General features: G+C 53.2%; 104 protein-coding genes, 1 tRNA gene and 3 pseudogenes (1 of these 108 running past the window's edge). 63 read left to right on the plus strand and 45 right to left on the minus strand.

What is annotated here, in order from left to right; genetic code table 11:
• The first annotated feature begins 596 nt into the window (after positions 1 to 596).
• The 18 genes from nac to WFL93_RS18055 all read left to right on the plus strand — a co-directional run bounded on the left by nac (position 597) and on the right by WFL93_RS18055 (position 23,432).
• The gene (gene nac / locus WFL93_RS17970) at positions 597 to 1,514 is read left to right on the plus strand and encodes a nitrogen assimilation transcriptional regulator NAC (RefSeq protein ID WP_007890984.1); all 918 of its coding nucleotides are present in this window, start codon (positions 597 to 599) and stop codon (positions 1,512 to 1,514) included.
• Between the two features lie 340 nt (positions 1,515 to 1,854).
• Entirely contained in the window at positions 1,855 to 2,814 is a 960-nt protein-coding gene (gene cbl / locus WFL93_RS17975) for an HTH-type transcriptional regulator Cbl (protein ID WP_008109354.1), read from the plus strand.
• A gap of 157 nt (positions 2,815 to 2,971) precedes the next feature.
• Positions 2,972 to 4,429, plus strand: coding sequence for an NAD-dependent succinate-semialdehyde dehydrogenase (locus WFL93_RS17980; RefSeq protein ID WP_336778701.1), 1,458 nt, complete (start codon positions 2,972 to 2,974; stop codon positions 4,427 to 4,429).
• Between the two features lie 418 nt (positions 4,430 to 4,847).
• The gene (locus WFL93_RS17985) at positions 4,848 to 6,317 is read left to right on the plus strand and encodes an aldehyde dehydrogenase family protein (protein ID WP_336778702.1); all 1,470 of its coding nucleotides are present in this window, start codon (positions 4,848 to 4,850) and stop codon (positions 6,315 to 6,317) included.
• A gap of 28 nt (positions 6,318 to 6,345) precedes the next feature.
• Positions 6,346 to 7,014, plus strand: a complete 669-nt coding sequence (locus WFL93_RS17990) for a haloacid dehalogenase type II (RefSeq protein WP_049852521.1) — start codon at positions 6,346 to 6,348, stop codon at positions 7,012 to 7,014.
• Positions 7,015 to 7,028: 14 nt separating this feature from the next.
• Entirely contained in the window at positions 7,029 to 8,306 is a 1,278-nt protein-coding gene (locus tag WFL93_RS17995) for an NAD(P)/FAD-dependent oxidoreductase (RefSeq protein ID WP_336778703.1), read from the plus strand.
• 139 nt (positions 8,307 to 8,445) lie between these two features.
• Positions 8,446 to 10,050 carry an ABC transporter substrate-binding protein gene (locus WFL93_RS18000; RefSeq protein WP_336778704.1) on the plus strand — a complete coding sequence of 535 codons (1,605 nt, stop codon included), beginning with the start codon at positions 8,446 to 8,448 and terminating at the stop codon, positions 10,048 to 10,050.
• 216 nt (positions 10,051 to 10,266) lie between these two features.
• Positions 10,267 to 11,220 (plus strand): ABC transporter permease, encoded by a 954-nt coding sequence (locus WFL93_RS18005; RefSeq protein ID WP_007890973.1) that lies wholly within the window; start codon positions 10,267 to 10,269, stop codon positions 11,218 to 11,220.
• On the plus strand, positions 11,220 to 12,071 hold the full coding sequence (locus tag WFL93_RS18010) for an ABC transporter permease (protein ID WP_049852524.1): 852 nt from the start codon (positions 11,220 to 11,222) through the stop codon (positions 12,069 to 12,071). The genes WFL93_RS18005 and WFL93_RS18010 overlap by 1 nt, the downstream gene beginning before the upstream one ends.
• Entirely contained in the window at positions 12,068 to 13,732 is a 1,665-nt protein-coding gene (locus tag WFL93_RS18015; protein WP_049852525.1) for an ABC transporter ATP-binding protein, read from the plus strand. Before WFL93_RS18010 ends, WFL93_RS18015 begins: the two co-directional genes overlap by 4 nt.
• A 153-nt stretch (positions 13,733 to 13,885) precedes the next feature.
• Positions 13,886 to 14,731: a GNAT family N-acetyltransferase gene (locus WFL93_RS18020; RefSeq protein WP_336778705.1), complete on the plus strand. Its 846-nt coding sequence runs from the start codon at positions 13,886 to 13,888 to the stop codon at positions 14,729 to 14,731.
• Entirely contained in the window at positions 14,731 to 15,657 is a 927-nt protein-coding gene (locus WFL93_RS18025; RefSeq protein WP_336778780.1) for a 2-hydroxyacid dehydrogenase, read from the plus strand. The genes WFL93_RS18020 and WFL93_RS18025 overlap by 1 nt, the downstream gene beginning before the upstream one ends.
• Positions 15,658 to 15,797: 140 nt before the next feature.
• Entirely contained in the window at positions 15,798 to 17,114 is a 1,317-nt protein-coding gene (gene gabT, locus WFL93_RS18030; protein WP_336778706.1) for a 4-aminobutyrate--2-oxoglutarate transaminase, read from the plus strand.
• A gap of 139 nt (positions 17,115 to 17,253) precedes the next feature.
• On the plus strand, positions 17,254 to 17,766 hold the full coding sequence (locus WFL93_RS18035) for an Lrp/AsnC family transcriptional regulator (protein WP_007890964.1): 513 nt from the start codon (positions 17,254 to 17,256) through the stop codon (positions 17,764 to 17,766).
• 216 nt (positions 17,767 to 17,982) lie between these two features.
• The gene (locus WFL93_RS18040; protein ID WP_049852528.1) at positions 17,983 to 18,429 is read left to right on the plus strand and encodes a GNAT family N-acetyltransferase; all 447 of its coding nucleotides are present in this window, start codon (positions 17,983 to 17,985) and stop codon (positions 18,427 to 18,429) included.
• Positions 18,430 to 18,444: 15 nt separating this feature from the next.
• Positions 18,445 to 20,493, plus strand: coding sequence for a hydantoinase/oxoprolinase family protein (locus WFL93_RS18045; RefSeq protein WP_336778707.1), 2,049 nt, complete (start codon positions 18,445 to 18,447; stop codon positions 20,491 to 20,493).
• A 1-nt stretch (position 20,494) separates the two neighbouring features.
• Entirely contained in the window at positions 20,495 to 22,489 is a 1,995-nt protein-coding gene (locus WFL93_RS18050) for a hydantoinase B/oxoprolinase family protein (RefSeq protein WP_336778708.1), read from the plus strand.
• A 100-nt stretch (positions 22,490 to 22,589) separates the two neighbouring features.
• Positions 22,590 to 23,432, plus strand: a complete 843-nt coding sequence (locus tag WFL93_RS18055; RefSeq protein ID WP_336778709.1) for an oxidoreductase — start codon at positions 22,590 to 22,592, stop codon at positions 23,430 to 23,432.
• Positions 23,433 to 23,534: 102 nt separating this feature from the next.
• On the opposite strand, the gene WFL93_RS18060 is transcribed toward WFL93_RS18055, so the two are convergent.
• Positions 23,535 to 25,700, minus strand: coding sequence for a putative bifunctional diguanylate cyclase/phosphodiesterase (locus WFL93_RS18060; protein WP_336778710.1), 2,166 nt, complete (start codon positions 25,698 to 25,700; stop codon positions 23,535 to 23,537).
• A gap of 305 nt (positions 25,701 to 26,005) precedes the next feature.
• On the opposite strand from WFL93_RS18060, the gene phnF reads away from it, so the two are divergent.
• The 13 genes from phnF to phnE (WFL93_RS18125) all read left to right on the plus strand — a co-directional run bounded on the left by phnF (position 26,006) and on the right by phnE (WFL93_RS18125) (position 36,881).
• Positions 26,006 to 26,722, plus strand: a complete 717-nt coding sequence (gene phnF, locus WFL93_RS18065) for a phosphonate metabolism transcriptional regulator PhnF (RefSeq protein WP_007891780.1) — start codon at positions 26,006 to 26,008, stop codon at positions 26,720 to 26,722.
• Positions 26,719 to 27,165, plus strand: a complete 447-nt coding sequence (gene phnG / locus WFL93_RS18070; RefSeq protein ID WP_336778711.1) for a phosphonate C-P lyase system protein PhnG — start codon at positions 26,719 to 26,721, stop codon at positions 27,163 to 27,165. Before phnF ends, phnG begins: the two co-directional genes overlap by 4 nt.
• Positions 27,165 to 27,740 carry a phosphonate C-P lyase system protein PhnH gene (gene phnH, locus WFL93_RS18075; protein ID WP_007891775.1) on the plus strand — a complete coding sequence of 192 codons (576 nt, stop codon included), beginning with the start codon at positions 27,165 to 27,167 and terminating at the stop codon, positions 27,738 to 27,740. The genes phnG and phnH overlap by 1 nt, the downstream gene beginning before the upstream one ends.
• Positions 27,740 to 28,816, plus strand: a complete 1,077-nt coding sequence (locus tag WFL93_RS18080) for a carbon-phosphorus lyase complex subunit PhnI (RefSeq protein ID WP_336778712.1) — start codon at positions 27,740 to 27,742, stop codon at positions 28,814 to 28,816. Before phnH ends, WFL93_RS18080 begins: the two co-directional genes overlap by 1 nt.
• Positions 28,809 to 29,657: an alpha-D-ribose 1-methylphosphonate 5-phosphate C-P-lyase PhnJ gene (locus tag WFL93_RS18085; protein ID WP_049852535.1), complete on the plus strand. Its 849-nt coding sequence runs from the start codon at positions 28,809 to 28,811 to the stop codon at positions 29,655 to 29,657. The genes WFL93_RS18080 and WFL93_RS18085 overlap by 8 nt, the downstream gene beginning before the upstream one ends.
• The gene (gene phnK, locus WFL93_RS18090) at positions 29,647 to 30,408 is read left to right on the plus strand and encodes a phosphonate C-P lyase system protein PhnK (RefSeq protein ID WP_007891770.1); all 762 of its coding nucleotides are present in this window, start codon (positions 29,647 to 29,649) and stop codon (positions 30,406 to 30,408) included. The genes WFL93_RS18085 and phnK overlap by 11 nt, the downstream gene beginning before the upstream one ends.
• 137 nt (positions 30,409 to 30,545) lie before the next feature.
• Positions 30,546 to 31,250, plus strand: coding sequence for a phosphonate C-P lyase system protein PhnL (phnL, locus tag WFL93_RS18095; RefSeq protein ID WP_336778713.1), 705 nt, complete (start codon positions 30,546 to 30,548; stop codon positions 31,248 to 31,250).
• Positions 31,247 to 32,383: an alpha-D-ribose 1-methylphosphonate 5-triphosphate diphosphatase gene (phnM, locus tag WFL93_RS18100; protein WP_336778714.1), complete on the plus strand. Its 1,137-nt coding sequence runs from the start codon at positions 31,247 to 31,249 to the stop codon at positions 32,381 to 32,383. The genes phnL and phnM overlap by 4 nt, the downstream gene beginning before the upstream one ends.
• Entirely contained in the window at positions 32,383 to 32,916 is a 534-nt protein-coding gene (gene phnN, locus WFL93_RS18105) for a ribose 1,5-bisphosphokinase (protein WP_007891766.1), read from the plus strand. The genes phnM and phnN overlap by 1 nt, the downstream gene beginning before the upstream one ends.
• Before the next feature lie 226 nt (positions 32,917 to 33,142).
• On the plus strand, positions 33,143 to 33,973 hold the full coding sequence (gene phnC / locus WFL93_RS18110) for a phosphonate ABC transporter ATP-binding protein (protein WP_336778715.1): 831 nt from the start codon (positions 33,143 to 33,145) through the stop codon (positions 33,971 to 33,973).
• Positions 33,974 to 33,999: 26 nt separating this feature from the next.
• Complete coding sequence (gene phnD / locus WFL93_RS18115; RefSeq protein WP_007891764.1) at positions 34,000 to 34,926, plus strand: phosphonate ABC transporter substrate-binding protein; 927 nt, start codon at positions 34,000 to 34,002, stop codon at positions 34,924 to 34,926.
• A gap of 210 nt (positions 34,927 to 35,136) precedes the next feature.
• Entirely contained in the window at positions 35,137 to 36,000 is an 864-nt protein-coding gene (gene phnE, locus WFL93_RS18120; protein ID WP_007891763.1) for a phosphonate ABC transporter, permease protein PhnE, read from the plus strand.
• Entirely contained in the window at positions 35,997 to 36,881 is an 885-nt protein-coding gene (gene phnE, locus WFL93_RS18125; protein ID WP_007891762.1) for a phosphonate ABC transporter, permease protein PhnE, read from the plus strand. The genes phnE (WFL93_RS18120) and phnE (WFL93_RS18125) overlap by 4 nt, the downstream gene beginning before the upstream one ends.
• Here phnE (WFL93_RS18125) and WFL93_RS18130 read toward each other — a convergent pair.
• Positions 36,835 to 39,423, minus strand: a complete 2,589-nt coding sequence (locus WFL93_RS18130) for an ATP-binding protein (protein WP_336778716.1) — start codon at positions 39,421 to 39,423, stop codon at positions 36,835 to 36,837. The genes phnE (WFL93_RS18125) and WFL93_RS18130 overlap by 47 nt on opposite strands.
• Positions 39,424 to 39,567: 144 nt before the next feature.
• Here WFL93_RS18130 and WFL93_RS18135 point away from each other — a divergent pair, with 144 nt between their 5' ends.
• From WFL93_RS18135 to WFL93_RS18160, 6 genes are all read left to right on the plus strand, one after another.
• Positions 39,568 to 41,073, plus strand: a complete 1,506-nt coding sequence (locus WFL93_RS18135; RefSeq protein ID WP_007891760.1) for a sugar ABC transporter ATP-binding protein — start codon at positions 39,568 to 39,570, stop codon at positions 41,071 to 41,073.
• A gap of 10 nt (positions 41,074 to 41,083) precedes the next feature.
• Positions 41,084 to 42,067: an ABC transporter permease subunit gene (locus WFL93_RS18140; protein WP_049852541.1), complete on the plus strand. Its 984-nt coding sequence runs from the start codon at positions 41,084 to 41,086 to the stop codon at positions 42,065 to 42,067.
• A gap of 185 nt (positions 42,068 to 42,252) precedes the next feature.
• Positions 42,253 to 43,191: an ABC transporter substrate-binding protein gene (locus WFL93_RS18145; RefSeq protein WP_007891611.1), complete on the plus strand. Its 939-nt coding sequence runs from the start codon at positions 42,253 to 42,255 to the stop codon at positions 43,189 to 43,191.
• A 162-nt stretch (positions 43,192 to 43,353) separates the two neighbouring features.
• Positions 43,354 to 44,037 (plus strand): D-lyxose/D-mannose isomerase, encoded by a 684-nt coding sequence (locus WFL93_RS18150; protein ID WP_049852542.1) that lies wholly within the window; start codon positions 43,354 to 43,356, stop codon positions 44,035 to 44,037.
• A gap of 11 nt (positions 44,038 to 44,048) precedes the next feature.
• Positions 44,049 to 44,909: a ketose 1,6-bisphosphate aldolase gene (locus WFL93_RS18155; protein WP_049852543.1), complete on the plus strand. Its 861-nt coding sequence runs from the start codon at positions 44,049 to 44,051 to the stop codon at positions 44,907 to 44,909.
• Position 44,910: 1 nt separating this feature from the next.
• Positions 44,911 to 45,963, plus strand: a complete 1,053-nt coding sequence (locus WFL93_RS18160; RefSeq protein ID WP_336778717.1) for a carbohydrate kinase family protein — start codon at positions 44,911 to 44,913, stop codon at positions 45,961 to 45,963.
• Here the strand turns inward: WFL93_RS18160 and WFL93_RS18165 are convergent.
• Entirely contained in the window at positions 45,900 to 46,646 is a 747-nt protein-coding gene (locus tag WFL93_RS18165) for a response regulator (protein WP_049852545.1), read from the minus strand. The genes WFL93_RS18160 and WFL93_RS18165 overlap by 64 nt on opposite strands.
• A 411-nt stretch (positions 46,647 to 47,057) precedes the next feature.
• Between WFL93_RS18165 and WFL93_RS18170 the strand changes: the two genes are divergently transcribed.
• Both WFL93_RS18170 and WFL93_RS18175 read left to right on the plus strand, forming a co-directional pair.
• Positions 47,058 to 48,356 carry an NCS2 family permease gene (locus WFL93_RS18170; RefSeq protein ID WP_336778718.1) on the plus strand — a complete coding sequence of 433 codons (1,299 nt, stop codon included), beginning with the start codon at positions 47,058 to 47,060 and terminating at the stop codon, positions 48,354 to 48,356.
• Between the two features lie 262 nt (positions 48,357 to 48,618).
• Entirely contained in the window at positions 48,619 to 49,092 is a 474-nt protein-coding gene (locus WFL93_RS18175; protein WP_049852546.1) for a hypothetical protein, read from the plus strand.
• A gap of 50 nt (positions 49,093 to 49,142) precedes the next feature.
• Here WFL93_RS18175 and WFL93_RS18180 read toward each other — a convergent pair whose 3' ends face one another.
• Positions 49,143 to 50,591, minus strand: coding sequence for an AMP nucleosidase (locus WFL93_RS18180; protein ID WP_336778719.1), 1,449 nt, complete (start codon positions 50,589 to 50,591; stop codon positions 49,143 to 49,145).
• Between the two features lie 429 nt (positions 50,592 to 51,020).
• On the opposite strand from WFL93_RS18180, the gene WFL93_RS18185 reads away from it, so the two are divergent.
• The 7 genes from WFL93_RS18185 (at position 51,021) to WFL93_RS18215 (ending at position 57,908) form a co-directional block, all read left to right on the plus strand.
• The gene (locus WFL93_RS18185; RefSeq protein WP_049852548.1) at positions 51,021 to 52,136 is read left to right on the plus strand and encodes a branched-chain amino acid ABC transporter substrate-binding protein; all 1,116 of its coding nucleotides are present in this window, start codon (positions 51,021 to 51,023) and stop codon (positions 52,134 to 52,136) included.
• Positions 52,137 to 52,218: 82 nt separating this feature from the next.
• Positions 52,219 to 53,133: an ABC transporter permease subunit gene (locus tag WFL93_RS18190; RefSeq protein ID WP_336778720.1), complete on the plus strand. Its 915-nt coding sequence runs from the start codon at positions 52,219 to 52,221 to the stop codon at positions 53,131 to 53,133.
• A gap of 10 nt (positions 53,134 to 53,143) precedes the next feature.
• Positions 53,144 to 54,424 (plus strand): high-affinity branched-chain amino acid ABC transporter permease LivM, encoded by a 1,281-nt coding sequence (gene livM / locus WFL93_RS18195; RefSeq protein ID WP_180822060.1) that lies wholly within the window; start codon positions 53,144 to 53,146, stop codon positions 54,422 to 54,424.
• Entirely contained in the window at positions 54,417 to 55,292 is an 876-nt protein-coding gene (locus WFL93_RS18200) for an ABC transporter ATP-binding protein (protein ID WP_007891630.1), read from the plus strand. Before livM ends, WFL93_RS18200 begins: the two co-directional genes overlap by 8 nt.
• Entirely contained in the window at positions 55,285 to 56,034 is a 750-nt protein-coding gene (locus tag WFL93_RS18205) for an ABC transporter ATP-binding protein (RefSeq protein ID WP_336778721.1), read from the plus strand. The genes WFL93_RS18200 and WFL93_RS18205 overlap by 8 nt, the downstream gene beginning before the upstream one ends.
• Before the next feature lie 120 nt (positions 56,035 to 56,154).
• Entirely contained in the window at positions 56,155 to 57,567 is a 1,413-nt protein-coding gene (locus tag WFL93_RS18210; RefSeq protein ID WP_049852551.1) for an EmmdR/YeeO family multidrug/toxin efflux MATE transporter, read from the plus strand.
• A gap of 173 nt (positions 57,568 to 57,740) precedes the next feature.
• The gene (locus tag WFL93_RS18215) at positions 57,741 to 57,908 is read left to right on the plus strand and encodes a hypothetical protein (protein WP_007891491.1); all 168 of its coding nucleotides are present in this window, start codon (positions 57,741 to 57,743) and stop codon (positions 57,906 to 57,908) included.
• A gap of 99 nt (positions 57,909 to 58,007) precedes the next feature.
• Here WFL93_RS18215 and WFL93_RS18220 read toward each other — a convergent pair whose 3' ends face one another.
• The 3 genes from WFL93_RS18220 to WFL93_RS18230 all read right to left on the minus strand — a co-directional run bounded on the left by WFL93_RS18220 (position 58,008) and on the right by WFL93_RS18230 (position 61,712).
• Positions 58,008 to 58,508: a TIR domain-containing protein gene (locus WFL93_RS18220; protein ID WP_336778722.1), complete on the minus strand. Its 501-nt coding sequence runs from the start codon at positions 58,506 to 58,508 to the stop codon at positions 58,008 to 58,010.
• A 147-nt stretch (positions 58,509 to 58,655) separates the two neighbouring features.
• The gene (locus WFL93_RS18225) at positions 58,656 to 59,492 is read right to left on the minus strand and encodes a macro domain-containing protein (protein WP_336778723.1); all 837 of its coding nucleotides are present in this window, start codon (positions 59,490 to 59,492) and stop codon (positions 58,656 to 58,658) included.
• Positions 59,493 to 60,356: 864 nt separating this feature from the next.
• Positions 60,357 to 61,712, minus strand: coding sequence for an RES family NAD+ phosphorylase (locus WFL93_RS18230; protein ID WP_336778724.1), 1,356 nt, complete (start codon positions 61,710 to 61,712; stop codon positions 60,357 to 60,359).
• 604 nt (positions 61,713 to 62,316) lie between these two features.
• Between WFL93_RS18230 and WFL93_RS18235 the strand changes: the two genes are divergently transcribed.
• Genes WFL93_RS18235 through WFL93_RS18245 form a run of 3 tightly spaced genes read left to right on the plus strand, consistent with a single transcriptional unit; the run spans position 62,317 to position 67,057 of the window.
• The gene (locus WFL93_RS18235) at positions 62,317 to 63,447 is read left to right on the plus strand and encodes an MBL fold metallo-hydrolase (RefSeq protein WP_336778725.1); all 1,131 of its coding nucleotides are present in this window, start codon (positions 62,317 to 62,319) and stop codon (positions 63,445 to 63,447) included.
• Complete coding sequence (locus tag WFL93_RS18240) at positions 63,444 to 64,883, plus strand: Hachiman antiphage defense system protein HamA (protein ID WP_336778726.1); 1,440 nt, start codon at positions 63,444 to 63,446, stop codon at positions 64,881 to 64,883. The genes WFL93_RS18235 and WFL93_RS18240 overlap by 4 nt, the downstream gene beginning before the upstream one ends.
• Positions 64,880 to 67,057: a DEAD/DEAH box helicase gene (locus WFL93_RS18245; protein WP_336778727.1), complete on the plus strand. Its 2,178-nt coding sequence runs from the start codon at positions 64,880 to 64,882 to the stop codon at positions 67,055 to 67,057. Before WFL93_RS18240 ends, WFL93_RS18245 begins: the two co-directional genes overlap by 4 nt.
• Positions 67,058 to 67,496: 439 nt before the next feature.
• On the opposite strand, the pseudogene WFL93_RS18250 reads toward WFL93_RS18245, so the two are convergent.
• Positions 67,497 to 67,759 (minus strand): annotated as a pseudogene (locus WFL93_RS18250) (transposase); the annotation flags it as partial.
• A gap of 386 nt (positions 67,760 to 68,145) precedes the next feature.
• On the opposite strand from WFL93_RS18250, the pseudogene WFL93_RS24320 reads away from it, so the two are divergent.
• From WFL93_RS24320 to WFL93_RS18260, 3 genes and pseudogenes are all read left to right on the plus strand, one after another.
• Positions 68,146 to 68,499, plus strand: a pseudogene (locus WFL93_RS24320) (type I restriction endonuclease); the annotation flags it as partial.
• A gap of 90 nt (positions 68,500 to 68,589) precedes the next feature.
• Positions 68,590 to 70,695 carry a DEAD/DEAH box helicase family protein gene (locus tag WFL93_RS18255; RefSeq protein ID WP_442955895.1) on the plus strand — a complete coding sequence of 702 codons (2,106 nt, stop codon included), beginning with the start codon at positions 68,590 to 68,592 and terminating at the stop codon, positions 70,693 to 70,695.
• 41 nt (positions 70,696 to 70,736) lie between these two features.
• Positions 70,737 to 72,770, plus strand: a complete 2,034-nt coding sequence (locus WFL93_RS18260; protein WP_336778729.1) for an N-6 DNA methylase — start codon at positions 70,737 to 70,739, stop codon at positions 72,768 to 72,770.
• A gap of 323 nt (positions 72,771 to 73,093) precedes the next feature.
• Here the strand turns inward: WFL93_RS18260 and WFL93_RS18265 are convergent, their stop codons facing one another.
• The 26 genes and pseudogenes from WFL93_RS18265 to WFL93_RS18390 form a co-directional block, all read right to left on the minus strand.
• Positions 73,094 to 73,381, minus strand: a complete 288-nt coding sequence (locus WFL93_RS18265; RefSeq protein ID WP_336778730.1) for a hypothetical protein — start codon at positions 73,379 to 73,381, stop codon at positions 73,094 to 73,096.
• A 106-nt stretch (positions 73,382 to 73,487) separates the two neighbouring features.
• Positions 73,488 to 74,234 carry a MobC family replication-relaxation protein gene (gene mobC, locus WFL93_RS18270; protein WP_336778781.1) on the minus strand — a complete coding sequence of 249 codons (747 nt, stop codon included), beginning with the start codon at positions 74,232 to 74,234 and terminating at the stop codon, positions 73,488 to 73,490.
• Between the two features lie 11 nt (positions 74,235 to 74,245).
• Positions 74,246 to 76,120, minus strand: a complete 1,875-nt coding sequence (locus WFL93_RS18275; protein ID WP_336778731.1) for a type IV secretory system conjugative DNA transfer family protein — start codon at positions 76,118 to 76,120, stop codon at positions 74,246 to 74,248.
• A 748-nt stretch (positions 76,121 to 76,868) separates the two neighbouring features.
• Entirely contained in the window at positions 76,869 to 77,174 is a 306-nt protein-coding gene (locus WFL93_RS18280) for a hypothetical protein (RefSeq protein ID WP_044612897.1), read from the minus strand.
• 18 nt (positions 77,175 to 77,192) lie between these two features.
• Positions 77,193 to 77,495, minus strand: coding sequence for a TrbM/KikA/MpfK family conjugal transfer protein (locus WFL93_RS18285; protein ID WP_032699259.1), 303 nt, complete (start codon positions 77,493 to 77,495; stop codon positions 77,193 to 77,195).
• Positions 77,496 to 77,544: 49 nt separating this feature from the next.
• Positions 77,545 to 78,573, minus strand: coding sequence for a P-type DNA transfer ATPase VirB11 (gene virB11 / locus WFL93_RS18290; protein ID WP_149367485.1), 1,029 nt, complete (start codon positions 78,571 to 78,573; stop codon positions 77,545 to 77,547).
• Positions 78,563 to 79,867, minus strand: a complete 1,305-nt coding sequence (gene virB10 / locus WFL93_RS18295) for a VirB10/TraB/TrbI family type IV secretion system protein (RefSeq protein ID WP_336778732.1) — start codon at positions 79,865 to 79,867, stop codon at positions 78,563 to 78,565. Before virB10 ends, virB11 begins: the two co-directional genes overlap by 11 nt.
• Positions 79,864 to 80,751, minus strand: coding sequence for a P-type conjugative transfer protein VirB9 (virB9, locus tag WFL93_RS18300; protein WP_336778782.1), 888 nt, complete (start codon positions 80,749 to 80,751; stop codon positions 79,864 to 79,866). The genes virB10 and virB9 overlap by 4 nt, the downstream gene beginning before the upstream one ends.
• On the minus strand, positions 80,751 to 81,434 hold the full coding sequence (locus WFL93_RS18305) for a virB8 family protein (RefSeq protein ID WP_110219581.1): 684 nt from the start codon (positions 81,432 to 81,434) through the stop codon (positions 80,751 to 80,753). Before WFL93_RS18305 ends, virB9 begins: the two co-directional genes overlap by 1 nt.
• A gap of 222 nt (positions 81,435 to 81,656) precedes the next feature.
• Positions 81,657 to 82,688: a type IV secretion system protein gene (locus WFL93_RS18310; protein ID WP_336778733.1), complete on the minus strand. Its 1,032-nt coding sequence runs from the start codon at positions 82,686 to 82,688 to the stop codon at positions 81,657 to 81,659.
• Positions 82,689 to 82,761: 73 nt separating this feature from the next.
• Positions 82,762 to 83,037: pseudogene (locus WFL93_RS18315) on the minus strand (EexN family lipoprotein).
• 10 nt (positions 83,038 to 83,047) lie between these two features.
• Positions 83,048 to 83,767, minus strand: coding sequence for a type IV secretion system protein (locus tag WFL93_RS18320; RefSeq protein ID WP_123836800.1), 720 nt, complete (start codon positions 83,765 to 83,767; stop codon positions 83,048 to 83,050).
• A 23-nt stretch (positions 83,768 to 83,790) separates the two neighbouring features.
• Positions 83,791 to 86,538: a VirB3 family type IV secretion system protein gene (locus WFL93_RS18325; protein WP_336778734.1), complete on the minus strand. Its 2,748-nt coding sequence runs from the start codon at positions 86,536 to 86,538 to the stop codon at positions 83,791 to 83,793.
• Between the two features lie 11 nt (positions 86,539 to 86,549).
• The gene (locus WFL93_RS18330; protein WP_032699349.1) at positions 86,550 to 86,828 is read right to left on the minus strand and encodes a TrbC/VirB2 family protein; all 279 of its coding nucleotides are present in this window, start codon (positions 86,826 to 86,828) and stop codon (positions 86,550 to 86,552) included.
• The gene (locus WFL93_RS18335) at positions 86,809 to 87,474 is read right to left on the minus strand and encodes a lytic transglycosylase domain-containing protein (protein ID WP_079451576.1); all 666 of its coding nucleotides are present in this window, start codon (positions 87,472 to 87,474) and stop codon (positions 86,809 to 86,811) included. The genes WFL93_RS18330 and WFL93_RS18335 overlap by 20 nt, the downstream gene beginning before the upstream one ends.
• Before the next feature lie 77 nt (positions 87,475 to 87,551).
• Positions 87,552 to 87,773: a hypothetical protein gene (locus tag WFL93_RS18340; RefSeq protein ID WP_044613675.1), complete on the minus strand. Its 222-nt coding sequence runs from the start codon at positions 87,771 to 87,773 to the stop codon at positions 87,552 to 87,554.
• Positions 87,774 to 88,165: 392 nt separating this feature from the next.
• The gene (locus tag WFL93_RS18345) at positions 88,166 to 88,375 is read right to left on the minus strand and encodes a TraR/DksA family transcriptional regulator (RefSeq protein ID WP_336778735.1); all 210 of its coding nucleotides are present in this window, start codon (positions 88,373 to 88,375) and stop codon (positions 88,166 to 88,168) included.
• Positions 88,365 to 88,952: a DUF2857 domain-containing protein gene (locus WFL93_RS18350; RefSeq protein ID WP_336778736.1), complete on the minus strand. Its 588-nt coding sequence runs from the start codon at positions 88,950 to 88,952 to the stop codon at positions 88,365 to 88,367. The genes WFL93_RS18345 and WFL93_RS18350 overlap by 11 nt, the downstream gene beginning before the upstream one ends.
• Positions 88,953 to 88,966: 14 nt before the next feature.
• On the minus strand, positions 88,967 to 89,161 hold the full coding sequence (locus WFL93_RS18355) for an AlpA family transcriptional regulator (RefSeq protein WP_009635172.1): 195 nt from the start codon (positions 89,159 to 89,161) through the stop codon (positions 88,967 to 88,969).
• A gap of 301 nt (positions 89,162 to 89,462) precedes the next feature.
• Positions 89,463 to 90,167 (minus strand): hypothetical protein, encoded by a 705-nt coding sequence (locus WFL93_RS18360; RefSeq protein ID WP_336778737.1) that lies wholly within the window; start codon positions 90,165 to 90,167, stop codon positions 89,463 to 89,465.
• A gap of 164 nt (positions 90,168 to 90,331) precedes the next feature.
• Positions 90,332 to 90,829 (minus strand): cupin domain-containing protein, encoded by a 498-nt coding sequence (locus WFL93_RS18365; protein ID WP_336778738.1) that lies wholly within the window; start codon positions 90,827 to 90,829, stop codon positions 90,332 to 90,334.
• Positions 90,830 to 90,853: 24 nt separating this feature from the next.
• Complete coding sequence (locus WFL93_RS18370) at positions 90,854 to 91,612, minus strand: SDR family NAD(P)-dependent oxidoreductase (protein ID WP_117039753.1); 759 nt, start codon at positions 91,610 to 91,612, stop codon at positions 90,854 to 90,856.
• A 12-nt stretch (positions 91,613 to 91,624) separates the two neighbouring features.
• Positions 91,625 to 92,797, minus strand: coding sequence for an acyl-CoA dehydrogenase family protein (locus WFL93_RS18375; RefSeq protein WP_336778739.1), 1,173 nt, complete (start codon positions 92,795 to 92,797; stop codon positions 91,625 to 91,627).
• 60 nt (positions 92,798 to 92,857) lie between these two features.
• Entirely contained in the window at positions 92,858 to 94,300 is a 1,443-nt protein-coding gene (locus tag WFL93_RS18380) for an FAD-binding oxidoreductase (protein ID WP_336778740.1), read from the minus strand.
• A 3-nt stretch (positions 94,301 to 94,303) separates the two neighbouring features.
• Positions 94,304 to 95,413: a GNAT family N-acetyltransferase gene (locus WFL93_RS18385; RefSeq protein ID WP_336778741.1), complete on the minus strand. Its 1,110-nt coding sequence runs from the start codon at positions 95,411 to 95,413 to the stop codon at positions 94,304 to 94,306.
• A gap of 21 nt (positions 95,414 to 95,434) precedes the next feature.
• A complete protein-coding gene (locus tag WFL93_RS18390) occupies positions 95,435 to 96,619 on the minus strand; it encodes an MFS transporter (RefSeq protein WP_336778742.1) in 1,185 nt (394 codons plus the stop codon).
• A 259-nt stretch (positions 96,620 to 96,878) separates the two neighbouring features.
• Between WFL93_RS18390 and WFL93_RS18395 the strand changes: the two genes are divergently transcribed.
• The gene (locus WFL93_RS18395) at positions 96,879 to 97,796 is read left to right on the plus strand and encodes a zinc-binding dehydrogenase (RefSeq protein ID WP_336778743.1); all 918 of its coding nucleotides are present in this window, start codon (positions 96,879 to 96,881) and stop codon (positions 97,794 to 97,796) included.
• A gap of 179 nt (positions 97,797 to 97,975) precedes the next feature.
• Entirely contained in the window at positions 97,976 to 98,857 is an 882-nt protein-coding gene (locus WFL93_RS18400) for a LysR family transcriptional regulator (RefSeq protein ID WP_336778744.1), read from the plus strand.
• A 191-nt stretch (positions 98,858 to 99,048) separates the two neighbouring features.
• Here the strand turns inward: WFL93_RS18400 and WFL93_RS18405 are convergent, their stop codons facing one another.
• From WFL93_RS18405 to WFL93_RS18420, 4 genes are all read right to left on the minus strand, one after another.
• Positions 99,049 to 100,311 (minus strand): tyrosine-type recombinase/integrase, encoded by a 1,263-nt coding sequence (locus WFL93_RS18405; protein ID WP_336778745.1) that lies wholly within the window; start codon positions 100,309 to 100,311, stop codon positions 99,049 to 99,051.
• A 161-nt stretch (positions 100,312 to 100,472) separates the two neighbouring features.
• A tRNA-Asn gene (locus tag WFL93_RS18410) sits at positions 100,473 to 100,548 on the minus strand.
• A gap of 103 nt (positions 100,549 to 100,651) precedes the next feature.
• Positions 100,652 to 101,428 (minus strand): DgsA anti-repressor MtfA, encoded by a 777-nt coding sequence (gene mtfA, locus WFL93_RS18415; RefSeq protein WP_180822054.1) that lies wholly within the window; start codon positions 101,426 to 101,428, stop codon positions 100,652 to 100,654.
• 203 nt (positions 101,429 to 101,631) lie between these two features.
• Positions 101,632 to 102,306, minus strand: coding sequence for a hypothetical protein (locus tag WFL93_RS18420; RefSeq protein ID WP_007891487.1), 675 nt, complete (start codon positions 102,304 to 102,306; stop codon positions 101,632 to 101,634).
• A 570-nt stretch (positions 102,307 to 102,876) separates the two neighbouring features.
• On the opposite strand from WFL93_RS18420, the gene WFL93_RS18425 reads away from it, so the two are divergent.
• Together WFL93_RS18425 and WFL93_RS18430 are read left to right on the plus strand one after the other, a co-directional pair.
• Positions 102,877 to 103,575: a phosphohydrolase gene (locus WFL93_RS18425; protein ID WP_007891486.1), complete on the plus strand. Its 699-nt coding sequence runs from the start codon at positions 102,877 to 102,879 to the stop codon at positions 103,573 to 103,575.
• Positions 103,576 to 103,651: 76 nt separating this feature from the next.
• Entirely contained in the window at positions 103,652 to 103,900 is a 249-nt protein-coding gene (locus tag WFL93_RS18430) for a hypothetical protein (RefSeq protein WP_007891485.1), read from the plus strand.
• Positions 103,901 to 103,941: 41 nt separating this feature from the next.
• On the opposite strand, the gene WFL93_RS18435 is transcribed toward WFL93_RS18430, so the two are convergent.
• The 3 genes from WFL93_RS18435 to WFL93_RS18445 form a co-directional block, all read right to left on the minus strand.
• Complete coding sequence (locus WFL93_RS18435) at positions 103,942 to 105,543, minus strand: methyl-accepting chemotaxis protein (protein WP_336778746.1); 1,602 nt, start codon at positions 105,541 to 105,543, stop codon at positions 103,942 to 103,944.
• Between the two features lie 124 nt (positions 105,544 to 105,667).
• Positions 105,668 to 107,068, minus strand: coding sequence for a DNA (cytosine-5-)-methyltransferase (dcm, locus tag WFL93_RS18440; RefSeq protein ID WP_336778747.1), 1,401 nt, complete (start codon positions 107,066 to 107,068; stop codon positions 105,668 to 105,670).
• 83 nt (positions 107,069 to 107,151) lie between these two features.
• Complete coding sequence (locus tag WFL93_RS18445; RefSeq protein ID WP_336778748.1) at positions 107,152 to 109,035, minus strand: hypothetical protein; 1,884 nt, start codon at positions 109,033 to 109,035, stop codon at positions 107,152 to 107,154.
• A 409-nt stretch (positions 109,036 to 109,444) separates the two neighbouring features.
• On the opposite strand from WFL93_RS18445, the gene WFL93_RS18450 reads away from it, so the two are divergent.
• The 5 genes from WFL93_RS18450 (at position 109,445) to WFL93_RS18470 (ending at position 111,721) form a co-directional block, all read left to right on the plus strand.
• Entirely contained in the window at positions 109,445 to 109,921 is a 477-nt protein-coding gene (locus WFL93_RS18450; RefSeq protein WP_336778749.1) for a very short patch repair endonuclease, read from the plus strand.
• Positions 109,922 to 109,991: 70 nt separating this feature from the next.
• Positions 109,992 to 110,264, plus strand: coding sequence for a hypothetical protein (locus tag WFL93_RS18455; protein ID WP_007891476.1), 273 nt, complete (start codon positions 109,992 to 109,994; stop codon positions 110,262 to 110,264).
• Positions 110,265 to 110,278: 14 nt separating this feature from the next.
• On the plus strand, positions 110,279 to 111,181 hold the full coding sequence (locus WFL93_RS18460; RefSeq protein ID WP_007891475.1) for a DUF808 domain-containing protein: 903 nt from the start codon (positions 110,279 to 110,281) through the stop codon (positions 111,179 to 111,181).
• A 44-nt stretch (positions 111,182 to 111,225) separates the two neighbouring features.
• Positions 111,226 to 111,360 carry a hypothetical protein gene (locus tag WFL93_RS18465; protein ID WP_255348773.1) on the plus strand — a complete coding sequence of 45 codons (135 nt, stop codon included), beginning with the start codon at positions 111,226 to 111,228 and terminating at the stop codon, positions 111,358 to 111,360.
• 181 nt (positions 111,361 to 111,541) lie between these two features.
• Positions 111,542 to 111,721 (plus strand): YodC family protein, encoded by a 180-nt coding sequence (locus tag WFL93_RS18470; protein WP_007891473.1) that lies wholly within the window; start codon positions 111,542 to 111,544, stop codon positions 111,719 to 111,721.
• A 46-nt stretch (positions 111,722 to 111,767) separates the two neighbouring features.
• Here the strand turns inward: WFL93_RS18470 and WFL93_RS18475 are convergent, their stop codons facing one another.
• From WFL93_RS18475 to WFL93_RS18485, 3 genes are all read right to left on the minus strand, one after another.
• A complete protein-coding gene (locus WFL93_RS18475; RefSeq protein WP_049852559.1) occupies positions 111,768 to 112,988 on the minus strand; it encodes a glycosyl transferase in 1,221 nt (406 codons plus the stop codon).
• A 26-nt stretch (positions 112,989 to 113,014) separates the two neighbouring features.
• Positions 113,015 to 113,812, minus strand: a complete 798-nt coding sequence (locus WFL93_RS18480; protein ID WP_336778783.1) for a mannosyl-3-phosphoglycerate phosphatase-related protein — start codon at positions 113,810 to 113,812, stop codon at positions 113,015 to 113,017.
• A gap of 359 nt (positions 113,813 to 114,171) precedes the next feature.
• A complete protein-coding gene (locus WFL93_RS18485; RefSeq protein WP_049852560.1) occupies positions 114,172 to 114,405 on the minus strand; it encodes a DUF2525 domain-containing protein in 234 nt (77 codons plus the stop codon).
• A gap of 313 nt (positions 114,406 to 114,718) precedes the next feature.
• On the opposite strand from WFL93_RS18485, the gene WFL93_RS18490 reads away from it, so the two are divergent.
• Positions 114,719 to 114,877, plus strand: a complete 159-nt coding sequence (locus tag WFL93_RS18490; RefSeq protein WP_007891469.1) for a YqaE/Pmp3 family membrane protein — start codon at positions 114,719 to 114,721, stop codon at positions 114,875 to 114,877.
• Between the two features lie 68 nt (positions 114,878 to 114,945).
• Positions 114,946 to 115,140 (plus strand): protein DsrB, encoded by a 195-nt coding sequence (dsrB, locus tag WFL93_RS18495; protein WP_007891465.1) that lies wholly within the window; start codon positions 114,946 to 114,948, stop codon positions 115,138 to 115,140.
• Positions 115,141 to 115,242: 102 nt separating this feature from the next.
• Here the strand turns inward: dsrB and WFL93_RS18500 are convergent, their stop codons facing one another.
• Positions 115,243 to 115,343: the 3' end of a methyl-accepting chemotaxis protein gene (locus WFL93_RS18500; RefSeq protein ID WP_007891463.1), read on the minus strand. Its footprint extends 1,603 nt past the window's final position; the window shows 101 of its 1,704 coding nt (coding positions 1,604-1,704); its start codon lies off the right edge, out of view; its stop codon occupies positions 115,243 to 115,245.

Below are 115,343 nucleotides of genomic sequence, written 5' to 3' on the forward strand. Positions count from 1 at the left end.
TATCTCTCGCATCCCAGGGCATAAGCGACTCCATAAACGGGTTCTTATGCCTTAGTTGTAAGTGTCTACCATGTCCCCGAACAAGTGTTCACGATCTCCCCGGACTGAACAGCGGGAGAGGGTTAGGGTGAGGGACAGCGCGCACATAACGCAATATTTCCGTTCGGTCGGTTCCCTCTCCCGCGTGCGGGAGAGGGTTAGGGTGAGGGAAAGCGCGCACCGCCCCACATAAGTTTTCCAGCTGGTTAATTACCTTCTTTCCTGCTCGATCTCTTTCGTTATCGCCATTTCTGCCCGTTTCCGGCTACTTCTGCACCACATCCTCTCATTGAGCCATCACTTTTTTGCACGCCTGCCTCGCATTTCCTGCCCCATCGCGGTGCAATGCGCTGGAATCCTAATCCGTTTGCGTCATCGCTCGCGCTTATTAACTCCTTCGAGGTAATCACAAATGCTTATTTTCCGTGCCTTTAGGAAAAATCCGCTAATACTTTTCTGCGTCCCTAACAAACCTGGCCTGCATATTGCAACTTCATGAACATAAGCCAGCAGGCTGAAACACCCAACCTGGGTATTCGGGGATTGACGGAGGCAACATGAATTTAAGACGACTCAAGTACTTTGTAAAAATCGTCGATATCGGCAGCCTGACTCAGGCAGCAGAAGTGCTGCACATCGCGCAGCCTGCGCTTAGCCAGCAGGTCGCTACGCTGGAAAATGAACTCGATCAGCAATTGCTGATCCGCACCAAGCGCGGCGTGACGCCAACCGAAGCCGGTAAAATTCTCTATGCCCACGCCCGCACTATTCTGCGTCAGTGTGAACAGGCGCAAACGGCGGTGATCAATGCCGGACAGGCGTTGAACGGTCAAGTGTCTATCGGCTTAGCGCCGGGCACCGCTGCATCCTCGCTCACTATGCCGCTGCTGCAAACGGTACGTGAACAGTTCCCGGATGTGCTGGTGTATCTACACGAAAACAGCGGCTCGTCGCTGAATGAAAAGGTGATGAACGGCCAGCTGGATATGGCAGTGCTATATGACCGTGCGCCAACCGCAGGCATCAACAGCATTCCATTAATGAAAGAAGAGCTGTATCTGGTGGGCGCAACGGCATGTCCAGGTGCCAGCGTTGATCTGGCTGAAGTGGCGCAGATGAGCCTGTTCCTGCCACGCGACTACAGCGCGGTGCGTAAACGCGTTGATGAAGCCTTCTCGCTGCGTCGCCTCAGTGCGCGCATCATCGGCGAAATTGAATCAATCTCCACCCTTACCGCTGCCGTAGCCAGCGGCATGGGCGTCACGGTGCTGCCAGAGTCTGCCGCACGTGCGTTAGTGAGTTCCACGCATGCGTGGATGGCGCGGATTAACAGCCCGTCGTTGAATCTGCCGCTGTCGTTGAATATTTCTGCCCGTTTGCCGCTGTCGCCATCGGCGCAGGCAGTGAAGAATATCCTGCTGTCGCTGTTGAATAAGCCGATGGTGGAAGATCGTGAATTGATGTTGGTGGGTTGAGTTAGTCGCACTTTTCCCCTCACCCTAACCCTCTCCCGCAGGCGGGAGAGGGAACCGATCCAGCCCTTCCACAGCAAAATTGGTCACCTCACTAACCCGTTTCCCATCTCGCAGATGGGAGAGGGAACCGATCCAGCCTTTTTAACTCGCATTAATCACCTTACCCATTAGCCGCACCGTCGGCTCCCTCGCCCGCTTGCGGGAGAGGGCTGGGGTGAGGGCGTCTCTCAAACCCTCCCTTATTACTATTCCGCATAACACACCGTTTTTTATTATTTGTTGCGATGACACCAACTTCATAACATGGATGAAACAGGGGCAGGAACCAGGAGAAAAGGGTGTGAATTTCCAGCAACTTAAAATTATACGTGAAGCGGCCCGTTGCGAGTTCAACCTGACCGAAGTGGCGAATACGCTGTTTACCTCCCAATCCGGGGTGAGCCGCCATATTCGCGATCTGGAAGATGAACTGGGCGTGGAAATTTTTATTCGTCGTGGCAAGCGGCTATTAGGAATGACGGAACCGGGCAAAGCACTGTTGACCATTGCTGAGCGCATCCTTGATGAAGCGGGTAAAGTTCGTCGCTTAGCGGATGTGTTTACCAATGAAACCAGCGGCGTACTGACCATCGCCACCACGCATACGCAGGCGCGTTACAGCCTGCCGCGGGTGATCAAAGCCTTCCGCCAGCTCTATCCCAACGTACGTCTTGAGCTGAATCAGGGATCGCCGCAGGAGATCGTGGCGATGCTGCTGGCCGGTGAAGCCGATATCGGTATCGCTTCCGAGCAGTTGGTGAATAACAGCAGTCTCGCAGCGTTTCCGTGGTTCAGCTGGCACCACTCGCTATTGGTGCCGCACGACCATGAGTTGCTGCAGCATCAGCCGGTGACGCTCGCCAGTCTGAGCCGCTATCCGCTGATCACCTATCGTCAGGGCATTACCGGCCGTTCGCGCGTCGATCGTGCTTTCCAGGCGGCAGGACTCAGACCGGATATCGTGCTCAGCGCCCAGGACTCTGACGTGGTGAAAACCTACGTTGAATTGGGTCTCGGCGTCGGTATCCTCGCCGATCAGGCGTGCGATATTTATGAAGGTGAAGACCTGGTGAAAATCGATACGCACCATCTGTTTGATGCCAACACCGTGTGGCTCGGCCTGAAGCGGGGTCAATTACAGCGCAACTATGTGTGGCAGTTCCTTGAGCTGTGTAACGCCAATCTGTCGCTGGAGGAGATCAAACGTCAGGCGCTCTCTTACGAAACCGAGAACGAACCGGCTATCGATTTCCAGATTTAAGCGGCTTTCCGGTCGCCACAAAGGCGACCGAATCCCACAGCATAAAATTTCTTTTCCCACCGCAAAACAGACGCCAATCAACATTCCCTCCAGCAGAAAAACATCCTGCGCTGTCGCGTCACGTTACAGTGAAATGACGAAGATACAGGGGATTGTCATGTCGCGAATTCAACTCAAAGATACGGAACTACTGCGCCAGCAGGCGCTGTTTGGCGGTCGCTGGCAGGATGCGCATCAGGGCGCAACGCTACCGGTGATCGATCCTGCCACTCAACAGCCGATAGCCACCATTCCCGCATTGGGTGCGGCGGAAACCGAGCAGGCGATAGATTATGCCGAATCGGTGCGGGTGAGCTGGGGTAAAACGCCCAACGCCACGCGCGCTGCGCTACTGGAGAAGTGGCATCAGCTGATTATTGCTAATGCCGATGACCTGGCGATCATCATGACCGCCGAGCAGGGTAAACCGCTGGCGGAAGCCAAAGGCGAAGTGCTGTACGGGGCCAGCTTCGTTAAGTGGTTCGCCGAAGAGGCGCGACGCATCTATGGCGACACCATTCCGGCACCGAGCGAAGATCGCCGCATTCTGGTGCTAAAGCAGCCGGTGGGGGTGGCCGCAGCCATCACGCCGTGGAACTTCCCGATAGCGATGATCACGCGCAAAGTAGCGCCCGCGCTGGCGGCCGGTTGCCCAATTATCGTTAAGCCCTCTGAACTCACGCCGCTGTCGGCGCTGGCGCTGGCGGTGTTAGCCGAACGCGCCGGATTCCCGAGCGGCGTGCTGCAGGTGCTCACCGGCCAGCCGACCGACATCGGCAGCACCCTCACCGGCAGCCGCACGGTGCGCAAAATATCCTTTACTGGTTCCACCCGCGTGGGGCAGCTGCTAATGCAGCAGAGTGCAGACAGCATTAAGCGTCTGAGCCTCGAGCTGGGCGGCAACGCGCCGCTGATTGTGTTCGATGATGCCGATCTCGATATCACCATTGCTGGCGTGATGGCGAGTAAATTCCGCAACGCTGGACAAACCTGCGTCTGCGCCAATCGCATTCTGGTGCAGCGCGGCATCTACCAGCGCTTCAGTGAACGCTTGTTACAGGCGGTGGCGGCGCTCAAAGTCGGCGACGGCTTTGCGCCCGACAGCACTATCGGGCCGCTGATCAACGATCGCGCAGTCGAGAAAGTTAACAGCCATATAGACGATGCGCTCAGCCAGGGCGCGACCTTGCTGCACGGCGGCATCAGCGCGCCGAACGGCACCTTTGTCGAGCCAACGGTGCTAGGCAATGTCACCAGCAGCATGCGGATTGCGCATGAAGAGACCTTTGGTCCGGTCGCGCCGCTGTTTATCTTTGATAGCGAAGAGGAAGCGATCCGTATGGCGAATGACACACCTTATGGACTTGGCGCCTATTTCTTCACCGAAAATATTCGCCGGGCATGGCGCGTGGCGGAATCACTGGAATTTGGCATGGTCGGCTTTAATACCGGTGCAATATCATTAGATGCCGCACCTTTTGGCGGAATTAAATTATCTGGATTAGGCCGTGAAGGATCGCGATACGGAATAGAAGAGTATCTGGAACAAAAAACCTTTCATATTGGCAGTCTTTAAAATCAACAACGCGCGATAAATCGCGCCGCTACAAATACCTGCACTTATCGTAGCGGCGCAATTTATTGCGCGATCCTATAAACATAAACAGCGCCGCAGCCTCAGGTTCGCGGCGCTGTTTATTTGTGCGCCGCGTCATACTTTCCCGCTTATCCCCGTTTTAGTGCAAGTTTCATGCGAGCTGCACCGCTGCGGCGCACGAAGTTTGTGAGGTAAATCATCTGTTTATTCCTTCGGCAATTCCGCAAAATTTCGCTCATCAATACGGCAGAAAATTTCTTAGCACCGTTTTTTACGCATTTTTATTTTTTAGCTGGCTGGCATACTTTCTGCATTAGCTTATTAGCGTGGCAGAAAAACGCAGTGCAAATCGTTAATTAGCGCGTCTGTGATGGGTGTAACAAATAAGGAATTTTCCATGTTAAGTTTCGACCCTGAAAAAGTTTTACTTCCTGCCGGTCATTATATTGGCGGGCAACATCTTAAGACGGCGGGCGCGCTGTTTGCGGTTAAGCGTCCGTCCGATGGCAAAGTCTATGCCGAACTGAGCGAAGCGCAGAGTGAGGATGTCGATCGTGCCGTCACCACCGCGCACCAGGCACTCAAAACCAGCGGCTGGAGCAGCTGTGCTCCTCGTGCCAGAGGTAAAATTCTGCGTCGCTGGGCCGATCTGATTGAAAACGACCCTTTACTCGCCCAGCTCGAATCGCTCGGTTCTACGCGCCCGATCAGCGATGTCATCCAACATGAAATTCCTTTCACCGCCGAAGCCATCCGTTTCTACGCCGAGTGCGCCGACAAATACAGCGGCGACCTGTTCCCGACTCAGGAGAGCAGCCTCGGCATGTTGATTGCTGAGCCCTATGGCGTGATCGGCGCCATTACGCCGTGGAATTTCCCGCTGTCGATGGCGTCATGGAAGTGCGGCCCGGCGCTGGCCGCAGGTAATGCCGTGGTGCTGAAACCTTCTGAGCTGACGCCATTCTCCACCGTGCGCATGGCCGAGCTGGCGGTGCAGGCCGGCTTACCGGCAGGCGTACTGAATATCGTGCAGGGCAGCGGGGCGGTAACCGGCAGCGCGCTGGTGACGCATCCGCTGGTGCGCAAAGTCTCCTTTACCGGCTCAACCGCGACCGGCGCACGCATCATGGGCGATGTGGCGCAGCACGGCATGAAACCGGTGACGCTGGAGCTGGGCGGCAAAAGTCCGCAGCTGGTGTTTGATGATGCTGGCGATATCGACGTACTGGCGCAGCGAATTCTGCGTGGCTTCACCGCCAACGGCGGCCAGGCGTGCGTCGCTGGCACCCGTCTGATTGTGCAACGCGGCATTGCGCAGCCGTTGCTGGATCGTCTGGTGGCGCTGTGTCAGCAGCCGCGCCCGGGCGTCACCTGGCAGGAGAACAGCCGCTATGCGCCGCTGATTGATGAGCGCCAGGGCAAAAAAGTGGCCTCGGTGATTGCCGATGCCAAAGCGCAGGGTGCCGAAGTGCTGGTGGGAGGCGAACGCTTCGCCGACACCGCAGAAGGCTGGTTCTGGCAGCCAACGCTGCTGTGCGCTGTCGCTAACGATAATCCGGCGGTGCAGCAGGAAATTTTTGGACCGGTGCTCACCGTGCAGCAGTTTGACGACGAAGAGGAGGGGCTGGCGTTGGCGGCGCACGAAACCTACGGCCTGTGCGCCGGCGTGCATACGCTGAGCCTGCCGCGCGCCCTGCGATCGGTGCGCGCGCTGGAATCCGGCACCGTGTGGGTCAATCGCTATGGCCGCTCCGGTGACTTTATTATCCCGACCGGCGGTTTTCTCGGCTCGGGCATTGGCAAGGATCTGGGACGTCAGGCATTCCAGGCCTGTCAGCGCCAGAAGAGTGTATTAATCGATTTCTAATTTATCTCCCTAACCGCGAGGTCGCTTCATGGCACTGTTTAAACCGAAATTCATCACCTTTGATTGTTACGGCACGCTGATCAACTTTGATATGGCGGGTGCAGCCGAACGCTGCTTTAAAGATCGCGTAGCGCCGCAGGAGATGCTGGCCTTCACCACCGATTTCGCCCGCTACCGTCGCGACGAAGTGCTCGGCGCGTGGAAGCCGTACTACGCGGTGGTCAGTGATGCGTTAGAGCGCACCTGTAAAAAATGGGGCGTGCAGTGGAGCAAAGCGGACAGCGATTTTATCTACACCGACTGCGCCACCTGGGGTCCACATCCTGACGTGCCCGCCGGCTTAGCCAAAGTGGCCAAAGAATTCCCGCTGGTGCTGCTCACCAACTCTATGAAAGACCTGATTCCCCACCACGTGCCACGTCTCGGCGCACCGATTCACATGACCATCACCGCCGAAGAAGTCGGCGCGTATAAGCCGCAGATGAAAGGCTTCGAGTACATGCTGGATAAGCTGAACTGCGGCCCCGAAGAGATTCTGCACGTCTCATCCAGCCTGCGTTACGACCTGATGACCTGTCACGACATGGGCATTAAAAACAAGGTGTGGGTCAATCGCGGTCACGATCCGGCCAATCCGGCGTATGAATATACCGAAATCAGCGATATCGGCGGGCTGCCCGCTGTGGTTGGACTGTAAACCTGGAGGCGGCGATGAAACTCGAATCATTCTGGCAAGCCACCGCGCCAATGTTTAGTGGCGCAGCGACCGGCCCGCTCCCGAGCGTAGCCGATGTGGTGGTGATTGGCGGGGGCTTTACCGGCGTCTCGACGGCGCTCAACCTGGCGCGCAGCGGCATCAATGTGGTGCTGCTGGAGAGCGGCGAGGTGATGAGCCAGGCGTCGGCACGCAATGGTGGGCACTGCAATACCGGCGTGGCGCAGAACTTTGCCTCACTGGTGCAGAGCCAGGGAATCGAGCAGGCCAGCCGCTTCTATCGTGCCTACGACGATGCGGTGAGCTATGTCGAACAGCTGGTGCACGACGAGCAGATTGATTGTGATTTCCGCCTGTGCGGCAAACTGAAATTGGCCAGTAAAGCCTCGCATTTTCCCGGTCTGCGCAGCGCGTGGCAGTTGATGCGCGACACCGTCGACCCGGAAATCGAACTGATTAGCAAAGATGAGATTCGCCGCGAAGTGGGCAGCGAGGCGTTTCACGGCGGCCTGCTGCAGAAGCGCGGCGGCCAGATGCACATGGGCAAGTTTGGTATTGGCCTGGCAGAAGCCGCCGCGCGCAGCGGGGCGAAGATCTTCCCGCATCACGCGGTCACCGGTTTAACCCGTCTTGACGGTTATCGCCACCGCGTCACCACCGCGCACGGCGAGATCGTTGCCGACAAAGTGATGATGGCTACCGGCGTCTCTAACGAAGGCCCGTTCCCGTGGTTCCAGCGCCGTATCGTGCCGGTTGGCAGCTTTATTGTGGTCACCGAACCGCTCGGCGATGCAGTGATCAATCAGGTGTTGCCACAGGATCGCACTTACGTGACCTCGCTGAATATCGGCAACTACTTCCGTACCACCGCCGATCGTCGGCTGGTGTTTGGCGGTCGCGCGCGTTTTGCCGTCAGCAATCCCACCTCTGATACGCGCAGTGGCGACGTGCTGCGGGCGGCGATGACCGCGCTCTTCCCACAGTTGGGCAAGTCACGCATCGATTACTGCTGGGGCGGCATGGTGGATATGACCGCCGACCGTTTGCCGCACGCCGGTGAACAAGACGGCGTGTTTTATTCGATGGGCTACAGCGGCCACGGTACGCAGATGTCGGTGTGGATGGGGCGCGTGATGGCCGATCTGCTGGCGGAAAAACGCAACGAAAATCCCTGGCAGCGCGATACCTGGCCTGCGCTGCCCGGTTACCACGGTAAGCCGTGGTTTTTGCCCCTGGCGGGCTTGTATTACAAAGCCAAGGACCGGCTGTCGTAAGAACCTGTGCGGCCATACAAACGGTCGCCATGAATGGCGACCCTACGGTGATGATGCGGGTTTTGTAGGGGCGCCATTTATGGCGACCGCGTAAAAGACGAAAACGAAATCAACAACCATTCATATTGAGGGTGTGCAGATGAGTAAATTCGATAAAGAGTCTGACGCTGTAAATCCGGCCCTGAACCGCATGCTGACCGAAGGGTCAATGTCGCGCCGTGGCCTGATGAAGTTGTTGTCTGCCGGTGCCGTGATGAGCAGCGGTTTGATCGCTTTCCCGCAGATGAGCTTTGCGGCCACCGCTCCAGTGAAAGGCGGCAAGCTGCGCGCCGCCATGTCCAACGCCTCAGCTACCGATACGCTCGATCCGGCCAAAGGCAACAACAGCGGCGATTACACCCGTCAATTCATGGTCTACAGCGGCCTGACCGAGCTGGATAAAAGCCTCGCGGTGCAGCCGGCGCTGGCGGAATCGCTCGATTCCAGTGACGGCATCACCTGGCAGATCAAACTGCGCAAAGGCGTGACCTTCCATGACGGCAAACCGCTGACCGCCAAAGACGTCATCTACTCGCTGAGCCGCCACAAAGACCCAGCGGTGGCCTCCAACGCCTTTAAGCTGGCCGATCAGTTCAAAACCTTCACTGCGGTAAACGATAACGAAATCACGCTGGAACTCAGCCAGGCCAACTTCGACGTGCCGTTTATGCTGGCCAGCGCGCCGTTCCTGATCGTGCAGGACGGTACCAAAGATTTCAGCAAGGGCATCGGCACCGGGCCATTCAGGCTGAAAGAGTTCACACCGGGCGTGCGGTCGGTCGGGGTGAAGAACCCTAATTACTACAAGCCAGGGCTGCCGCATCTCGATGAAGTGGAGCTGCTGGGCGTCACCGATCAAGCCGCGCGCGTCAACGCGCTAATGTCGGGCGATCTGCACATCGTCTCTACCCTGAGCGCCGCCGACTGCAACCGCATTAAAGCGACGGCCGATTACGGCGTGCTGGAGAGTAAATCCGGCATGTACACCAACCTGATTGTGCGCACTGACGTTAAGCCGGGCAGCAACGAAGACTTCGTGCTGGCGATGAAGTATCTGCAGCCGCGCGACATCCTGGTGAAAACCGTGCTGCAGGGTTATGGCGACGTCAGTAACGATACGCCGGTGCCGCCATGGCATCCGCTGTACAACGCCGATCTCAAACCGCGCCCGCTGGATGCCGAGAAAGCCAAATTCCACATCGAGAAAGCCGGGATGAAAGGCGCGACGGTGGAGATTATCACCACGCCAAACATTGAGGGGTCGGTGGAGGGCGGCCAGCTGATTCAGCAGGTGTCGCGCAGTACCGGCCTCAACATCAAAGTGCGTCGCGTGCCGTATGACGGTTACTGGTCCACGCACTGGACCAAAGATCCGGTCGGCTATGGCTCAATTAACCCGCGCCCGACGCTGGATATGCTGTTCTCGCAGTTCTATCTCTCATCGGCGGCGAATAACGAATCGGGCTGGAAGAACGCGCAATTTGACCAACTGGTGGTGGCGGCACGCGGCGAGCGTGAGCAGACCAAACGTAAGCAGATGTACGGTGACATGCAGAAGCTGATTTACGATCACTGCGGCACCATCATCCCAACCTTTATCAGCTCCACCGATGGCTACAGCAAGAAAGTCGGCGGCGTGGAAGCCTGGCCAAGCGGCATGATGATGGGCTATCGCTTCCATGAGTTCGCCTGGCTGAATGCCTGACCTAGGGTCGCCATTGATGGCGCAATGGTTGCCAGTTAAGAGATGAAAAACCCTAATTACCCAGCGCACACATTGTAGCGGCGCAATTCATTGCGCGATAAATCGCGCCGCTACGGAAAGTGCGGTGATCTGATACTGCGCTTAACTGATCGGCATTACGCCATTCATGGCGACCGATTACCCGGTGCCTGATGATTCTGTACGAGGAGATCGCCGATGAACCGATACATGTTGTTCCTGATTGCCCGGCGCGCAGGCGCGGGCATCCTGACCTTACTTATCGTCTCGGCGGTGGTGTTCTTTATTACCAGCCTGCTGCCCGGCGACGCTGCGCAGATGATTCTGGGGCAAAATGCCACGCCGGAGACGGTGGCGGCGTTACGCCAGCAGCTGGGACTCGATCAGCCGCTGCTGGTGCGCTACTTCACCTGGCTCACCGGCATGCTGCAAGGGGATTTTGGCACCTCGTTCGCCAGCCATCTGCCGGTGCTGCAGCTGGTGGAGCAGCGTATTCCCGCCACGCTGCAGTTGGCCGGCATCACCACGGTGATTTGTGTGCCGCTGGCGCTGCTGATTGGCATCATCGCGGCGATGAATCGCGGCTCTGCGCTGGATCGCTTCCTGGTGATCAGCACCATGGCCACCGTCGCCGTACCGGAGTTTCTGGTGGCGACCGTGGCGGTACTGATCTTCGCGGTGAAGCTGCATTGGGTGTCGGCAATGTCGTTTGGCAGCCCGAATATGGATGTTATTAGCTACCTCAAAGCCTATGCGCTGCCGGTGCTGACGCTGTGCTGCGTGCTGGTGGCACAGATGGCGCGCATGACACGCTCCGCCATCATCAACCAACTCGATAGCCCCTATCTGGAGATGGCGCTGCTGAAAGGCGTGTCGCCGCTGCGTGCAGTGCTGCGTCACGCGCTGCCGAATGCGGTCGGGCCGATTGCCAATGCCATCTCGCTTAGCCTGTCATATCTGTTCGGCGGGGTGATCATCATCGAATCGATCTTCAGCTATCCCGGCCTGGCGAGTGCGCTGGTCGATGCGGTGAGCAACCGCGATCTGCCGGTGGTGCAGCTGTGCGTGATGCTGTTCGCCGCCTGCTATCTGGTGCTGCTGCTGGCGGCCGATATCCTCACCATCGCCTTTAACCCGAAGTGGAGGAGCTGATGAATACATTGCTGCTGCCTGTACGTCTGTTTCAGTCGCTGTCGGTCTCTGGCCGCATCGGCCTGCTGATCTCCCTGTTTTGGCTCTGTATGGCGCTGTTCGGCACCCAGCTGGCCCCGCACAGCGTGGAAGATATCGGCGGCGGGCCGATGCTGGGCGGCATGACGTCTGCCAACTTGCTCGGCACTGATTATCTGGGCCGCGATATCCTCAGCCGCATTCTTTATGGCGCGAAATTCTCCATTGGCCTGGCGCTCACCGCTGCGCTCTGTGCCAGCATCATCGGTACTTTGCTGGCGCTGCTGGCGGCGGTCGCCGGGCGCTGGCTGGAAGAGGTGCTGGGGCGCGTGAACGATGCGCTGCTGGTGCTGCCGGGCAAAGTGCTGTCGCTGATGATTGTCGCGGTGTTTGGCTCTTCGCTGCCAATGCTGATCCTCACCGCCATCTTCACCTACTGGCCGGGCGCGTTCCGTATCGCCTTCGCCATGGCGAGCAGCTTGCGCAATATGGATTACGTGCGTGCGTCGCGTCTGCGCGGTGAAAGCCGCTGGTACGTGGCGATCCACGACATCCTGCCAAATATGGTGCACCCGATGCTTACCGACTTTGGCCTGCGCTTTGTCTATATCGTGCTGCTCCTGAGCGGTTTGAGCTTCCTCGGCCTCGGCGTGCAACCGCCTTATGCCGACTGGGGCACGCTGGTGCGTGAGAACCTGCAGGGCTTATTCAACGGCTCGCCTGCGGTACTGATGCCGGCGGTGGCGATTGCCAGCCTGACCATCGGTGCCAACCTGTTTATCGATAGCCTGCAGCAGATGCGTCCGCTGACGCTCGCGAAGGAGGGAGCATGAACGTGACGCCACATACCGCCATGCCGGTGATCTCGGTTGAGAACCTGCGCGTCACCGCGCAGACCGACAAGGGCGAAGAGATCGATCTGGTCGCTGATATTCGTTTTACCGTGCAGAGAGGAGAAGTGCTGGCGCTGATTGGCGAATCCGGCTCCGGCAAAACCACCATTGCCATGGCATTGATGGGTTATGCGCGCCACGGCTGCCGCATCGCCGACGGCAATATTCATATGGCCGGCACCGACGTGCGCAGCCTGTCGCCGGGCCAGCTGCGCGCGTTTCGTGGCAACAAAGTGGCCTATATCGCGCAGAGTGCGGCGGCGTCATTTAACCCCGGCATGCGCATTCTCGATCAGGTGATTGAGCCGGTGGTGATCCACGGCACTATGAAGCGCAAAGACGCCAAACAGAAGGCGATTGCGCTGTTCCGTGAGCTGGCGCTGCCCAATCCCGACACCATCGGCGATCGCTTTCCGCATCAGGTTTCCGGTGGACAGTTGCAGCGTTTGATGACGGCAATGGCGCTGATTGGCGATCCGGATGTGGTGATCCTCGACGAACCGACCACCGCGCTGGACGTGACGACCCAGGTTGAGGTGCTGAAAGCGTTTCGCCGCGTGGTAGCGCAGCGTGGCGTAACGGCGATTTACGTCAGCCACGATTTGGCGGTGGTGGCGCAGATGGCGGATCGTATTCTGGTGCTGCTGCGCGGTCAGATGGCGGAGTACGGCACCACCGAACGACTGATTGGCGCCCCGCAGGCGGACTACACCAAACTGCTGATGGAGGCGGCGCGACAGAAAGAGCGCCCAAGCAGCTGGACCTGCGCCGAGGCGGATATGCAGCCGCTGATGGAAGTGCGCGATCTCAGCGCCGGTTATGGCCCGCGCGACAGCAATGGCCATTCTAAAATTCGCATTCTTGAAGACATCAATCTGAAGCTGTGGAAAGGGCAGGCGATTGGCATCATTGGCGAGTCCGGTTCGGGTAAAACCACGCTGGCGCACGCCATTGCTGGACTGAACGCGCCGAGTCACGGCCATATTCTGTTTAACGGTCATTACATCAATGGCGACATGCATAAGCGCCCGGACAATGAGCTGCGCCGTATTCAATATGTGTTCCAGATGGCCGATACCGCGCTGAATCCGGCGCACAGCGTCGGGCAGATTTTGTCGCGTCCGCTGACGCTGTTCCACGGCCTGAAAGGGGCCGATCGCGATCGCCGTCTGCATCAGTTGCTGGATCTGGTGAAGCTGCCGCGCACCGTGCTGTGGCGCCGCCCGTGGGCGCTCTCCGGCGGGCAGAAGCAGCGCGTCAACCTGGCGCGCGCGCTGGCGGCGGAGCCAGATTTGATTCTGTGCGATGAAGTGACCTCGGCGTTAGATACCGTGGTGGCTGCCGCGGTGCTGGATTTGATCAGCGAACTGCGCCGCGAGCTCGGGCTGTCGGTGCTGTTTATCAGCCATGACATGCATGCGGTTCGCGCCGTTTGTGATGATATTGTGGTGATGAAGTCGGGCAGAATAGTGACCCAAATCGCCCGTGCCGACTATGACAAACCGACCAGCGAACTCTATTTCGAACGCCTGAAACGCGCGGTGCCTGAACTGCGCCAGGGCTGGCTGGATGAGCACGAAGAGGTGCTGAAGGCAGAGTAAATGCCAGGTCGCCATGAAAAGCGAAATGCCGACCAGCTAAGCGCCGTATCAAATTACCGCACCTTCCGTAGCGGCGCGATTTATCGCGCAATGAATTGCGCCGCTACACTGTGTGCACGCCATTTATGGCGACCTCATTTGCAAGGAACAACCATGATCACACTACGCGCAATGACGCAGGACGATATTGAACACGGCTACGCCATCACCCAACAGCTCAAGTGGCCGCACCGTCGTGATGACTGGCAGCAGGCGCTGGCGCTGGGTGAAGGCGTAGTGGCAGAGCAGCAGGGCGAATTTGTCGGCAGCGCCTTTGGCTGGCGCTGGGGCGAGCAGGCGGCAACCATCGGCTTGGTAGTGGTGAATCCTCAGTTCCAGGGCCAGGGTATCGGCAAGCAACTGATGCTGGCACTGCTGGAGAAATTCCCGCAGTACAACATTCGTCTGCACGCTACAGAAATGGGCAAAGGGCTGTATCAGAAGCTCGGTTTTAGCGTCACCGGCCAGATTCAGCAGCATCAAACGCGCGAGCTGGCGGCGGTGCCCGCGGTCAGCATTCCTGCTGGCTTAACGCTGCGTAACGCGCAAGCCACAGACGCCGATCTGCTGATCGAACTTGATCACCAAGCGCACGGCATGTGGCGTCCTGCTCTGATCAACAGCCTGATTAACGATGTTCAAACCGTGCTGTTGCAGGATGCGCAACAGCGCGTGCACGGTTTTGCCAGCCTGCGCCGCTTCGGTCACGGCTGGGCGATTGGTCCGGTGATCGCTCTCAATAGCGATAGCGCCACAGCGCTGGTCGCGGCACTGATGCAAGGCCTGCGCGGTGAATTCGTGCGTATCGACACGGACGGCGCGCTGCCGCTGGCGGCCTGGCTGGAGACGCTCGGTTTGGTGCAGGTGGATGCACCAACCACCATGGTACGGGGAACGCCATGGTCACCGCAGACCGGTGGCATGCAGGCGTTTGGGTTGATGACCCAGGCGATGGCCTGATGCATATCGTCTATAAATCAGAAGCCACACGCGGCGCGCACTGGCAGCGCTGGCTGGCACAGCATGCGCCAGATATTCAGCTGCATATCTGGCCAGATATCGGTGATGCACAGCAGGTTGAGCTGCTGGTGGCGTGGCAGCCGCCGGAAAACCTGATGCGCACCTTTCCTAACCTCAAAGCGCTGCTCTCGGTGGGCGCGGGTGCAGATCAGTTCGATCTCAGTCAACTGCCGCCGGATTTGCCGGTGGTGCGCATGATCGAACCCGGCCTGACGCAGGGCATGGTTGAATACGTCACCTTTGCGGTGTTGGGCCTGCATCGCGATATGCCGCGCTACTTCCAGCAGCAGCGCGCAGAACAGTGGCAAACCCATCCGATTCGCACCGCCAGCCAGCGCCGCGTCGGTGTGATGGGCCTCGGCGAACTCGGTCAGGCGGCATTAAAACAGCTGGTCGCGCTGGGTTTTGACTGCGCCGGCTGGAGCCGTACACCGCGCGACATCGCGGGCGTACGCTGCTGGCACGGCAGTGAACAGCTCGGCGATTTCCTTACCCACAGCGACATTCTGGTGTGCTTGCTGCCGCTCACCGACAGCACGCGGGGTTTGCTCAATACGCAGCTGTTTGCGCAGTTACCCGACGGCGCGGCGCTGGTGCAGGTGGGACGCGGTCCGCAGCTAAATGAAGACGATCTTTTGGCGGCGCTGGCGAGCGGCAAACTCAGCGCGGCGGTGATCGATGTGACCGATCCCGAGCCGCTGCCCGCCGGGCATCCTTTCTGGCAGCATCCGGCGATTTGGCTCACGCCGCACATCGCCAGCCAGACGCAAACGGACAGCGCCGTCGCCGCGCTGCTCGACAACCTGCGTCGCTACCAGCGCGGTGAACCGATGGTCGGACTGATCGATCGCCAGCGCGGATACTGATCCAGACGCCGAATTTCCCTGCTGAAACGCCTGGGATTTTGACAGGAAATGCCGCTGCCCGCGCGATTACGGCAGCGTGACAAACCAACCGATTGCGATACTTGAGCCAACCGAACGTTACGTGAAAGAGGGTTTTTAGAATGCAGAATGTCATGGCGGAGCAGCAAACCTATACCGATAACAGCCTGTTACTGGACGCGCGTGAGCAGCATGTGCCGCGTGGCGTGGTCACCGCGCATCCGCTGGTGATTGAGCGGGCAAAGGGCAGCGAAGTGTGGGACGTGGAGGGCAATCGCTATCTGGATTTTGTAGGCGGCATCGGCGTATTAAATGTCGGCCACAACCATCCGGCGGTGGTCAACGCGGTGACCAAACAGCTGGGTTTGGTATCGCACGCCTGTTTCCAGGTGGTGGCGTACCCCGGCTATATCGAGCTGGCCAAGCGCCTCAATGCGCTGGTGGGTGGCGGTGAAGCGTTTAAAAGCGTGTTCTTCACCAGCGGGGCGGAAGCGGTAGAAAATGCCGTCAAAATTGCCCGCGCCCACACCAAACGCAGCGGCATTATCGCTTTCGACGGCGCCTTCCACGGCCGAACGCTGCTTGGCACCACGCTGACCGGCATGTCGGCACCCTATAAGCAAAACTTCGGTCCGTTCCCGTCCGATATTTACCGTTTGCCGTTCCCGAATGCGTTTCACGGCGTGAGCGATGACGACTGTCTGCAGGCGCTGGATCAGCTGTTCGCGGTGCAGATTGCGCCAGAGCGCGTGGCAGCAATCATTATCGAACCGGTGCAGGGCGATGGCGGTTTCCTGCAGGCCGGCGCCAACTTTATGCAGGCGCTGCGCCGCATTACCGAGAAGCATGGCATCGTGCTGATTCTCGACGAGGTGCAAACCGGCTTTGGTCGTACCGGCAAGATGTTTGCCTTTCAGCATCTCGGCATCACACCGGATCTGGTGACGGTGGCGAAAAGTATTGGCGGCGGTTTACCGATTTCGGGCGTGGTGGGCAAAGCGGCGATCATGGATGCGCCACAGCCTGGCGGATTGGGCGGCACGTACGGCGGCAACGCGCTGGCCTGTGCGGCGGCGCTGGCGGTACTGGATCTGCTGGAGAATGACAATCTGCTGGCACGTTCGAATCAGCTCGGTGAACAGCTCAATGCACGCCTGCAGCAGCTGGCAGAAAAATATGCCTGCATCGGTGATGTGCGCGGCATTGGTTTTATGCAGGCGGTGGAGATCATCGACTTCGAAACCAAGCGTCCGGACGCTGCCATGACGCAGAAAATCCTCGACTGCGCCTGCCAGGAGGGCTTACTGCTGATTAAGTGCGGCATTCACCGCAATACCGTGCGGTTCCTTGCGCCGCTGGTGACTACCGATTCGCAGCTGGAAGAGGCGTTGCATATTTTTGATATCGCGCTGGCACGCGCCAGTGGACGACTGGGTTAATCCGGCTTCCTCATTGAAATTGCAGCAGTAATTTGAAAACCTCCCGCTGGTATAACCAGTTAACGAGATAGCACATTTACCTTAAAGCGTGTTATATCTTCGGGAGGGTAAACCTAAATGGTTGGCAATGAGGGGTGCTATGAACGGCTTAATGAAACTCGACCGCATCGACATCAATATTCTGGTACAGCTCCAGAAAGATGGCCGTATTAGCAACGTCAATCTCGCCGACGCCGTCGGGCTTTCACCCAGTCCGTGCCTGCAACGGGTCAAGCGTCTGGAGCAGGCTGGGTTTATCAACGGTTATGAAGCCCACATCAATCTGACCAAAATCACCGATTCCGTGACGGTTTTCACTGAAGTCACGCTTTCCGGCCATCGCCGCGAAGATTTTATGAAATTCGAAAACGCGGTGCGCGAGGTGGATGAGTTGATGGAGTGCCACCTGATCACCGGCGGTTACGACTATTTGCTGCGCTTTATTACCCGCAGCATTGAACACTACCAGGAGGTGATTGAGAAGATGCTTGATGCGCAGATCGGCATCGATAAGTACTTCAGTTATATCGTGATTAAGTCACCGATTATGAAAAGCAGCGTGCCGCTAAGATCGCTGATATCGAAACAGAATTCCGTGGAGTTTGGCGTTTAATGTTTTAACCAGGTCGCCATAAATGGCGACCCTACGATCTTGTAGGCTGCGCATTTATGCGCATCGGGACGAATAACAATCCTTCTTTTCCCCCACAGCATAAAATTTCTTCCGCGCCCTAAATTCCCTTTATCTTGCTGGTTCAAACTGCCGCTTCAGCGGCGTACGCTGGCTACTTGCCTTTACACTCAATCTAACCGCTTACAAGGAGTTGCCATGACCGCCTTCACTATTGCCGACCAGCTATGGCAGCGCGATGACTTCACCATATCCACCGAGCGCCAACGCCTCGATATGGCGTGGATCCACACGCAGCTCACGGAAAAATCGTACTGGGCCAAAGATCAGACGCGCGCTAAAACCGAGCGCGCCTTTGCCGGTTCGCTGCCGTTTGGTGTCTATCACCTGCAGCAGCCGATTGGCTTTGCGCGCCTGGTCACCGATTACACCCGTTTCGGCTGGCTGTGCGATGTGATGATAGATGAAAACTGGCGCGGTCACGGCCTGGGCAGCTGGCTGGCGAGCTGCGTACGGGCGCATCCGGAACTGGCGACGGTTCACCGCTGGATGCTGTCGACCAATGATGCCCATCAGCTGTATCAACGCCTCGGCTGGCGCGTGGTGCAGGATCCACAAAAACTGATGGAATTTCCTCCCTCCTGATAACGGAGCTTTGACATGGGTTACCGCGTTGGCGTCGATATTGGCGGATCGTTCACCGATTTCGCCGTGCTGGATGAACAAACCAATCAGCTCCACACCTTGAAAGTGCTGTCGCGCCCGGATCAACCCGGCAGCGAAATCCTCACTGGATTGACCCAGCTGCAGCAGCGCGACGCTATCGACCCGCAACAGATTAATCACTTTACCCACGGCACCACCGTGGGCATTAATGCGGTAATCCAGCGGCGCGGCGTGCGGCTGGCGCTGTTCGCCACCGACGGTTTTTGCGATGTGCTGGAGCTGGCGCGCCTGAAAATTCCCCATATTCACGATCTGTTTTCACGTCGACCGGCCCCCTTAATTTCGCGTGACCGGGTGTTTGCCATCAAAGAGCGCACCGATCGCCTCGGCAACATAGTGCATGAGGTGGATCGGCAAAGCGTGCTGGAGGCAATTGCCGCCGCGCGCGCCGCAGGTTGTCAGGGCATTGTGGTGGCGCTGCTGCACAGCTACCGCAATCGCCACAATGAAGCGGCGGTGAAAGCCATTATTGATCAGCATGCGCCCGAGCTGCTGACCTCCTGTTCCGCCGATATCTGGCCCATCATCCGCGAATATGAACGCACCATCACCGCCACCATTAACGCCTATGTGCAGCCGATGGTGATCAACTACCTCGAGTCATTTGAGCGTGCCTTGCAAACCATGGGCGTAACACCCCCGCCGCGTATCACCAAATCCAACGGCGGAGTGATGGGCGTGGAGCAGGCGAAGCGTGAGTGCGTGCAGATGGTGCTGTCCGGCACCGCGTCTGGCGTGATCGGTGCCAGCTTCCTCGCCACGGCCTGCGGTTTTGACAAAATTCTTAGCCTTGATATTGGCGGCACCAGCGCGGATGTGGCGGTGATCGTTAATGGACAGGTCGCGCAGGGCAACGGGGAAATCATCGGCGATTTCCCGATTTATATTCCGTCCGTGGCGGTGACCTCGGTAGGTCAAGGCGGCGGTTCCCTGGCGTGGATCGATAATCAGGGCGTGCTGCAGATGGGGCCGGACAGCGCCGGTTCGCTGCCGGGGCCGGTATGCTTTCAGCGCGGCGGCACCCAGCCAACCGCCACCGATGCCTTTGCCGCCTGCGGCATGATCGGTCACGGTGCGCTCGGCTATAACGCGGTGAGCGTCGATGTCGCCGCCGCGCGCGCCGCCTGGCAGCCGCTGGCCGCTGCGCTCGGCATCAGCGTGGAAGAGACCGCTGAAACCGCCATCGAGCTGGCGATCTCCAGCATGTATGGCGACACTAGCGGCTTGCTGTCGCGCTTTGGTCTCGATCCGCGAGAGTTCTGGTTCCTCGCGTTTGGCGGCGCCGGCCCGATGATGGGCTGCTTCCTCGCACGCGAATTGAACATGAAAGGCGTCATTGTGCCGCCGACGCCGGGCGTATTGTCCGCGCTTGGCGGAGTAGTCGCCGATATCCGCAACGACTTTATTCGCACGCTGTATAGCGATCTCGATGCCGCGCTGGCCGATCGTTTGGCCAGCGAAGCCGAGGCACTCAGCCAGCGCGCCCGTGCCTGGCTGAGCGAGCAGCACGGCGCCAGCATGCCGTTCACGCTGCACTACAGCGCGGATATGCGCTATCGCGGTCAGTCGTTCGAAATCGAAGTGGCGCTGGAGCCAGCATGGCTGGCGCAGACCAATGTTGCGGCACTGCACGATGCCTTTGATCGCCAGCATCAGCAGCTGTTTGGGCATTGTGATGCCCGCGCGGCGGTGCAAATCATCAATCTACGTCTGGTGATCGCGTCTCCCACAGCCAAACCGACGCTGATGCCGCTGGCGGCAGCAGAGGCGCCGGTGGTTGTGGCGCAGCAGGTTAGCGCGTGGATCGACGGTGCGACGCATCAGGTTGATGTGGTGCTACGCGCCACGCTGCGCGCCGGACACCAGCTTAGCGGTCCGGTGATTATCGCGCAGGATGACTGCACCACCTGCGTGCCACCGCATATGCAGGTGGATGTGGACAGTTTTGGCAACCTGCTGATCACGCCTGTGGAGGCGCACTAACATGGCAATTGACGGACGTAACCTGCAAATTCTGGCTAACTACTGCGCGGCCGCCGCCGATGCCATGGCCTTTACCTTGATGCGCACCGCGCACTCAACCTTTGTCAAAGAGACCGAAGATTTCTCCTGCCAGATCGTCAGCCGCGATGGCCTGGCGTTTGCCTCACCGCGCAGCTTCGGCGCGCCCTGGTACAGCGGCATCGATTACGCTCCGGTCTTGGCGTTGATCGACCGTTATGATGAGGGAGATATCTGCATCACCAACGACGCCTACGCCGGTAACGTGGCGACGCACTCGCCGGATATTCATATCTGGAAGCCGGTATTTCACGGCGGCGAGATTGTCTGCTTTGTGGTGGGACACATCCACAACACCGACGTCGGCGGCGCAGTGCCAGCCTCGTTATCACGCTCGCTCACCGATATTGTGCAGGAGGGCATTCGTATTCCGCCGCTGAAAATCGTGCGCAATGGCGAACTGAATGAGGAAGTGGCGCGCATTATGCGCCTTAACGTGCGCGCACCGGAGCAAAACTGGGGCGACTTCAAAGCGCAAATTGCTTCGGTTAACGTTGGCGAGCGCAAGATCCACGACATCATTGCGCGCTTTGGCGTGGTGGATTTTCTGCAGGGCATTGCCGGCATTCTCGATTACGCTGAAGCGCAGGCGCGCAGCATTATCGCCACGATTCCCGATGGTGAATACTTCTATGCCGATTTCGCCGATGAAGATGGCGAGGGCGGCTTCCCGTGCCGCGTGGCGATTACCTTGCGCGTGACGGGTGAAACGCTGGAGCTGGATTACACCGGCAGCGATCCGCAGCTCGCTTCGTCACTGAATATGCCGACCGGCGGGCGCGAGCGGCATCCGCTGGCGCTGGTTGGCGTCACTTACGTGCTTTCGACGCTGAACAGTAAGCTGTTGCTTAACGCCGGCACGCTGCGCCCAACGCGCGCCATATTACCGCCGGGCACGGTAATGAATTGCGAAGCGCCAGCGGCGGTGGGGATGCGCTCACTGACCTGTGCGCTATCGCAAATCGCTACGCTCGGGGTGTTCTCGCAGGCGATTCCCGATCGCTTACCGGCTAACTCGCCGGGCGGCAACTCGATCATGAACATTCGCACCACCGACAGCGCCAACCGCAGCGTAGTGGCCTCGCTGGGCCCGGTCGGCGGCGGTGCGGGTGGCACGCCGCGTCACGATGGGCCGGACGGTTCGGGCGGTTTGTCAGCCTTCCTGAAAAATACCCCGATTGAGATCAACGAAGCCGAAGTGCCGATCCATTTCCATCGCTACGGCTTAGCCGCCGACAGCGCGGGGGCCGGACGCTATCGCGGTGGCTTAGCCACAGAAATGGCGTTTGAAATCTCTGCCCCCAACAGCACGGTGACGGCGCGTAACCGTAATCGTTCGGTGTTCGCCTCGGCGGGGGTGCTGGGTGGAGCGTCTGGTGGCCTGTCGCACTTCCGCACGCTGCGCAATGGGGTGGCCATCGAGCACGGCAACACCGATGTAATCCACTGCCAACCGGGCGATATCGTTGAGGTGCGCGGTCCAGGCGCCGGCGGTTACGGCTTGCCGGTGGAGCGCGAAGTGCAGCAGGTATTACAGGATGTGCGCTGCGGTTTTGTCTCTGAGCAGGCGGCGCGTGACAGTTATGGCGTGGCGCTACGCGACGGGGAGATCGACCACCACGCCACGGCCCGGCTGCGGGCAGAGATGCGTGGCAGCGCAGCGCAACATTTCGATCACGGCGCAGCGCAACATTTCGATCACGGCGCAGCGCGCACGGCATTTGAAGCGGTGTGGACGCCGGAGCGCTATCGTTTGCTCACGGCATTTCTGGCGGCGGCACCGGTCAGCTGGCGGCACTTCCTCAAACAGCAAGTGTTTACGGCGGTGGCCGCGCAAAGCGCATCGCTGCCGCTGGATGAACAGATGCACGCTATTTTTGACCAGCTCAGGCAGCGCTATCCGGCGATGCTGAACTAGTCGCACGCAACGCTAATCGCCCTGAAACGACTTTGCCATAGTTACTCTCTTTGCCCGATGAGCTTTCATCGGGCGCCTTCGCTTACAAGGGGACATCACTATGGCTTCAGCAACGACTCCGGTGTGGTTCATTTCAGGCTGTTCAACCGGTTTTGGTCGCGAACTGGCACGGCAAGCCATCGCGCGCGGTTTTCACACCGTGGTGACCGCGCGTGATGCGGCGAAAGTGCAGGATCTGGTGACAGGCCACGATAATGCCATCGCGCTGGCGCTGGACGTCACCGATCAGGCCAGCATCGAACAAGCGGTCAGCGCGGCTATCGATAAGTTCGGCGGCGTGGATGTGCTGGTGAATAACGCCGGTTACGGTTATCAAAGTTCAGTGGAAGAGGGCGAAGAGAAAGAGATTCGCGCCCAGTTTGATGCCAACGTGTTCGGCCTGTTTGCGCTGACCCGCGCGGTGCTACCCGCCATGCGCAAGGCGCGCAGCGGTCACATTATTAACATCACCTCCGTGGCCGGATTTATTGGCTTTGCCAGCTCGGGTTATTACTCCGCGAGCAAACACGCGGTGGAAGGCTGGTCTGATTCACTGGCGTTAGAAACGGCACCGTTCGGCCTCCACGTGACCTGCGTTGAACCCGGTCCGTTCCGTACCGATTGGGCCGGTCGTTCGCTGCATCAAACGCCGAGCAAGCTGCCGGAATACGCCGAAACCGCGGCGGCACGCATGAAATCCACGTCTGAATACAGCGGCACCCAGGCGGGCGACCCCGCGCGTGCGGCCACCGCGATGATCGCCATCACCGAACACGCCAATCCCCCACGTCATTTAGTGATGGGCGCATGGGGTTATGATGCGGTGACCGAAAAATTAAAAGAGCGCCTGACGCAGATCGAAGCGTGGAAACAGACCTCGATTGATACGGATTTTCCGTCGTAAGTTAAAGTTCAGGTCGCCATAAATGGCGACCCTACGACGATATTCGGCATTGGCACATTTTTCTGTAGGGTCGCCATTTATGGCGACCTGTTATTCTGGCGTTTACACCATCTTCTCAATCTCTTCGAATGGCACCGCGTGACTAAACAAATACCCCTGCAGCTGATTGCAGCCGGCATCGGCCAGCGCATTTTTCTGACTTTCGGTTTCCACACCCTCGGCGGTGACGGTTAATCCCATCGCATGACCCAGCCGCACCACCGATTCGACAATCGCGGTGGAGTTCTGCGCCACACCCAGCGACTGTGTAAACGAACGGTCGATTTTGATTTTATCCACCGGGAAGCTGCTGAGGTAATTGAGGCTGGAATAGCCGGTGCCAAAATCATCCAACGCAATGCGGAAACCGGCGTCACGCAGTGCGATGATACTGTTGCGTGCCTCGTGTTCATCCTCAATCAGCACGCCCTCGGTGATTTCTAATTCCATGCGTTTCGGATCGGCGCCTTCTTCCTGCACAATGTCGATAATGCGCTCGACAAAATTAGTGGCGCGGAACTGCACCGGTGAAACATTGACCGCCACCACGATCTCGGGCAGCTTGAGCGCGGTTTTGCAGGCCTGGCGCAGCACCCATTCGCCGAGCGGAATGATCATTCCGGTCTCTTCGGCAATGGCGATGAAATCACCTGGCGAGACATCACCGCGCACCGCATGGTGCCAACGCAGCAGCGCTTCGAGACCGACCACCTGCTGGCCGCTGATATCCATTAACGGCTGATACCAAACCGCCAGCCCCTCGAATTTCACCAGTGCCTGGCGCAAATCCGCCGCCATCTGCTGCCGAGTTCGCAGCGACTCATCCATCACTTTCTCAAACTGGCGATACTGGCCGCGCCCGTGATTCTTGGCATCGTACAGGGCAATATCCGCTTTGCGCATCAACTCGAGCCGATCAATGCCATCCTTCGGCGCCAGCGCTAAGCCGATGCTGACGCCTACCCACAGCTCGCTGCCCACCAGTTGATACGGCTCGCTCAGGCGGCTGATGATGCGATTCGCCAGCGATTGCACCTGGCCAATATTCTCGACGTCCGGCATCACAATAATGAATTCGTCACCACCGATACGCCCGACGGTGTCGCTGGCGCGCACGATATCGTTAAGCCGGCGCGCCACTTCGATGATCAGTTCATCACCGGCATGATGACCATAGGTATCGTTGATGTTCTTGAAGCGATCGAGATCCAGCAGCAGCAGCGCCACACGCTGATCGTGGCGTCCGGCCACTGCCAGCGCCTGGGTTAAGCGATCTTCCACCAGTGAGCGATTTGGTAAGCCGGTCAGCACATCATGAAAAGCCAGGTGCTGCGCCTGCGCTTCGCTGGCACCCAGTTTCAGCAGCGACTGTGACAGCTTGAGTGACGAGATCCAGATGCGTCGCACCATCACCAGACACAGCAGGGTAATCAAGATAACGGATAACAAGGTGGAAGGGCCGATGGTGCGCAGCATCTGCGCGCCGGGTTTGTCCGGCTGCCAGCTGAGATAGCCGACGGGATCGCCCTGCTGTGAATTGAGCAGGTAACGCGCTTTGGTTTTTTCCGCCGGTTCGCTATCGCTAAAGTGCAACTGGCGCAGCTGGCTGCGATCGGCAAGGTTACGCAGATAACCGTCATCAAGGAACTTAATGCTCACCAGACGATAGCGTCCCGCCTGTTTGGTGCTGCTGATATCGCCCACCGCCAGCGCGGCGGCGCGTTGACCAATGCGCACGAAATCGGCGTGATCGGTCGGGCCGGCCACCACATCACTGTTTTGCACCAGCGGGCTCGTGAGCATGTCTTGTAAATAGGGGCCGATGCGTTTATCCGGCACCGGCTGGCCGTTGCGCCACACGTTAATCAACTGATTATCACGGTCCAGCAGCACCACCAGCTGGTGATCAAACATGTCATACAGCCAGCCGCCGACATTTTGCGTCAGCCAGGTTTGATCGGGATGCGACGACGCCAGCTGATCGGCCAGCGGCGACCAGCGCGTCAGGCTGCGCAGCTGGCGCAGATGCTCCGTCAGGCTCTGGGTAAATGAAGCCTCAATCATGCGCTGCTGCTGATCGCGCGCCTCATTGTTGGTTAACGACGTGCCCCAGAACAGACCCACGCCCGCGCCGGCAAAGGTCAGCAGTAAAATCGCCATTAGCGGCAAAATAACTTCGCGAACAAAGGTGCGGCGAAAACCATCCGATAGTTTCAACGCATTAATCATTTTAAGCTTCGCCCAGGAAGTTGAATTCATCTTTTAACTTAGCAGAACATCCGCAAGCTGTACTCGCTAAGGCCAGTGAAAGCGTGATGTAAATAAGCGTTAAATTTTTGAACACTGTCACAAACAGAACAGTTAAAAATAATTTATTAAAACCGCTGCCGTTTCGCTGCGATTCTGCTGCCGTAAAGCAAATTCATCTTTGCGTCATTGAGCCGTCACGGCGCTGTCATCTGCCGCCCGCAATGTAATCGCCATCCCGCAGCGAGCTTCGCTGCCATCCTCAACCAGATGAGGTATTGAGCGTGATGGAGATATCCAGACATCCGACCACTGTGTACCAGGCCGTTGCCGCCCAGCTCGAGCAGGCGCTGCAGGAGCGCTATCGCTGTGGCGACTATCTGCCTTCCGAACAGCAGCTGGCCGATCACTACGAAGTGAACCGTCACACCTTGCGGCGTGCGGTCGACGAACTGGTGAATAAAGGGCTGCTGCAACGGCGTCACGGCGTGGGCATTTTGGTGCTGATGCGTCCCTACGATTACCCGCTGCATGCGCAGGCGCGCTTTAGCCAGAATCTGATGGAGCAGGGCAGTCATCCCACCAGTGAACGCCTGCTGGCGGTGGTGCGCCCGGCCAGCAGCGACGTGGCCAGCGCGCTGGGCATCAATGAAGGCGACAACGTTATCCATCTGCGCACGCTGCGTCGCGTAAACGGCGTCGCGGTGTGCGTGATCAACCATTTCCTCGCCGATCTTCGCTGGTGGCCCGCGCTGCAGCAGTTTCACAGCGGTTCCTTGCACGACTTTATGCAGCAGCAGCTCGGCCTGCAGCTGACGCGCAGCCAAACGCGCATCAGCACCCGCCGCGCGCAGGCCAAAGAGTGCAAGCAGCTGGAGATTGCGCTGCAGTCGCCGCTGCTGTGCGTGCGCACCCTGAACAAGCACAGCGACGGCCAGGTAGCGGAATACTCCGTCAGCCTGACGCGTGGCGACATGATTGAACTGACTCTGGAGCACCAATGAAACAACAAACCGCCCGCCAGCACTGGCTTTCGGTGCTGGCACACAGTGAAGCCAGCCAGCTTGAGGCGCACTGGCAACCGCTGCGTTTGAGCCCGGATTTTGAACGCGTGCGCCCGGCAGAGACCGGTTTAACCCGCCTGCAGGCGCGCATGGGCGGCAGCGGCAAGCGCTTCGTGCTGGGCGATGCCACGGTGACGCGCGCGGTGGTCAAACTGCACGACGGCACGCTCGGCTTTAGCTATGTGCTGGGGCGCGATAAACCCCACGCCGAGCGCTGTGCCGTGATTGATGCACTGCTGCAACAGCCGGAAACCCAGGCGCTGTTACAGGAAAAACTGATTGCCCCGCTGGCGGCACTGCGTGAAGAGCAGCGTCAGCTGCGTGCGCGTGAGATCGCCAGCTCCAAAGTGGATTTCTTTACGCTGGTTCGCGGAGATAACTAATGACTTTACTGGCTAGTTTTAACCATCCGGTTGCGGATGCACAACGCGCCTTCCGCCGCATCCTCAAAGCGATGAGCGAGCCGGGCGTGATGGTGTCGCTGCCGTTGCAGCAGGGCTGGGGCGATCTGTCGCCGGCGGCCACGGCGGTGCTGCTGACGCTGGTCGATCAGGAGAGCGCACTGTGGCTCGATGGTCGTATCGATAACGAGGTGGTACGCAGCAATCTGCGTTTTCATACCGGCGTACCCATTGTTGATGAGCGCGATGCGCCGTTTGCGCTGACGCACGCTGCGGCCAATCCCGATCCGGCGCTGTTCGCCTCTGGCGACAATATGTCACCGGAAAAGAGCACCACGCTGATTGTCGAAGTGCCGTCATTAAGCGGCGGCTTAACCCTGCGCCTTTCTGGCCCTGGTTTACGCGAGTCGCGCGCTATTGCGCCACAGCTGCCGGAAGCGATTCTGCACTACCTGCGCGAGCGTCCGCATCCCTTCCCGCAGGGCGTGGATCTGATTTTCACCTGCGGTGAAGCGATGATGGCGCTGCCACGCACCACCGACGTGGAGGTGTGCTGATGTACGTTGCGGTTAAAGGGGGCGAGAAGGCAATTGCCAGCGCCCATGAGCTGCAGGCCGATTTGCGACGTGGCGACCGCGCACTGGCGGAATTGCAGTGTGATCAGGTGGCACAACAGCTCGGTTTAGCAGTCGATCGCGTGATGACCGAAGGCGGCATCTACGATCCGCAGCTGGCGGCCCTGGCAATCAAACAGGCAAGCGGCGATTTAGTGGAGGCGATCTTCCTGCTGCGCGCCTACCGCACCACGCTGCCGCGCCTTGCCGACAGCCTGGCGCTGGCAACCGATGAGATGCGCCTTGAGCGCCGTATCTCTGCCGTCTACAAAGATCTGCCCGGCGGCCAGGTGCTCGGCCCAACCTATGATTACAGCCATCGTCTGCTCGATTTTACCCTGCTGGCCAATGGCGAAACGCCCGCCGCGCCGCGTGACGATCAGGCGCTGCCGCAACGTTGTCCGCACGTGTTCAGCATGATGACCCACGAAGGGTTGGCGGCACGCGAAGAGGATGACGGCAGCGAACCGTGCGACATCACCCGCGAGCCGCCCGGTTATCCGGCGACGCGCGCGGCGCGTCTGCAACAGCTGGTGCGCGGCGACGAAGGCTTCTTGCTGGCACTCGGCTACTCGACGCAGCGCGGCTACGGTCGTAACCATCCGTTCGCCGGCGAAATTCGCACCGGCTATCTCAGCGTCTCGATCTGCCCGGAAGAGCTGGGGTTTGACATCGAGATTGGCGAAATCCTGCTGACCGAATGCGAAATGGTCAATGGCTTCACCACCGAAACCCGCAGCGCGCCGCACTTCACGCGCGGTTACGGCCTGGTGTTTGGTCGCTCCGAGCGCAAAGCGATGGCGATGGCGCTGGTGGATCGTGCGCTGCAGGCACCGGAGTATAACGAACGCATTGCCGGTCCGGCGCAGGACGAAGAGTTTGTGCTGTCGCATGCCGACAACGTCGAAGCGGCGGGCTTCGTCTCGCACCTGAAACTGCCGCACTACGTCGATTTCCAGGCGGAGCTTGAGCTGCTGAAACGGCTGCGCCAAGAGCATCAGGAGCAGAACCATGAGTGAGTTAACCGGCTACAACAACGGTTATCTGGATGAGCAGACCAAACGCACTATCCGCCGCGCAATATTAAAAGCGGTAGCGATTCCCGGTTATCAGGTGCCGTTTGCCGGACGCGAAATGCCGATGCCGTATGGCTGGGGCACCGGCGGCATTCAGATCACCGCCAGCATTATTGGTGACGCCGATGTGCTGAAGGTGATCGATCAGGGCGCCGATGACACCACCAACGCGGTATCGATTCGGCGCTTCTTCCAGCGCGTCAGCGGCGCGGCCACCACTGAACGCACGATTGATGCCACGCTGATCCAGACGCGTCACCGCATTCCCGAAACGCCGCTGGAGGAGGATCAGATCCTGATTTTCCAGGTTCCAATCCCGGAACCGCTGCGCTTTATCGAGCCGCGCGAGACCGAAACCCGCACCATGCACGCGCTGGAGGAGTACGGCATCATGCAGGTGAAACTGTATGAAGATATCGCCCGTTATGGCCATATCGCGACGACCTATGCCTATCCGGTGAAGGTCAACGATCGCTACGTGATGGATCCGTCGCCAATCCCCAAATTCGACAACCCGAAGATGCACATGATGCCGGCGCTACAGCTGTTTGGTGCCGGGCGTGAAAAACGCATCTATGCGCTGCCGCCGTTCACCAAAGTGGAGAGCCTCGACTTCGACGATCACCCGTTCAGCGTGCAGCAGTGGGATGAACCCTGCGCGCTATGCGGTTCGCGCCACAGCTACCTCGACGAGGTGGTGATGGATGACGCCGGTACGCGCATGTTTGTCTGCTCCGATACCGATTTTTGCCACCAGCAGCAGGAACAACAGCATGCACAGTGAACAGCCGCTGCTTGCGGTCAACAATCTCACCCACCTTTATGCGCCAGGCAAAGGTTTTGAAGAGGTGAGTTTTGAACTCTATCCCGGCGAAGTGTTAGGCATTGTCGGGGAATCCGGTTCGGGCAAAACCACGCTGCTGCGCAGCCTGTCGGCGCGGTTAGCGCCGCAGCAGGGCAACATTCTCTATCGCGCGCAGGATCTCTATCAGCTGAGCGAGAGCGATCGTCGCCGCCTGCTGCGCACCGAATGGGGCGTGGTGCATCAGCATCCGCTGGATGGTTTGCGGCCGCAGGTGACGGCGGGTGGCAACATCGGCGAGCGCTTGATGGCGGTGGGCAATCGCCATTATGGCGATATCCGTCAAGAGGCGATGCGCTGGCTGCAGGATGTCGAAATCCCCGCCAACCGTATCGACGATCTGCCCACCACCTTCTCCGGCGGCATGCAGCAGCGTTTACAGATTGCGCGCAACCTGGTGACGCAGCCGACGCTGGTGTTTATGGATGAGCCGACCGGCGGTCTGGATGTGTCGGTGCAGGCGCGCCTGCTGGATCTGCTGCGTACGCTGGTGCGCGAGCTGAATCTGGCGGTGGTGATTGTGACGCACGATCTCGGCGTGGCGCGTTTGCTGGCGCATCGCCTGCTGGTGATGAAGCAGGGCCGCGTGGTGGAGAGCGGGTTGACCGATCGGGTGCTGGACGATCCGCATCATCCGTACACCCAGTTATTGGTTTCATCGGTGCTGAGTTAATCGCGCGATGAAGGCGAGCACATTCCGTAGCGGCGCAATTTATTGCGCATACGCAGGCACGGTGTCGCAACTACGCGCGATGAATCGCGCCGCTACGATGCTGTGCAGGCAATGAATGAATTCATCAGGACATCAACATGCAACCTTTATTGCGCGTAGAGCAACTCAGCAAAACTTTTGTGCTGCACAACCAGAGCAGCGCCGCGCTGCCGGTGCTGCAGAATGCCAATCTTGAAGTCAGCGGCGGCGAATGCGTGGTGCTGCATGGCCGCTCGGGCAGCGGAAAGTCGACGCTGCTGCGCGCGCTGTACGGCAATTATCAAGCCAACAGCGGCCATATCTGGCTGCAACATCAGGGTGAATGGATCGACATGGCCAGTGCGCCCGCGCGGCAGATTCTGGCGATTCGCTGCCATACCGTTGGCTGGGTCAGCCAGTTTCTGCGCGTTATTCCGCGCGTGCCGACGCTGGAGATCGTCATGCAACCGTTGCTGGAGCGCGGCACCGCACGCGCCTTCTGCGAAAAGCGCGCCAAAGAGCTGCTAACGCGCCTTAACGTGCCGGAGCGTTTATGGTCGCTAGCGCCATCGACCTTTTCCGGCGGTGAACAACAGCGCGTCAATATCGCGCGCGGATTTATCGCCGACTATCCAGTACTGCTGCTGGATGAGCCGACCGCCTCGCTGGATAGCGCCAACAGCGCCGCGGTGGTGGAACTGATTGAGCAGGCGCGCGCCCGTGGTGCCGCCATTGTCGGGATTTTCCATGACGAAGCGGTGCGCACACGCGTCGCCGATCGCCTGCACGTCATGCAGCCAGTGAACACAGGAGCAGAAGCATGATTATTAATAACGTCCGGCTGGTGCTGGAGCAGGAAGTGGTGGCCGGATCGCTGGAGATCCGCGATGGACGCATTGCCAGCTTCAGCGACAGCGTTAGTCAGCTGCCGAGCGCGCTGGATGGCGAAAACGCCTTCCTGCTGCCGGGTTTGGTGGAGCTGCATACCGATAACCTCGATAAATTCTTCACGCCACGCCCGAAAGTCGATTGGCCGGCGCATTCGGCGATGAGCAGCCACGATGCGCTGATGGTCGCCAGCGGCATTACCACCGTGCTGGATGCGATTGGCGTCGGCGACGTGCGTGATGGCGGCCATCGTCTGGATAATCTGACGAAAATGATCGACGCGATTCAGGACAGCAATCGCAAAGGGATTAACCGCGCCGATCACCATTTGCATCTGCGCTGCGAGCTGCCGCACAACACCACGCTGCCGCTGTTTGAAGCGCTGATGAATACGCCGGAGCTGTCGCTGGTGTCGCTGATGGATCACTCGCCGGGCCAGCGCCAGTACGCCTCGCTGGAGATGTATCGCACCTATTATCAGGGCAAATATCAGCTCAGCGACGCGCAGATGGATCAGTTTGAGCGCGAACAGCTGGCGCTGGCCGCTGAGTTCTCGACGCCGAACCGCAATGCCATCTCCAGTTTGTGCCGTTCGCGCGGCATTCCGCTGGCCAGCCACGATGATGCCACGGCGGCACACGTCGCCGAATCGCATGATGTCGGCAGCGCCATCGCCGAATTCCCTACCACGCTGGAAGCGGCGCGCGCCTCACGGGAATGCGGCATGCAGGTGTTGATGGGGGCGCCTAACATCGTGCGTGGCGGGTCGCACTCCGGCAACGTGGCGGCGGCGCAACTCGCCAGCCACGGCCTGCTGGATATTCTCTCCTCCGATTATTATCCCGCAAGTCTGCTCGACGCGGTGTTCCGTTTGGTCGCCGATGAACGCAATACGCTGACGCTGCCGCAGGCGGCGGCGCTGGTGACGCGTAATCCGGCACAGGCCATTGGCCTGCACGATCGCGGTCGCATCGCCGAAGGGCTGCGTGCCGATTTGGTGCTGGCGCATACCGATCACGGACATTCGCATATTCGTCACGTCTGGTCGCAAGGCAAGTTGGTGTTCTGATGGCGCGCCTCATCTGGCTGACCGGGCCTTCGGGCGCGGGCAAAGACAGTCTGCTGAATGCGTTGCGTGAGGCGCCGCCGGATAACCTGCTGATCGCCCATCGCTACATTACGCGCGCGGCCGATGCCGGCGGCGAGAACCATGTGGCGTTGAGCGAGCTGGAGTTCCGGCGGCGTGAAGCGCTCGGTCTGTTTGCCATCAGCTGGCAGGCGCATGGCCTGCACTATGCGCTGGGTAAGGAGATCGATCTGTGGCTGGCGCAGGGACTTAACGTGCTGGTCAACGGTTCGCGTCTGCATCTGCCGCGGGTGCAGCAGCATTACGGTGCCCAGCTGTTGCCGCTGGTGTTGCAGGTGTCGCCACCGGTGCTGGAACAGCGGCTGCGCCAACGTGGGCGCGAGTCGGAAGCGGAAATCGAGAAGAGGCTAGCGCGCGCGGCCGAACCCTTGCCGGCGCACTGCTATGCGCTCAATAACGACGGCGCGCTGAGCGATACGCTCGAGCAGCTGCGACATTTGCTAGGTGCGCGATAAATCGCACCGCTACGGATACGTGCGTTTTGTATGTCCCGTTCTTACCATTCGCACCATCCGTAGCGGCGCAATTTATTGCGCAATGCCCGGATGGGTGCGGTGCCGATCACCACGCTTTGCCGTGAAAACGCGCTGTCACCGTTTAATCATTTTACTGTCATCAAGCTTTCATGCGATTTGCCCGTAATAGCGGGCAATCAACCGCTCAGAAGAGATGGAGTGCACCATGGCACAAGCATTACTGAAAACCGTCGTCGACAATCCTTTTCCGCCCCTCACCGGGCAGGGCAACAAGGTGCTGTCGGTGCAGGGATTGTGCAAAGCGTACGGCGCCAACCAGGTGCTGGATAATGTGAGCTTCGATCTGCATGCGGGCGAGCTGGTGGCGGTGATTGGCCGCTCAGGCGCAGGCAAATCGACGCTGCTGCATATGCTCAACGGCACTATCAGCGCCTCACAGGGCGCGATTTTTAGCAATCGCCAGGGCGAAGTGGATCGCGATGTGGTGACGCTGAATAGCCGCCAGATGCGTGAATGGCGCAGCGAATGCGGCATGATCTTCCAGGATTTCTGTCTGGTGCCGCGCCTCGATGTGCTGACCAACGTGCTGCTGGGGCGTTTAAGCCAGACCTCGACGCTGAAATCGTTCTTCAAAGTGTTTTCCGAAACTGACCGCGCCCGCGCCATTGAGCTGTTGCAGTGGATGAACATGCTGCCGCAGGCGCTGCAGCGCGCGGAAAACCTCTCGGGTGGCCAGATGCAGCGCGTGGCGATTTGCCGGGCGCTGATGCAGAACCCGCGCATTCTGCTGGCGGATGAGCCGGTGGCGTCACTCGATCCGAAAAATACCAAACGCATCATGGACGTGCTGCGCCAGGTGAGTGAGCAGGGCATCAGCGTGATGGTCAACCTGCACTCAATCGAACTGGTGAAAAGCTACTGCACCCGCGTTATCGGCATTCAGCGCGGCAAAGTGCTGTTTGATGGACATCCTTCCCAGTTGACCGACGGCCTGATGCATGAGCTGTACGGCGACGAAATTAACCAGCTCCACTAACTTCCACGGCAAGAGAACAACCACCAATGAAACTGACCTCTTTAGCTTTACTGACTATTGCGATGGCTTTTGGCGTTAACGCAGCGGAAGCACCAAAAGAACTGAATCTCGGCATTCTCGGCGGCCAGAACGCCACGCAGCAGATTGGCGATAACCAATGCGTGAAAGATTTCTTCGATAAAGAACTGCAGGTCGATACCAAACTGCGCAACTCGTCTGACTACTCCGGCGTGATTCAGGGCCTGCTGGGCAACAAAATCGATCTGGTACTGAGTATGTCGCCAGCCTCTTACGCTTCGGTTTATCTGCAGAACCCGAAAGCGGTAGATGTGGTCGGTATTGTGGTGGATGACAAAGACGGTTCCCAGGGTTATCACTCGGTGGTGATCGTTAAAGCGGACAGCCCGTACAAAAAGCTGGAAGACCTGAAGGGCAAATCATTCGGCATGGCCGATCCAGATTCAACCTCCGGCTTCCTGATGCCAAACCAGGCGTTTAAGAAAGCGTTCGGCGGCTCGGTTGATGACAAGTACAACAACACCTTCTCCAGCGTGACCTTCTCGGGCGGCCACGAGCAGGACATCCTCGGCGTGTTGAACGGTCAGTTTGACGGCGCGGTGACCTGGACGTCGCTGATTGGCGACCGCGAAAGCGGTTATACCTCGGGCGCCTTTGGTCGTTTGATTCGTATGGATCATCCGGATCTGATGAAGCAAATCCGCATTATCTGGCAGTCACCGCTGATCCCGAACGGCCCGATTCTGGTGAGCAACAACTTGCCCGCTGACTTCAAAGCGAAAGTGGTGGCAACCATCAAGAAACTGGATAAAGAAGATCACGGCTGCTTTGTTAAAGCGGTGGGCGGTGCCCAGCACATCGGCCCGGCAACCGTGGCGGATTATCAGAATATTATCGATATGAAGCGTGATTTGATGAAAGGGTCGCGCGGGTAATTTTATTGGGTGCTCGCTGCTGCAGGGATAGTGCTGGCTGTCCCCCTCCTCGGTCCTCCCCCGCGAGCGGGGGAGGAAGATGCTGCCATATGTTGCTTATGCAGCTGCATGTGGCAACGTCTCCTTCCCCCACAAGTGGGGGAAGGCCGGGATGGGGGGCAGCCAGCACGAACCAGCCAGCACACCACCCCAACCAACAGGAATCCCCTCTTGACCGATTTCGAACACTACTACCAACGCATCCGCCGTCAGCAAAAACGCGACTCGCTGCTGTGGTCGCTGCTGTTGCTGGCGCTTTATTTGGCCGCGGGCAAGATGGCTGAATTCAATCTGCTCACCGTCTGGCAATCGCTGCCACACTTCTTTGACTACATCGGTGAAACCCTGCCGGTGCTGCACCTGTCGTTGCTGTTCGCTGATGGCAAAACCGAAGGTTCGCTGGCCTATTGGGGCTATCGTCTGCACTTCCAGCTGCCGCTGATCTGGGAAACCTTGCAGCTGGCGCTGTCGTCGACCATCGTGGCGGTCGGCGTTGCCGGTGTGCTGGCGTTTTTCGCCGCCGATAACACCCAAACGCCGCGCAGCCTGCGCATGGCGATCCGCGCGTTCGTCGCCTTCCTGCGTACCATGCCCGAACTGGCGTGGGCGGTAATGTTTGTGATGGCGTTCGGCATTGGCGCCATTCCCGGCTTCCTCGCACTGGCGCTGCACACCGTCGGCAGCCTGACCAAACTGTTCTACGAAGCGATTGAGAGCGCCTCGGATAAACCGGTGCGCGGCCTGGCCGCGTGCGGTGCCAGCAAACTGCAGCGCATGCGCTTCGCCTTCTGGCCGCAAGTTAAACCAACGTTTCTCTCCTACAGCTTTATGCGTCTGGAAATTAACTTCCGCTCTTCGACGATTCTCGGCTTAGTCGGCGCGGGCGGCATTGGCCAGGAGCTGATGACCAATATCAAACTCGATCGCTACGATCAGGTCAGCATCACGCTGTTGCTGATTATTGTGGTGGTGTCGCTGCTGGATACGCTGTCCGGCTGGCTGCGTCGCCGCGTGGTAGAAGGAGACGTGCCATGATTGCCTTAGCGCCGGATGTCGCCAAACTCAAACAGGAGCATGCCGCGCTGTTTGCTGCCCAGCATCGCTATCTGCGTCGCGTGGCGCTGGTGGCGTTGGCCATCGCGCTTTACTACCTGTTCTTCTTTGAATTTTTTGGCATTGAGTGGAGCCGCTTTCTCATCGGCTGCCAGCAGCTTAGCCGCTATTTCCTGCGCATGTTTGTCTGGCAGGATTTCCTCAACTGGCCGTTTGGCTACTACTTCACTCAGGTGGGGATTACGCTGGCGATTGTGTTTTCCGGCACGCTAACCGCTTCGCTGATCGCGCTGCCGGTTTCGTTCCTAGCTGCGCGCAACGTGATGCACGATCCGCTAACGCGACCGATTTCACTGGTGGTGCGCCGCGTGCTCGATGTGCTGCGCGGCATTGATATGGCGATTTGGGGGCTGATCTTCGTGCGCGCCGTGGGGATGGGGCCGCTGGCGGGGGTATTGGCGATTGTGATGCAGGACGTGGGCCTGCTCGGCAAACTGTATGCCGAAGGGCACGAAGCGGTAGAGCGCTCACCGAGCCGCGGCCTGAGTGCGGTGGGCGCTAACAGCCTGCAGAAACACCGTTACGGCATTTTCACGCAATCATTCCCCACCTTCCTCGCACTCAGTCTGTATCAGATTGAGTCCAACACCCGTTCGGCGGCGGTGCTCGGCTTTGTCGGCGCCGGCGGCGTTGGCCTGGTGTATGCCGAGAACATGCGCCTGTGGAACTGGGATGTGGTGATGTTTCTGACCCTTATCCTGGTGGCGGTGGTGATGATGATGGATGTCATCTCCAGCAAGCTGCGTAAACGCTACATCACGGGGAAAGGGGTGCCGCTGTGGCAGCCTGCCGCGCGCGACTAAGCCGTTCACTGCGCTGCCAGGCGCGCTCCAGCGCCTGCACCAGCTGCGCCTGCTGCCAGGGTTTCGCCAGCCGCTCACACAGCGGCAGCGTCACCGGGGTCTGGCGCAGATCCTGGCCGCTGATTAACACGGTAGCCAGCTGCGGCCACTGCGCCTGCGCCTGACGAATTACATCCGCGCCGTTAATCCCGCCCGGCAGCATCAAATCACTGATCAGCAGTTCGATATCCGGCGTCTGACGCAGCAGCGCCAGGGCGCTTTCGCCATCGCCACACTCCAGCGTCAGATAACCGAGTTGATGCAGATGCTCGCACAGCGTTTGCCGCACCGTCGGCTCGTCATCCAGCACCAGCACCAGCCGGTCTTTGCTGCGCTGCGGCACTATCGGCGGCGGCACGCTGAGCGGCTGTGCCGCTTCGGGCGCACGTGGCAGCAGCAGGCGCACGGTGGTGCCCTGGCCGGGCGCGGTTTCCAGCTCGATTTGTCCGCCAGACTGGCGCACAAAACCATAGACCATCGATAAGCCCAAACCGCTGCCGCTGCCGATGGCTTTGGTGGTGAAGAACGGCTCGAATACCTGTTCGCGCACCTCGGCCGACATGCCGCAGCCGTGGTCGATCACTTCAATGGTGACGCGATCGCGCTTGCCGTCGGCCTCCTGTTTGCGTTGATTCCAGATGCGCAGACGGATTTCCCCGCTTTGTTGCGCCATGGCATCACGCGCATTCACCACCAGATTGATCAACGCGTTCTCCAGCTGGCCGGCATCAATCCACGCAGGCCAGCCGGGGCGCTGCGCATCGATCACCAGCTGCTGACCGGGCAGCAGCGCGTGCTGCAACAGCGAATGCAGATTATCCACCAGCTCCACCACCGCAACTGCGCGCGGGTAGAGCGCCTGTTTGCGCGAGAAGGCCAGCAATCGCTGCGTGAGCTGCGCCGCGCGGTCGGCGGCCTGACGGGCGCGTTCGATGCGGCTGGCGAGCGTGCCGGGCGGCAGCTGATCGACGGTTAGCGCCAGGCTACCAATAATCACCGCCAGCAGGTTATTGAAGTCATGCGCCAGTCCGCCGGTTAGCTGTCCAACGGCTTTCATCTTCTGGCTGTGCAGCAGCGCCTCTTCCAGCGCTTTGCGCGTGGTGCGCTCCAGCACGGTATTCACCATGCCACGGCGCGGCACCGGGCTGAAACGCAGCTCCAGCGTGCGCCCATCATCCAGGCGGACCTCCTGTGCATCCGCCAGCCCGTTGAGCTGGATATTGACGCGGGTTAGCAGCTGCTGATAGTGCAAACCGCGATGCAGTTCGCGCGGCGCGATGCCCAGCAGCTCGGCATATTGCGCATTCCACACCACCAGCTGGCCGCTGTTGTCAAACAGCGCAAAACCATCGCGCATGGCGAGGAACGTGGATTCCAGCTGGTTACTTTTCTCCTTCAGCAGACGCGAGGTGTGCGCCAGCGAGGCGGTGTTGCGTGCAAACACGTTGAAGGCGCGCGCCAGATCGCCCAGTTCATCGCGGCGCGCCAGGCCCGGCACGTTGACGCTCTTTTCGCCCTGCGCCAGCCGCGTCATGGCGTGGGCGATGGCGGTCAGGCTCGAACCGAGATTACGGTAGATGTAGTAACCGGCGTAGCCGGTGATCAGCAATGCCAGCAGCATAAACAGGCCGATAAAACCGATGATCGAATCCAGCTCTTCGTGCGTGACCGCGCTGCGTGCGTCGCTCTGCTGCGCCACCAGCTGCACATAATGCGTGATGTCGTCGTTGAGCATCGCCACCAGCGCTTTAATGCGGTAGGTGGCGTAGGCGATGGCGATATCACTCTGCTCCAGCTGCTGCGCCACCGGCAGCAGGTCGCTGCTGGTGGCGATCAGCCGCTGAACCTGAATATTGAGCACGCCGCTCAGCGCTAACGCTCGCCACTGGCGCAGCACCGATTGCAACTGCTGCACCGCCGCCTGCGGTGCCGAAGATTGAATCGCTACGCTTAATAAGCTGTGCGTTTGCTGGCGCAGCGCGTCAGAAGGGAAATCGGCGTGCGTGAGCAGATCAATCCGGTTCAGCAGCAGCTGCGATTGCCACAGGCCACTCAGCATTACGTTGCGCTGCAAGTGGCGTTGATGACCTGCGCGCAGGAGCTGATTAATGCTCTGTTCCAGCATCTGGCTGCGTTCACGAATGCGCGTCAGCTGTTGCGGCTGCTGCGCGGCGAGCGGCGCATGAGCCAGCAGCGTCAGCGACTGCTGTAACGCGAGTTGAGTTTGCTGCAGGCGCGCCGATTCGCTCTGATACTCCAGCGCACCGACCACCTGCGACAGGCGCACGGCAGCGATCGCCACGTTGGCGGTATCGCGTGCCAGCGCCAGGCTGCCGTTCATATCGGCCAGGGTTTGCGCCTGCGCCTGTTCCTGAATGTGACCTGCGTGGCGAAATCCAAAAATTGCCACCAGGCTCACCGCCAGCGTCACCGACATCACCAGCAAATTAAACAGCAGCAGGCGACTTCGCGCGCCAGCGTGCCAGTGCAGACCGTGACTCATTTTCGCCACCTTTTACCGCGTAACTCCCGGCGAGTATAGAAGCGCGAGCGGGGCGAAATATGACAAATATGAACGGTCGCTGACATTTTCCATTTATCTGGACAGGCTTTACTCGCTGCAACCTTTGCCAGCAGGAGCCTCTCAATGGACGGCACTCCGATACTCTCGATGCGTGGTATCACCCGGCGCTTTGGCAATTTCTATGCGCTAAAGGGCGTGGATCTCACGGTGTGGCCCGGTGAAGTGCATGCGCTGATGGGCGAAAACGGCGCAGGCAAAAGTACACTGATGAAAATTCTGGCCGGTGCCTATACCGCCAGCAGCGGGGAAATTCTTATCGACGGCCAGCCGTATGCCATTAAAGGCCCAAAAGAGGCGTTGGCGGCAGGCATCACACTGATTTATCAGGAGATCAATCTGGCACCGAATCTGACGGTGGCAGAGAACATCTTTCTCGGCAGTGAAATTACGCGCGGCGGGCTGGTGAAGCGTCGCCAGATGGCGGAGGAGGCGCAGCGGGTGATCGATCGCCTGGGCGCACAGTTCAACGCCACCGATTTGGTCAGCCGTCTCAGTATTGCCGAGCAGCAGCAGGTGGAAATCGCCCGCGCGCTGCACCGCAACAGCCGCATTCTGGTGATGGATGAACCTACCGCGGCGCTGTCGAATCGCGAAACCGAGCAGCTGTTTGCGCTGATAAAACGTCTGCGCAGCGAAGGTATGGCGATCATCTATATCAGCCACCGCATGGCGGAAGTGTATGAACTTTCGGATCGCGTCAGCGTGCTGCGCGACGGTGAATATGTCGGCAGCCTGACGCGTGAACAGCTCAACGCCAGCGAGCTGGTGCGCATGATGGTTGGCCGCCCGCTCAGCGACCTGTTTAACAAAGACCGCACTATTCCGCTCGGCGACATCCGCCTGGCGGTCAATCACCTGTGCGACAAACACAAAGTCCGCCCCAGCAGCTTAGTGGTGCGCGCCGGCGAGATCGTCGGCCTGGCGGGCTTGGTCGGTGCCGGGCGTAGCGAGCTGGCGCAGCTGATTTTCGGCGTGCATAAACCGAGCGGCGGCGAGATCTGGATTGACGGGGAAAAGGTGCAGATTCACTCCCCACGTGATGCGATTGCGCGCGGTATCGGCTTTCTCACCGAGAACCGTAAAGAGCAAGGCCTGTTCCTCGAACTGGCGGCGCAGGACAACATTGTGATGGCGACGCTGGAGCGCGATGCCAGTTACGGCCTGCTGAACCGGCGCAAAGGGCAGACCATCGCCAGCGAAGCGATTGATGCCCTGAACATTCGCGTGCCGCATGCGCAGGTGCGCGCCGGCGGCCTATCAGGTGGCAATCAGCAGAAGCTATTAATTTCACGCTGGGTGGCGATTGCACCCCGCATCCTTATTCTCGACGAACCGACGCGCGGCGTGGATGTCGGCGCCAAAAGCGAAATCTACCGCATGATGCAGCAGATGGCGCAGCAGGGCGTGGCGATTTTGATGATCTCCAGCGAATTGCCGGAAGTGGTGGGCATGAGCGACCGCGTGTATGTGATGCGCGAGGGATCGATTGCCGGCGAGTTGAGTGGGGCAGAGATCAGCCAGGAAAACATTATGACACTGGCCACCGGCGCGCAGCCGGTTCAGGCCTGAGGAGAGCGCAATGACCAGTGAATCCGCACGCGTAAAAAGCCCAACGCTGAAGCGCGCGTTAATGAGCGACCTGCTGCAAACCGTTGGCATCCTGCCGATTCTTATCCTGATCGTGGCGGTGTTTGGCTTTGTCACGCCGAACTTCTTCACCGAGGGCAATCTGCTGAATATTACGCGCCAGGCGTCGATCAACATCGTGCTGGCGGCGGGCATGACCTTTGTGATTCTTACCGGCGGGATTGATTTGTCGGTGGGATCGATGCTCGGCACCACGGCGGTGGTGGCGATGGTGGTGTCGCTCGATCCCGCCTTCGCGTCACTCACCATTCCGGCGGCCTTGGGTGCCGGGCTGATCATGGGGTTGTTCAACGGCATTTTGGTGGCGTGGGCAGGGCTGCCGCCCTTCATTGTCACGCTGGGCACCTATACCGCACTGCGCGGTGCGGCCTATCTGCTGGCTGACGGCACCACGGTAATTAACTCCGATATTAACTTTGAGTGGATCGGCAATGGCTACCTTGGGCCGGTGCCGTGGCTGATCATTATCGCCTTTGCGGTGATTGCGCTGTGCTGGTTCATTCTGCGTCGCACCACGCTTGGCGTGCACATCTATGCGGTAGGCGGCAACGTGCAGGCCGCGCGTCTGACCGGCATCAAAGTCGGCGTGGTGCTGCTGTTTGTCTACGCCATGAGTGGGTTGCTGTCCGGACTCGGCGGACTGATGAGCGCCTCGCGCTTGTACAGCGCCAACGGCAATCTCGGCGTCGGTTATGAGCTGGATGCGATTGCAGCGGTGATTCTCGGCGGTACCAGCTTTGTTGGTGGCATCGGCACGATTACCGGCACGCTGATTGGTGCGCTGATTATCGCCACGCTGAACAATGGCATGACGCTGATGGGCGTGTCGTATTTCTGGCAGTTAGTGATTAAGGGCGCGGTGATCATTATCGCGGTGTTGATCGATAAGTATCGGACACGGCATCACGTGAGTTGAGTTGTAACGTGCCGGCTATCCCCCTCCTCGGTCCTCCCCCATTAATGGGGGAGGAAGATGCTGCCATATGTGAGTTTTGAAGTGGCATGTGGCAGCGTCTCCTTCCCCCGCTTGCGGGGGAAGGCTGGGATGGGGGACAGCGAGCACTCATCATAAAAACCAAAAAAAGCAGGAGAACATCGACTATGCGTTTTAATCCGATTGTAACCGGGCTGCTGGCGGCGACGCTGTTCAGTGCTGGCGTGGCTCAGGCAAAAGAACTGAAATCTATCGGCGTGACGGTGGGCGATCTCGCCAACCCGTTCTTCGTGCAGATCACCAAAGGCGCGGAGCTTAAGGCGCGGGAGCTGGCGGGTGATAAGGTCAACGTGACGCTGGTGTCGAGCGGCTACGATCTTGGCCAGCAGGTGGGGCAGATTGATAACTTTATCGCCGCCAAAGTGGACATGATTATCCTCAACGCCGCCGATTCCAAAGGTATTGCGCCTGCGGTGAAACGTGCGCGTGATGCCGGCATTGTTGTGGTGGCGGTGGACGTGGCGGCAGATGGCGCCAACGCTACCATCACATCCGATAACACCGCCGCCGGTGCGATGGCGTGTAAATACATTTCCGATCGTCTGAAGGCCAAAGGCAACGTCGTCATCATTAACGGGCCGCCGGTCTCGGCGGTGCAGAACCGCGTGGAAGGCTGCATGACCGAGCTGAAAACCCATCCGGATATCAAACTGCTCTCCTATAACCAGAACGCCAAAGGCAGCCGCGAAGGAGGGCTGGAGGTGATGACCGGCCTGCTGTCGGCCAATCCGAAGATTGATGCGGTGTTTGCCATCAATGACCCCACCGCGATTGGAGCCGATTTAGCGGCGAAACAGGCGCAGCGTAATGAGTTCTTTATTGTGGGCGTCGATGGATCGCCTGACGGTGAAGAGGCGCTGAAACGCAAAGGCTCGCTGTTCGTTGCGACGCCAGCGCAGGATCCGCAGGTGATGGCGGCGAAAGCGGTAGAGATCGGTTACGACATTCTGCAGGGCAAACCGGCGCCGGATAAGCCGGTGTTGATCCCGGTGACGATGATCGATCGCAACAGCGTGAGCGGCTACAAGGGCTGGACGGTGAAATAATTGCGGTTTTACCTCACCCCAGCCCTCTCCCGCAAGCGGGCGAGGGGCTGCCCGAGAGAGTTGAAAGTTTTACGTTTGCTCCACCTCTTCATTCCCTCTCCCGCCAGCGGGAGAGGGTTAGGGTGAGGGCCAGCGCGCACTCACCTAAAAAAGGAGGAGCCAATGCAACGCTCTGAAGTGAATGCGATCTTACAACGTACACGCGAATTCTTTATGCGTCAGGATGTGCATCTGCCGCCATGGGCCGATTACGGCCTCAGCCAGTGGCGCGCGCTGGATAAACACCATGCTGGCGAACTGCTGGCACTGCACCTCGGCTGGGACGTCACTAGCTTCGGCGCCGACGATTTTAATCAAACCGGTTTAACCCTGTTCACGCTGCGCAACGGCTCGCGCGGGGGGCAGCCGTGGGGCAAGCCCTACGCGGAGAAGATTATGCATGTGCGCGAAGGGCAGCTAACGCCGATGCATTATCACCCGCAAAAGATGGAAGACATCATCAATCGCGGCGGCGGCAATCTGATCGTCACACTGCATAACCGCGCTGGTCATCAACTGGCGGATACGGCAGTGGACGTCACGCTTGATGGCATCCGTCAAACCCATGCCGCTGGCTCGCAGTTACGCTTATCGCCCGGCGAAAGCGTCACCTTGCTGCCCGGCATCTGGCACAGCTTCTGGGGCGAAGAGGGCTACGGCGATGTGCTGGTGGGTGAAGTCTCGATGCCCAACGACGACGAACATGACAACGTATTTCTCACGCCGCTGGCGCGGTTCAATCCGCTTGATGAAGATGAAGAACCGCGCTGGCTGCTGTGTAACGAATATCACCGCTGGCTGGCATAAAGGAGCGCATCATGGCACTGATCTCCCTGGCGCAGGGCTTAGCCCATGCGCAACAAAATGGTTACGCGCTCGGCGCGTTTAACGTCCTCGACACGCATTTCCTGCGCGCGCTGTATCAGGCTGCTGAACAGCAGCGCTCACCGTTTATTATCAGTATTGCCGAGGTGCATTTTAAATATGTCAGCCTCGAATCTTTGGTAGCGGCGGTACGCACCGAGGCCGCACTGCACGATATTCCGGTGGTGCTGCATCTCGATCACGGCTTACATTTTGAAGCGGTAATGCAGGCGATTCGCCTCGGCTTTACCTCGGTGATGTTTGATGGTTCGACGCTCAGCTACGACGAAAACGTGCGTCAGACGCGCGAAGTGGTGAAGATGTGCCACGCGCTCGGCGTATCGGTGGAGGCAGAGCTCGGCGCGGTAGGCGGCGATGAAGGTGGCGCACTGTTTGGTGAGGCCGATAGTAATAAATTCACCGATCCGGCGCAGGCCGCTGATTTCGTCCATTCGACCGGTATTGATTGTCTGGCAGTCGCGATTGGCAATGCGCACGGCAAATATAAAGGCGAACCGAAGCTCGACTTCGACCGATTGGCGGCGATTCGTTCTACGGCTGGCATTCCGCTGGTGCTGCATGGCGGATCCGGGATTAGCGATGCCGATTTCCGGCGTGCTATCAGCCTCGGCATCAACAAAATTAACTTTTATACCGGCATGTCGCAGGCGGCGCTCGGGGCGATTGAAACGCAAATCACCGAGCGGGATGCGCGCTACGACGCCTTCGCCGAGTTGCTGATGGCGGTGGAGCGCAATATCGCCAACGTGGTGGCGCAACAGATGCAGGTATTTGGCAGCGCCGGGAGGGCCTGAGATGGAGGGGCGTTGCGGCATCATCGGGGCGGGTAGCATGCTGGTGGATCACGTTCAGCGAATCAGCCACTGGCCGGATCAGGGCTGGCTGGCGGATATTCAGCACAGTGAAAAAAGCAGCGGCGGTGCCGCGCTCAACGTGCTGTTCACTCTGGCGCGCATGCAGGTGAATCTGCCGCTGGCGGGCGTTGGTATGATTGGTGAGGACAGCGATGGCGACTTCATCCTGCAGTTGCTGGACGAGCATCATATCGATCGCCAGTTTGTGCTGTGCACCCGAAGTATCAACACCGCGATGACGCAGGTGATGACCACGCCGGATGGCCAGCGCACCTTCTTCCACGCGCGCGGCGCAAATGGTCAGCTCGATTTGCCGCATTTCGCGGCTGTCACCACCTCGCACCGTATTTTTCATCTCGGCTATTTGCTGCTGCTCGATAGACTTGATGTGCCCGATGCCGAGTTCGGTACGCGCAGCGCACGGCTGCTGGCACAGATGCAGCAGCGTGGTTATCTCACTTCACTCGATTTGGTGTCGCGCGTCGGCGAGTATCGTCCGCTGGTGGTACCCGCGCTGCGCTGGCTCGATTATCTGGTCATTAACGAACTGGAAGCGCAAGCGCTCACGGGCGTCAGTTTGCGCACACCGCAAGGACTGGCGGCATCCGCCGCGTTTGCCGAGGCGGCGACGTGGTTGCTGCAGCAAGGCGTGCGCCAGCGGGTGGTGATTCATGCGCCGGAAGGCGCGTGGGGCCAGCAAGCGGACGGAGAAGGGCGTTGGCAACCTGCATGGTGCTTAGCGCCAGAAGAGATTGTTGGCAGCGTGGGGGCGGGCGATGCGTTTTGTGCGGGAGTGTTATACGCCAGCCATGAAGGCTGGTCTCTGACGGACACACTGCGGCTGGCGCACACCTGCGCCTGTTTTAATCTGCATGCAGCCAATGCGCTGGACGGCACGCGGCCACTGGCCGAGATGCAGCGCTGGATGGCTCAGGCAATCTGCGTTTCGCGCGCTGCGGACGAGGGGCGCATTACGTCGGCGGAGAAGACGTAGCCAAGCCCGCGAATAGTACGGATCAGGCTGGGCTGATGCGGATTGGCTTCTATTTTGCGCCGCAGACGCATAATCAGCACATCTATAGTGCGATCGAACACCTCAAGACTTTCGCTGTGCGTCAGCTCCAGCAGCTGATCGCGGGTTAACACTTTGCGCGCGTGCGCCACCAGCGCGCGCAACAGGGCATATTCTCCCTGCGTCAATGGCACACTTTCACGTTGTGGATTGAATAACTGACAGCGCGCATCATCCAGACGCCAACCGTTAAATTGCCAGCCCTCATCCGCTAAATATTCTGGCTGCGTCAGCCGACCGCAGCGGCGCAGGGCCGCACGCGCACGCGCCACCACCACGCGCGGATTAAAGGGTTTAGCGATGTAATCGTCGGCCCCCATTTCCAGTCCGACTACCATATCCGCCTCCGATCCCATGCCGGTTAGCATGATCACCAGCAGGTCGGGTCGTTGCCGCTGCATCTGCTGCAGCACCAGCAAACCGTTGGTATCAGGCAGCATCATATCCAGCATCACCAGCGAAATGTCCGGATGCTGGGCCAGCAGCGCCAGCGCATCTTTACCCTGATGGCAGCTATAAACGGTAAACACATGTTCATTTAACACATCGTGCAGCAGTTCGCACACTGCACGATCATCATCAACCACCAGAATCGCGGGCTTCATGGACGCGCCTCTTTTGTTACGAAAGGGTTAAAAGCAGTGTAACCCGCGGTTTTTTACCTGCTGATTCAGGCAACAGAAACGTGAGCGCCATCGCCTGGCAGAGTGCGAAAGCGTGCAGTGCCGCAATATTTTGCCCGGTGAATAGCCAGAGGGGAAAACGATTGCGCGGCGCCGGTGCAATGCACCATAATCGCGCCTCGTTCTGGTTCAGAATTATCCTAACCGTAACCGCAATTGAAAACGTAATCGATTGCGTCGGGGAGTGGCATAGCTATTGCTATATGGACAAGGGAAAGCGGAAGGTTTTACCACCTTTTGTCCAGTTTGCTTCGCTTTCAATACAACAATAAGCATGTAAACCACATTGGCAAGGAGCGCGCGCATTCGTGCCGACTCCGCTCATGAGAGATGATGATGTTAGAAAAACTCTTCAAATTAAAAGCGCACAACACAACGGTTCGCACCGAAATCATTGCGGGTCTCACCACCTTCCTGGCAATGGCTTATATCCTGTTTGTTAACCCGAGCATTCTCGGTGCAACTGGCATGGATAAAGGGGCGGTCTTCGTGGCGACCTGTCTGGCGGCGGCGATTGGCTGCGTATTAATGGGTCTGATCGCTAACTATCCGATTGCGCTCGCACCGGGTATGGGCCTCAATGCCTTCTTTACCTATACCGTGGTTCTGCATATGGGTTACACGTGGCAAGTCGCGCTCGGCGCGGTGTTCTTGTCGGCGGTGATCTTCTTTGCCATGTCGCTTTTCAAAATTCGTGAGTGGATTATTAACAGCATTCCGCTGCCGCTGCGGGCTGGTATTGGCGCCGGTATCGGTCTGTTCCTGGCGATTATCGCCCTGGAAGGCGCGGGTATCGTGGTGGATAACCCAGCCACGCTGGTTGGCCTGGGCGATCTGACCAAACCGGGCCCGCTGCTGGCGCTGCTCGGCTTCTTCATCATTGTGGTGCTGGAAGCGCGTCGCGTCACCGGTGCGGTGCTGATCGGTATTCTGGTGGTGACGTTCATTTCGATGGGCATTGGCCTGACGCCATTTGGCGGCGTGTTCTCCGCTCCGCCCTCCATCACGCCAACCTTTATGCAGCTGGATATCGCGGGTGCCTTCAACGTGGGGCTGGTCAGCGTGATTTTCGCCTTCCTGTTCGTTGACGTTTTCGATAACACCGGGACGTTACTGGGCGTGACCAAGCGTGCGGGTTTAGCGGATGAGAAGGGTAACGTGCCGAAAATGGGCCGTGCGCTGATTGCCGATAGCGCCGCAGCGCTATTCGGTTCGCTGCTCGGTACCTCAACCACCACCAGCTATGTGGAATCTGCTGCGGGCGTCAGCGCCGGTGGCCGCACTGGTTTGACGGCGATTGTGGTAGCGATTCTGTTCCTGCTGAGCCTGTTCTTCTCGCCGCTGGCGGGCAGCGTTCCTGTGTATGCAACTGCACCTGCGCTGCTGTTTGTAGCGGTGCTGATGGCGTCTGGTTTAGCGGATATTGACTGGAAAGACATCACCACCGCGGCACCGGTTACCGTGACGGCGTTGACCATGCCACTGACCTACTCCATCGCCAACGGTATTGCGTTTGGTTTCATTACCTGGACGGTGGTTAAGCTGCTCAGCGGTCGCGCCAAAGAGGTTAATCCGGCGCTGATTATTCTGTCGATTCTGTTTGTGATCAAACTGGGTTGGCTGAGCGCGTAAGCCTTACTTAACGGAAGCCCGCCCGGGCTTCCGTGTCTGCTGTTGCAATCCTCTGCTGATTTTCTGCGTGAATCCTCGCACTTCTTTTTAATTCCCACTTCTCATCCCGCTTGCGCCCGTTCACGCTGTGCTTGTTGTTTAATCTTGCCCGCTAAAATAGTGCTGTGAATGGCGGGATCGTGGAATGTCAACGCCGTGCAAATCTGTTTCACTACGGGTGTGGTGGAGAGAGTGAATCAAGGCTATAGAAGAGGATTCGGTAATGGATTACCCCATTAGCGCTACAACTCGTGTGTTCCCACCGCTAATTTTTGATGTGGGTTACAAAGGAGATCGGCAAATGGAACAGTTAACCAAACGGGTTGAACAGCTGGAAAAAACTACCCAGCAGATTCAGATGGATGTGGCGGTGCTAACGGCGCGTTCAGAACATTTTGCGACAAAAGCGGATATTGAAACGGTACGAACCGAGCAGGGCGTAATGCGTGTAGAGATGATGGGCGAGCTGGGGGCGCTTGAACAACGTATCGATAAAAAGTTTGAGCGGATGGAAGAGAAATTCGAACTGAAGTTCGACAAAATTGATGCGAGATTCGAAAGAGTTGATCAAAGATTCAATCAGCTGGAGGAAAAAATATCTGCCTTAAATAACAGTTTAACCTGGAAAATCATGTTACCGACTTGCCTTCTGGTGTTGGCGTGGTTTGTTCAGAATATCGTCTTAAAGATGTCATGACGCGCTTTACTGCACTGTTCCGACCCCACAAGGGCCGGAACTCATCATGACTACCTGAACGGCGGCTCGTTGAAGGTTCTGAGCTTCCTTGAGTGCAGCTTATCGCCCTCGGCACGCAGCAGTTCCACCGCGCAGATGCCGATCTGCAGATGCTCAGATATCGCCCCTTCATAGAAGCGGTTCGCCTGACCGGGCAGTTTGATCTCGCCGTGCAGAGGTTTATCGGACACGCACAGCAACGTACCATACGGCACGCGGAAGCGGTAACCCTGCGCAGCGATGGTGGCGCTTTCCATATCAACCGCCACGGCGCGGCTCAGGTTGAAGCGCAGCGCGGAGGCGGAGTAGCGCAGCTCCCAGTTACGATCATCGGTGGTGACGACAGTGCCGGTGCGCAGACGCTGCTTAACTTCCTCACCCGGCATACCACTCACTGCTTTGGTGGCGTCATACAGCGCACGCTGTACTTCGGCGATGCTGGGGATCGGGATATCCGGCGGCAATACGCTATCCAGCACATGGTCATCGCGCAGGTAGGCATGTGCCAGCACGTAATCGCCGATGGTCTGGCTTTCGCGCAGGCCGCCGCAGTGACCAATCATCAGCCAGGCATGCGGGCGAATCACCGCCAGATGGTCGCAGATGGTTTTTGCATTGGACGGGCCGACGCCAATATTGACCAGCGTAATACCGCGACGATTAGGCGAGGTCAGGTGCCAGGCGGGCATTTGATGCTTCTTCCACGCCAGATCGGACATCATTGCGGTCGGATCCTGGGTATCCGCGGTGATCACCACGTCACCGGCGCAGGCGAGGCTGTCATAAGGCGTGTTGGGGTCTTGCACCTGCTCAATGGCCCAGCGCACAAACTCATCAACATAGCGTGTGTAGTTGGTGAACAGCACGAACGGCTGGAAGTGCTCAACGCCGGTGCCGGTGTAGTGACGCAGGCGCGCCAGCGAGAAATCGGTACGCAGCGCATCAAAATGCGACAGCGGGAAAATCGCATTGGCATGGAACAGGCCATCGGCGGTTTCATCGCCAATCTGTGACAGTTCGGTGGTGGGGAAGTGGCGGGCGATGCTGGCGCTCATTGAGCGATCGAGCGACAGGCCGTCAATCACATAAGGATAAGGAATCTCCTGCTGTGACGGCTCCACTTCAATCAGCACCTCATACTCTTTCTCCAGCATCTGCAGCTGCTCGCTGAGATAGTGGCGCAACAGCGCCGGACGCGTGATGGTGGTGCTATAGCTGCCGGTATGGGTAAAGCGTCCCCATGCGCGGGTGCGGTTTTTCTGCGGGCCTTCGCCCAGCCAGGTAATGCGCAGCTGCGGGTAAACAAACAGCCCTTCCTGGCGAGCCGCTTCATCCGGTAGCTGCCCGCTGGCAGTGAAATCGCGAATCGCGTTGCGCAAGGCATCAACGGCCGTGTCGTACAGACGCTCTAATTCGTCCAGCGCTTGCTGGCTGCTCAATCCGTTCCGTTGTGTATTCATGGGTTCTCCTTCAGGAAACGTGGACCGTTTTCACCAGAGCATAGCGGATAAACGCTTCACAACGATGAAGAATCTGTGATCGACCGCATTCTGCACCATCGCGGTGCTGGTGCCTGGCGTAACCTTAGCTATGTTTATGATCAGCAGGGATGTTACATCGGGTGTCTCCAGTCCTGGAGCGATGCCAATGCAAAAAATCGCCCGCGTTTTCGTGAGTTGGCGAGGTTATTGCTTAATTTTCAACCGTGGCCTTCATAAACCTATGCTGTTGAGTTCAGGGCGCGCATTGATGCGTGACTGAAAGCAGGTCGCCATGCATGGCGATCCTTCGGGTTTTGTGGGCCGCATTCTGTTCTGCCGCAGTTTCAGAAATTGATTTCTCCCAGGCCGTGGTATGGCTCCGTTCCTGACCCGTTGAGGATTGAAAGCATGTCTTTGAAATTCATAAAACACCCAATGAAGGTGGCGATAGCAGGTTGTTTAAGCGTGGCCTTTTACGCTCAGGCAGATATTAAAATTGGTGTGGCCGGTCCGTTCTCTGGCCCCAATGCGACCTATGGCGCGCAATACTGGAAAGGCGCGAGCCAGGCCGCGGAAGACATTAATGCCGCCGGCGGTATTAACGGTGAAAAAATTGTGCTGGTGCAGGGCGATGATGCCTGTGAACCGAAGCAGGCGGTCTCGGTCGCCAACCGCTTGGTCGATCAAGACAAAGTGATGGCGGTAGTCGGCCACTTCTGCTCCTCATCCACTATGCCGGCGTCGGAAGTCTATGATGAAGCTGGCGTTCTGGCGATTACGCCCGGATCAACCAACCCGAAAATTACTGAACGCGGCATGAAAACCATGTTCCGCATGTGTGGGCGTGATGACCAGCAGGGCGCGATCGCCGCTGACTACATCATCGACAAGCTCAAGGCGAAGAAAGTGGTCATTATTCATGACAAAGACACTTACGGCCAGGGCTTAGCGGATGCCACCAAAGCCTCGCTCGAGAAGCGCGGCGTGAAAGAAGTGCTGTATGAAGGACTGTCGCGCGGTGAGAAAGATTTCAATGCGCTGGTAACCAAAATCGGTGCGCTGAAACCGGACGTGGTCTATTTCGGCGGATGCCATCCGGAAGCCGGCCCGCTGGTGCGCCAGATGCGTGAGCAGGGCGTGAATGCGGCCTTCTTCTCCGGTGATTGCATCGTCACCGAAGAGATGGTGACGGCGGCAGGCGGACCGCAATACACCAAAGGTGTGTATATGACCTTTGGCAACGATCCGCGCACCATCGCCGATGGCAAAGCCGTGATTGAAAAATTCCGCGCCGGTGGTTTCGAACCAGAAGGCTACACCTTATATGCCTACGCTTCAGTGCAGACGCTGGCGGCTGCCTACAAAGCGGCAGGAAAAGACAATGCGAAGGCCAGCGAATGGCTGAAAGCGAACAGCGTCGACACCGTGATGGGCAAAAAAGCCTGGGATGGTAAAGGCGATCTTAAAGTCTCGGATTACGTCGTTTATCAATGGGACGACAAAGGCAAATACCACCAGCTGTAATCGGCCACGCGGCCCCGCAACGTGCGGGGCCATTCGCGATTGAGCGCGAGCTGTGCGCTCCCATTGAGTACGAGACGACATTATGGACGCCTTTTTCTTACAGCAACTGATTAACGGTTTAACACTGGGGGCGGTTTATGGCTTGATCGCCATCGGCTACACCATGGTTTACGGCATCATCGGGATGATCAACTTCGCCCACGGCGAGGTGTATATGATCTCCGCCTATCTGTGCGCCATTGGCTTATCGCTGCTCAGCTTTTTCGGCATTCACTCCTTTCCGTTGCTGATTTTCGGCACCCTGATCTTCACCATCATTGTTACCTCAGCCTATGGCTGGGCGATTGAACGTATTGCCTATCGGCCGCTGCGTAACTCCACGCGCCTTGCGCCGCTGATTTCGGCGATCGGCATGTCGCTGATTCTGCAGAACTACGTGCAGCTCAGCCAGGGACCGAATCAGCAGGGGATTCCTACGCTGCTGACCGGTGTGCTGCGCATGGAGATTGATGGCGGCGTGGTGCAAATCACCTGGACCAAAATCTTTATCCTGATCGCGGCATTTTGCGGCATGGCGCTGCTGACGTGGATTATCCAGTACACCAAACTGGGACGTATCTGCCGCGCGGTGCAGCAGGATCGGCGCATGGCATCGATTCTCGGTATCAACACCGATCGCGTTATCTCGCTGGTGTTTGTGATTGGTGCGGCGATGGCCGGATTGGCCGGTGTACTGGTGACCATGAACTACGGCACCTTTGATTTCTATGCCGGATTTATCATTGGCATTAAAGCCTTCACGGCGGCGGTGCTCGGCGGTATCGGTTCGCTGCCCGGCGCGATGCTGGGCGGATTGCTGCTTGGCGTGGCGGAAGCGCAGTTCGCCGGCATGGTGAACTCGGATTACAAAGATGTGTTCTCGTTTTCGCTGCTGGTGGTGATTTTAATCTTCCGCCCGCAAGGATTGCTGGGACGACCGCTGGTCGCCAAAGTGTGAGGAAGCTTTGATGAATGCAATGACGCAAAATCCGTTGCGCCAGGCACTGCTCGACACGCTGTTGGCGGGGCTGATAGCGCTAGTGGTATTTGGGCCGATCGTTGGCGTAGTACTTGACGGTTACAGTTTCAAACTGTCGCCACAGCGCGTGGCGCTGCTGGTTGCCGTGGTGATGGCGGGGCGTTTGCTGTTTAGCCTGTTTGTGCACGCGCCCTTTGGTCAGCGCATGATGCGCAGGTTTGCCAGCAGCGATGATGGCGTTTACGTACGCGATCCGGGCTATCGATCGCGTTTGCGCTGGATATTGCCACTGCTGCTGATCGTGGCGCTGGCTTTTCCGTTTCTCTCCAGCAAATACCTGCTGACGGTGGCGATTCTCGGTCTGATTTACGTGCTGCTCGGGCTGGGTCTGAATATCGTGGTAGGCCTCGCCGGATTGCTCGATCTCGGTTATGTCGCCTTTTATGCCATCGGCGCATACGGCCTGGCGCTGGGCTATCAATATCTTGGCTTGGGTTTCTGGAGCATGCTGCCGCTGGCCGCGCTGCTGGCCGCCTTTGCCGGGGCGCTACTCGGTTTTCCGGTGCTACGCATGCACGGCGATTACCTGGCCATTGTTACCCTCGGCTTCGGTGAAATTATCCGTCTGGTGCTGACAAACTGGCTCTCCTTTACCGGCGGTCCGAACGGTGTTTCCGTTCCGTCGCCGACCTTTTTCGGCCTTGAGTTTGCCCGACGCGCGCGCGAAGGTGGCGTGCCGTATCACGAGTTCTTCCATGTCACCTACAACCCAAACATGAAATTTATCTTCATTTATGTGGTACTGGTTTTGGTGGTGCTGCTGGTGTTGTGGATCAAACATCGCCTGACGCGCATGCCGATTGGCCGCGCCTGGGAAGCGCTGCGTGAAGATGAAATTGCCTGCCGCGCGATGGGGCTCAATCACGTATTGGTTAAGCTTTCCGCTTTCATGCTGGGTGCTTCCACGGCAGGCATTGCCGGCGTGTTTTTTGCCAGCTATCAGGGGTTCGTCAATCCCACTTCGTTTACCTTTTTTGAATCGGCACTGATCCTGGCCATTGTGGTGCTCGGCGGTATGGGTTCGACGTTGGGCGTGGTGCTGGCAGCGTTTGTCCTGACGGTGGCACCTGAACTGCTGCGCAGCTTTGCCGAGTATCGCGTGCTGCTGTTCGGCATGTTGATGGTGCTGATGATGATTTGGCGGCCGCGCGGGTTGGTGCGCACGGCGCGCGTTGGTGTGCCGCTACGCAAAGGAGTGCGTCATGAGTGATGCCATTCTGCAAGTGAACAACCTGATGATGCGCTTCGGCGGCATTAAAGCGTTGAATGATGTCAGCCTGGCGGTAGAACGCGGTTCGGTCACCTCGCTGATTGGCCCTAACGGCGCAGGCAAAACCACGGTGTTTAACTGCCTGACCGGCTTTTATCGCGCGAGCGGTGGCCGCATTGTGCTGAATGCTAACCAGCGCAGCACCGATGTGATTCAGGTGCTGGGGCAGAAAATCCATGCGGCAGACTTGATTAATCCGGCACGGCTGGGGTCGCGCCTCTGGTACAAAATGTTTGGCGGGGCGCATCTGGTTAACCGCGCTGGGCTGGCGCGCACCTTCCAGAATATCCGCCTGTTCCGTGAGATGTCGGTGATTGAGAATCTGCTGGTGGCGCAGCATATGCAGGTCAATCGCCAGCTGCTAGCGGGTGTACTGAACACGCGCGGCTATCGCGAAGCGGAGAACCGCGCGCTGGATCGCGCCTTCTACTGGCTGGAAAATGTTGATTTGGTCTCCAGCGCTAATCGGCTGGCGGGCACGCTCTCTTATGGCCAGCAGCGCAGGCTGGAGATTGCGCGCGCCATGTGTACGCGGCCAGAGTTAATTTGCCTGGACGAGCCGGCGGCTGGGTTGAATCCGGTGGAAACCGAAGCGCTGAGCCAGATTTTGCATCGCCTGCGCGCCGATCATCGCATCAGCGTGTTGCTGATTGAACACGATATGCCGATGGTGATGCGCATTTCTGACCACATCGTGGTGCTGGATCACGGTGATGTGATTGCGCAGGGCACGCCGCAGCAAATTCGTCACGATCCTAAAGTGATAGCCGCCTATCTTGGCGCAGAAGAGGAGAGCGACCATGGCTGAACCAATGCTGGCGTTTGAGCAGGTAGATGTGTTTTACGGTCCACTGCAGGCGCTGAAACAGGTTTCATTAACCGTTAATCAGGGTGAAACCGTGGCGCTGATTGGCGCCAACGGGGCCGGTAAATCGACCCTGCTTATGTCAATCTTTGGCCAGCCGCGCATTACCAGTGGTGAAATTCGTTTACGCGGCGAGGCGATTAGTCAGCGCTCAACCCATTTCATCGCCGCCAGCGGTATTGCGCAGGCGCCTGAAGGGCGGCGCATTTTTCCCGATATGACGGTAGAAGAGAATCTGCTGATGGGCACCATCGCCATTGGCGAGCGCTTTGTTAAACAGGACAAAGAGCGGATGTACCAGCTTTTCCCGCGCCTGCTGGAGCGGCGCAAACAGCGCGCCATGACGCTTTCCGGTGGCGAGCAGCAGATGCTGGCGATCGCCCGCGCGCTGATGAGTAGACCCAAACTGTTGCTGCTCGATGAACCCAGCCTTGGCCTCGCACCCATTGTGGTGAAGCAGATTTTTGCCATCCTGCGTGAGTTGACGCAGCAGGGCATGACGCTGTTCCTGGTGGAGCAAAACGCGCGGCATGCGCTACAGCTGGCGGATCGGGGTTATGTGATGGTCAACGGTGAGATTCGCCTGAGCGGGAGCGGCACAGAGTTGCTCAATAATGACGAAGTGCGTAGCGCCTATTTGGGCGGCGCAGCCGATCCTGCGGTGGTGGCGACAAAAAGTTTGTAATAATGATTAAATGGTGATGGGAAACACTTTGCATAATTCTCAGTGGCCTATCATCATTATTACTCTTCTTCCTCTCCAAAGTGATTTGGTAATCCCTTGCAAAATCCTGGCGTAGCAGTGATGCGGGCGGTCAGAAACACGGCGTGGTATCCCAAACGTCGCTCTTATCGTACGTTGTTCTGGCGTGAAATTACCCCATTAGCCGTGCCCATCTTTATCGAAAACCTCTGTGTGATGCTGATGGGCGTCCTCAGTACCTTTTTGGTGAGCTGGCTGGGTAAAGAGGCGATGGCGGGCGTTGGTCTGGCCGACAGCTTCAATATGGTAATTATCTCTTTCTTTGCCGCAATCGATCTCGGCACCACGGTGGTGGTGGCGTTCAGTCTGGCAAAACGCAACGGTAAACGTGCACGAGCCGCTACGCGCCAGTCGCTGGGATTGATGACGGCGCTAGCGTTTGTGCTGGTGATCGCTATCGAGTTTTGGGGGCACCTGATCATTGACGTGATCGCCGGCAGCGCCGATCCCAAAGTGAAAGAGCTGGCGCTGAGCTACCTGCAAACCTCGGCGTGGAGCTATCCCGCAGCGGCGATTGCGTTGATTGGCAGCGGTGCATTGCGTGGTGCGGGCAATACTAAAATTCCGATGCTAATTAACGGCGGCATGAATATCCTCAACATCGTGATCAGTAGCGTGCTGATTTACGGTTGCCTTGGATGGGAAGGGATGGGATTTGTTGGCGCCGGGTTGGGGCTAACTATTTCGCGCTATATCGGCGCGGCAGCGGCGATTTACGTGCTGTATCGCGGCATTACTCCGGCATTGAAAATCTCTATCGCGAGCTATTTCCGCCGCTGGGATCGCAACATCCTGATGGAAGTGCTGGGCATCGGCGTGCCTGCCAGTATTGAATCGGTACTGTTTAACGGTGGTAAGTTGCTGACGCAGATTTTTGTCGCCGGCATGGGTACCAATGAAATCGCCGGTAACTTTATTGCCTTCTCGATTGCTTCGCTGATCAACCTGCCGGGTAACGCGCTGGGTTCGGCTTCAACCATCATTACCGGCCGCAGGTTGGGGCTGAATCAGGTGATGCAGGCTGAGCGGCAAATCAAACACGTGTTCTGGCTGGCGATGATTGGCTTGTGTTCGCTGGCGTTGATTACCGTACCGCTGGCTGGAACCTTAGCGCAGTTTTACAGCCGCGATCCGGAAGTGATTTCAGTCACTAAGCATCTGATTTGGCTGAATGCCGCCTTTATGCCGATCTGGACCGCGTCCTGGGTGCTGCCAGCCAGCCTCAAGGGGGCGCGTGATGCACGTTACACCATGTATGTATCGATGTTCAGCATGTGGGGAGCACGCGTGGTGGCCGGCTATTTCCTCGGCATTGTGCTCGGCATGGGCGTCGTCGGCGTGTGGCTGGGAATGTTCCTCGACTGGACGGTGCGCGGCGTGTTCTTCTGGTGGCGTCTAACCAGCGGTAAATGGCTGAATAACTACCGCAAGATGATGGCAAAGAGCAGAGGATAGGTGGATTTCCTCCGCTCGCCGTAAATGGCGACTTTACGGTTGTTTAAAGGGTGCGCTGTTATGCGCACTTTTTTATATGCATAACCTGGCAAAGAAGCGCACAACTAATCGTTATGGTTATATCTCTGGGTGAGGTTTACTGTCAGCGTCAATCATTTGTGGAGAAGCTGGCAATGAAACACCTCTTGCAGCAGTGGTTTAACCAACTGGTCAATGGCGAGAAGCCGCGTGCAGAAGAGCGCGAATTCGATCTTAGCAACCATATCGACCTGCTGATTCCCATCAGCCAACTGTATGGCGTTGAATTCCATCCATCGGTGTATCGCTACTATGAGAGATGAGCGCCTACACCATGTGATGCGCTACAGCTACTGGAATGAGCTGTGCGCTGAGGAATAAAAAACCCGCTGTTAGGCCAGCGGGTTTTTTTATAGCGGAATTTAATTGAGCGCGTTTTTAACCGCGAGGTAATCCCAACCGTTGGTTGAGCGCATAGCGGTATGCGTTCCGACACCCTTTAAGACGTCAGGACATTTGGATTTATTAATTGTGGTTGCATTGTACAGAACGATGATGTTTAAGTCGTCCTTCAAGGCTTTATCGCATTCATACTCAATATAACTTCGATGATCTACTGAGTATCCCCGGTCACATTGACTACTTAGACTATTGTAGCTATCACAGTATCGACAGCCGCCACTCCGTGCTGCCTTGGTATTGTTTCCGACGATGAGGATAAATGTTTTTGAGGCATTTAAGCGTGTTGCAAGGGACGATTTTATATTGCAATTTAAACTGCTATCTCTGGCTTGTGTTATATCGTGAGCGTCGGTGAAAGAGAAGTCCCAGTATTTGCTCTCATTCCAGGTATGTAATTGTTCAATGGCATCCTGATCGCCATCCCATTCACCCGCAATGTATGTTTTGGTACGGTATATCATGGTTTGTCACTCCTTTGTTGTGAAAAATCCTGCCTATACTTCAGTTGAAAGATGTCCCTTGTGTAAAGTCTTTTTCTCGACTTAAAACTATTTAATTATGAGGTTTAATAACTGTATGTGCCTCGCCTGTTAAATTTTGCAGGGAGTTTATAAGCCGCTTCTTGCCATCTGAAGCTCAAATAGGTTTACTTTACTAATCTTGTCTTTATGAATAATTATTGTTAATTTCGCAGGATGGGTAAATCGCATTTCACTGACCCTGAATGTCCATAACATGATTTTCAGCAACTCTTCATCACTGATCAGCTTATGCCCCTTAATTCGTGTTATACCCGAACCAAAAATCGGCACAGTAACACTTTGCTGGGCATAAACGCGGTTGACCTTATTCCAAAAGTTAATCAGGAACTCAAGATATTCAGGCATGGATAAATGAGCTTCGTTATACTTGTTGAATTTAGAAAAAGCCGTCAGCAAGTACTCATTCCAAACGCAAATTGTCCCAATTTTATAGCGTTGATTCTTACCAGATAACCGCGTTAAATTAATTTCAGCAAAGTCTTCTTCTTCGTAGCTATATTCATCAATGTAGGTATCCAATTGTTGCACTGAGCAGGTGAGTTGATCCGTAACAAACTGGCCGTTGAGACTCTGATGAGCAATAACTATGTTATCCACTTTAGTATCAAAGTACTCATTAAAAGCAATCGCTTTTAATCCTTGCTCAGCGAAAATATCGCCAGTTTTAATGGTTACTGTGCTTCCTTCAACAGATAAGTTAATTGCTGTAAGTTTGTTGGCTTTATACCATAACATGAGATAAATCATTACTAAAACAGCTATGCAAGCCAATCCAGAGTAATGCTTATACTCTTTAGGGATATCCCAAAACAGAGCAGCCGCAGCAATGCTTGCCGTTGTGGCCGAAGCATATTTAAAAAAAAGGGTTCTGATTTTTTTATCGCAAAAACTAACCTTTAACATATCCTTCACTCCCTTTTTATAAAAGGCGCACAATTCCCTTTGGCATGCTTAATACTATATTCCGGTAATTGAGGGTTAATCCTATTATCAATGATGGGTAATGCACAACGGTAAGAGGTTTAATTCTCGATTAAAATTACAAAACCATTAAGCATTTCACTAAAAAAATAATCGGCTAAATAAACGAGACATTTCTGCAATACTTAACGTTATTATCATAAGTAATGAGAGGGTTTTGAGCGGAAAGTATATTCACATCATGCGATTCTTGCGGAAGTGTAAAAGCAAAAAGCCCGCTTAGTTTCCTAAGCGGGCTTCTCTAAATATGGCTCCTCTGACTGGGATCGCCTTTGCCAGTAACTGGCTAATAAGTAAGCTAAACCTGAATGCCCTTTCTGTCAAGACCACCAGAATGACCACCAAAAGTTGTTGAATACATAAATCTAGTTTGAGCAACTGCTGATAGCTATTAAGTTGAGTTCTAAAAGTGAAGTGTTATGAGAATGATCATTGAATAGTCTACCAAAGCTGAACAGTGTCCAACGATATCTGATAGTCTTCTTAATGCCAAAATGGACATGGTGCAGGAGATCAGTCCTCCTTACGGCTTGTAATGCAAGTTAGTACTGACGTTTTCTGTGGTATTCAGCTTAAACCGCACGGCTGTTTCCTTCTCTAGCACAATGGGCCACATCGGTGGCCCATTTTTGTAGCCGGAGCTACCTCGTCAGTAAGGAATATCATCCTGGTTAGAGTCGAGGTTCCAAGGGGGCACTTCAGAAACAGAGGGACGGGCAATTTCAGGCTTAGAAACGTGTTTGTCCCGCCTGACCGTATCGGTGGAATACTCAAAGCGAGCGGCCCTTATACCGTGAACGCTAACAGAAAGTAGATCAATCTCAATAGCTGGCTCCCGGTTGTCCTCAAGGTGGGGGGGATTTCTTCTTTTTCCTGCTGGGAATTGGCATCCACGGGCTCTGCGATTTCTGTTACACAGATGTCTGTCTCCCAGTCATCTTCATCGTACTGAAGTCCGTAACTTATTCTGCAGCCTTCCTGCGCAGGCAACGTCTGATAGCGGACACAAGAGGCTTTGTGGAACAGGACAACGTTGTAACTTTCATCCGACTTAAGACCAGACAGCTGCACCGACGGATACAAAATTCCGTCAAGGGCCATCGTGGGGGACTCCGCTAGATATTCCGCAATGACCTGGGTTGGGATATAGCTAAAATCCTCCTCACCCGGTAGCACGGGGTCCACTATCCGACTGGTTAGCGTTCTTAGGAAGGCAGCTTGCTCGCGTTTTCTGATAAAGTCCGGGTCAAGCATGCTGCCACTCTCCCAGACATTTTCCAGCGCAAGAAGATTCAGCAGCCTGAGCGGGCGGATAAGGATGAATTTAGCACATACAACATTGCAGCCCACCGGAGGTCTTATCTCCGAAATAGCGGTTTCCGCAGAGCTGGCACCATAAAATACAGAAATACCTCGGGCGCTCATGCGATTTGCACCACTGAGCCGGTAAGGAGGAGGCCCTAATTCTCGATCCGGTGTAATCAATATGCTCTCCAGCTCATCATGTCCACGGCACCATCTGGCCCGAAAAAGGAAAGGGACATCGGTATCAGGACCCGCCTCTATTATAACCGTGCCGTTCCTTCCTGACCGCATAGCTTCCACGCCACTAAAAAGGCTATCCAGTGTCTCTCTTACATAGGGATTGATGTAGCGGGATTCAGTTTTGAGTGTGGTTACAAACCTTTCCCAAATGGAGTTTAGACGCCCGGTGCTCACCTTTTGGCGTTCTACATAATGCGATTCACACGAAAACTCAGTTTCCAGACCCATAGCGTCAGAGTCAAAATCAGAATGCCTTTCCTCAAGAAGCTGCTGTACATCGTGTGCCACTTCGGGACTGGTTTGTAGGAGGTCTTCAATCACCTGTCCAATTTCCTCCCCGTCGCGATACCAATCGTGTCCGCAATGCTTAATCATTGCATATTCCATTGTGGAAGGTTCATCCGAAGTACGGACGAAATGTTCTCCGATGGCTTGTTCTATCAGATTGCTAATAGTTTCCAGGGTAAAGCAGGCGCAAGTTTCCTCGCAGTAGTGGCATGCATTAGAGGAACCATTTACCTCGATACATTCGCGGAGAAAAGCTTCCCCAATACAACACGCACAAATCCAGATTTCATGAGATTCTTTGTTGTTCATATTAAGGAAGTTTCCCCTAGGCAATTTGCTCTACAAGTAGCCATTTCTAAGCCAGTACGCCGCGATTTAGGTCTAAATGAGTGTGTCGGTCATTGATAATGATTGCCGGACACTTTTCGTTCTTTTTCTCTGACTACGCCAGTCAGAGTAATTAGCTTCTGATATCCCTTTCATTTACGCAACCTCTTAGACCGTTATGCCTAACGGCGGAAAGTGTTAGCCGGGGTCGCAGCCTTACGTTTTGGTGAAATGCATCTTAAACCGTGTATCAATGACGTCATTAGAGTTTTTGATGGGAGGAACACGGATTCTGACACCGGGGGATTGTTGGCGGCGGTGGAAAGACTGCAGGCAATGGTTGAATACTGGATTTGACTTCATCTATTTGAAATTAAGAGTGATTTTTCCAATATGTACTGAGTTATTAGTAAATTACCTTACATAAAAGCATCTTAGCACTGAGTTAGATTAAGTTGATTTAAGGCTGCATTAGTACACTGCATGATTAATCATGTGAATCAATAGTTAATCATGATAAAATTGTTTCATAAAATCACAACTGCTTTGTTTGCTCTAACTATCTAATGTATAAGGTTTTTATGCTATGAAAGTTTATCTAAATGATGGTGGCAATGGTGACTGCCTGATATTAGCAACAGAAAACACATCAATTATGATTGATGGTGGAACTGCTTCCTCATATAACAGTTGGAAAAAAATTTTATCGAAATTTAGTAAATTTGATGCTTTGTTTGTTACACATATCGATAATGATCACGTCAATGGTCTGATTCGCATGCTTGAGGAGAAGTCTCATCCGGTTTTGAAAGAAGTATTCTTTAATGGCCTTGAGCAGTTGATTAGCGCTAAACGCCTTGAAGAAAATATATCTCAAGAGGAATCATCTGCTTTTGATACAATCATATCTAACTTTACTAAAGATGTTGAAGGCGAATCAGAAATAGGATTTTCAGAAGGAACATCTCTTTCTTTTATTTTGGAAGCTTTAAACTACAGAATAAACGAAAGATTCGAGAGTGGTGTGATTACAAGTACATCAGTTCCAGATAAATTTATTATAGGTGATATTGCCATTGAAATTATTGGGCCAACGGATGGGTGTATTTCAAAAATAAAATCAGATTGGATTAATATTTTATCAGAGTATGGTTTGAAAATGAAAGGATTACATAAAAAGCACAGCATTGCTTTTGAAAAGTACATAGATTCTTTAAGCAGTGATATTGATGATGAAGAAATATGTGGACCTTCATGTGAGACGATTGAACAGTTATCTGATGTGCCATTTGTTGATGATGGTTCTTTGAATAATATGAGTAGTATATCCTTTTTGGCAGAGTTTAACGAGAAGAAAGTTCTATTTCTAGGCGATAGTGACACCAAGACAATTACTCAGTGGATGGATCTTAAGGGATATGAAACCCTTGAGGTAGACGCAGTTAAATTACCACATCATGGCAGTAAACATAATTATAACAGAATTCTTTTAGAGAGGATTTTATGCAAAAGATATTTAATCAGTACTAATGGGAAAAAACATTCTCATCCGGATTTAGAGACGTTGGCTCGAATTGTCAGATACTCTAAAAAACAACCTATTGATATTTATATTAACCATCCAATCGCACATGTCAATCAGTCATTCAAAGAAAAATTCTCAAAATATAGCTGCGGCTCAAAAATACTGATAAATGAGAAAGAGATTTTGATATGAAATTAGATGATTACCCTAAAGATAAAGTGTATATATTCAAATCTCAAAATGGTGATTCAATTAGAAGAGGGACCTGTTTTTGTATAAGTAATAATCTTGTTCTTACAGCTAAGCATACGTTAGAAGAGAATGGTGAGTACAGTTTATTTTTAACCCCCGACGATTTTATATCTGGATGTGAAGTTAAGTTAAAATTACTTGATGAATATGATAATTCTAATATGGATTTTGCGATCCTTGAATGTATTGAGAACGAGTTTTCGTCTTTTATACATACAGGAATGGTAGACCTTGTCATTGATGAGAAAGTACATGTTTATGGTTTTCCTGTTGAAAAGAAGCAAGTTCCAGCAGCGTTCTCTTCAACTGTATGCAGTTTAGTTGGGGATATTACTACGACAAAACATAGTTTTGAAATTGCACAAGCACCTACTGTTTCAAAATATAGAGGTATGTCGGGTTCACCCGTTTTGTTTAACGGATATGTGGTTGGTATGCTGATCGTACAACAGGGTAGTACAACCCTGCATGTTTTATCTATTTCAAAAATATATAATAACCTAGGAGTTGCTTTCAATAATTTGCGTTTAAAGGCCTCAGTGCGGGAAGAAATTGAGTACATACCGCCTCCACATCCTGATACCCCTTTTAAAATATGTGTGGATTGCAATAAAGATATTCCGAATATTAAAGGGATTGATATTGGTTTTGAGTACAACGAATGGCGTAAAAATGATCTGATTGAGTACTCTAAAGATTGGTTAATTGATTATTCACTAACTGCGCAAAATAAGAAAGCTATAGGAAATCGCCCTGCGAAACAATTAGCAGAGGCCATTAAAAAGTATCCTGTTGATGATTTAGATGCCTTAGGAGATCTTTTCTTACATATGGCGATTAGGCAAAGTCATAAAACAATTCCTGTAGTTAATGGTGTTTACAATATAAATGGTGACTTATTGTTTTCTTGTTCACATATTGTCATAAATGGTGGTCAGGTTGAATTATGGCTCGGTGCCTCATCAATCAAAGATACCATGGATGATGCTATTACATCTGTATTGGGAAATATTAATAATCTTGTCAGTGTTAATGAAATTAAAAATAGACTTTTACTAATAACGTCTGAAATAGATTTAGATTGGCCCTTTAAAGATAAGTTGCAAAAACTTTCTGATAATAGAATCTCTATTGAGGAACGCGTCGATAAGATAATTATTCCTATTTTTATCGTAAATTCTAGCGAAATCATTAAAAATTACAATAAGACTGATTTTTTAAAAAATTTCAGAGATAGTATAGATGTTTGTCGAAAATCATTCTCCTCATGTTATAACAATGAAATAGTAAAGCTTATTGATGTAAGGGTTTTTCTCTTTCCTGTTGATGATATTGTTTCTTTGTATGATGATTTTAAAAAGGAAGTGTTGCAATGAATATTGCTAAATATAATGAATTGAAGAATAAAATCACTGCCGAGAACAATCTTTGGCTAGAAATCATTATTGAGTTGATTGATGAGTACAATAAACATGTAAATTATCACTTAATTCAAGATCTAGTTCTGCGGATGTTAGATAAGAAAGATCTATTTAATGAGAATGTTAACTTGTTAAATAGACTGGTTTTGGAATTAGGTTTGTTTCCTTATGTTGATGCCGATGGTTTGGATTTTAAAACCAAGTTGGGGGTGGGTGTCTTTTTATCTCCGATAAATCAGGATACTACATTTCATGTAAAACAAGCAGAGGTCTATTATAGAATAATTAACGGTGAAAACATTGTCTTAAGTGCTCCAACCAGTTTCGGTAAAAGTCTTATAATTGATGCTTTAATTAGTTCTCAATGCTTTAATAATATTGTTGTGGTAGTGCCAACAATAGCATTGATGGATGAACTTAAGAAAAAATTTAATAAACACAAGGCTACATATAAGATAATAACACAATCAAATCAGGATGCGGCTGAAAAAAATATCTTCATATACACGCAAGAAAGAGTGATTGAACGTAATTTCAAAACGACAAATGTTGATTTTTTTATAATTGATGAGTTTTATAAACTAGCACCTAGTAGCAATGCTGATTATCGATGTGATAGATTGAATATAGCTTTTCATAAATTATATAATATATGCAAAAGATTTTATATGCTTGGCCCAAATATAGATGGAATTATTGATGGTTTAGAAGATGACCTTAACTGCTCCTTTGTAAAATTTGATAAATACAAGACTGTTGCTGCTGATGAATTTTACTACGAATTAAAAACAAAAGGCAAGGATGAATATGTTGATATTGAAAGAGATGAATATTTAATAAGAATTCTAAAGAATATTAGTTCTGATGAACAGACCGTTATTTATTGCAAATCTCCTAAAAGAGCCAATTTTTTAATGTCTAAAATATTGGCAATGGGATTCACCAAGAAACATGATGAAAACAAGTCGTTTACCAGATGGTTAAGGGATAATTATCATCCTGAGTGGAGTTTAGCAAACGCAGTGGATTACGGAGTAGCATGTCATCACGCAAAACTTCCAAGGGCAATTGGATCATTTATTGTCGACTCTTTTAATAAAAAGAGAATTTCAGTTTTGGTGTGTACGTCTACGCTTATTGAGGGCGTTAATACAAATGCTAAAAATGTCATAATTTATGATGATTGTATCACTGGCCGAACTAAATTAGATTCATTCACATTTAATAACATATCTGGAAGAAGTGGTCGGATGTTTGAGCATTTTGTGGGGAAGATTCATGTAATAGGCAGTAGGCCAAAACAACAATTGCCATTAATTGACATTCCCATTATCACTCTTAGCGAAAATGCCTCTGACTCTATGCTTCTTCAGATACAAAATGATTTATCAGAGACAAATCTAACTAGAATATTTAAGTATACCCATCAACAAATTTTACCAATTGAACTAATTAACAAGCACCAAGGTGTTTCACCAGAGAAGTTATTAAATTTTGCCGATGCTTTGATGGAGCAATGTGGTAAATGGCATAATGTCATGGTTTGGGACTCGTTATACCCAACTAAAGATCAACTTAATCATTTATGCTTTATTTTGTTTGAGTATTTTTCATTATCTAGAATGGGAAATGGTGCGGTAAAGACTGCCTCTCAACTTCACACCCGTCTCAGATCCATTATGAGTCACGAAAGTGATTTGAAATTAATTAATGATGAATATTCTTATTGGAAAAGTCGGAGTGTGGATTATAAACCTGACGATGCAGTGCAAGTGATTTTCGATTTCAAAAGAAATTTAGTAAGTTATAATCTCCCTAAGATTATACTTGCAATTAATGATATTCAAAAACTGATCTTTTCAAGGTTTGACTATAGTTTTGGTGATTACACTAATTTTTGTCATGCGTTAGAGGCTCATTTTGAATTGCCAACATTGGTTACATTGGAGGAATTCGGAATTCCAATGCAAGTATCTAAAAAAATCGCAAAGATAGCCAATATTACGGCTGAGGACAATATAGATATTACTTTAAGTAAAATAAAATCGGCAGCGGAAAAAAAGGATATAATCAATTCGTTAGGTGAATTTGAAACTTCTCTTTTGAAAAGCATAGTATGTTTTTTGTGAGGAAAATGACGACTGTTTTGTTTTTTATTTTATGGGGGATTCGGTTGCGTATGAAAATATTCATACGCAATTTTTATCTGGAATATTATATGGCTATGGAGTTTATAATTATGTCGGGACCTGATTATTGGGCACGTTTTTTGGAATGTCTTTTAGTAAAAATGCAAAGTAAATAGTTTCTTTAAAGCAAGTTTAATAAATTTTTAAGCATTAAGTCATGGTCTGAACATATCTCGCTCAGAATTTCACATCACCGCTGTGGAACAAGGGGCGCTACGCCTGCCAAAGCGGCGCAAACATCAGTCGTCTAATGCAACAGAGCGGTAACGGTACGAACTGCAACTGACCTGCATCGCAAAGCAGACATGTCTTTCTCTGGCATCGTAGTGGGCCTGTAAGTCCCTGACCCACTCGCGCAGGCGTGCCAGCGTCAGCTCTATTTTGCCAGCAAGTTCTGTAGCATGGCTTTGTCGAGGCTTAGATCGGCAGCCAGCTTCTTCAAGCGAAGGTTCTCCTCCTCGAGCTGCCGCATGTGCTTTAATTCTGAAGGAGAAATCCCGCCGTACTTTTTTCTCCAGATATAAAAATGGCGTCGGCAATGCGCAGCTTGGGGCAGACTTCGGGCAGGGAAGTACGCAGTTCAGCCTGCTTCAGAGCAAAGACTATCTGCACTTCAATGAATCGTGACTTTGTCGTCGGCACAACCTCCGCTCAGAGGAGTCATTATCATGCCGGAATTCTGTATTTGAATGGAGCAGGATTTCAGGTTGGGGGGACAATTTAAGCACTAATTTTTATTCAAGTGTAAAAAAATTCTATCTTTTTTTCTAAGGATAATGATAGGAAAACATTGCGAAACGCAGTACATTTGCATTACATAACTGACGAGACGACGCCATGCCAAGCCTGAAGGACGAGACTATATCCATACGCACTTCTATCGAGATTAAACAGCTTTTACGCTTGGCCGCTGAACGTGAGCGTCGATCAGTGTCATCAATGATCGAAATCATGGTGTTAGAGTATGCTCGCACTCATGACCTTCAACCAGCCCCTCAAAGTGGCACAACTAAGGGAGATGCTTAAGGGTGGCTAACGCTAAAGAAGCGCAGTCTCGTATCAAGATCAATAAGCTGCTAGAGGCGTCTGGTTGGCGATTTTTCGATGATTCCAAAGGGAAAGCTAATGTAGCTTTGGAGCCTAACGTCAAGTTGATCCTTAGTCAGATCAACGATCTGGGCGAGAATTTCGAATCGACCAAAAATGGCTTTGCCGATTTCCTTCTACTGGACGACCGGAGCTATCCTATAGTTGTACTGGAAGCAAAGTCCGAAGATAAAAATCCACTCGTGGGCAAGGAACAGGCGCGCAAATACGCCAAGTCGCTCAACTGCCGGTTCGTGATCCTCTCGAACGGAAACCTCCACTACTTTTGGGACCTGCAACAGGGTAATCCACATGTAATAACTGCCTTCCCTACACCTGATTCACTTAAGAGCTATCAAAAGTTTGAACCAGACCAGAGACGCTTTATCACTGAGACAGTCGGACGCGACTACATTGCTCAGACTCAACTGGCAGGTTATGAGAAGGAGGCAGGGTGGCTGAATGCTGACGAACGGCTGGCCTTCATCGCCAAGAACAAACTCAGCTTCTTACGGGACTATCAGAAGAGGGCGCTCAATGCGATCCAGGATGCAGTAGCTGGGGGCTCGACTCGCTTCTTGTTCGAAATGGCGACCGGCACCGGTAAGACCCTGACGTCTGCTGCTGTCATTAAACTATTTTTGCGCACCGGCAACGCTCGCCGAGTGTTGTTCTTGGTGGATCGCCTAGAGCTAGAAGACCAAGCCGCCAAAGCATTTAAGGGCTATCTGAAGAACGACTATACAACAGTCATTTACAAAGAGCGGCGCGATGACTGGTGTAAGGCCGAGATAGTAGTCACCACGGTGCAGTCACTGCTATTTAATAACAAATACAAACGACTTTTTGCGCCTACAGACTTCGACTTGGTTATCTCGGACGAAGCTCACCGCTCCATCGGAGGTAATGCGCGTGCCGTCTTTGAGTACTTTGTTGGATACAAACTTGGCCTTACCGCGACACCACGCGACTACTTGAAAAGCTTTGACTCCAGCAAGCCGACTACTCGCGATCCACGGGAACAAGAGCGTCGTTTGCTGCTGGACACCTACAGAACCTTCGGCTGTGACTCTGGACAGCCAACATTCCGTTATTCCTTATTAGAGGGTGTTAAGGATGGCTTTCTGATTAACCCCGTGGTGGTCGATGCTCGAACTGACATAACTACCAAGTTATTGTCCGAACAGGGCTATGCCGTGATGGTCCCTTCCAGTGAAAATGGAGAGCAAGAGCAAAGTTTTGTCTCCAAAGACTTTGAGAAAAAGTTTTTTTCTAAGGCCACCAATGCACTATTCTGCCAGACATTCCTTAAAAGCGGCCTCCGTGACCCAGTAACTGGTGAATTTGGCAAAGGCTTAGTGTTCGCTGTCAGCCAAAACCACGCTACGCAATTGACCGAAATTATGAACGAGCTGGCAGATTTACTCTGGCCCGGCAAATATCAGTCGGATTTCGCGGTACAAGTCACCTCCAGCGTGCCGGACGCCCAGCAATACACCATCAACTTTACCAACAATAAACTGCTGGGATCCGCCAACTTTAATCTACTTTACAAGACTAGCAAGGCGAGGGTTTGCGTCACTGTGGGAATGATGACCACCGGCTACGACTGCCCGGATATCTTGAATCTGGCGTTGATCCGCCCTGTGTACTCACCATCAGAATTCGTGCAGATAAAAGGGCGCGGCACGCGCAAGTACAATTTCCTTGAGTTGCTGTTTGATAACGATCTAAAACGATTGATTAATCAGCCAGAGAAAGTCGTTTTCAAACTCTTCGACTTCTTTGCAAACTGCGAGTACTTCGAGGAACAATTTGATTATGACGAAGTGATCAAGTTACCGGCACGTAGCAGTGAGTGGCTTGCCAAGGGGGCGGTAACACCATCGACAACAGGTGGGCAGTATGTTTACACCGGCACTGATGCCATGCAACTTGTGTCCGAGCAGTTAATCGGATACGAAGGCATGAAGATAGACCGGATGTTCTTTGAGAAATTCGAGGAGCAGGCCAAGGCCGACTTTAAGCTGCAACAGCAGATGAAAAACGAGCAGTGGGATCAGGCAATTGACTACGTCATCAGCCACCTATTCGACAGGCCCAACGAGTATTTCAATCTAGATAAATTACGTCGTTCAACCGGTGTGGACCGTCGTCTGAGCCTTAAGGAAATACTTCAAAAAATCTTCGGCTTAATTCCTTATTTTAAGAGTAAGGATGAGCTGCTGGAAGACGAATTCAATGAGTTCCTTCTTGCCAGCCAGAGTAAGCTGACCGAAGACCAAGGGAGTGCAGTGCTTGCAATGAAGTACTTCTTCAAAGCATACGCCACAGATGCTGCCTTGCGCGCCATTATTGACGATAAGCGTTTTGGAGAGCTGAACGTTAATCCGGCCTTCGGTGTGGATGACCTGCGTGCAGTGCCACCAGAATGGCGCGAAGGCATACCAGAGTACGTCAAAGACTACGTACCGCTAAACCAATTCATGTAAAACATTTTGGTTGCCTCAGGCAGCCATGCGAGAGAAATACGATGTTAGACACCGATACTAAACGCAGAATTGACTCATGCCGTGACATACTCGTCGGCAAGGTTCCTGATCCTAAGAGTCAGGTTGAGCAGATTACCATCGCGCTCATCTATAAGTTCATGGATGACATGGATGCGCAATCTGAAGAGTTTGGCGGCAAACGCAGCTTCTTTGTCAACGGCTTCGATAAATATAGCTGGAGTAAGCTGCTGGCGCCTGGTATGGGAGGTCAAGATACTCTTAATCTTTACTCCGAGTCTATCGGTAGGATGACCGAGAACACACACCTTCCAGCCTTGTTCCGCGACATCTTCAAAAATGCCTACTTACCGTACCGAGACCCAGAAACGCTGAAGTCGTTTCTTAAGGAAATCGATGGTTTCTCTTACGATCATTCCGAACGATTAGGTGACGCCTTCGAATACCTGTTATCAGTTTTAGGCAGTCAGGGTGATGCGGGTCAATTTCGCACGCCGCGTCATATTATCGACTTCGTTGTGCGGGCGGTTGGACCAAGTAAAAATGACAGAGTTTTGGACCCAGCTTGTGGTACTGCGGGTTTTTTAATTTCCGCGTACAAGCATATCCTTAGAGAAAATTCGCCAGTTGATGAACGAAATAACGGGCAACTACCTAAAGGTGCCACAGTTGCGGAGACATCAATTGAAAGTCCGATGCACTATAGCGGGAGTCTTCTTACCCCAATTGAGCGCCAAAGAATCCACGAAAATATCAAAGGCTTCGATATTTCACCGGACATGGTGAGGATTTCACTGGTAAATCTTTACTTACATAACTTTCGGTCGCCATTAATCGAAGAATATGACTCTTTGACTCAAGAGGATCATTGGTTAGAGAGTTATGACACAATACTGGCTAATCCGCCGTTTATGACTCCAAAGGGAGGAATTAAACCTCACAAAAAGTTTAGCTTACAGTCTAAAAGAGCTGAATTGTTATTCCTGGACTACATCATTGAGCACTTGTCGCCTACGGGTAAGGCCGGAGTGATTGTGCCTGAAGGGATCGTTTTTGTCGGTCAGTCAGCTTATACTGGTATGCGTAAACGATTGATTCAAGATAAATCTTTGATTGCAGTTATTGAACTGCCTCATGGTGTATTTAAACCATATGCTAGCGTAAAAACACATATATTAATTATTGATAAGCAGATCGCTAAAAATAAAGATGAAGTTTTGTTTATCAATGTTGGGGCTGATGGGTATACACAGACAGACACCCGACAAGCCGTGAATGACAATGAGCTACCAATAGCGCTGGATATTATTGATAGATTCAAACGTAATCAGTTAGAAATAGGTCATGAATGTTCAAATCCGCATTTCATTACGGTCAAAAGAGAACATATTCTTGCGTCAACAAAATGCCATTTAGTTGGTCGGTGGTACATGTTGGAGAGAAAATTTCAACAGCTTAGAGAGCGAATGCCTGGAGCGAAAACTCTAGGTGAAATTTGTTACATTCATAAAGGCCAGCATTCCAACATGAGTACTCAGCCTGGTGATTTCCCACTTGTGGTTCCAGCAGTGGATAGAAAATCATCAATAGATTACTCGTTCGACTTCAAGGCAAGTTGCATTCCTCTTGTTTCTTCATCTGGACACGGAAAGGCAGATATAAAGCGCCTTCACTATCAAGAGGGAAAATTCGCTCTCGCGGATACCATGTGCTGTCTGGAAGTAAAGAATTCTGAAGAAGTAGAAATGAGATATGTTCATGAATATTTATCAAAGTTCAAAGATGATCTACTAGTGCCAATGATGTGTGGAGCCACAAATGTAACGTTGGATCAGAATGACATTAAGAAAATTCTCATCCCTCTTCCAAGTATTGAAGAACAGCGGATAATTGCTCGTGGAATTCTAGCAAAAGAAGCAGCAGAAAAGCTTCAAGTTATCAGAGAAGAGATTGGTTTCGGCATTACCTCATCGGAAGGCATTACACAAGAAATTGATGTTCAGATTTCAAGACTTCTTGCAATTAAAGATTCATCACTGTCATTGGAGATTTCATAACCACTTGATTTTGGGCTTTCTGGGAGTAGTGGTTTGTTGTCTTTTGGTCATGACTAGATTGATATGGTTGAAAGCCCTGTAGAACTACAAACGAAACGCTATATTTCTAGGCCGCATGCGCGGCATCCAAAGCGCATCGTTATTTGATGGATGAAATCTGAACAGGAAGGAGCGTCAAAGGAGTATGGCTTCGCGTGCAGGAGGGGGAAGACCTGTAACGCTGTAGGAACATGATTGAGGCGTAGCGCAGCCAAGGCGAGCAACGAACAGTCATGCCCCTACAGCGGAATAAACAAGTCACGCGGACAGTTCTAAATGAATAGTTATTCTATATTACTAGCATTTGTCTGTAGCGTCTGCAGTCGCTGTTCCAAGCTATCCAGTCTTTCTTCTAGGTCATGACTCTGCTGCTCAATATCTTCCAGCGTTTCTGACAGAACGTCACGCAGTAGCACAAAATTTGCGTGCAGGGCATACACAAAATCGTTGCCGCGAACCAGTAATGCTTCGCGCGGTATGTCCTGTAATGCCGAATGCGTCATCCATGTCACCAGCGCTTTTGCGCTCATTTCGGTCAGTACGTCCGAAAGTCGGTCAGTTTCTCTGTTCATTCTGGAGTCCTGTCTATTCTGATGGTGGGGGAGTATTTCGAGGGGTATTATTTCAGGCAGTTGCACTGCTGGTTGGGTGGGTGGGGCAGTAAGTGATAGAGAAGAACTATATGCCGTGGTCTACATCGAGCCGTTGCAGCTCGTCGAGCGTGTAGATGCGGAAGACATTCCGGTGGCGGGTTTCCAGCGGGATGTGCTGGTGGTTAACGATGACGTGCCTGATGCTGTCAAAGAGCCGTTCAAGGCCGCGCTTTTTCTGCGGATCCGGCACAATATAAAAAATGTAAATCCAGTCTTTACGGGTTCGGGCAAGCAAATGACTGGCGATGATCGACTGATAACGGGCTTTGGTTTTAAGACGGCGCTCGGTCTCAATGGCGATCACCGTGCCGCCGGGGAGGGTGATCAACCCGTCCGGGCGGTGACTGACCTGATAACGGCTGAGGAAGGTTGTGCGATCGCCGTTTACCCACTCGGATGCGCCTTTTTGCTCAAGGATAATCCGGGCCGCCTGATTATCAAGGTGATGCTCCAGCGTCCAGCCGGTGATTTTTGAAGGCTCAAACCGCGCCGGAAAAAGCACATCGTCGGGAGTTAACACAACGGCCAGTCCGTCACTGGTTATGCCCCACAATGAAATTTTCATGGTGCGCGATACCAGGACGTGCTTTTGTATTAAGCCCATGCCCTCGACTTTTGAAAGCAGGGAATACAGCGATTTATGATCTCTGAAGCCGAATAGCAGCATCAGTGTTTTAAAGTCACTGTACGTTTCTTCTTTCAGGAAATTCAGCAGTCGTTGTATTTTTTCACGGTGTCGCATCTGGCGTTCGCGGTATGTGGTGATAAGCATCATTACCCCCCTTAATAATCCAGCAATGACGGGTTATCCTCTTTATAGGCATTCGGCATTGTCGTGTCTTTTTCGCCCGTCTCATCAAAAAAAAGATCGGGCCGCGTTGTGGTGATATCCGGTGTTGATGCGGGGCCGGGGGATATTCCCTCCTCGCTAAAATCCAGGGTGATATTTACCGTTGCGGCGGTGGCGGCAATCGCGGGCGACACGGCACAGATCTCCAGTTCGCGTTTTTTCACCCTGATGGGCGAAATCAGAGAAGCAGAGGGGAGTGCTTTTGTCGTGAAAATGAAGCTGACAAAATCGGGTAGGTTCAGGATCATATTGCTATCGGTAAAGAAACGCTCGGCCTGCCTGATGCTGCGTTCATTTTCGATAGTCTCTGTCAGCACGGTGTCGGTTTTCGCTTTGCGGACCTCATCATCGACTAATATGGTGCCGGACATCCTTGCCACCCATTCCGCGGTATCCGGGTCCATAACGCGATAAACCAGTTTGAATTTGGCGTTCTCAATGACGGCGCCGACAACGGCGTCACCTTTCAAATCTGCCGGGCAGTCTTTTAAATCGGCAACCGACTGGTGGTCCATAATAATATGCACGCCTTTATCCCGTGCCGCGCCTAAACCTTCCAGCGCTGGCCTGGATAAATGGTATTTCAGTTCGGAAAGATAAATAGCAATGGGGCGGGGCACTTTTTTCACTCGCTCACGCTTTTCTGCCAGCTGGTACAGGCGAACCAGCAGCATGCGCTGAGCGGTAATGATTTTGCTGTTGCGCATCGAGCCAATCACATAACAGCAACCACCTTCCTCAAATATTCTATTAAGCGAAAATCCGGTGGGGGCATTAATGGCATTAAGCAAGGCCAGCTCTTCAATTTTCCCGAAAAAGGCTTTTATCTTATCGGCAATACTCTGAACGTATTCGCCGTTATACACATCCCGAATGGTAGAGGCAGTATTACGGGTGACAAATTGTGCGGCTATCCGGGCCGCTTTCCGGTCATCAATGCGATAAAAGTCCGACTCCTGACCTTTCTCTGCCAGACTGAAACCTGCAACAAAAAGCTCTTCCAGTTCATCGGCGGTGATCTCTTCAATCAGGTTTAATTGGTATTGGGGTTTTCGCAGGTCAATTAAGGCAAAGGGTTTCCGTGCATCCTCGCAGGCTTTACGGTAAAGGTGGGGGGCCCATTCATCATCCTTGGGGTCCATAACAAATACCCCTTCACCGGCCAGAATACTTTGATAAAGTAATATCCCGGTGGCCACCCCTTTACCGGCGCCGGTTGTGCCGATAATATCCGCGTGTTGTTTTTGCCAGTCCTTTAACGGCAGGTACATCGGTTGTTTATCGCGGTCCATGCCGATAAATAACCCTTTATTCAGGTCGATATAATCCAGCGGGTCATAATGCAGTGTTTCCGGCAGCAGGGATTTCACCGTGCGGACATCGGTGCGCAATTCCCGTTCAAGCGTGGTTTTTCTGACGAGGCGTTTCTTTATTTTATCTAATTCAGGGGTTAATACCCTGCGCAGCAGAATATGCAAAATAAACCCTGCTACGGTGAAAGTTATTAATGTTGACCATTCCAGAACTGGAACGCGGGTAACTATTCTACCCTGATAAAACCACTGGAAAATCCAGATAACAACCGGGGCCATCGTACCCGAAAGAAAACACAGTATAGAAAAAGCAATAATCAGCTTTTGCCACAACGGGGCTTTTTGCCGTTCATCGCTTTTCATCGACGCGAAAAACGGCATCGTCAGCCCCGATAACAGCGCCAGCATCAGCTGATGCTGTTGCATAAAAGCAATGAAGCTCAGCGCGCCATTCACTATCGGCGACAGTGAAACGGCCAGTTTATTCAAAATCACGATGCCTCCTTTGTCAGCAGTTCGCCCCATGACATCGCCCCATCAGTTCGCCCCACGGTGTCGGGCGAAAAGGCGGGGCGACCGTCAGGGACGAAGAAGGTGGCCGCGTAGCGGCCATGTGCAGGAAAGCATGCTCCCCTGCACCAAACGGCGTGCGCCAGTTCATGCGGGCTGGACGCCCTTGTTGCCTGTCGCATGGGGGTAATGTCGAGGCTGAACGCCGCGCCAAAACCCCCAACGTCAACGGCGGCACACCGTCGCCCGCTACGCGCGACCACCCCCTTTAAGACGGTCGCTTTCGCCTTTTTCTTCCCTTTGCTCGTGCCTCGCAGCGGGAATAAAAGGGAAGCTGACCTTTAAAGAGGGTGGTCGCGCCACGCTACCGGCTTTTGGCCGGAGACTTAGCCGCGACGGTGTGCGGGGCTGTGCCCCCCAAATAAATCGCTGTCGTGGGCGACAGCTTTTCGCTCGCTGGGGCGGCGAAATTTATTCGGCTCCCCCCGGCCGGCAAAATCCGCGTGGGCGCGGCTGTTTGCCGGTGAGGCGCGGTGCCTGAACTATTTTCGCTCCTTAACCCGCGAAAATAATTCTGTCCGCTGCCTCATTTTTACGGCCCGCATTTCTTCACTCCTTAATTCGCGAAAAATGTGCTAGACCGTAAAAACCTGAAAACCGCCACGCCTTAAGCCTGATTCGGCTGAAATATTCTGCTGTCGTTTGAGAACTGAGAATAAAATAATAGCAGGGGTTAATATTGGTTCTCGCGGATTTCCCTGATGATGTCGGAATAACACTGACGACTTTCTTTAATGCTGGTTTCATCAAGCGTAAACCCTCGACGGTTAGCTTCTTCTGTCAGCGTTATTCTGTCGGTGCCGTTCAGCGTTTGCAGTAATTGCAATAACCGGCATATAACCCGGTAGTGATATATTTCATAATAAAGGCCGCATCCGTGCATCGACTCATTTTCAATGTGCTCAATAACACAGGCTGCGCGCATGGAATCTCCGCGCTGATGTGTCCAGGGATGCTGAATAAAACCCGGTTTCGTCATAAAGATAACCTCCGCTAATTAACCACGCATGCGGCCAAATTTATTGATAATCTGGCTGATAATGGCGGGGTCTGCCGAATCACATTCAAGTAAAAACGATTTTCTGGCATCGGCAGTATGGTCCGGCAGAAAACCGTGCCTGTTCTTTTTGACGATGTTAAAGAATGCTCGTTCGGCCGAATGGCATTCATTGCCGCCGCCGTTCCCGGTGGCTTTACCGTACATGCATAACACCACTTCACAGGCGTCAGCGGCCATGACGGAGGTGGAATATGACGCCATAGCGCTGAGTAATAATGCGGAGGATATTACTTTTTTCATTTCGGTCACCTTCACATTTAAACAAGGGTAGCGTATTTGGATATGTTATTTACTGGAGTCCTTTGCTGAATACACCTCTCATGTCATTGAGATGAAGGGGTTTAAAATAAACATCACTCATCCGGCGTATGTCACCGTGAATATCAATGCTGACTATCACATCAATGCTCTTAAGCAACTTGCGTAACAGCACGTCGAAAGGCATGTTCCGGCAGTCGGGGTTTTCATAGCAGCGGTCAATTAACCCTTCGATACATTCTTCCGGGCTGCCCGCATGCAGGGAGGTTATCAATCCCTCATGCCCTGAACCGACGATTTTCAGGGCATCCCAGGCTTCCCGACCGCGAATTTCAGCCAGTAATATCCGGTCAGGGTTCATACGATAATTGGCGCGTATCAGTCTGCCGGGCGTGATAATGGCATTATCCCCGGCGTCCGCTGGATAAAAGAGATGGACATAATTGGTGTGGTGATAGAGCCGGATTTCGGGATTATCCTCAATGGTGGTCAGCCTGAGGTGCCGGGGAATCGAGTGCAGCAGCGTTTTCATATAGGTGGTTTTACCGGACCCGGTTTCACCGACGATAAAAATCGTCTTGCCGTATTCCACCGCTTTTTCCATAAAGCGGGGAATATCCTCACTCTGATAGTAGCGGGTCAGTTCAACATCTTTGCCTTCCGTTCGCTCCCTACCGGTCACCCGGTTATAAAATCCCGCATCAATCCATGACTGATGCGTTTTCTGCCCGAATGAGGGTTTGCGCAGGGTAATAGACACGGTATTACGCTCACAGGCCGGGGGAATAATGGCCTGAATGCGCTCGCCTGATTCAAGCGTGGCGGAAAGGATCGGCGAGGTGTCGTCGATATTATCGTCCTGCCACGACGCCAGCGCTCTGGCAAAGGCGTAACACTGGCGCAGCGTAATGGGGGCTTCATGTCTTCGCCATTTCCCCCGAATTTTGGTATGCAGTTCACCCGGCCGGTTAACGGCAATTTCCGTCAGGCCGTCCTGCGCAATAAACTCACCAAACAGCTGTTTTTTCATAAAATCCAGCGACAGGTTTTCAGCGTTCATACCACCTCTTTTTCAGTCGTAGCTGCCAGACGGATGAGAAATCAATGTCGGTGCCGGTCATGATCCCGATGACATCACCCTGATTCAGGTAAAGGGTGGGCGGGATATTGATGCTGTTGTCCAGCGTCGTTTTCGCCATTTCCGCCGTGGCGGCGCGGGTGTTTACGGTGTAGTCGGTATTGCGGTCTTTCCCCGGGGCAGCATCCGACGCCGCCGCAGCCACGTCCTGCACGGTACTGAGCATCAGGGCATTGCCGAAGCGCTCCCAGAAGTGATTGTCGATCCAACCTGAGATCCCCGCCTCGCCGAGCGGGCCGCTGGCCTGCGTATCAGTTAGCGGGATTTGCAGGCTGCCGGGCTCAGGCGTACGCAGCTCCGTCCACAGCACAAACATCCTGCTGCGTCCGTGTTGCAGCGCCCCGGTGCGGTAGATGCCACGGGCGACCGTTCCCGCCGGGATCAGCGTCACATGGTTGCTGGCGCTGTAAACATCTTCACTGACCTGGCAGGAAATATGCCCCGCGACATCGGACACGAAGCGCCACATCATCGAACACGGGATATAGCGGTCCACCGGGATATAGAGATCAGGATCGAGGCCCAGCCGTCTGACGCCGGTGACACGGGCGACGCCCGGATTGTCGTTATTACCTGTTTCCGGCGAGGCAGTCTCCGGGCAGCGCAGGCGGCCATCTTTACCTCTGGTCAGTACTGACGGACAGGATGTGTACGTCGTGGATGATGACGGACTGTTGGACGTTTCTGCGTTGCTACGCATTTCACCCGGGGACGTGCGTGCATTATCACCCGGCATTGTTCGGGCGTTGTTCAGCCCGTCAGCCAGTGCGGCTGCCTTGTTCAGGGCGGGTGGGGCTGGTGGCAGGGTGGGTGCGGGAGTGACGGCTTGGCGGGCAGGGTCTGTTTCGTCCTGTGTGTGCGGCCCGAACAGGCCAAACGGGTTACTGTCCATGCCCAGATTTTGACGCTCATGCAGCGTCTTCCCGGCGGAGGTCGGCGGCGAGGTGTCGGCTTCTTTCTCATTACCCCCTTTCAATGCACTGAAAAGACGATCGCCGCCGGATGCCAGGGCGATCACCAGCGCCAGACTCAGCAGGCTGACGGTCAGCGTGCGGCGACCGGATGCCTTACGAAAACGGGTCACTTCCGGCTGGCCGGGCGGTGTTCTTTGCTCCGGCTCCTGATACGCCATTGCCGCACGGGCGCGTTCGCGGGCTTCCGCTTCCCGCTCTGCGGTAGTTTTTTCCGGCTTGTCCGGGACAGGTTTATCGGTCATCTGGCCTCCAGCGTAACGGACGGTGAAACGGTGTCGCTGCGGGTTATCGCGATGCGCCCGAACCCGTCGTTTTCGATCCCTACCACCGAGGTGCTGTAACGCAACACCAGTTGTGGCGCTGCCGGCACCACCATCACAATGTAATTACCCTGCTTAACTGTCCGGGGGGTGAGCGCCTGCTCCCGTCCGTTAACCACCCGGAAAACAGACGGCAGGGTTTTGATGGGGGAAAAACCGATATAAGCAAAACGACCATCATCCCAGGCAAAATCCGGTGCGATGGAGGCCGAACCGGCGGCGACCCGTTTGGTGTAGCGCCAGTTGCGCGGCGTGCTGGCCTGTCCGAATGCCGCCGCTATCTGCTGCTTCTCATGTCTTTCACGCTGCTGCGTCTGACGCTCGGCGCTGGCGGCGGCGGATTGCTGGCGAACCTCGGCCGGATAGTGGTAACGGATAACGAACGCCTGCGCGTGGGAATCGTGGTCCAGCACGTTCAGCTCCAGGCTGTAATCACGCTTTGAGGTCACCACGAAGAGGTTGGTCTTCCAGTCCTTTGCCGTGGGCAGGAACACCTGACTGACGTTGTTGCCGCTGGCGTCCGTCACCGGCTGGGTTATGGGGTTCGGGCTGACGCCGACCCGGTTATCACTTTTCGTGACCGTCCAGCCTTTTGGAAAACCCGCTTGTGCATCAATCACAGTTTCATCGTCGTCAAACAGCAGCGTGGTGACGTAGCCGGGACGGGTATTCACCACGGTGGCGTTCTGGCTGTTATACGATACGTTCTGCATCCGGCTGTCATAGCCGCTGCCGCGCGGGGTGGCGGCGCTCCATGTCGCGCATGACACCATTAAGCCCGTCAGGAGCAGGATGTTTTTCAGCATCATTCGCTCCTCAGTTCTTTATCGCGCTGGTAGCTGGTGACGATAAAGCCCAGCGGGTTCACTTCCCGCTGGCTGTCCGTCAGTTGCTGATGCGGGACATAGCGGTAAGTGAGGCGGATATTCCAGAAGTCCGTTTTCACTGAATTATCAGAAATACGACGGAGGGTGCGCTTAATACGCAGTGTTGCCAGGTTATCGGGTCCGGTGGCAGGTGCATGCACATTAGAAATAATGTCGATATAGACGACATATTCGGCTTTATTAAAAATAACGTCCGGAGCCTGGTCGCCGTTAAACCTGTCCAGATAATCCCGGTTCACAGTGTCGCTGTTAAATAACTGTACGTCGTCGTAATCACGCTGGAGGGAGAAGTAATTATACCCTTCGCGAAGACTGACATAGTGTGCCGCCAGTGAGTGGGCCAGTGCTTTTTCAGACGCAATATCCCGCTCTTTAAGGCGGGTCATATACTCATAACGACCGGTCTGTTTGTCCACCGACCACAATTCAATGTCAGTGGTTTTCAGCGGCAGCAGAATAATAATGGCTGCGACCGCCAGTGCAGCCAGAATCAGCCCGGCAGCGGCCACCCGCCAGGCAGTTTTGCGGGAGCGCTCTTCCTTTTCCAGCAGGATGGATTCAAAAGAGCGCGAGACATCGATGATGCGCTGAATATCAGACATGGTGAGTCAGCTCCTGAATTATGGCGGGGGAATTAACCGGCTGGGGATCGCCGGACACCGGTGGGAGGTCGCCCTGATGCTGCGCGCAGCCCGTAAGCGCGCACAGCACCAGAAGCAAGATGCTGAATTTCATGGAAGCCTCTTATCGGATAAATGCAGGAAGGCCTCACCGCTGGCAGAGGCCACGGCGTGACGGAGAAAAGAAATTAGCGGTCGGGAGGATTAACGATGACGCTGCTGATTCTGGCGTTTCATGCTTTCAATGGCGGTGGCACGTTTCTGCCAGGTGCTCACGGTTTTGCCCGCCCCTGCGGCAATGAACCTGCCGGTTGTCGCTGCTGCGGCCATGCCACCTTTGGCGGTCAGTCGGCCCCCGGTCTTTATGCCGGGTTTGGAGACGTCGGCAGATTTGCTCGCCAGCCCGCTCAGTCCGCTCATAGCTGCACCCTGTAACACGGCCTGCACGGCGGCACCGCTCAGCGCAGTGGCTATTTTCGCTGAAAAATACACCAAGACGCCTGCGGCAATCCCGGCCAGCAAACATTGCGCCGCCAGGGTCACCATATTGCTTTCTGCAGACGTTGCTGTGGCGGCATCCAGTATTTTATTCAGGTAGTTGATGGCGATCCGGACAGACAGGGCAGAGAACATGATCGTTAAGATTGCGGTAAATAGTGTTTTCAGCCAGTTATCAAACATGGGTTTAAGAAAACCGTACAGCAGGCAGAAAATAAAGAGTGGGGCGGTGGTGGTCATTAACAGAATGGTGATTTCGGCGAGCAGGTTGACAAAGGTTGCAGCCAGTAACAGAACGATTGCACCGCCCCAGACCAGCACCTCGGCAAAGCCGCCATTCATTTTAACGTAGGTAGAAGTGTCCAAATTGAACAGCGTTTGCCCCAGCGCTTGTGCCTTTTCCCACACCGTGTCGAGCAGCGCCCAGACATTATCATCGCCACTGATGCCGTCCTTAAGCCCTTCAATGGCCGCAATGATGGCATCCAGCCAGCCATCGCGGTTTAAAACAAAGGTGGTGATCAGCAACATGCGGCCCACATCCCAGACAACATCTTCAACAGGTGTCTGGAGTTTGCCGCCAAGGGTCTGATACCCGCGATACGTAATAAATAGGGTAAAGGAACTGACGATAATCACACTGATTAGGGTGCCGTAGGTAGAAGACTGACCTTCTAACACGGTATTGAATCCATCCATGATGTTTTTGTCCATACCAACAAAAATACCACCGGACATGGTGCCTCTCATTAGTCAGGAACAGACAGGGGATAAAAACAGGGAAGGACCCCTGTTTTTGTTGGTGGGGATCTTACTGAGTGACGGATTTTCTTTTTTGGGCTTCCTGCTGAAACAGTGTCTCGAATTTTTCCCTGATGCCGGGTTTGCCTGTCTAGGCAAACATGAGTGCTGCCCGGTGCGCAAACTCGCAGTTGTCGCTTGCCTCACCATCCATGAGGCATTGCGTATAGACTTTATAGGTTTCATCGGGATGTTCTTTATACCAGGCTTCTGATTTCGTCTCTTTACAACCGGATAAGACGAGAATGCCTGACATGATGCATAAGGTTAATACGGGTTTTAACATGTTAACCTCCCTATAGAGAGTTCAGATCGGCAACGGGCGCAGTTAATTGCTGTTGCTCAAAGGCTTTCTGTTTTTGCTGTTCCAGCAGCGTTGTTCGCTGTTCAGCCTGTTTGACTGACATTTCCCACTGGCTGGTCAGCGCATTTAATTGTACGCTTTTGGCCGCGATGGCGTTAGCCAGGTCCTGCGACTCTTTCGAATCCTGCGCATTAGCAATACGGTCTGATAAATCTGATATATCGCCGAGCGTGCCCGTGATCTTGTTTTCAACCTCGGACGTATTTTCTATCGCTACGGCCTGATTCAGGATCATCTGTTTGCAGCTGTCCAGATAGCGTTGTGAAGCGCTGGACGGGTTACAGGTATCGAACGTTTTATATTTGTTATACAAGCTATTAAGTTCAGACGAATATGACCCGCTTTGGTTGCTCAGCAGGTCATCCAGTGAAATACCGTGCTGACGAAGATTATCAATATCGGTTTTCAGACTTTTGGCCTCGCGGAGAAATGCCTGAACGTCACGCACGCCCGTTGCCGTGGCTAATTGCTGCTTGTAGGCATCAAGTTCACTTCTGTAATGGGTAACGGTTTCCTGCCACTGCTGGAGTTTCTGGATCCACTGATTCATGGATTCGGTATTCTGTACGGCGTCGAATACCGGTATTCCGGCGCTCATCGCCTGGGTGGAAATAAACAGTGATAATGCCAGTATGGTATCTCTGAACCGCATTTTTATTACCTCCGTCATGAATATTACAGGGCTTGTTCAAGAAAGGCGGCTTTCCAGTCATCAGGCTGCATTCCTTCCAGATACAGGGTGTCGAACAGCTTCAGGTTGTCTTCGCTGCCGCTGAGCATTTTGGTAAGTTTCCCGAGGCCCGATAAATCCATTTTCGCCATCGCCACAAAAGGCCGGGTTTCACCCGCGCGTAACGGCGTTTTCAGGACCACCATAAATCGCTCACCCGGATCGAGGTTTCTGACGATGTCGTACACGCTTTCCGGCACTTTCATCTTTTCCACGTAATCCGCCCTGCTGGCCTTCGGGTTGGCGAGAAAAATCTGCGTGCTGCACTGCTCGATAATCGCCGGGGCAATCGGGTGCTTGACGATTTCGTCAGGCGACTGCGTGGCGGGGACGAAGATGCCGTTCAGTTTGCGGATCACTTTCAGCATATTGAGCGAGAAGCGGGAGAATTCGACATCGGCCAGCCATTTCCAGAACTCGTCCATGAACATCACCAGCCGGCGACCGTCCAGCAGGCTGGTGACGCGGTAAAGCAGATAAAACGTGATGGGGCCGCGAATGTCGTCATCATCGAGAAATTCCGTACCGTCGATACCAAAATTTTCGACGTCGCTGATATTGAAGGTGTCCTCCTCATTGTCGAATACCCAGCCGAACTCGCCGCCCTGCGCCCACTGTTTAAGGCGAATACGTAGCCCGTTGATGCGGGCGTCGGGGGTTGGCGGCTCCGGCAGGACTTCCAGCAGCCGGGTGATACCGAACTTGCGGTATTCCGGCGGGTAGTCGAGCATAATGGTATCTACGGCGGCACTGATCCGCTCCTCATCGCGCGGATCGAGCGGCTTGCCGTTGCGGCCGCACAGCATGCGCACCAGTCGTTTGATAAAGCTGATATTCCGCCGGGTCGGCGCAAGCTTAAACGGGTTAAACCCGGTGGGCGTGCCGGTGCGGATACGGAAGTAGCGTCCGCCCATCTGGCGTATCGCCATCTCCGCCGCCCGGTCCTTGTCGAAATACACGGTGGTTAGCTGCTTAAGGGGGGCTGATTCAGAGAACGTCGCCGGATTGCGGTACTTCTGCATTAGTTGCTGCATCATGGTCATCAGCATCGTTTTCCCTGAGCCGGTTTTACCGATAATCGCCGTATTACCCGGCGTTTTTTCGTTGAAGTCATCCCGCCCGCTCTGGCTGTCGTGCAGGTTCAGGTAATACCCGCCACTGCCAGGGGATTTGAGTATCGCGATGGCATCGCCCCAGGGATTGCCGTTTCGTTTATGAGGATGAAAATTGTGCAGGCTCGCCAGGTCGGCAAAGTTCTGGCTGCTGACGGCCACCAGACGGGGGCGCAACGTATACACCCCCGGCAGTTGCGCCAGGTACGCGGCGGGCAGCGACAGCGTGGACAGCGTCGTCATGATGCCGAGGTCGGCGAAGGGTTGCGCCAGCGCGTTGGTGTCCTTGACCACCTGGTCGGCGCTGTCTGAAGATACCAGCAGGGAAAAGTGGTATTTTCCGCAGGAGACATGCCCGGACTGGAGCAGGTCACGCAACACAATCAGCTCTTCGCGCTGTGAAATGGCGTCGTCATCTGCCGAAGTCAGGCGCTTTTCCGCCAGGCGAATATGCTTCTGCACCTCATCGCGGGCCATGCAGGTGAAGGACTGCGTCAGCACATACTCGCTTTCGGCATACAGCAGTGCGTCCAGCAGGCCGGTCGCGGTCTCCGGCGAGTAGTCTTTGATTTCCAGACTTCGAAAAAAGCGGGAGCCGCCGACGGTCTGGCACTCGGCGGTGTCGGTGGTAAAAAAGACATCCGGCGTGCTTAACGTTTCATAAAACGCCGCAGGCGTGACCGCCACCTTTTGCCACTGGCCGGTGAGCAGACGGTGGTAAAAGGACAACTGGGCGGAATAAACCCGCCCGTTTTCTTCATACATCCCCAGCGGCGTCGTCGTATAGCGGGACAGCGTCGAAGCCAGCGCATCCCGGTGTTCCAGCATCACTTTCAGGGCATCATCCAGCGCCGCTTTGCGTTTACCGTACGGTTGCGCCTTCATGGCCTTTTTCCCCAGCGGAGAGAAGGGCGCGTAGCAGACGGTGAAAAACAGCCGGTGCCGCCAGAACGGCTTTTCGTTGATCGGCTGGTAATACCGCTGGGTCACTTCATCAGAAAAGGGAATACCTGAATTCGCGTCAAAGGCATCGTGGTATTTTTCCCGGATACGGTGAAGATAGAAAGTGACCGGCAGGCCTTCATATGAACGAATAACGTTATTGAGATGCGCCGCCATTAACGTCAGATGGTGTTCGTCCTCGCATTCAAAAATGGTGCCCTCCAGCTCCCAGCTGGCAACCAAATCACCCTGGCGGTTTCTGATGACGTACGGGTGAATATGGGAGGAATACGGAATGTATTTCTCCAGCGTAACGCGCTCGTTTAACTTCATTTTTTCAATAAACTCCGAGACGTCGACAGCGTCATAGCGATTTGCCAGCAGGGCATTGGCACCAAAATGTTTATTGGTGCCAAACCGGCCACGGGTTTTAAAGGCCAGCCAGAGCAGCCCGAAATAGTGAATATCGGTTCTGGCTTTTGCCTTCATCTCCAGCCAGGCGGGAATAAGCAGTAATACCAGGTAATAGCTGACATAAACCGCCTGCAGGACGATAGTCCCGCTGACCATCACGAACGGCACGAGGGGAATACCGGCTATGGCGGCAGGCCGCGTCAGCGCTTTGTTCAGCGTAGCCATCGTTACCTCCCTTATGACGCCCAGTAGGCACCGAAACCTGACGCACCGACGATAAGGATGGCGCCAATGATGACGTTGCGCATGTCGTGCAGGCTCTTGCCGTCAAACAAGACTTTGTATCCCACCCACATGGTGGCCAGCGTGATGGTGACGGCGGCCAGCCCGAGCAGGCCAGTGGAGGTGTTACTCAGCGTCTCATTGGCTTTATTAAATCCGCTGTCTGCTGCCAGCACCGGGCTTGCCATTAACAAGGAAGAGAGGGCGGGCCAGTCAGTCTGTTTTCGTTTCATCATTGTTCCTCCTGGGGTCGGGAATGGGTAACGCGCCGCGTATCAAGGCGTTGGGGTAGTGCAGGGATGTCAGAACTGGCGTGGCGTTATCGGTAAGCTCGCCACGCATGACGGCGGCGGGGTAACGGATTGTCGGCACGAGCTTTTCGGCGGGAAGTCGCTGCCGGTCTTCCCGCGTTGACGGCACGGCGTAGCCGATGCGCTGGATGTAGCTGGTCTGGTTAAACGCAGATTCCGGCTGTTGGCCGGTCGTGAAATTTCCTGAGTAGTAGCAACTGAGCGCACGTTTGAGGGAACCGCCGCGGCGGTAGCAGTCGGTGAGGATGTGCTCAAACACGGACAGGTTGGTACAGGGGTTAAGAAGGTCACGGGCGCTCGCGCGGTAATGACGGAAATTGGTGCTGGTGATTTGCATCAGCCCGACCGAATAGCGTCGGCCCTGTGCTGCCAACCGTCCGGTGAGGCTGACGGCCTCATCCCTGCTCGTGGGGAAATGTGAAATCACGCCTTTGCCACCGGGCAGAATTTCAGCGATGGCATACGGATTCAAACCGGATTCGACCCGCGCCACATCAAGTGCCGTAGACGGGTGAATGCTGGGGGCGCACTGCATAGCCGCCGCCAGAAATACGGTGGTGGAAAGCATGATGGCCTCGGAATGATAAACCGGGCAACGCGTACCGCCATCAGACGGCACAGGGCCGGAAAAAGGGGGAAGGGTGGTTAAACGGGATGAGTATCCTGTGTTGTGTCGCCGTCATCACGGGGCTCAAGGAGCACCAGCTTTCCGGAAACGGCAATGCCGGGTGTCAGTACCACGTTCAGTCCGGGTTTATCGTGATGGGCGAAAGCGACGCCGACTTTCGTCCACCAGGTGTTTTTTTCACCCTGTGGGTCGGGCTGACTTTCCTGGGTGACAAATACGTGATAAATGGGTTTTCGCATGACGCCTCCTCTAATAAAAACAACAATGAGTTAAATGAATGTCACATCCCAATTCTGCATTCCGGTTTTAACGGGTCAGCGAGAACATTCAGCGGCACCCTGAATTGTGGTTTCGTGACAGCCCGAAACTTATTTTTAAAGAGCAATACCCGACCCGGGGAAATTAACGTCCATTCGGGTAACTATTATGTAATGAGGTTTTCAGGATCAGATATCCGGGGCGGTATATAAACTATAAATTCAAAGTTAAAATGAGAGAGATAAATTAGTGGAGGGGGTAGGCTCTGCGAAAAATAAAAGTAAGTGAAATAGTTAATAAAGACGACTGTATATTCATAGTTAATGATAAAGACATGCAGGGGAAATATTCCTGCATGTCTTTATGACCATTATTAACGTGTTCGCCGTTCAAGTTTTTTCTGGCATTCTGTGCAGGTGGTTATGCTCGGGAGTGCCTGCCGTCGCTTTTCAGGAATGGGCTTACCGCATAGACGACAATGGAATAATGATGGCGTAGACCCTGGCTTAAAACGACTCTGTTCAATCATATCCTCCAGTCGTTGCTCATTAAATTCCTGATCGCGGTCGATCTCATCTGGCATGTGCGGCCCTCCGGTCTGACGTCTCCTGTTCACAAAGTGCGATCCGCTTCCAAACGATGGTCAGTGACAACCCTTCGACTTTCGGCAGCAGGGTTTGCGTTACCTGCATCATGGCGGCCAGCGCATCGGCCGAGTCCAGGTTGGCCACCCGGCATTGTTGCCATTGCCGCCAGATGGCCGCATCCGTCTCTTCGTTCGGCTCTGGCGTCCGGCCATAAGGCACACGGACGCCCAATAACCGGCGGCGAAGGCAAACTTCGTTGGAGGTGAGGCCAAAATATTTGTTGAGTAGCGCAATTGACCCCCCAAGCCGGATGGCATGATTGATACGCTGTTGCTGCAGAACCTCCTCACGGGATTTAGCCAGAAGCAGGCGTAATGCGTCGTGATGAACCGTCACAGCCAAAAACTGTGCAGACTCTCGACTGATGATAAACAGCTCGTCTAGTGATAATTGGTTGAGGGCATTCATTTCATCGAAAGTGAATCCTAGCGATTCGCAGTGACGAATGTTGCCCTCCTTCAATGCATGCAGGGCATCGGTTAATACGGCGTAATTCAGTGACGGGATAATCATGGTATTTTCTCCCTTCAGCCTATTGAACGGCGGACTAATTTAATATTGATCCATTCATCAATTTCCGATTCGAGCCAGGCGACACTGGCTGGGCCAATCTTGATTGAGCGAGGGAAGGTGCCGTCTTTCATATACAGATAGATTTGAGAGCGCTTCAGGCCCGTTTTTTCTTCAACCTGTTTCAGACGTAATAACTGATGAGATGTCACGGTATTCTCCTGTGGCAGATGTTGCGCTAGCCGGGAGATAACACGACAACACAAAGTCGTGGTGCGGAGAAAGTTGATGAACCCGTATTACGGAAAATCCAATCCTTAATACGGGTTTTCATAGCGAAGGGCATCATCTTACTTTTGTGTTGGTAGGGAAGGGGGCGAGCCGCGCTCAAGCGCAGTTTTGAGCGTGTCGCCACTGAATCGATCGGTGATGCCTTCCTCTGATGCCCATTGCTCAAAAATGGATAGCAACTTGTAAGGCTTTCCTATCAACGGGCTGATAGTTTCATTATTTCTACAGGCAAGCCAAAATAGTCTTGATAGAGGGGATGATATGCGTGTGGAAGAATTCGAGGGTGATTTTTTTTCCAGCCAGCCAGTTGAATAGTTTATTTAACTCAGTTTGCCTGATAACAAAACATGCATCCTTCGGTAAGTTATAAATAGGTAAATAGGCATCATTAAAGCTTAAATTCATGCTGTTTAATGAGATTCCATTGCGTAATGAAATTCTATTGTGAACTAGAAAGGTTTCCCCTGATAAGGAAACAGTGATGCCATAGTTATTGTTCCCTCTAAGTACAGGCGATGGTATTTTTAGATTGTGAGCAAGTATGCATTGTATGAGGAAATATTCATATCCAAAAAGACTTGTATCAATGACGCCATGAGCAGTATGAAAATATTCACCTTCAGTGCTGAAGGTTAAGTTACTCTCGCTAAAAAAATCGATTTCATCCAATGTAATTTTGTCGTCCGGTAAGTTATTATCTTTAGGTTTTAGCTTTAATTTATGGTTATAGGATTTTATTTTCCTCAAGGTAATTGGAGACTGAAAGTATATCGAAAGGAGGATTTTTCCCTGCAGAGCATATCGATAGATATCACTTTCTTGTATTTTCCTAATGCCGTTTTTCTTTGATGCTTTAACTGCTTCTTTGATAGTTAACCAGTCTGAGTTTACATTTTTATTCTTAAAAAAAGCGAGTCTGTCTGACATAACATATCTCCTTTTACATATCCGTGCTGATAAATGTAATGCCCTCTCAAAAGATGAATAAAGAATGACGGTTGATGAAAGGTTAGATGGTTTTTTAAGTAACACCCGTTCAGATTTATTTGTAATATAAAAATGCCGCAAAGACTTCGCGGCATTTTGGTTTCTTACAAATTTGGATTAACATCGGGGTTTTCAAAGTCTGGAACAAAAGAAAGGTATTTCCCACCAATCTTAATAGCCCGTCTGTTTGCTTCGGCATCATGAATATGTAGTGGTGGTATAACGCCCTGTTTTGCTACGATTCCTGTATCCCTAAAGAACCCTTCGAATCCAGCAGGAGAGAACATCAGTAATATCTTAATAGGTTTAATGCTGTTATTTCTAAATTGATGATAAATCCCCTTGGGAACATAAACAAAATCGCCTGGATTGGCATGGAAAATAATTTCTCCGGCTCTTACTGTTAATTGTCCATCTAGTACATAAAAAATCTCATCAGCGTCTTCATGAAGATGCCAAATCGGCCCCCCACCTGGACCCACAAATCCCTGGATAATAGAAATATTTCCCCCGGTGTTTTCTTTATCCAGCTTTATAGTATAAGTGTCGTTATTTAACCAAAGCGGAACACCTTCATTGTCTCTAATAATAAATGGCTGCATGATCTATACCTCAGAAATAATAATTTAAAGAGAATGGCCACCATCGATAACTATTCGTGAACCCACTAAGTAGTCAGACTGGCCTGAGCAGGACCAAATAATGGCTTCAGCGATCTCTTTAACATCACCAATACGCCCAATGGGGATCAAATCGCGCCATCTTTTGTCACGGTCTGCCGCCGATTCGCCTGGAAGTTGGGTCATTTCGGTGGCCAATGGGCCAGGGTTTATAGAGAAAACCCGCACGCCGTGCGTGATAGCCTCTTTTGCCGAGACGCGGGTCAATGCATCGACGGCAGCCTTTGAGGCGGTGTAGGCCGCCGTGCCCGGAATATTCAGCCCGATAGACATATTTGATGAAATATTAACGATAGTCCCGGCCCGGTTTTCTTTCATCGACTGAAGTTCGCGCTTCAGACTTTCAAACAAACCAATGACATTAGTAGTGAATACGTGATTAAAGTCTTCACTGGAGGTTTCATCGACAAAACCAAAAGAAAATACTCCGGCGTTATTAACGGCAATATCAAGAGTGCCGACTTTATTTTTTATTTCATCAAACAGGTTATCTATTGATTGATTATTATTTACGTCGAAAGGAATAACCCATGATTTGCCAGGCGTCTCGGAGATCGCTTGTGCCGTTTCTTCGAGTTTCTGCGTATTTCGACCTGCAAGAATAACGGTTCCGCCAAGTCGTGAAAATGCCAAGGCTATTTCTCTGCCAAGTCCACTGCCTGCGCCGGTTACAAGAATTTTCTTTTGCGAAAAAATACCACTCATCGGTTCTCTTCCTTATATAAAGTAATCTTCGACTTTGCCACCAAGGAGAATATCGCCGCACACCTGCAGGACTTTTTCCTGCGCGACAGCGTGCTGGCAAATGGTGTTGATATCACGTAATGCGCGGTCAAAAGGTGTTTCATGGGTGTAGATAGAACCCCCACCCTGAAGGTCATACAAGCTTGAAACGATGGTTCGTGCGGTTTGAAAGGCATTTCTTCGACTCAAAGCTGACTGCACGCGCCAATGAGTAATATCGTCATGAGCGGCATCGGCTTCGAGCGCCTGCCATAATGTACTTACGCTGGTGAGCACCGCGTTTCTGGTGATAAATAACTGATTCTCTGCGTTAGCCACCGCCGTCTGTACGCGCTTTGAGTTTCGCCATTTCACATCATTGATTCTGTCTGTGCGGTCGTCGGCGACGTCGTAGATATAGTCCAGACAGGCTCTCGCAAGCCCCAGCGGGATACCGGCCATTTTGCGTAAAATTGCATCCGGCGTTTTGTGCAGTGGCCCTTGACGTTTTGGTGCCGAGAAATTGAACGCGTGCTGTTCGGGAATGAACAATTCTTGCGTGGAGTAGTCCTGACTGCCGCTTCCCCGCAGGCCGGTGGTGAACCAGGTATCGGAAAAAAGGTAGTCGGCAGGACGCGCCAACATGACTCGCCAAAGGGGCTTGCCGTTATCATCCAGTATAAGATTGCCGTTACGGTAGAGGAAGCAACCTGCCGAGATGACATCGCCATGAGGCGATCCGCTGGCAAAACGCCATTTGCCAGTGACCATGTAGCCGCCATCAACTATCTCGGCTTTTCCCTGCGGGTGTATCCAACCCGCCACGGCCAGATTGGCGTGTGGAAAGATCTCTTTGGCGCTTTTTTCTTCCAAGAAACCTGAATAAATACCTGAGTCACAACCGATCATGGCGCACCAGGCGGTAGCCGTATCGCCCCGGGCGAGTTCTTCCAGCACAAGGATTTGCTCAATCGACGTCAGTCCGGCACCGCCCCATGATTGCGGGAAACACATTCCAAATATCCCAATGCCACGCAGCCTTTCAATAATATTGAGTGGTATCCTGCGATGCTCTTCTATTTCACGAGCGGAGTTACGTAATTCGCCGCGTAAATCTCTTAAATTAACTAATATATTGCTAAATGAATTTGCTTCATGAGTTATCATGGACATGCCTCAATAAATGAACCTATATAATTAAATCTTAAAATTACATATTGGTTATTATTAATAACTATATCGCCCGGATGCGAAAATTCCCTTTGGATCTAAAGTTTTTTGCAAACTTCTGATGATTTCACCTTCACGAAGCGTTCTGGCATTACGACTATTGGCGAGAGGATGTTCGACGTCCAAACGATAAGGATAAAAACCTGAAGCACTAAATTTATCATGAAGAAGTTTAAGAGCCTGATGAGCTTTACTTATTTCCTCTTCCACGCGTTCAAAACGAATTGATACGACGAGATCAATAATTTGATCACTCAGCGTATTAATTGTGGCGCCGCAGCGCACGCCAGTAGACTCGAAGATATCGTCAAAATGTAGATAAGCCTGTTTAATAGCCTGACCGCTAAAAGGAAGCAGAGGCAAGAAAAATATCCAGCCTTTGCCTTCGGCATCTATTTCAGTCGGTGTAGTACCGAGCGTCTTCTTCAGAAGGATATCATGATATTTAGTATCCCCTTGATAGGCAGCGGCTACTAAGTTGGCGACGATATCATCCTGATAAGGATTCGTAGAGCTGTCGCTCCAGACCAAAGAGATGAATTTCTCACCAGCTTTTGCAAACTCGGTTTCTAGCGCGATGGAAAGTGCCGAAACCACTGAGGCTGCTCCAGAAATGGGCAGGTGAACGAGAAATTCGCCCTTATTTGCCCCATACGTCAGTGTTGAGGTTTCATCATAAATCTTAAGTACTCCGTGAATTAACCCTTGTGCTGACCAGTGCTGGAATGTATTGATAGCGTACTCTAAGTTTTCGGGGGAAAAGGAAATATAGGCGACGCGAGATTTTTCTGGTCGATTAAGTAGTCGTACAACGCCACCGGTTATAATTCCGAGATTCGATTGGGTGAAAAATTGTACCAGTGAAGGGCCAATCCCATGGGAGTATAGTGCACTTTGTTTTCCCTGTTCCGGCCACCAACCCACTCGGTGTAATGTTCCGTTGGCGAGAACAATCTCTAGGCCGAGAAGGTCTTCTGTACGTTGGTGCCTCAACCCGACGCCCCGGTCAAGAGCATTACCTAAAAAACTCGTTTCTGCAGATGAGGCCGTGACATTAATAAAACGATTAGTATTAAGTAATTTTCGCGATAATGTTCCCTGCGTCACGCCTGGCTCAATGACAGCGTAACCCTCTGCGATATTAATCTCGCGAATTTTATTTAGTCCGTTGAGCTTTAACTGCACGGTGTTATCTGATGGAGGTTTTGTTGAACCTAACCCCCAATTGAATCCAGTTGAGTAGGGATAAAGCGCTGTTTCTCCATCATATTGATCTGCCAGCTGAACAATGCGAATTACTTGTTCAATACTGGAAACATCCACCCGGCCAGAAACAGATGGGGAAGTATATTCGCCAACATCATTCGGTGTATTTACATAGGCGACGACGTTTCTATGATCTAAATGCTCTTCAAGAAATGAGATAAAACTTTCGCTCATTTTTCAATCCCCTATTTTGCGATAGCTAACGTTCGGGTTAAGAAAGAAATAGTGCATCTCATTACTGTATGAACCATCGTGGTTTTTTAATCTCCCCGGACGCACACCCTCAAATTTAAACCCTCCCTTTTGCGCGACTCTTTCTGACGCGATATTGCCTTCTTTGACACCAAGTTCTAAACGGACATAGCCAGCTTCGTTAAAGGCCCATTTTTTCAGAAGATTCAGAGCCCTTACGGCATAGCCCAAACCACGATATTCCGGCAATATCCCGTAACCAACATCACCTACATGAGGTGGTACAACATTGCGGATAACAATTTTTCCTACAGCATTACCAGTTGAGCATTCTATAATAGTTAGTAATATATTAGGGCCTACGGCTGAATTAAGCCCGCAACGCCTAATTTTTTGTTTTATTTCATCAAGTGATGCTGTTTCGAATAAACCCCACTTCGATGATTCAGGATTTGATTGCTCTAACCATATACAAAATGTGTCTTTTGGTTCAGCTAAACGTAGTGCAATTTTTTCATCGCGATAAATATTACTATCCACTGCAGGAAATAATAGGCTTTTTTCCGTATTTGTTTGATTCTTCAATAATGAAAATACTGCAAATTCCTCTAGCTCTGAATTTGAATTAAATTTTTGTGAAATACCTTCAAAAGTGTACCCGCTCAATATAAGGCTATTAATGATTTTATGATGATCAATCAAAATGTGAGTCTCAACTCTCAGTGTCTTATATTTATCAAATAAAAGAATTGAAAGTTTACGGAATAGTCCGGTTTTTATTTTTTCCCCTAATGGCGTATGAATGTTAATGTTTAGAATTATGCTGCTGTCATCATTTTCTGATGGCCGCAGGAAAATGTCTCCTATATGCTCCGGCTTGCATTTTCGTATAACAAATATTTTATGTGTGAATGATTTTTTATTGGGCGTGTCATCTGATAACCTTGCCTCGCAGCTTTGGTCGATAATTTTATCACTCTCGCTGTGGTAAATGATTGGGATCCCATGCTTGTATTTGTTTTCGGGAGATAAATGCGATTCCGGAATAGTTTGAATGTTATTTTCATAGCCTAATGAATTAATTTCACTGTTCATGGTCTATTCCTATTGGTACAGTCAGATATTTGTCTGAGGATTAACAGCAGGCGTATCGTAACGGTTGTTTCTCAAAACAGGGAGTAGGGTGACAATTGCCAATCCAGCTAAAAAAATACCGATGAGAGTTGGTGCACGGTAGCCATAACCTTGGTCGATTGCATAGCCACCGGCCCATGAACCAATAACTACTCCAAGACAAATAATGGAGGTATGCATAGTGTTAATTAATGAAGTATTAGGTGCTGCTTTAAACACGCGTGAGGACATGGCAGGAGTGAGAGTAATACCAGTAAGTCCTAAAATCATTACAGATATCAGCACTAATATTTTATTTTCGTAGAAGGTATAAAGCCCAAACAGTGCAAGTACTAGCACGACGCTTCCGGTGAAAACAACTTTAATCGGCGATTTATCTGCTAGTCGACCTACAAGAAAGTTACCAATTACCGTGAATACACCGTAAGCGAAAAGAATAGCCGGGATATATGGAGTATCGAAACCGACAGTGTTTTCAAAATAGGGAACGAAGTAACTGAATGTCGCGAATGTAGCAGCAATAATAAAGAAACTTGTAATAAAAGCCCCCCAGATTGATCTGTTTATAATTGAACCAAATTCAGCCTTAATACTACCCTTAACCTCCGCCTTGAATTTAGGAACAATCAGTATAATACCTATTCCAGCTAAAGATGTAAGGACAATAATTAATGCGAAGGAAACTCTCCAGCCATAATACTGGTCAAGTATTGCTGATAGTGGCAGTCCCGCCACCGTCGCTATCATCATCCCGCCCAATACGATGGAGGCTGCAACGCCAAAGCGTTCCGGTGGAACCATTTTTGCCGCTGTCAACAGCGCAAAACCGAAGAAGGCTGCCGAAGATAATCCGGTCGCAAACCTCGCTACTGCTAAAAGATCATAAGTTGCAGAAACGGTTGCGACTACTTGGGCGACAAGAAATATGCCAGTAATAGTCAATAATGCTGCTTTATTGCTAAGTTTAACTAAAAATGTAGCAAGCAAGGGACCACCGAAAACCATACCTAATGAATAAATGGTAATTAAATATCCAACTTTAGGAATGGAAACACCTAAATCAGATGACATGGATGTGATTAATCCTGCGACCATGTATTCAGATGTTGTCATGGCAAATAGAGTAAAACCTAAAACATATATTGCCGCTGGAAGTGGTTTATTCATAAAAATTCACTCAATGTGATTAACAGTAATGAAACTAATACCCTCGATCATCAGTTTTTGTAAACAGAATATGAATCATAATTGTTATGATATTTTTCACCAATATAATCTGCTAGTTTATCGAGTTGTCGTGTTAGGTTAGGAGGTTAAGATATCGAATTTAGGTAATTAAATAGTCATCGGCTTATCTTAAAAATAGATAATGTTATTTATTTAATTGATTTTTCTGAATGTGTAAATATCGAAAAGGAAAATAACAATGAGTGAATACGTGCAAGCAATTGTGAAATCAGATACTGGTGGTTTTAGATTTACCGATGTACAGCGGCCAGTCAGAAGGACGGAAAGTGATATTTTAATCAGAGTGTCCAATATATCACTTAATCGGGGAGAATTAGACTTTCCCTGGGAATCGGATAAGCCTGCCGGATGGGATGCATTTGGTATTGTGAGCGAGACCAGCACCGACGGTCAGGGACCAAAAATTGGGGAGCGGGTATTAACATGGAGTTTTTCGGGTGCCTGGAGCCAATATCGCGTTGTCGATCGTGCCAATGTCGCTATCGTGCCAGAGAGTGTATCAGCAGCGGTTGCAGCAGCGTTGCCGGTGGCAGGATTAACGGCGCTGCGTTCTCTGCGATCCCTTCATTTGCAGCCGGGCCAGTCTCTGGCCGTTACCGGTGCAACGGGCGGAGTCGGGCATTTGTTGGTTCAGTTGGCAATGCATGCCGGTATTAAAGTTTCGGCGGTGGTGCACAGCCAGCGTGGATTCGATTGGCTGCAAGCCAGCGACATTAAACCCAACGAGGTACTATTGGCTAAAGAATACCCTTTTGAGGGAACCTTTGATGCACTGGTCGATACCGTCGGTGGCGATTTACTGGCTCATCTATTAGACAATGTTGTCCCTAATGGCACAGTTCTCATTCTGGGCGTTGCCTCGGGACAGGTGGCGAGCATAGACACCACAATTTTGGTATCACGAGGAATCGATCTGATTTCTTATAAGGATTATTCCCCGGCCGGAGAAGATTTAAACACCTTGCTCACTCTCGTTGACGAGAAGATCATTAAAGTATACGCGGATAATATTGGTAGTTGGGATAAAGTCATTAAACAGGATTTCATGCATCTTCTCGCTCCAGGCAAAGTCACGCTCAACGTACCTCAGGACTAAGCTCAACTAGTACATAGTCCTCTATGCTGTCGCCACGCAAGGATATTGCAATAATTGTGGCGACATAGCGTTATCTTTTAACTAATAACACATTGATATTTAACTTCTGTCAGTTTTTTTTGTATCTTGATACCTCCACGAGGCATAGATGTTCGTGTAAGAGATGTAAGAGAAGACTTATGGATTTAAACGCGCTTAAAATCTTTATTAAGGTAGGGGAAACGCAGAGTTTTACCAAAGCTGCGCAGGCATTGGGCCTCACCCAATCAGGGGTCTCACGTGCAATTACCAGGCTTGAGCTCGACCTTCGTGTTACCTTGCTTAACCGCAATACCCACTCTGTAAGTCTGACTACCGATGGCGTTTTTTTATATGAATCCTCAAAAAGCCTGATTCATGAAATGGATGAGGTTGGGCATTCGATTACCGGCAGAACGGTATTCCCTGAAGGCGAACTAAAAATAACGACACCTTCTGCCTATGGCCGATTGGTAATTATTCCTATGCTCAAAGAGATTCTGGACAGATATCCGGCATTAACAATTGACGCGGTTATGACTGACCGATTGGTTGATTTGGTGGAAGAAGGCTTTGACGCGGCGATTAGAATTGGCAGCGTACAGGACTCACGGCTTATCGCCAGAACTATTAAGCATTTACGTTTTGTCACCGTTGCGTCACCGGAATATTTAAACAGCCACGGAATTCCAAAAGAGCCAGCGGAACTGGTACAGCATAACTGTCTGGCTGTTAAAGCACATAGAACTGGGCGTAGCACAAAGTGGTTTTATTCTATAGCGGGAGAACAGCAGGCTTTTGATATTAAGGGTAATCTGGTCGTCGATACTGCGGATGTACTGTTAGAAGCGGCACTCAGCGGGATGGGAGTTGTTCAAATAATGGACTTTGCGGTCGGTAAATATCTGGAAAACGGTAAACTTGTCGAGCTACTACAAGAATACTCCGAGGCTTCGATTCCGCTTTCATTAATTTATGCAAAATCGCGCCATCGTTCGCCTAAAATCAGTACATTGCTGGCGGCGTTAGGAATAAATACTTGACCCCCAACACAGATGCAATTGTGCTTGATTTGTGAGGGGCCAAATTCAATATCCTGCTCAATTCTGTAACTAAAAACCAAGCTTTGTATGAAGCTGATGGTGTTTTAAGTATATATGCGAAGTATTTAGTCTTAAACGGGGCTCATTAGCTGAGCCCTTTTTCAATCTTATCAATCGGTATATACCGTAGTTCAGACTTTGGACTGCTGATGGCCCAAAATATAGGATGGCACGAATTCCTCTCTGCACCTGTCCAGATAATCTGACCACCACTGCATCATCGCCTTGCGGGCTTCCAGATGCTCCGCCTTGTGGATGTAGGCTGCCCGAACGCTATTGCGCTCCTGATGGCTCATCTGACGCTCAACTGCATCCTGTGACCAGAGACCTGATTCTATCAGGGCACTACAGGCCATTGCCCGGAATCCGTGGCCGCAGACATCCTCTTTAGTATTATATTCCATCAGCCGCAGCGCCTTATTAACCGTATTTTCACTCATTGGTCTGGATGGATTATGGATGCTGGGGAACAGTAACTCCTGATCACCGGAGATTTCTCTTATCTGCTTCAGTATGTCGATGGTCTGTTGTGACAGCGGCACAATGTGCGGCGTGCGCATTTTCGCCCCCCTGCTGGAATAGCGGACGCCTGGGAGCGGTTCTCGTGTGGCGGGGATCGTCCAGATTTTATTTGTGAAACTTATCTCCGTCCAGCGGGCAAACCGCAGTTCGCTGGAGCGAATAAAGACATGCAGGGTAAGAGAAACAGCCAGCCGGGTTAATTCCCGTCCCTGATGATAGCCATCAATGCGACTCAACAATTCGGGTAGTCGTTCAAGGGGAAGGGCGGGGTAGTGTCGTTTAACCGGTGCTGCGATGATACCTTCGAGATTCGATGCTGGATTGCTCTCAATCATCCCCTGCTGCACCGCATGCCGCATGATGTTGCACATATGCTGCCGGGTACGTGCTGCGACTTCCAGCAGACCTTTTTGCTCAATGCCTTTCAGCAGGTCGATAAAGTGACGAGGTTTCAGTTCAGCTACTGGCAAGTGTCCAATCACAGGAAATATATGATTGTTCATGCTGGCAAGCAGACGGGAGGCGTGGTTCTCAGACCATGTTCTGTTGCTTTTATGCCAGCTCAATGCAACGTGCTTAAATGTTATTTCCGGTGAGCGGGCAGCTTTCTCTACGATACGTTGTTGTGATGGATTGATATTCTGCGTTAGCAGCTTGCGTATACCATCACGTTGCTGACGAGCGTAAGCCAGAGAAACATCGGGATAGGCACCTAAGCCGAGGCGAGATTCTTTACCATTGATACGATATTTGAGATACCAGAGACGTGAACCGCCTGGATTGACTAAAAGGTACAGTCCATGAGAATCAGAAACTTTGAAGGGTTTTGCGGATGGTTTTAAGCTACGGATTTTAGCGTCGTTCAGAGACATATGGTGGTCACTCCATAATCGAACTGAAATGACCCCAAATCAGACCACCAATCTTGCCCGATGCGGAGGGGGAAATGAAAATGCATCGGGAAGACTTTTCACGCTAACTTATTGAATCTAAATCACATAAGGATTCGCAAAGAGGCATGAAAACAAGAATTTGGCTCCTCTGACTGGACTCGAACCAGTGACATACGGATTAACAGTCCGCCGTTCTACCGACTGAACTACAGAGGAATCGTGTGAACGAGGCGAATATTAATGGCGCCTCGTGGCGGTGTCAACAGCTTAAAACACATTTATATTCAACTGGCTAGCATTAGTACAAAGCGATCGCGATTTAAGCAGGTTTTGCTGTCAGTAACGCCAGGCGCGCCAGCGGATCCTGGCGATAGAACTGCTGCAGATGGCGATACATCACCGGGAAACGGTTAGCCAGTAAATCCGGTGCGCTGAAAAAATATTCCGACAGCACGGCAAAGCACTCTGCCGCATCGCTCGCGGCGTAGGGATCGATAGTGGCTGCCTGTTCACCCACTAACTCCACTTCAGCCTCAATCTCTGCCATCGCGTGCTGCAGGTCCTTTTCCCAGTTGGCGACATCGCGCAATGGCATTACCGGAATACCGCTGGTGTAGCCGCTGCCGCGCGCATCAAGTTTGTGTGCCACTTCATGGATCACCAGATTGAAGCCGGAGAGGTCGAAAGAGTCCTGAATATCTAGCGCATTCAGCACTACCGGGCCTTGCGTCCAGCTCTGTCCGGCATGAACTGCCGGCGCGTGATGGACCAGGCCGTTATCATCTTCCCAGCGGTCATCAACGTTGAATGGCTCGGGATAGATCAGCACTTCATGGAAACCGTCGAGCCACTCAATGCCAAGCTTTAATACCGGCAGGCAAAACAGCAGCGCCAAACGCGCCAGCAGCAGTTCATTAAGTTGCAGGTCCTGAAGGGGAGAGATTTTTTTCTGCTGCAGGAAGCGCTGAGCCAGCGCAGTGAGAGCGGATTGTTCTTCCTGGTCGAGCAGGGAAAAGATCGGCTGCGCCAGCGCCTGTTGCCAGGGTAGCGCCAGTAATGACGTCTCTATTTGCGCGTGCCACGGCCATTTGAACATTGCGTCACTCACTCTTTGGCTGAAAACAGTATCCTGGCGCAGCGCAGTAGAAAGTGCCAGCGCGGAATCAAAGCCGGTTATTCAACCAGTTAGTAGGGGATTTGTCTGTGATTGACGTGGCAAAGCGGAAAAGTAATGGCGAGGAAATAAAAAGGTCGTCATGAATGACGACCTTACGAGTACGGGCGTGGCAGCGATTCGCGTTAGCGTTCAACACGCTGGAACGCAATCACCCATACCCACGGGTTCACTTCCCAACTGGTGGCGCCGTACTGTTTCTGCCACGCTTTGCGATAGGCTTCTTTTGGCGATTCGGAATTCATATTCATCGTAAAGAAGTTATTCAGGAAGTGCGTATCGGTCTGCACGCCTTCCGCCATAATGTCATCTTCACTGATATCCTGAATCTTCTCGGCACGTACCGAGGTTATTTGCAGATCGATGCGGCTAGCCCAACGCGGCATATGAATGGCGGTTTGCCAGCCAAACTGCTCGGCATTTTGCAAATTCTCATCCAGTTGCCCCAGCTCGTTGCTGTCGGCGCGATACTGGCAAAATGCCGGGCTGCGGAACGGCAGCGGATCGCGTTCATACTCAGCCAATAACGCTTCCGGAACGATCGGGCCGCGCCAGGTTTCACGCACCCATAAACCATCGCCAGCCTGACCAAACGGACAGTGCGAGCTGACATCGGTCATCGACATTAATTTATAGCCGTGCAGATGATTAGCGCTGACGTCAAAGGCATGCACGCCTTCGTGATGATCCTGACCCGGGCCAAAGGCCTGAGTTTTCATAATGCGCCGGGTCTGTGTCTGCTGGCCAACCAGCAGGGCGCGCACCCGCTGTTCGGAAAAAAGAATCGGCCGTTCTTTCATTGCATACCTCTTATTGTGTCACAAACCCGAAAACTGCGAAGAATCCCCTCGCATCCGTAGATGTGAGCGTTAGCATAATGGGTTTGAATCAGTTTGCTTAATAATTTGTCGCCTTAGTATCAGGCTATTCTTGCAATTTTAGGTTTTAAAAATGGTTCATAAGCAAAATGTGTGCTGAAAAGGACTTCTAAAGGTTCAGAAGCCAGAATTTTTCCAGATACAGTACGTTATAAAGCCCATAATGGGAACCTTTTCAGATTATGTCGCGTTGATCTGCCCTACCAAGAGCGGATAAATCAGCACATTTAACTAGAATAAATGGCCTAAGCGAAATTTGTACACAATCGAAATACATTACTCCTGTTAAACAGAGTTATTTAACTTAAACGGCAGTAAGGAAATGCCTAAATCGCTGCGCATGCTAGGCAACAGCTATTAACAGCGCTATAACAAGATCGGGATCTCATTTTTTCACTTTGCCCATCCAGGAAGGATGTAAAAAAAGTGTCATGACCAGGCCGCTATGATGTCCCGAGGAACCCAGATAACAGCAATAACAGGAGAAGCACGATGTCACTTACTCACTGGCAACAACGCTACGAGAACTGGCTGCAGCTGAACTGGCTGCATGATGATAAAGCCCATGATATCGCGCATCTGCGCCGCGTGTGGATGAGTGCCAAACGCATCATGCAGCACAGCGACGCCGATCCTATGGTGGTGATGACCGCCTGCTATTTCCACGATGTGGTTAACCTGCCGAAAAATCACCCTGAGCGTCATTTAGCTTCAACCTACGCGGCCGAAGAGACGCGCCGCATTTTGCAGCAAGATTTCCCTGACTTTCCCTTCGCATTGCTGGACGCCGTCGCGCATGCGGTTCAGGCCCACAGCTTCAGCGCGCGTATCGCGCCGCAAACCCTGGAAGCGAAAATTGTGCAGGATGCCGATCGTCTCGAGTCTTTAGGTGCTATCGGCCTGGCTCGCGTTTTCTACACTGCCGGTGCGTTAGGAAGACCGCTGTTTGATAGCGACGATCCGCTGGGCAAGGATCGCGAACTGGATGATGTAAAGTGGACGCTGGATCACTTCCAGAAAAAGCTGCTGGGATTACCACAAACCATGCAAACCGAAGCCGGGCGCTTGTTGGCTGAGCACAACGCTGATTTCCTGGTGCACTACATGGGCAAACTGTGTGCGGAGTTGCAGGGGAATTTGACCTCAATCGATGAATCGGTGTTAAGGGATTTCAGTCCCATACACTCCTAATATTAAATTTTTATGACACTCTGTTAACTTTCGTCGGCTTCCGCTACGTTGTTGTAAATCAAAAGGGAGTATGAAAATGACCGAGACCGTTAACTTAACCATTAAAATTGACCCGGCGCTGAAAGAACACATCAAACAGTTAGCCGCCGATAACCAAATCTCCATGAGCCAGGAGATCGTTAATCGCCTGCAGGCCAGTTTAGATGCGGTTGCGCAACCGGCCATTGATAGTCTGGATACGCAAGAAGCGTCATCGGATCAGCTCTCTGCCGCAGAACTGAAGCAGATACGTACGCTGCTGAAGAAAGGCAAGAAGAAGAAATAAGCCGCAGACCCGTCAGATGACGGGTTTTTTGTGGCTGCGTTTTAACCATGACTGATGCGGAACTGCTGCGCGCGCTGCGCCAGCCGGTCCGATAACTCACGCAGTTGAACAGCGGATTGCACCTGATGCGCGTTCAACGCCTCGTTTTGCTGCAGTTGGCCACTCATCTCCACCACTTCTAGTGCGATCTTTTTCACCCGATGACTTTGCGCGGCGCTATTTTGCTGCAGCTCATTCAATTGCGTCACCACGCCGGAAACCGCAGCGCTGATTTGTCCGAACAGTACCTCGAGCGCTTTCACTTTATCGAAGCCATCATGCACATGCTGCTGCGTGTGCTGAATCAATCCATCGATCTGACGCGTAGATGCGCCACTTTGCTGTGACAGCAAACCCATCTCTTTGGCGACGACCGAGAAGCTGCGGCCATAAGCGCCGGCATGAGCGGATTCAATCGCGGCATTGAGTGACAGCAGCCGCGTTTGCATGGACAGATCATCCAGCATGCCCACAATCCCGGCGATATCATCGGAAGCCGTAACAATCTGCTGCATCTGATTCTCCATGTTATCGACTTCCACCGCGCAGTTACGCATTAACGCATCGGCAGACTGTGCCTCCTGCGTTGCCTGCTGGGAGAACTGGGCGCCGATTTCCACCTCTTCTGAGACGCGATCCAAACGTTGCGACAGATGATGGAAACTGGCGTTCTGCTTCTGATGTTGCTGCATCACCTGCTCATTATGCTGCTGCATATCTTCAGCACCGGCGGCGACACTGACCGTCACGGTATTAATATCGCGAACGATCTGTTGCAGGCCACGACGCATGGTATCAATCGACAAAAATAGCTGACGCGTTTCCAGTGATTGGCGGCGCGGGGTGTTATCGCAGGCCAGCAGATCACCGGTAGCGATCTGTTCCAGCTGCGTATTCGCACGCCGCAGCGGCAACAGCACGCCACGCATCAGCAAGCTGGAGGCCAGCACCAATAAGGCCATCAGTACCGCGCTGACCATCAGCGACATATTGCGGCTCTGTTTCAAGGTGCTGAGTGTGTTTTGGTTAACGCTGCTCAGTTGCTGGTTGGCCTGCTCGATTTCACTGAACCAGGCATCATTAAACTGCTGCTGGAATGCCTGCATCGGCACCATAAAAAAGGCGTTGATGTCGTTGGCTGCCAGTCCTTTCAACTGCTCCTGCAATCCTTGCGCCAGCATAGCGAAACCCTGCGCCAGCGGACTTTCGGCGTTAGCGTGGTAGGCGGCAAACTGTTGCTGCGCCTGTTGCAGCGAATCATCGGCCGCCGTGGCGAGGCTTTTCCAGCTGTCCACCGAGCCACTTTGCTGGTCCTGCATTAAATAGATGCCGGCGCGATGGCTGCTATCGCTGGCCGTAAGCAGTTCGATACGGGCTTTGTCCAGCAGGGCCAGGCGTTCACGCAGTTGATTCGCCTGTTGCAGCGAGGTTTGCGTCTGCTTGACGTGGTTGTTGAGTAGCAACACACCCGCAAATTGCAGCAGGCAGAACAGCAGGATGAACAGCAAAAACTGGCTACGTAAACTGGTGAGCCACAGCGGGATGCGCAGGGATAACTGCGCGCGCAGCCGCAACGGCAGAGAAAGAACGGACAGGAGTGACATCACACGCCTCCAAAAAATAAAACAGGAGTATTGGCAGCATGCATGACAGTTTGGTGACAGCGGGCGCGATTAAGCGGAAAACAGCATAAAGCGCGGCCCTAAATAAAATTGTGGTCCTGAATAGCTAGGCTTTTTGCGTGGTGTATTGCTCAATCAGCGGCAATAACAGCTGCGCCACCGCAGCAAATACCGGCACCACCACCGAATTGCCAAACTGCTTGTAAGCTTGGGTATCGGATACAGGAATGCGGAACTGGCTTTCGCCCGGCGCTTCAAACCCCATCAGACGGGCACATTCGCGCGGCGTTAACCGGCGCGGGCGGCGCGCCATATTGTCGGCCTGCTGGAAATCCGCTTCGCCTTGCGCGTGATCCCAGCCGCGATCGATCAAAATTTCCGAGCCATCTTTGTAATAGCGCGCCGATAAGGTGCGCACGCAGATATTCTCATTACGCGGATCGTTCAGGCCAAAACCAAAACCGTTGCCTTTGGCTTTATGCTTCTTCGCATACTGATACAGATAGTTCCACAAGATGGGCGACAGCGTATATTTCGCCTCCGGCTGCGCTTCTAGCAGACTGTGCAGCGGCGGTACGTTTGGCGGATAGAGCGCGGGCAGGGCGCGCAGTGAAAAGCCGTTGCTGAGTCCGCTATCGCGTCGAATACCCACCAACACAATGCGTTCACGATGCTGCGGCAGGAAGTGGCGCGCATCAATAATCTTCGCATCCGGCAAGCCGCTGTCGTTGGCATCCGCTACGTCGTAGCCGAGTTCATCCAGCGTTGCCATGATGATGGCGAAAGTGCGGCCTTTATCGTGGCTCTTCAGATTTTTAACATTTTCCAGCACGAAGAACGGTGGCTTTTTGGCCGCGAGAATGCGCGCCACGTCGAAGAACAGCGTGCCTTGCGCTTCGCACTCAAATCCGTGCGCGCGGCCCAGCGCATTCTTCTTGCTGACGCCCGCCAGCGAGAAGGGCTGGCAGGGAAAGCCGGCCAGCAGCACCTGGTGATCGGGAATGGTGCGATCGATATGCTGATAAATCTCCTGCTCATCGCTGATGCCTGCCGGCTGCGTGACCAGGCGGATGTCACTATTAAACTGATGCTGCTGCGGATCGCTATACAGATTGGCTTTATAGGTGCGCACCGCTTCTTTATTCCATTCGCTGGTAAACACGCACTGGCCGCCAATCTGCTCAAAGCCGCGACGAATGCCGCCAATGCCGGCAAACAGATCGACAAACTGGAAGCGGGCATCGTCATAATGCGCCGGACGTGCAGGCAGCAGCGCTTGCAGGCTGGCCACTTCAGCGCTGGAGAGCGGCGGAGCAACACTTTTACCGGCACGAATACGATTCAAACGCGGCACGTTCCAGTCGCGGCCACCGGCTTCGCTAAGGGTGATCACCACATCACGTGCGGCATAGATATCGAGCACCTGCAATAACAGCGACGTCGCGTCATCCTGAGCGGTGGTTAACGGGGAGGGCGAGACGGGCGCGGCGGGGTCGATAGCAAGCATGCGTTTTTCCTTAACAGTGAAGCGGCTATGCTATCACTCCTCAGGCGCTGATGATATTGGCGGGACGTGCCCGCCAATCGGCATTACTTCTTCTTGCGCGCTTCCAGCGCGTATTCCACGCCATTGATGCGTACTTTCACCAACTCGGGCGTTTCGTTGTACTCCGCCGCGTTGGCTTTGGCGGCGCGCAGCAGCAATTCACCGTTGTTGTTGTAACCGAAACCGACGCTTTTATTGCCGGTCCAGTGCTGCTCAAACACCACCGGTGTTTTAACCGCTTCATCCAGCTCGGCGGCTTTTTCCTCCGCGCATTTGGTAAACACTTTACGATAGAGGAAGTGCACGCCAGCGCGATGGCGATCCTCACTGTTGGTATCGAGCAGGACTTTGGTAAAGCCGCTATACACCGCCACTTTGACGTAGATACGACACTCGCCGGTTTTGATCTGCTCAATATGGACTTTGGTAATCGGGCAGGAACCTTCGCTATACCAGCTACAGGCAATCTGGCTATTCAGCATCTGGAAATAGATGTGGCCGACACCTTCGGCGGTGCGATCGCTGAAATCAACCTGAGTGCCGGACATGCTGTTGTATTGCGCATTGCCAATTACGCGCATATGCGCCTGCTGCGACTGCTTCAGCTGAATTTCGCCAACGCACCACCAGGCTTCTTTCGCACTACGGTTATCCATCGCATGCTGCGACGTGACGTAATCATAATTCAGCGAGCCGTTGATAATGGTGCCGCTACTATCAATCTCAATCGAACCGCGCTCATATTCCGACAGCCATTCGCTGTCGGTGGGACGCGGCGTGAAATCAAAGCCGTGGCTGCCCTGAATATTCTTTTGCAAAGTGATGGTGCGGCAATAGGCCATATTCAGCGGAGAGTCGCAGGCTTCGATATTCATCGCCTCAATAATCCACTGACCATTAGAGAGATCGCCAGGATCGCTGGAGTGTTCAATCCAGCCATTGCGAATCAGCGATTGGGTGCAGCGCGGTGCATAGATCGCCGGATGCGCGCTGTTGCGCTGAATATTAAAGTTTGAGAGTTCGATAGCGGTAGAGTGATCCCATTTGCCGTTGGGATTATCCGACCAATAGGCATGAATCAGTGAGTTCTGACAATTGCGCGCATACCATTGGTCGATTTTGCAATCGAGCGTGTCGAGCAGATCCAATCCGCGGCCGCCTAAATAACGGAACTCCATGCTGCTGACGCGCAGGAACTGACCGGCTTCAATAATATTTTTAAAGAAGCCTTTGCTGTTGGCCGGCAGCGAATTTTGCAAGCTTTCGCCTTCGACGACAAAGCCGGAGATTTCAACATAGCGCGCTTTTACCGAGAACATCACTTCGTTATCTTTGCGATCCGAAAGCAGTGTTGTTGTGGGAAAATAGCCGAAGTTGACTGGCGCTCCCGAAAGTTTAAAGCGGTTAACTTCCTTCGCGGCAATATCAAATTTTGAGATAAAGAATCTGCCGGCGGTAAAACGAATGCCGGTAGCGGGATAATTCTTCTGTGACCAGTTAAACATGCGCGTTACGGCTTCAAGGCAATCGGTTTTGCCATCCGCCACCGCGCCAAAATCCAATACCGTGACGCTGTTATAATCAAAAACCACTCGTTTCCAGCGCGCGCCTTTGGCGGTCACAATATTCAACCCATAATCTTCAGGCGTGGTTTTATCGGTAATGTCGTAAACGAATAGACCGCCGCCCATCGCCGTACCGGTGGTGTACTCCAGTACGGAAGCGAGCTCACCGACTTTTTTCGGCTCGGTGGCACGCAGCGCCGCGACGTCGCGCAGTTGAATAAGCGCTTCGCCGCCACCGGTATTCGCCAGTTCAAGCACCACTTTACTGAATGAGAGCGGGTTGCCATTGGCATCCAGCACCTGAAGCGTATTACTGCTGCCAGTAGGCGTATCAAGATTGGCACTGTCCGAGTTTTTTACCATGGTCAATCCTATAAAATTGGGAAGGAAATTGAGCGCGCCACAGCAGTATAACTATTTGATTGTTAATGTGTTGGTGAGTGCCATTGCTGAATTTAGTGAAATTACTGGCTGCTTATAAGTCAAAAAAGAAGTGGATGATTTTGATAATAAAGCGCAGCGGCTGGGTGTGTTTTTACAGAATAATCGCAGCGTTATTTTATGCATGACTGGCACGAAACGGCGGTCAAAGCGTTAATGAGCCCAATCGGTTATGCAAACGGATTAATTGAATCGCGCTCGCTTTAATGCGTTTCGCTAACGTGGCCGCTGAATGCGGCTGTGCCGATGCACGCCACACTCTTTGTCTCGCGTGCTTTCCCTTTTGCCCTAAACCGCTAAAGTTGAAGAAGCGCCAAAACAAGGAAACGCCATGGCAGACGTTCATTCGCAAGCTATTCGCAGCAAAAACATGCGCGCCATTCGCAATCAGGACACGGCAATTGAACAGCGTATTGCCATAATTCTGAAAGATCGTGGTTTTACTTATCGCGTACAGGACAAAGCCTTACCGGGCCGACCCGATTTTGTCTTGCCCAGTGAGAAAGCGATCATCTTCGTCCATGGCTGTTTCTGGCATCGACATCACTGCTATTTATTCAAGATGCCCGCTACGCGCACTGAATTCTGGAGTGGCAAAATTAACAGCAACGTCGAGCGCGATCGGCGTTATATAGAGCAACTGCGTGAAGGAGGATGGAAAGTTCTGATTGTTTGGGAGTGCGCGCTGCGCGGCAAACTGCAGCTGGCGGATGGCGCGCTTATCGAACGTCTGGAAGAGTGGCTGTTGGCCGCGACCGACAGCAGTGAAATCGATCATCAAGGCTTGCATCACTATCGCGTTGAATAGTGCGAGATTGTTGCTTTTAGCCACCATAACAGTTTAGATCTCCCTTTTCTCTGGGACGCGGAATTGAGCCATGAGCAGCATCAAACTTACCGTTAAGCGCCTGTATCAACTCCGCGATGAGCGGATGGTGAATACCCAAGCCACGGCGCGCATTTATCTTGGCGACCAGCTGGTAGCCACCGAGGAGATCAGCGGCATGACGGAAAGTCCGGTGAGCAAGTATTTGCACGCCGGCGATCTGACGGGGCCGTTACGCGTCGAATGGGACTGTGCGGGCATCGCCGATATGTCAGTGACGGCGGTTGAGCGTTGCCCCTGTTGTCAGGATCACCAACCGGAATAATAAGGAATACCATTTTGGCAGGAACCAGTTTACTCACGCTTCTGGATGATATTGCGACGCTGCTTGACGATATCTCGGTAATGGGCAAAGTTGCAGCAAAGAAGACCGCGGGCGTATTGGGTGACGATTTGTCACTGAATGCGCAGCAGGTTAGCGGTGTCAAAGCCAATCGTGAACTGCCCGTCGTCTGGAGCGTAGCGAAAGGCTCATTTTTAAATAAATTAATCCTGGTACCGCTGGCGTTGCTGATCTCAGCTTTCGCGCCCTGGCTGATTACGCCGCTGCTGATGATTGGTGGTGCCTACCTCTGTTACGAAGGGGTAGAAAAAGTGCTGCATAGCCTGAATCACGACAAATCAGAGCAGAGTCCGGAAGCGCGTCAGCAGCGTCTCGACAAACTGGCGCAGCAGGACGCGGGTGCGTTCGAAAAGGATAAAGTGAAAGGCGCGGTGCGCACCGACTTTATCCTCTCGGCGGAAATCGTGGCGATAACGTTGGGCATTGTCTCCGAAGCGCCGCTGTTGAATCAGGTATTAATCCTGGCCGGCGTGGCGATTGTCGTGACCATCGGCGTTTATGGCATCGTGGCGATGATCGTGAAAATTGACGATCTCGGTTTTTGGCTGAAGGAGAAATCCTCCAGCGTGGCGCAGGCGATCGGCGGCGTGCTGCTGGCGCTGGCGCCGTGGCTGATGAAAGTGCTGACGCTGGTGGGCACCATTGCGATGTTCCTGGTCGGTGGCGGCATTGTGGTGCACGGCATCACGCCGTTACATCACGCCATCACCGAGTACAGCGCCGGTTTCAACGGCTTTATCTCGACGCTGCTGAGCAACGGCGCCAATCTGGTGATCGGCTTTATCATTGGGTCGATCGTGCTGTTGGGCGTAAATCTGATTGCTAAGCTGCGTAGCTAGCAGTTATAAAGCGCAGGAAATTTCTAATCACGGTCAGGAGAACGATGATGAACGACGATATGTTTGAATTTGATATCGATGCACAGCTGGAACAGGCTGAAGCCAAAGCGGCAGAAAAAGCCAACGAAGTCCCCGCAGAGATCAGCGACGAAGCGGACTGCGAAGGCTGCAAAATCTGATTTTCCTGCCCAGGACGCGTTATCAAAGCCGACAATAAATCTTGTCGGCTTTTTTTATTTACAGGATTTTTAACTGCTTATTCTGATTTGGTCACACTAATAGATTTATCGTATAGGAAAATATCGCGCACCGCTGCTATACCTAATATCGTTCATTCAACGGTTAAAGGAGGGTGCGGTTATGATCTTTGCAATCAGTGACGAAGTTCAGCACAAACAGGGCGGCCCCACGATGGTGGTGACCGGCTATGCCAGCGGAATGGTCGAATGTCGTTGGTATGATGGTTACAGCGTGCGACGTGAGGCGTTTCGCAGTGACGAACTCAGTCACCTATCTTCCGCGCAGCAGCTGGCCAGTTAAACACATTCGGGACGGTTCTCGCCGTCCCGAATGTGGTTCCCCCGCATCAAACCTTGCCGTCATTATCCTCTTCTACTGCCTGATAAATTCGCTGTAGGATGTCAGGAAACGCCGATTGCACGCGACTCCAGCTTGGAATAAACGGTTTCTCGTTGGGACGTTCAATAAACGCCTGTCCGGCATCAAGAATCGCCTGAGTAAACATCTCCACCGCCGCTTCTTCAATGTGCTGGTCAAACTTGAGGCCGTTCATGGTGGCTTCATGGTTATAGACCTCCATCATATCCAGCGCATTGCGATAGTAGGTGGCTTTCAGCACGCGGAATGAATCGCTGGTGAGCGGAACGCCCATGGTCGCCAGCTTACGCAGCAGCGACTGCACGATGTCATTACTCATGCGCTTCAATCCGCCGGTTCCGTCATCCTCAGCCAGCGGCTGATGTTTATGATCGTAGTTGTCGGCGATCTCCACCTGACAAGTCTGGCGCGTGGTGTAGTTACGATAAATCTCCGACAACACGCCAATCTCCAGTCCCCAATCGCCAGGAATCTTGATGCCGTTGAGCACGTGGGTGCGCATGGCGAACTCGCCGGAAAGCGGATAGCGGAAGCTGGTGAGGTAGTCGAGATACTCGGAGTGGCCGTAAACCTTCTGTAACGAGCGCAGTAGCGGGCCCACCAGCAAACGGCCGACGCGGCCATTCAGCTTGCCATCGGCCACGCGCGCATAAAATCCTTTGCAGAACTCATACTGAAATGATGGATTGGCCAACGGATAGAGCAGACGCGCCAGCATGCCGCGTTCATAGGTAACGATATCGCAGTCGTGCAGCGCCACGCACTGGGTGCGATCGGATGCCAGCGTGTAACCGGTACAGAACCACACGTTGCGCCCTTTGCCGGGCTGGCTCGGCGACAATCCCTCTTTATCCAACTCGGCGTCCAGCGCTTTCAGGCGCGGGCCATCATTCCATAGAATGCGGTGGCGCTGGGGCAGGCGCGAAAAGAACTCACGGGCGAAGAGAAACTGATCGCGATCGGCGCGATCGAGGCCAATCACAATCTCGTCGAGATAGGGCACTTTCGCCAGTTCATTGACGATATTATCCAGCGCCGGCCCTTCCAGTTCCGAGAACAACGAGGGCAAAATCAGCCCCATCTTGCGTTTGCGCGCGAAGCGCACCATCTCTTTTTCCAGCGATTCGACGCTGCGGTGGGTGAGATTATGAAAATTAGTAATGACACCATTCTGGTAAAAATCACTCATCGTCTCATCCTTCAGGTTTTTGGTCGTTAATCGTTAGGCGCAAGAAAATAGTCCAGCCCTTCGCGCCAGCCTTGCGGGCCGACGTGCGCGGTGTAGTAAACATGCTCGCTATCCGTACGTTGCAGTTCTACCGGCGTTTTGCTGAAGCCCTTAATCACTACGGCGTAGTCGACACGCTCTAACATCGGCACATCATTGGGGCCATCACCTAATCCGAGAGTGATGCGCGACTGGCCTTCCTGCTCGGCCAGATGCTGCTGGATTTGCGCCAGCGCAATGCCTTTGCCGGTGCCGACGGGCATGACGTGCCAGAAACGTCCACCCTGTGTTAAGGCGAGGTGATGCTCGGCCAGCGCCTCACGGAATGCGGCTAAACGATGCTCGTCGTCGCGCCACAGCACCACTTCGGAGGCTTCGCGTAAGCGGCTCTGACTGGCTTCAGCCAGGGTTAATCCGGTAAAGCGTGCGACGTCGGCGTCGCTAAACTGGTGAAAACCATCGAAGCGGAACTGCACTTGCAGAGTCTTCAGCGTCTGGCACAGCGTGCGATAGGCTGCGCCAGGCTCCGTTGCGAGGATTTGATCGCCGCCGAATACCACGCGTGCGCCGTTTTCCGCAATAAAGGGGGCACCGGCAATGCCCAGCCGCTTTTGCAGAGGAACAATCTCTGCTGCGGTTTTGCTGGAACAAATCACCAGTGGGATTTGATGTTGTTTCAGACGCGCCAGCCATTCGCTGGCGGCATCCCAGTTGTAGTCATGATGATCCAGCAGTGAGCCATCAAGATCGGTCACGACCATCAGTGAAGAGTTAAGACTCAGCATCATCACACTCCTAACGCCAGTGGCATCCGTAAAGCGAAGAGTAATCAGTATAATAGCGGAATCGCGATCACACTTTTCCGCGGGGACAGGCGAGCGACAACCAGGATAATTCTTAAATGCTATTCACAGTAGATTTGTCCATGCACGGTTTGTGCACAGCAAATAATCAGTAGCGACGCGGTGCCTGCGGCGATTTAGATGAATGGTTATACGAAAATGTTCAATTTACATGCAGGGATAAGACTTGTCTTAAGTGTGCTAAGGCGTAATCTGGCTCGGTGTTAAGAATTCCCTGGTGTAACGAATTTACTGATTTACTTTACCCGGCCATCCCGCCGGGTATTTTTTTGAAATCGATTTCATCGGTTCACTTCGCTAATAGCGAAGTCGCGGATGTCGAGTTCGAAGGCTTCGGCTAATTCGGCGCAGGAGTCATAGGCCTCACCGTTTACCCTAACGCGATGAGCGTGCTCGGCTTCCATAAACTCTTTCACCTCGCCCGACGTTCTCTTCTGAATCGCTTCCAGCAGCGCATCGACATCAATATTCACGTCGCGCTGCACATTCTCGCTGTACTCTTTTGCAGTCGTCATGGCGGCCTCCCAGAGGCGAACGGATGTATTACCAGTATAGACGGTGGTGGAGAGGGGGACGGAAGCGGAATAGCAGGCAAAAAAAAGCCCGCGCTGCGCGGGCAAAAATCCTTGTTACTTTTAGGTTGACTGCGCCTTTGGGGTTGGTGCAGTAGTGAGAAGTGTACGAGCAGCCGATGTCAAAAGTCTCTCTGCGAAACGTTAAGAAAGTGAAAAGTCGCATCCTGACAAACTTTTACCTGCCTTTAAATGCAATGCGTGTAGCAGCGTCTATGCTTAGCGATTGATTGCTAAGTGTTATCAGGGAGAGAGTATGGACTTTTTACGTATTGTGATTGCGATTTTAGTGCCCCCGCTGGGTGTATTCCTGCAGGTCGGTTTTGGTGGTGCCTTCTGGCTTAATATCTTGCTAACGCTGTGCGGTTACATTCCAGGTATCGTGCATGCCGTGTGGGTTATCGCCCGACGCTGATCGCGATCAGGCGGTCATGATTATCTTCCGTTACACTGTGTCGCAGGACAATTTGTGGAGAGTAATCAATGAAGGTGAATGACCGCGTTACGGTAAAAACCGATGGCGGCCCGCGCCGTGTGGGTACGGTGCTGGCCGTGGAAGCATTTAATGAAGGCACCATGTATCTGGTGGCGTTGGATGATTACCCGCTGGGGATTTGGTTCTTCAATGAAAGCGACCATGCGGAAGGGGTTTTTGTCGAGCCGTATGAAGGGGCTTGATTGATTTTTGCCCTTACCTACTTATTCCCTCTCCCACCTGTGGGAGAGGGAATAAGTGCGGGGTAACCCGCACCTAAATCTCAAACTGCGCCCCGATCCAAATTAAAACGTTTCCCAATTATCATTCCCCGACGTTGCCAACGCCGGACGTGGTGCCAGATTCGGCGTGCGTAAGGCGGACTGTGCGGCTTTAGCAACCTGCG

It is taken from the genome of Pantoea sp. USHLN256 (assembly GCF_037149875.1).
Classification (GTDB): Bacteria; Pseudomonadota; Gammaproteobacteria; order Enterobacterales; family Enterobacteriaceae; genus Pantoea; species Pantoea nemavictus.

What these genes read in the sequence shown, in the direction of transcription:
- WFL93_RS18035 (WP_007890964.1), top strand. Translation starts at nt 17,254, where the DNA reads ATGAACGGCTTAATGAAACTCGACCGCATCGACATCAATATTCTGGTA.
- WFL93_RS17985 (WP_336778702.1), top strand. Translation starts at nt 4,848, where the DNA reads ATGTTAAGTTTCGACCCTGAAAAAGTTTTACTTCCTGCCGGTCATTAT.
- phnG (WP_336778711.1), top strand. Translation starts at nt 26,719, where the DNA reads ATGAAACAACAAACCGCCCGCCAGCACTGGCTTTCGGTGCTGGCACAC.
- WFL93_RS18470 (WP_007891473.1), top strand. Translation starts at nt 111,542, where the DNA reads ATGATCTTTGCAATCAGTGACGAAGTTCAGCACAAACAGGGCGGCCCC.
- WFL93_RS18155 (WP_049852543.1), top strand. Translation starts at nt 44,049, where the DNA reads ATGGCACTGATCTCCCTGGCGCAGGGCTTAGCCCATGCGCAACAAAAT.
- WFL93_RS17990 (WP_049852521.1), top strand. Translation starts at nt 6,346, where the DNA reads ATGGCACTGTTTAAACCGAAATTCATCACCTTTGATTGTTACGGCACG.
- phnF (WP_007891780.1), top strand. Translation starts at nt 26,006, where the DNA reads ATGGAGATATCCAGACATCCGACCACTGTGTACCAGGCCGTTGCCGCC.
- WFL93_RS18380 (WP_336778740.1), bottom strand. Translation starts at nt 94,300, where the DNA reads ATGAGCGAAAGTTTTATCTCATTTCTTGAAGAGCATTTAGATCATAGA.
- WFL93_RS18240 (WP_336778726.1), top strand. Translation starts at nt 63,444, where the DNA reads ATGAAATTAGATGATTACCCTAAAGATAAAGTGTATATATTCAAATCT.
- phnL (WP_336778713.1), top strand. Translation starts at nt 30,546, where the DNA reads ATGCAACCTTTATTGCGCGTAGAGCAACTCAGCAAAACTTTTGTGCTG.
- WFL93_RS18215 (WP_007891491.1), top strand. Translation starts at nt 57,741, where the DNA reads ATGAAACACCTCTTGCAGCAGTGGTTTAACCAACTGGTCAATGGCGAG.
- WFL93_RS18365 (WP_336778738.1), bottom strand. Translation starts at nt 90,829, where the DNA reads ATGCAGCCATTTATTATTAGAGACAATGAAGGTGTTCCGCTTTGGTTA.
- WFL93_RS18260 (WP_336778729.1), top strand. Translation starts at nt 70,737, where the DNA reads ATGTTAGACACCGATACTAAACGCAGAATTGACTCATGCCGTGACATA.
- WFL93_RS18265 (WP_336778730.1), bottom strand. Translation starts at nt 73,381, where the DNA reads ATGAACAGAGAAACTGACCGACTTTCGGACGTACTGACCGAAATGAGC.
- WFL93_RS18005 (WP_007890973.1), top strand. Translation starts at nt 10,267, where the DNA reads ATGAACCGATACATGTTGTTCCTGATTGCCCGGCGCGCAGGCGCGGGC.
- WFL93_RS18310 (WP_336778733.1), bottom strand. Translation starts at nt 82,688, where the DNA reads ATGTCCGGTGGTATTTTTGTTGGTATGGACAAAAACATCATGGATGGA.
- dsrB (WP_007891465.1), top strand. Translation starts at nt 114,946, where the DNA reads ATGAAGGTGAATGACCGCGTTACGGTAAAAACCGATGGCGGCCCGCGC.
- WFL93_RS18000 (WP_336778704.1), top strand. Translation starts at nt 8,446, where the DNA reads ATGAGTAAATTCGATAAAGAGTCTGACGCTGTAAATCCGGCCCTGAAC.
- WFL93_RS18140 (WP_049852541.1), top strand. Translation starts at nt 41,084, where the DNA reads ATGACCAGTGAATCCGCACGCGTAAAAAGCCCAACGCTGAAGCGCGCG.
- WFL93_RS18435 (WP_336778746.1), bottom strand. Translation starts at nt 105,543, where the DNA reads ATGTCACTCCTGTCCGTTCTTTCTCTGCCGTTGCGGCTGCGCGCGCAG.
- WFL93_RS18150 (WP_049852542.1), top strand. Translation starts at nt 43,354, where the DNA reads ATGCAACGCTCTGAAGTGAATGCGATCTTACAACGTACACGCGAATTC.
- WFL93_RS17980 (WP_336778701.1), top strand. Translation starts at nt 2,972, where the DNA reads ATGTCGCGAATTCAACTCAAAGATACGGAACTACTGCGCCAGCAGGCG.
- WFL93_RS18330 (WP_032699349.1), bottom strand. Translation starts at nt 86,828, where the DNA reads ATGAAACGAAAACAGACTGACTGGCCCGCCCTCTCTTCCTTGTTAATG.
- WFL93_RS18465 (WP_255348773.1), top strand. Translation starts at nt 111,226, where the DNA reads ATGATGAACGACGATATGTTTGAATTTGATATCGATGCACAGCTGGAA.
- WFL93_RS18235 (WP_336778725.1), top strand. Translation starts at nt 62,317, where the DNA reads ATGAAAGTTTATCTAAATGATGGTGGCAATGGTGACTGCCTGATATTA.
- WFL93_RS18205 (WP_336778721.1), top strand. Translation starts at nt 55,285, where the DNA reads ATGGCTGAACCAATGCTGGCGTTTGAGCAGGTAGATGTGTTTTACGGT.
- WFL93_RS18350 (WP_336778736.1), bottom strand. Translation starts at nt 88,952, where the DNA reads ATGATTATCCCGTCACTGAATTACGCCGTATTAACCGATGCCCTGCAT.
- WFL93_RS18375 (WP_336778739.1), bottom strand. Translation starts at nt 92,797, where the DNA reads ATGATAACTCATGAAGCAAATTCATTTAGCAATATATTAGTTAATTTA.
- phnM (WP_336778714.1), top strand. Translation starts at nt 31,247, where the DNA reads ATGATTATTAATAACGTCCGGCTGGTGCTGGAGCAGGAAGTGGTGGCC.
- WFL93_RS18200 (WP_007891630.1), top strand. Translation starts at nt 54,417, where the DNA reads ATGAGTGATGCCATTCTGCAAGTGAACAACCTGATGATGCGCTTCGGC.
- WFL93_RS18040 (WP_049852528.1), top strand. Translation starts at nt 17,983, where the DNA reads ATGACCGCCTTCACTATTGCCGACCAGCTATGGCAGCGCGATGACTTC.
- WFL93_RS18145 (WP_007891611.1), top strand. Translation starts at nt 42,253, where the DNA reads ATGCGTTTTAATCCGATTGTAACCGGGCTGCTGGCGGCGACGCTGTTC.
- WFL93_RS18370 (WP_117039753.1), bottom strand. Translation starts at nt 91,612, where the DNA reads ATGAGTGGTATTTTTTCGCAAAAGAAAATTCTTGTAACCGGCGCAGGC.
- virB9 (WP_336778782.1), bottom strand. Translation starts at nt 80,751, where the DNA reads ATGCTGAAAAACATCCTGCTCCTGACGGGCTTAATGGTGTCATGCGCG.
- WFL93_RS18045 (WP_336778707.1), top strand. Translation starts at nt 18,445, where the DNA reads ATGGGTTACCGCGTTGGCGTCGATATTGGCGGATCGTTCACCGATTTC.
- WFL93_RS18050 (WP_336778708.1), top strand. Translation starts at nt 20,495, where the DNA reads ATGGCAATTGACGGACGTAACCTGCAAATTCTGGCTAACTACTGCGCG.
- WFL93_RS18170 (WP_336778718.1), top strand. Translation starts at nt 47,058, where the DNA reads ATGATGTTAGAAAAACTCTTCAAATTAAAAGCGCACAACACAACGGTT.
- phnD (WP_007891764.1), top strand. Translation starts at nt 34,000, where the DNA reads ATGAAACTGACCTCTTTAGCTTTACTGACTATTGCGATGGCTTTTGGC.
- WFL93_RS18185 (WP_049852548.1), top strand. Translation starts at nt 51,021, where the DNA reads ATGTCTTTGAAATTCATAAAACACCCAATGAAGGTGGCGATAGCAGGT.
- WFL93_RS18190 (WP_336778720.1), top strand. Translation starts at nt 52,219, where the DNA reads ATGGACGCCTTTTTCTTACAGCAACTGATTAACGGTTTAACACTGGGG.
- WFL93_RS18245 (WP_336778727.1), top strand. Translation starts at nt 64,880, where the DNA reads ATGAATATTGCTAAATATAATGAATTGAAGAATAAAATCACTGCCGAG.
- WFL93_RS18025 (WP_336778780.1), top strand. Translation starts at nt 14,731, where the DNA reads ATGCATATCGTCTATAAATCAGAAGCCACACGCGGCGCGCACTGGCAG.
- WFL93_RS18225 (WP_336778723.1), bottom strand. Translation starts at nt 59,492, where the DNA reads ATGTTAAAGGTTAGTTTTTGCGATAAAAAAATCAGAACCCTTTTTTTT.
- WFL93_RS18210 (WP_049852551.1), top strand. Translation starts at nt 56,155, where the DNA reads ATGCGGGCGGTCAGAAACACGGCGTGGTATCCCAAACGTCGCTCTTAT.
- WFL93_RS18420 (WP_007891487.1), bottom strand. Translation starts at nt 102,306, where the DNA reads ATGAAAGAACGGCCGATTCTTTTTTCCGAACAGCGGGTGCGCGCCCTG.
- WFL93_RS18160 (WP_336778717.1), top strand. Translation starts at nt 44,911, where the DNA reads ATGGAGGGGCGTTGCGGCATCATCGGGGCGGGTAGCATGCTGGTGGAT.
- virB11 (WP_149367485.1), bottom strand. Translation starts at nt 78,573, where the DNA reads ATGAACGCTGAAAACCTGTCGCTGGATTTTATGAAAAAACAGCTGTTT.
- WFL93_RS18400 (WP_336778744.1), top strand. Translation starts at nt 97,976, where the DNA reads ATGGATTTAAACGCGCTTAAAATCTTTATTAAGGTAGGGGAAACGCAG.
- WFL93_RS18405 (WP_336778745.1), bottom strand. Translation starts at nt 100,311, where the DNA reads ATGTCTCTGAACGACGCTAAAATCCGTAGCTTAAAACCATCCGCAAAA.
- WFL93_RS18385 (WP_336778741.1), bottom strand. Translation starts at nt 95,413, where the DNA reads ATGAACAGTGAAATTAATTCATTAGGCTATGAAAATAACATTCAAACT.
- WFL93_RS18010 (WP_049852524.1), top strand. Translation starts at nt 11,220, where the DNA reads ATGAATACATTGCTGCTGCCTGTACGTCTGTTTCAGTCGCTGTCGGTC.
- mtfA (WP_180822054.1), bottom strand. Translation starts at nt 101,428, where the DNA reads ATGTTCAAATGGCCGTGGCACGCGCAAATAGAGACGTCATTACTGGCG.
- WFL93_RS18455 (WP_007891476.1), top strand. Translation starts at nt 109,992, where the DNA reads ATGAGCAGCATCAAACTTACCGTTAAGCGCCTGTATCAACTCCGCGAT.
- virB10 (WP_336778732.1), bottom strand. Translation starts at nt 79,867, where the DNA reads ATGACCGATAAACCTGTCCCGGACAAGCCGGAAAAAACTACCGCAGAG.
- WFL93_RS18220 (WP_336778722.1), bottom strand. Translation starts at nt 58,508, where the DNA reads ATGATATACCGTACCAAAACATACATTGCGGGTGAATGGGATGGCGAT.
- WFL93_RS18490 (WP_007891469.1), top strand. Translation starts at nt 114,719, where the DNA reads ATGGACTTTTTACGTATTGTGATTGCGATTTTAGTGCCCCCGCTGGGT.
- gabT (WP_336778706.1), top strand. Translation starts at nt 15,798, where the DNA reads ATGCAGAATGTCATGGCGGAGCAGCAAACCTATACCGATAACAGCCTG.
- WFL93_RS18390 (WP_336778742.1), bottom strand. Translation starts at nt 96,619, where the DNA reads ATGAATAAACCACTTCCAGCGGCAATATATGTTTTAGGTTTTACTCTA.
- phnH (WP_007891775.1), top strand. Translation starts at nt 27,165, where the DNA reads ATGACTTTACTGGCTAGTTTTAACCATCCGGTTGCGGATGCACAACGC.
- WFL93_RS18475 (WP_049852559.1), bottom strand. Translation starts at nt 112,988, where the DNA reads ATGAGTGATTTTTACCAGAATGGTGTCATTACTAATTTTCATAATCTC.
- WFL93_RS18335 (WP_079451576.1), bottom strand. Translation starts at nt 87,474, where the DNA reads ATGCTTTCCACCACCGTATTTCTGGCGGCGGCTATGCAGTGCGCCCCC.
- WFL93_RS18345 (WP_336778735.1), bottom strand. Translation starts at nt 88,375, where the DNA reads ATGCCAGATGAGATCGACCGCGATCAGGAATTTAATGAGCAACGACTG.
- WFL93_RS18320 (WP_123836800.1), bottom strand. Translation starts at nt 83,767, where the DNA reads ATGCGGTTCAGAGATACCATACTGGCATTATCACTGTTTATTTCCACC.
- WFL93_RS18055 (WP_336778709.1), top strand. Translation starts at nt 22,590, where the DNA reads ATGGCTTCAGCAACGACTCCGGTGTGGTTCATTTCAGGCTGTTCAACC.
- WFL93_RS18325 (WP_336778734.1), bottom strand. Translation starts at nt 86,538, where the DNA reads ATGGCTACGCTGAACAAAGCGCTGACGCGGCCTGCCGCCATAGCCGGT.
- WFL93_RS18485 (WP_049852560.1), bottom strand. Translation starts at nt 114,405, where the DNA reads ATGACGACTGCAAAAGAGTACAGCGAGAATGTGCAGCGCGACGTGAAT.
- phnN (WP_007891766.1), top strand. Translation starts at nt 32,383, where the DNA reads ATGGCGCGCCTCATCTGGCTGACCGGGCCTTCGGGCGCGGGCAAAGAC.
- WFL93_RS18340 (WP_044613675.1), bottom strand. Translation starts at nt 87,773, where the DNA reads ATGCGAAAACCCATTTATCACGTATTTGTCACCCAGGAAAGTCAGCCC.
- WFL93_RS18280 (WP_044612897.1), bottom strand. Translation starts at nt 77,174, where the DNA reads ATGACGAAACCGGGTTTTATTCAGCATCCCTGGACACATCAGCGCGGA.
- mobC (WP_336778781.1), bottom strand. Translation starts at nt 74,234, where the DNA reads ATGCTTATCACCACATACCGCGAACGCCAGATGCGACACCGTGAAAAA.
- WFL93_RS18480 (WP_336778783.1), bottom strand. Translation starts at nt 113,812, where the DNA reads ATGCTGAGTCTTAACTCTTCACTGATGGTCGTGACCGATCTTGATGGC.
- WFL93_RS18130 (WP_336778716.1), bottom strand. Translation starts at nt 39,423, where the DNA reads ATGAGTCACGGTCTGCACTGGCACGCTGGCGCGCGAAGTCGCCTGCTG.
- WFL93_RS18445 (WP_336778748.1), bottom strand. Translation starts at nt 109,035, where the DNA reads ATGGTAAAAAACTCGGACAGTGCCAATCTTGATACGCCTACTGGCAGC.
- WFL93_RS18020 (WP_336778705.1), top strand. Translation starts at nt 13,886, where the DNA reads ATGATCACACTACGCGCAATGACGCAGGACGATATTGAACACGGCTAC.
- livM (WP_180822060.1), top strand. Translation starts at nt 53,144, where the DNA reads ATGAATGCAATGACGCAAAATCCGTTGCGCCAGGCACTGCTCGACACG.
- WFL93_RS18430 (WP_007891485.1), top strand. Translation starts at nt 103,652, where the DNA reads ATGACCGAGACCGTTAACTTAACCATTAAAATTGACCCGGCGCTGAAA.
- WFL93_RS18060 (WP_336778710.1), bottom strand. Translation starts at nt 25,700, where the DNA reads ATGATTAATGCGTTGAAACTATCGGATGGTTTTCGCCGCACCTTTGTT.
- phnE (WP_007891762.1), top strand. Translation starts at nt 35,997, where the DNA reads ATGATTGCCTTAGCGCCGGATGTCGCCAAACTCAAACAGGAGCATGCC.
- phnK (WP_007891770.1), top strand. Translation starts at nt 29,647, where the DNA reads ATGCACAGTGAACAGCCGCTGCTTGCGGTCAACAATCTCACCCACCTT.
- WFL93_RS18360 (WP_336778737.1), bottom strand. Translation starts at nt 90,167, where the DNA reads ATGTCAGACAGACTCGCTTTTTTTAAGAATAAAAATGTAAACTCAGAC.
- WFL93_RS18165 (WP_049852545.1), bottom strand. Translation starts at nt 46,646, where the DNA reads ATGAAGCCCGCGATTCTGGTGGTTGATGATGATCGTGCAGTGTGCGAA.
- WFL93_RS18080 (WP_336778712.1), top strand. Translation starts at nt 27,740, where the DNA reads ATGTACGTTGCGGTTAAAGGGGGCGAGAAGGCAATTGCCAGCGCCCAT.
- WFL93_RS18395 (WP_336778743.1), top strand. Translation starts at nt 96,879, where the DNA reads ATGAGTGAATACGTGCAAGCAATTGTGAAATCAGATACTGGTGGTTTT.
- WFL93_RS17995 (WP_336778703.1), top strand. Translation starts at nt 7,029, where the DNA reads ATGAAACTCGAATCATTCTGGCAAGCCACCGCGCCAATGTTTAGTGGC.
- WFL93_RS18425 (WP_007891486.1), top strand. Translation starts at nt 102,877, where the DNA reads ATGTCACTTACTCACTGGCAACAACGCTACGAGAACTGGCTGCAGCTG.
- WFL93_RS18015 (WP_049852525.1), top strand. Translation starts at nt 12,068, where the DNA reads ATGAACGTGACGCCACATACCGCCATGCCGGTGATCTCGGTTGAGAAC.
- nac (WP_007890984.1), top strand. Translation starts at nt 597, where the DNA reads ATGAATTTAAGACGACTCAAGTACTTTGTAAAAATCGTCGATATCGGC.
- phnC (WP_336778715.1), top strand. Translation starts at nt 33,143, where the DNA reads ATGGCACAAGCATTACTGAAAACCGTCGTCGACAATCCTTTTCCGCCC.
- WFL93_RS18175 (WP_049852546.1), top strand. Translation starts at nt 48,619, where the DNA reads ATGGATTACCCCATTAGCGCTACAACTCGTGTGTTCCCACCGCTAATT.
- WFL93_RS18230 (WP_336778724.1), bottom strand. Translation starts at nt 61,712, where the DNA reads ATGAACAACAAAGAATCTCATGAAATCTGGATTTGTGCGTGTTGTATT.
- WFL93_RS18450 (WP_336778749.1), top strand. Translation starts at nt 109,445, where the DNA reads ATGGCAGACGTTCATTCGCAAGCTATTCGCAGCAAAAACATGCGCGCC.
- WFL93_RS18085 (WP_049852535.1), top strand. Translation starts at nt 28,809, where the DNA reads ATGAGTGAGTTAACCGGCTACAACAACGGTTATCTGGATGAGCAGACC.
- WFL93_RS18135 (WP_007891760.1), top strand. Translation starts at nt 39,568, where the DNA reads ATGGACGGCACTCCGATACTCTCGATGCGTGGTATCACCCGGCGCTTT.
- dcm (WP_336778747.1), bottom strand. Translation starts at nt 107,068, where the DNA reads ATGCTTGCTATCGACCCCGCCGCGCCCGTCTCGCCCTCCCCGTTAACC.
- WFL93_RS18180 (WP_336778719.1), bottom strand. Translation starts at nt 50,591, where the DNA reads ATGAATACACAACGGAACGGATTGAGCAGCCAGCAAGCGCTGGACGAA.
- WFL93_RS18285 (WP_032699259.1), bottom strand. Translation starts at nt 77,495, where the DNA reads ATGAAAAAAGTAATATCCTCCGCATTATTACTCAGCGCTATGGCGTCA.
- WFL93_RS18305 (WP_110219581.1), bottom strand. Translation starts at nt 81,434, where the DNA reads ATGTCTGATATTCAGCGCATCATCGATGTCTCGCGCTCTTTTGAATCC.